Source organism: Pseudomonas jinjuensis (assembly GCF_900103845.1).
Classification (GTDB): domain Bacteria; phylum Pseudomonadota; class Gammaproteobacteria; order Pseudomonadales; family Pseudomonadaceae; genus Pseudomonas; species Pseudomonas jinjuensis.
This window is the reverse complement of record NZ_FNIJ01000001.1, coordinates 230404-344297: the sequence shown is the minus strand read 5'-3', so window position 1 is coordinate 344297 and position 113894 is coordinate 230404. Positions and strand designations below refer to the sequence as shown.

At 65.9% G+C, this 113894-nt stretch carries 98 protein-coding genes and 3 tRNA genes (1 of these 101 running past the window's edge); 59 read left to right on the top strand and 42 right to left on the bottom strand.

The genetic code is table 11. The features are described 5' to 3' along the window. Positions 1–27: 27 nt before the first annotated feature. From gtdA to BLR75_RS01575, 5 genes are all read left to right on the top strand, one after another. Complete coding sequence (gene gtdA / locus BLR75_RS01595; RefSeq protein ID WP_371858107.1) at positions 28–1074, top strand: gentisate 1,2-dioxygenase; 1047 nt, start codon at positions 28–30, stop codon at positions 1072–1074. Between the two features lie 15 nt (positions 1075–1089). Continuing rightward, a complete protein-coding gene (locus tag BLR75_RS01590) occupies positions 1090–1788 on the top strand; it encodes a fumarylacetoacetate hydrolase family protein (protein WP_084310330.1) in 699 nt (232 codons plus the stop codon). Positions 1789–1885: 97 nt separating this feature from the next. Beyond that, positions 1886–3247: an MFS transporter gene (locus BLR75_RS01585; protein ID WP_084310331.1), complete on the top strand. Its 1362-nt coding sequence runs from the start codon at positions 1886–1888 to the stop codon at positions 3245–3247. Between the two features lie 19 nt (positions 3248–3266). Beyond that, positions 3267–3908 (top strand): maleylacetoacetate isomerase, encoded by a 642-nt coding sequence (maiA, locus tag BLR75_RS01580; RefSeq protein ID WP_084310332.1) that lies wholly within the window; start codon positions 3267–3269, stop codon positions 3906–3908. A 35-nt stretch (positions 3909–3943) separates the two neighbouring features. Continuing rightward, positions 3944–5140, top strand: a complete 1197-nt coding sequence (locus BLR75_RS01575) for a 3-hydroxybenzoate 6-monooxygenase (protein WP_084310333.1) — start codon at positions 3944–3946, stop codon at positions 5138–5140. A 292-nt stretch (positions 5141–5432) separates the two neighbouring features. On the opposite strand, the gene qhpG is transcribed toward BLR75_RS01575, so the two are convergent. The 4 genes from qhpG to BLR75_RS01555 are packed head-to-tail and all read right to left on the bottom strand — an operon-like array spanning position 5433 to position 11017. Beyond that, positions 5433–6734 (bottom strand): flavin-dependent monooxygenase QhpG, encoded by a 1302-nt coding sequence (qhpG, locus tag BLR75_RS01570; protein WP_084310334.1) that lies wholly within the window; start codon positions 6732–6734, stop codon positions 5433–5435. Then, on the bottom strand, positions 6731–7399 hold the full coding sequence (gene qhpE, locus BLR75_RS01565) for a subtilisin-like serine protease QhpE (RefSeq protein WP_084310335.1): 669 nt from the start codon (positions 7397–7399) through the stop codon (positions 6731–6733). The genes qhpG and qhpE overlap by 4 nt, the downstream gene beginning before the upstream one ends. After that, a complete protein-coding gene (locus BLR75_RS01560; RefSeq protein WP_084310336.1) occupies positions 7392–9113 on the bottom strand; it encodes an ABC transporter ATP-binding protein in 1722 nt (573 codons plus the stop codon). Before BLR75_RS01560 ends, qhpE begins: the two co-directional genes overlap by 8 nt. Beyond that, the gene (locus tag BLR75_RS01555; protein WP_084310337.1) at positions 9113–11017 is read right to left on the bottom strand and encodes a sigma-54-dependent Fis family transcriptional regulator; all 1905 of its coding nucleotides are present in this window, start codon (positions 11015–11017) and stop codon (positions 9113–9115) included. Before BLR75_RS01555 ends, BLR75_RS01560 begins: the two co-directional genes overlap by 1 nt. 245 nt (positions 11018–11262) lie before the next feature. Between BLR75_RS01555 and BLR75_RS01550 the strand changes: the two genes are divergently transcribed. The 10 genes from BLR75_RS01550 to BLR75_RS01505 all read left to right on the top strand — a co-directional run bounded on the left by BLR75_RS01550 (position 11263) and on the right by BLR75_RS01505 (position 25604). Continuing rightward, the gene (locus tag BLR75_RS01550) at positions 11263–11661 is read left to right on the top strand and encodes a MerR family transcriptional regulator (RefSeq protein WP_084310338.1); all 399 of its coding nucleotides are present in this window, start codon (positions 11263–11265) and stop codon (positions 11659–11661) included. Positions 11662–11691: 30 nt separating this feature from the next. Beyond that, positions 11692–12855, top strand: coding sequence for an isovaleryl-CoA dehydrogenase (locus BLR75_RS01545; RefSeq protein ID WP_084310339.1), 1164 nt, complete (start codon positions 11692–11694; stop codon positions 12853–12855). 180 nt (positions 12856–13035) lie between these two features. Continuing rightward, positions 13036–14643, top strand: a complete 1608-nt coding sequence (locus tag BLR75_RS01540) for a carboxyl transferase domain-containing protein (protein ID WP_084310340.1) — start codon at positions 13036–13038, stop codon at positions 14641–14643. 87 nt (positions 14644–14730) lie between these two features. Then, the gene (locus BLR75_RS01535) at positions 14731–15528 is read left to right on the top strand and encodes a gamma-carboxygeranoyl-CoA hydratase (RefSeq protein WP_084310341.1); all 798 of its coding nucleotides are present in this window, start codon (positions 14731–14733) and stop codon (positions 15526–15528) included. A 160-nt stretch (positions 15529–15688) separates the two neighbouring features. Then, positions 15689–17644 carry an acetyl/propionyl/methylcrotonyl-CoA carboxylase subunit alpha gene (locus BLR75_RS01530; protein ID WP_084310342.1) on the top strand — a complete coding sequence of 652 codons (1956 nt, stop codon included), beginning with the start codon at positions 15689–15691 and terminating at the stop codon, positions 17642–17644. A 128-nt stretch (positions 17645–17772) separates the two neighbouring features. Then, positions 17773–18675, top strand: a complete 903-nt coding sequence (locus BLR75_RS01525; protein ID WP_084310343.1) for a hydroxymethylglutaryl-CoA lyase — start codon at positions 17773–17775, stop codon at positions 18673–18675. 192 nt (positions 18676–18867) lie between these two features. Then, the gene (gene bdhA / locus BLR75_RS01520; protein WP_084310344.1) at positions 18868–19638 is read left to right on the top strand and encodes a 3-hydroxybutyrate dehydrogenase; all 771 of its coding nucleotides are present in this window, start codon (positions 18868–18870) and stop codon (positions 19636–19638) included. 255 nt (positions 19639–19893) lie between these two features. After that, positions 19894–21849: an acetoacetate--CoA ligase gene (locus BLR75_RS01515; protein ID WP_084310345.1), complete on the top strand. Its 1956-nt coding sequence runs from the start codon at positions 19894–19896 to the stop codon at positions 21847–21849. Between the two features lie 156 nt (positions 21850–22005). Then, on the top strand, positions 22006–24009 hold the full coding sequence (locus BLR75_RS01510; RefSeq protein WP_084310346.1) for a sensor domain-containing diguanylate cyclase: 2004 nt from the start codon (positions 22006–22008) through the stop codon (positions 24007–24009). A gap of 305 nt (positions 24010–24314) precedes the next feature. Then, entirely contained in the window at positions 24315–25604 is a 1290-nt protein-coding gene (locus BLR75_RS01505) for an OprD family porin (protein WP_084310347.1), read from the top strand. 426 nt (positions 25605–26030) lie between these two features. Here the strand turns inward: BLR75_RS01505 and BLR75_RS01500 are convergent, their stop codons facing one another. Next, entirely contained in the window at positions 26031–26981 is a 951-nt protein-coding gene (locus BLR75_RS01500) for a phospholipase D family protein (protein ID WP_084310348.1), read from the bottom strand. Positions 26982–27323: 342 nt separating this feature from the next. Between BLR75_RS01500 and BLR75_RS01495 the strand changes: the two genes are divergently transcribed. Further along, positions 27324–28913 carry an ABC-F family ATPase gene (locus tag BLR75_RS01495; protein WP_084310349.1) on the top strand — a complete coding sequence of 530 codons (1590 nt, stop codon included), beginning with the start codon at positions 27324–27326 and terminating at the stop codon, positions 28911–28913. A 122-nt stretch (positions 28914–29035) separates the two neighbouring features. On the opposite strand, the gene BLR75_RS01490 is transcribed toward BLR75_RS01495, so the two are convergent. Further along, entirely contained in the window at positions 29036–29644 is a 609-nt protein-coding gene (locus BLR75_RS01490; RefSeq protein WP_084310350.1) for an FMN-dependent NADH-azoreductase, read from the bottom strand. Positions 29645–29751: 107 nt separating this feature from the next. On the opposite strand from BLR75_RS01490, the gene BLR75_RS01485 reads away from it, so the two are divergent. Next, positions 29752–30657, top strand: coding sequence for a LysR substrate-binding domain-containing protein (locus BLR75_RS01485; protein WP_084310351.1), 906 nt, complete (start codon positions 29752–29754; stop codon positions 30655–30657). Here BLR75_RS01485 and BLR75_RS01480 read toward each other — a convergent pair. After that, positions 30652–31356: a DUF1294 domain-containing protein gene (locus tag BLR75_RS01480; RefSeq protein ID WP_084310352.1), complete on the bottom strand. Its 705-nt coding sequence runs from the start codon at positions 31354–31356 to the stop codon at positions 30652–30654. The genes BLR75_RS01485 and BLR75_RS01480 overlap by 6 nt on opposite strands. 20 nt (positions 31357–31376) lie before the next feature. Next, the gene (locus tag BLR75_RS01475) at positions 31377–32207 is read right to left on the bottom strand and encodes an undecaprenyl-diphosphate phosphatase (protein ID WP_084310353.1); all 831 of its coding nucleotides are present in this window, start codon (positions 32205–32207) and stop codon (positions 31377–31379) included. A 568-nt stretch (positions 32208–32775) separates the two neighbouring features. Between BLR75_RS01475 and BLR75_RS01470 the strand changes: the two genes are divergently transcribed. The 6 genes from BLR75_RS01470 to BLR75_RS01445 all read left to right on the top strand — a co-directional run bounded on the left by BLR75_RS01470 (position 32776) and on the right by BLR75_RS01445 (position 37638). Then, on the top strand, positions 32776–33228 hold the full coding sequence (locus BLR75_RS01470; RefSeq protein WP_090415973.1) for a hypothetical protein: 453 nt from the start codon (positions 32776–32778) through the stop codon (positions 33226–33228). A gap of 1 nt (position 33229) precedes the next feature. Then, positions 33230–33802 (top strand): adhesin, encoded by a 573-nt coding sequence (locus BLR75_RS01465; protein ID WP_084310354.1) that lies wholly within the window; start codon positions 33230–33232, stop codon positions 33800–33802. Between the two features lie 100 nt (positions 33803–33902). Next, positions 33903–34835 (top strand): heme utilization protein, encoded by a 933-nt coding sequence (locus BLR75_RS01460; RefSeq protein ID WP_342741682.1) that lies wholly within the window; start codon positions 33903–33905, stop codon positions 34833–34835. 72 nt (positions 34836–34907) lie between these two features. Continuing rightward, positions 34908–35591, top strand: coding sequence for a C39 family peptidase (locus tag BLR75_RS01455; RefSeq protein ID WP_084310356.1), 684 nt, complete (start codon positions 34908–34910; stop codon positions 35589–35591). Between the two features lie 28 nt (positions 35592–35619). Beyond that, positions 35620–36351: a hypothetical protein gene (locus BLR75_RS01450; RefSeq protein ID WP_084310357.1), complete on the top strand. Its 732-nt coding sequence runs from the start codon at positions 35620–35622 to the stop codon at positions 36349–36351. 48 nt (positions 36352–36399) lie between these two features. Continuing rightward, positions 36400–37638, top strand: coding sequence for a transporter family protein (locus BLR75_RS01445; RefSeq protein ID WP_084310358.1), 1239 nt, complete (start codon positions 36400–36402; stop codon positions 37636–37638). Positions 37639–37893: 255 nt separating this feature from the next. On the opposite strand, the gene BLR75_RS01440 is transcribed toward BLR75_RS01445, so the two are convergent. Then, entirely contained in the window at positions 37894–39228 is a 1335-nt protein-coding gene (locus BLR75_RS01440) for a sigma-54 dependent transcriptional regulator (protein WP_084310359.1), read from the bottom strand. 366 nt (positions 39229–39594) lie between these two features. Here BLR75_RS01440 and BLR75_RS01435 point away from each other — a divergent pair, with 366 nt between their 5' ends. Beyond that, positions 39595–40692, top strand: coding sequence for a GNAT family N-acetyltransferase/peptidase C39 family protein (locus BLR75_RS01435; RefSeq protein ID WP_084310360.1), 1098 nt, complete (start codon positions 39595–39597; stop codon positions 40690–40692). On the opposite strand, the gene BLR75_RS01430 is transcribed toward BLR75_RS01435, so the two are convergent. Next, positions 40689–41336 (bottom strand): GNAT family N-acetyltransferase, encoded by a 648-nt coding sequence (locus tag BLR75_RS01430; protein ID WP_084310361.1) that lies wholly within the window; start codon positions 41334–41336, stop codon positions 40689–40691. The two genes, BLR75_RS01435 and BLR75_RS01430, sit on opposite strands and share 4 nt — an antisense overlap. Before the next feature lie 106 nt (positions 41337–41442). On the opposite strand from BLR75_RS01430, the gene xthA reads away from it, so the two are divergent. Continuing rightward, on the top strand, positions 41443–42255 hold the full coding sequence (gene xthA / locus BLR75_RS01425; RefSeq protein ID WP_084310362.1) for an exodeoxyribonuclease III: 813 nt from the start codon (positions 41443–41445) through the stop codon (positions 42253–42255). A 195-nt stretch (positions 42256–42450) separates the two neighbouring features. Here the strand turns inward: xthA and BLR75_RS01420 are convergent, their stop codons facing one another. Next, complete coding sequence (locus BLR75_RS01420; RefSeq protein WP_084310363.1) at positions 42451–43425, bottom strand: hypothetical protein; 975 nt, start codon at positions 43423–43425, stop codon at positions 42451–42453. Between the two features lie 423 nt (positions 43426–43848). Between BLR75_RS01420 and BLR75_RS01415 the strand changes: the two genes are divergently transcribed. After that, on the top strand, positions 43849–44886 hold the full coding sequence (locus BLR75_RS01415; protein ID WP_084310364.1) for a TerC family protein: 1038 nt from the start codon (positions 43849–43851) through the stop codon (positions 44884–44886). A 91-nt stretch (positions 44887–44977) separates the two neighbouring features. Here BLR75_RS01415 and BLR75_RS01410 read toward each other — a convergent pair whose 3' ends face one another. Beyond that, complete coding sequence (locus tag BLR75_RS01410) at positions 44978–46186, bottom strand: acyl-CoA dehydrogenase (RefSeq protein ID WP_084310365.1); 1209 nt, start codon at positions 46184–46186, stop codon at positions 44978–44980. Between the two features lie 163 nt (positions 46187–46349). Between BLR75_RS01410 and BLR75_RS01405 the strand changes: the two genes are divergently transcribed. After that, entirely contained in the window at positions 46350–47276 is a 927-nt protein-coding gene (locus tag BLR75_RS01405; RefSeq protein WP_084310366.1) for a LysR family transcriptional regulator, read from the top strand. A gap of 159 nt (positions 47277–47435) precedes the next feature. Here BLR75_RS01405 and BLR75_RS01400 read toward each other — a convergent pair whose 3' ends face one another. After that, positions 47436–48278: an IclR family transcriptional regulator domain-containing protein gene (locus tag BLR75_RS01400; protein WP_084310367.1), complete on the bottom strand. Its 843-nt coding sequence runs from the start codon at positions 48276–48278 to the stop codon at positions 47436–47438. A 137-nt stretch (positions 48279–48415) separates the two neighbouring features. Between BLR75_RS01400 and BLR75_RS01395 the strand changes: the two genes are divergently transcribed. Then, a complete protein-coding gene (locus BLR75_RS01395) occupies positions 48416–48910 on the top strand; it encodes a hypothetical protein (protein ID WP_084310368.1) in 495 nt (164 codons plus the stop codon). Between the two features lie 4 nt (positions 48911–48914). On the opposite strand, the gene BLR75_RS01390 is transcribed toward BLR75_RS01395, so the two are convergent. The 3 genes from BLR75_RS01390 to BLR75_RS26280 all read right to left on the bottom strand — a co-directional run bounded on the left by BLR75_RS01390 (position 48915) and on the right by BLR75_RS26280 (position 50328). Then, entirely contained in the window at positions 48915–49520 is a 606-nt protein-coding gene (locus BLR75_RS01390) for a TetR/AcrR family transcriptional regulator (protein WP_084310369.1), read from the bottom strand. 4 nt (positions 49521–49524) lie between these two features. Continuing rightward, entirely contained in the window at positions 49525–49947 is a 423-nt protein-coding gene (locus BLR75_RS01385) for a nuclear transport factor 2 family protein (protein ID WP_084310370.1), read from the bottom strand. A 165-nt stretch (positions 49948–50112) separates the two neighbouring features. After that, on the bottom strand, positions 50113–50328 hold the full coding sequence (locus BLR75_RS26280) for a hypothetical protein (protein WP_139206985.1): 216 nt from the start codon (positions 50326–50328) through the stop codon (positions 50113–50115). Positions 50329–50622: 294 nt separating this feature from the next. Between BLR75_RS26280 and BLR75_RS01380 the strand changes: the two genes are divergently transcribed. Continuing rightward, the gene (locus BLR75_RS01380; RefSeq protein ID WP_084310371.1) at positions 50623–50892 is read left to right on the top strand and encodes a hypothetical protein; all 270 of its coding nucleotides are present in this window, start codon (positions 50623–50625) and stop codon (positions 50890–50892) included. 88 nt (positions 50893–50980) lie between these two features. Next, the gene (locus tag BLR75_RS01375; RefSeq protein ID WP_084310372.1) at positions 50981–51226 is read left to right on the top strand and encodes a DUF1272 domain-containing protein; all 246 of its coding nucleotides are present in this window, start codon (positions 50981–50983) and stop codon (positions 51224–51226) included. 61 nt (positions 51227–51287) lie between these two features. Here the strand turns inward: BLR75_RS01375 and nfuA are convergent, their stop codons facing one another. After that, positions 51288–51872, bottom strand: a complete 585-nt coding sequence (gene nfuA, locus BLR75_RS01370; protein WP_084310373.1) for a Fe-S biogenesis protein NfuA — start codon at positions 51870–51872, stop codon at positions 51288–51290. Positions 51873–52068: 196 nt separating this feature from the next. After that, a complete protein-coding gene (locus BLR75_RS01365; RefSeq protein ID WP_084310374.1) occupies positions 52069–54357 on the bottom strand; it encodes a fatty acid cis/trans isomerase in 2289 nt (762 codons plus the stop codon). Positions 54358–54536: 179 nt separating this feature from the next. Between BLR75_RS01365 and metH the strand changes: the two genes are divergently transcribed. The 7 genes from metH (at position 54537) to BLR75_RS01330 (ending at position 63896) form a co-directional block, all read left to right on the top strand. Beyond that, positions 54537–58229 carry a methionine synthase gene (gene metH, locus BLR75_RS01360; RefSeq protein ID WP_084310375.1) on the top strand — a complete coding sequence of 1231 codons (3693 nt, stop codon included), beginning with the start codon at positions 54537–54539 and terminating at the stop codon, positions 58227–58229. A 17-nt stretch (positions 58230–58246) separates the two neighbouring features. After that, entirely contained in the window at positions 58247–58636 is a 390-nt protein-coding gene (locus tag BLR75_RS01355) for a 50S ribosome-binding protein YggL (protein ID WP_084310376.1), read from the top strand. 433 nt (positions 58637–59069) lie between these two features. Further along, entirely contained in the window at positions 59070–60395 is a 1326-nt protein-coding gene (locus tag BLR75_RS01350) for an MATE family efflux transporter (protein ID WP_084310377.1), read from the top strand. A gap of 92 nt (positions 60396–60487) precedes the next feature. Then, complete coding sequence (locus tag BLR75_RS01345) at positions 60488–60706, top strand: DUF2970 domain-containing protein (protein WP_084310378.1); 219 nt, start codon at positions 60488–60490, stop codon at positions 60704–60706. A gap of 300 nt (positions 60707–61006) precedes the next feature. Beyond that, the gene (locus BLR75_RS01340; protein ID WP_084310379.1) at positions 61007–61501 is read left to right on the top strand and encodes a PaaI family thioesterase; all 495 of its coding nucleotides are present in this window, start codon (positions 61007–61009) and stop codon (positions 61499–61501) included. Positions 61502–61747: 246 nt separating this feature from the next. Beyond that, positions 61748–63406: a nitrite/sulfite reductase gene (locus BLR75_RS01335; protein WP_084310380.1), complete on the top strand. Its 1659-nt coding sequence runs from the start codon at positions 61748–61750 to the stop codon at positions 63404–63406. After that, positions 63390–63896: a DUF934 domain-containing protein gene (locus BLR75_RS01330; protein ID WP_084310381.1), complete on the top strand. Its 507-nt coding sequence runs from the start codon at positions 63390–63392 to the stop codon at positions 63894–63896. Before BLR75_RS01335 ends, BLR75_RS01330 begins: the two co-directional genes overlap by 17 nt. A gap of 196 nt (positions 63897–64092) precedes the next feature. Here the strand turns inward: BLR75_RS01330 and BLR75_RS01325 are convergent, their stop codons facing one another. Next, positions 64093–65085, bottom strand: a complete 993-nt coding sequence (locus tag BLR75_RS01325; RefSeq protein WP_084310382.1) for a YhdH/YhfP family quinone oxidoreductase — start codon at positions 65083–65085, stop codon at positions 64093–64095. A gap of 32 nt (positions 65086–65117) precedes the next feature. Continuing rightward, positions 65118–66143, bottom strand: a complete 1026-nt coding sequence (sohB, locus tag BLR75_RS01320) for a protease SohB (protein ID WP_084310383.1) — start codon at positions 66141–66143, stop codon at positions 65118–65120. 173 nt (positions 66144–66316) lie between these two features. Here sohB and BLR75_RS01315 point away from each other — a divergent pair, with 173 nt between their 5' ends. The 4 genes from BLR75_RS01315 to BLR75_RS01300 all read left to right on the top strand — a co-directional run bounded on the left by BLR75_RS01315 (position 66317) and on the right by BLR75_RS01300 (position 69535). After that, positions 66317–67027: a histidine phosphatase family protein gene (locus BLR75_RS01315; RefSeq protein WP_084310384.1), complete on the top strand. Its 711-nt coding sequence runs from the start codon at positions 66317–66319 to the stop codon at positions 67025–67027. A 58-nt stretch (positions 67028–67085) separates the two neighbouring features. After that, entirely contained in the window at positions 67086–67400 is a 315-nt protein-coding gene (locus BLR75_RS01310; protein ID WP_084310385.1) for an SCP2 sterol-binding domain-containing protein, read from the top strand. A 275-nt stretch (positions 67401–67675) separates the two neighbouring features. Next, entirely contained in the window at positions 67676–68743 is a 1068-nt protein-coding gene (locus BLR75_RS01305; protein WP_084310386.1) for a phosphotransferase family protein, read from the top strand. A gap of 24 nt (positions 68744–68767) precedes the next feature. After that, positions 68768–69535, top strand: a complete 768-nt coding sequence (locus BLR75_RS01300; RefSeq protein WP_084310387.1) for an SDR family oxidoreductase — start codon at positions 68768–68770, stop codon at positions 69533–69535. Between the two features lie 171 nt (positions 69536–69706). On the opposite strand, the gene BLR75_RS01295 is transcribed toward BLR75_RS01300, so the two are convergent. Next, positions 69707–70351, bottom strand: a complete 645-nt coding sequence (locus BLR75_RS01295) for a hypothetical protein (RefSeq protein WP_084310388.1) — start codon at positions 70349–70351, stop codon at positions 69707–69709. A gap of 91 nt (positions 70352–70442) precedes the next feature. Here BLR75_RS01295 and BLR75_RS01290 point away from each other — a divergent pair, with 91 nt between their 5' ends. Beyond that, the gene (locus tag BLR75_RS01290) at positions 70443–71222 is read left to right on the top strand and encodes a TSUP family transporter (protein ID WP_084310389.1); all 780 of its coding nucleotides are present in this window, start codon (positions 70443–70445) and stop codon (positions 71220–71222) included. On the opposite strand, the gene nudC is transcribed toward BLR75_RS01290, so the two are convergent. The 6 genes from nudC to dnaQ all read right to left on the bottom strand — a co-directional run bounded on the left by nudC (position 71190) and on the right by dnaQ (position 79296). Continuing rightward, positions 71190–72023 (bottom strand): NAD(+) diphosphatase, encoded by an 834-nt coding sequence (gene nudC / locus BLR75_RS01285; protein WP_084310390.1) that lies wholly within the window; start codon positions 72021–72023, stop codon positions 71190–71192. The genes BLR75_RS01290 and nudC overlap by 33 nt on opposite strands. Continuing rightward, a complete protein-coding gene (locus BLR75_RS01280; RefSeq protein WP_084310391.1) occupies positions 72023–73705 on the bottom strand; it encodes a FimL-related protein in 1683 nt (560 codons plus the stop codon). Before BLR75_RS01280 ends, nudC begins: the two co-directional genes overlap by 1 nt. A 38-nt stretch (positions 73706–73743) precedes the next feature. After that, the gene (locus BLR75_RS01275) at positions 73744–74556 is read right to left on the bottom strand and encodes a crotonase/enoyl-CoA hydratase family protein (protein ID WP_084310392.1); all 813 of its coding nucleotides are present in this window, start codon (positions 74554–74556) and stop codon (positions 73744–73746) included. 189 nt (positions 74557–74745) lie between these two features. Beyond that, positions 74746–76098, bottom strand: a complete 1353-nt coding sequence (locus BLR75_RS01270) for an amino acid permease (RefSeq protein WP_084310393.1) — start codon at positions 76096–76098, stop codon at positions 74746–74748. Positions 76099–76123: 25 nt separating this feature from the next. Further along, positions 76124–78379: an Orn/Lys/Arg family decarboxylase gene (locus BLR75_RS01265; protein ID WP_084310394.1), complete on the bottom strand. Its 2256-nt coding sequence runs from the start codon at positions 78377–78379 to the stop codon at positions 76124–76126. A gap of 158 nt (positions 78380–78537) precedes the next feature. Then, on the bottom strand, positions 78538–79296 hold the full coding sequence (gene dnaQ / locus BLR75_RS01260) for a DNA polymerase III subunit epsilon (protein WP_084310395.1): 759 nt from the start codon (positions 79294–79296) through the stop codon (positions 78538–78540). Between the two features lie 175 nt (positions 79297–79471). Between dnaQ and BLR75_RS01255 the strand changes: the two genes are divergently transcribed. Then, positions 79472–79759 carry a hypothetical protein gene (locus tag BLR75_RS01255; RefSeq protein ID WP_084310396.1) on the top strand — a complete coding sequence of 96 codons (288 nt, stop codon included), beginning with the start codon at positions 79472–79474 and terminating at the stop codon, positions 79757–79759. A 4-nt stretch (positions 79760–79763) separates the two neighbouring features. On the opposite strand, the gene rnhA is transcribed toward BLR75_RS01255, so the two are convergent. Together rnhA and BLR75_RS01245 are read right to left on the bottom strand one after the other, a co-directional pair. Beyond that, positions 79764–80207, bottom strand: coding sequence for a ribonuclease HI (rnhA, locus tag BLR75_RS01250; protein WP_084310397.1), 444 nt, complete (start codon positions 80205–80207; stop codon positions 79764–79766). A 12-nt stretch (positions 80208–80219) separates the two neighbouring features. Then, positions 80220–80981, bottom strand: coding sequence for a class I SAM-dependent methyltransferase (locus BLR75_RS01245; protein WP_090415972.1), 762 nt, complete (start codon positions 80979–80981; stop codon positions 80220–80222). Positions 80982–81083: 102 nt separating this feature from the next. On the opposite strand from BLR75_RS01245, the gene gloB reads away from it, so the two are divergent. The 8 genes from gloB to fabI all read left to right on the top strand — a co-directional run bounded on the left by gloB (position 81084) and on the right by fabI (position 91859). Further along, a complete protein-coding gene (gene gloB, locus BLR75_RS01240; protein WP_084310398.1) occupies positions 81084–81863 on the top strand; it encodes a hydroxyacylglutathione hydrolase in 780 nt (259 codons plus the stop codon). Between the two features lie 79 nt (positions 81864–81942). Beyond that, positions 81943–83511: a lytic transglycosylase gene (locus BLR75_RS01235; protein WP_084310399.1), complete on the top strand. Its 1569-nt coding sequence runs from the start codon at positions 81943–81945 to the stop codon at positions 83509–83511. Between the two features lie 124 nt (positions 83512–83635). Continuing rightward, positions 83636–85465 (top strand): extracellular solute-binding protein, encoded by a 1830-nt coding sequence (locus BLR75_RS01230; RefSeq protein WP_084310400.1) that lies wholly within the window; start codon positions 83636–83638, stop codon positions 85463–85465. Then, positions 85462–87306, top strand: coding sequence for an extracellular solute-binding protein (locus BLR75_RS01225; protein ID WP_084310401.1), 1845 nt, complete (start codon positions 85462–85464; stop codon positions 87304–87306). The genes BLR75_RS01230 and BLR75_RS01225 overlap by 4 nt, the downstream gene beginning before the upstream one ends. Then, entirely contained in the window at positions 87306–88388 is a 1083-nt protein-coding gene (locus tag BLR75_RS01220; protein WP_084310402.1) for a microcin C ABC transporter permease YejB, read from the top strand. Before BLR75_RS01225 ends, BLR75_RS01220 begins: the two co-directional genes overlap by 1 nt. 3 nt (positions 88389–88391) lie before the next feature. Next, positions 88392–89411 (top strand): ABC transporter permease, encoded by a 1020-nt coding sequence (locus BLR75_RS01215; protein ID WP_084310403.1) that lies wholly within the window; start codon positions 88392–88394, stop codon positions 89409–89411. Between the two features lies 1 nt (position 89412). Continuing rightward, positions 89413–91032: an ABC transporter ATP-binding protein gene (locus tag BLR75_RS01210; protein ID WP_084310404.1), complete on the top strand. Its 1620-nt coding sequence runs from the start codon at positions 89413–89415 to the stop codon at positions 91030–91032. 29 nt (positions 91033–91061) lie between these two features. Continuing rightward, on the top strand, positions 91062–91859 hold the full coding sequence (gene fabI, locus BLR75_RS01205) for an enoyl-ACP reductase FabI (RefSeq protein ID WP_084310405.1): 798 nt from the start codon (positions 91062–91064) through the stop codon (positions 91857–91859). 130 nt (positions 91860–91989) lie between these two features. On the opposite strand, the gene BLR75_RS01200 is transcribed toward fabI, so the two are convergent. The 9 genes from BLR75_RS01200 to BLR75_RS01160 all read right to left on the bottom strand — a co-directional run bounded on the left by BLR75_RS01200 (position 91990) and on the right by BLR75_RS01160 (position 100915). Continuing rightward, complete coding sequence (locus BLR75_RS01200; RefSeq protein WP_084310406.1) at positions 91990–93864, bottom strand: SurA N-terminal domain-containing protein; 1875 nt, start codon at positions 93862–93864, stop codon at positions 91990–91992. A 224-nt stretch (positions 93865–94088) separates the two neighbouring features. Beyond that, on the bottom strand, positions 94089–94361 hold the full coding sequence (gene hupB / locus BLR75_RS01195; protein WP_003087931.1) for a nucleoid-associated protein HU-beta: 273 nt from the start codon (positions 94359–94361) through the stop codon (positions 94089–94091). 134 nt (positions 94362–94495) lie between these two features. Beyond that, the gene (gene lon, locus BLR75_RS01190) at positions 94496–96892 is read right to left on the bottom strand and encodes an endopeptidase La (RefSeq protein ID WP_084310407.1); all 2397 of its coding nucleotides are present in this window, start codon (positions 96890–96892) and stop codon (positions 94496–94498) included. Positions 96893–97026: 134 nt separating this feature from the next. Next, on the bottom strand, positions 97027–98307 hold the full coding sequence (gene clpX, locus BLR75_RS01185) for an ATP-dependent Clp protease ATP-binding subunit ClpX (RefSeq protein ID WP_084310408.1): 1281 nt from the start codon (positions 98305–98307) through the stop codon (positions 97027–97029). 108 nt (positions 98308–98415) lie between these two features. After that, a complete protein-coding gene (clpP, locus tag BLR75_RS01180; RefSeq protein ID WP_084310409.1) occupies positions 98416–99054 on the bottom strand; it encodes an ATP-dependent Clp endopeptidase proteolytic subunit ClpP in 639 nt (212 codons plus the stop codon). Positions 99055–99146: 92 nt separating this feature from the next. After that, positions 99147–100457, bottom strand: a complete 1311-nt coding sequence (gene tig / locus BLR75_RS01175) for a trigger factor (RefSeq protein WP_084310410.1) — start codon at positions 100455–100457, stop codon at positions 99147–99149. 139 nt (positions 100458–100596) lie between these two features. After that, positions 100597–100681 (bottom strand) — tRNA-Leu (locus BLR75_RS01170). Positions 100682–100733: 52 nt separating this feature from the next. After that, positions 100734–100809 (bottom strand) — tRNA-His (locus BLR75_RS01165). A gap of 29 nt (positions 100810–100838) precedes the next feature. Continuing rightward, a tRNA-Arg gene (locus BLR75_RS01160) sits at positions 100839–100915 on the bottom strand. A 265-nt stretch (positions 100916–101180) separates the two neighbouring features. Here BLR75_RS01160 and folD point away from each other — a divergent pair. Continuing rightward, positions 101181–102035: a bifunctional methylenetetrahydrofolate dehydrogenase/methenyltetrahydrofolate cyclohydrolase FolD gene (gene folD, locus BLR75_RS01155; protein WP_084310411.1), complete on the top strand. Its 855-nt coding sequence runs from the start codon at positions 101181–101183 to the stop codon at positions 102033–102035. A 55-nt stretch (positions 102036–102090) separates the two neighbouring features. Here folD and cysS read toward each other — a convergent pair whose 3' ends face one another. After that, on the bottom strand, positions 102091–103473 hold the full coding sequence (cysS, locus tag BLR75_RS01150; RefSeq protein WP_174688559.1) for a cysteine--tRNA ligase: 1383 nt from the start codon (positions 103471–103473) through the stop codon (positions 102091–102093). 2 nt (positions 103474–103475) lie between these two features. Beyond that, complete coding sequence (locus tag BLR75_RS01145; RefSeq protein ID WP_084310413.1) at positions 103476–105158, bottom strand: glutamine--tRNA ligase/YqeY domain fusion protein; 1683 nt, start codon at positions 105156–105158, stop codon at positions 103476–103478. A 121-nt stretch (positions 105159–105279) separates the two neighbouring features. Here BLR75_RS01145 and BLR75_RS01140 point away from each other — a divergent pair, with 121 nt between their 5' ends. The 3 genes from BLR75_RS01140 to BLR75_RS01130 all read left to right on the top strand — a co-directional run bounded on the left by BLR75_RS01140 (position 105280) and on the right by BLR75_RS01130 (position 106803). Continuing rightward, positions 105280–105777, top strand: a complete 498-nt coding sequence (locus BLR75_RS01140; protein WP_084310414.1) for a peptidylprolyl isomerase — start codon at positions 105280–105282, stop codon at positions 105775–105777. Between the two features lie 4 nt (positions 105778–105781). Further along, positions 105782–106522 carry a UDP-2,3-diacylglucosamine diphosphatase gene (gene lpxH, locus BLR75_RS01135; protein ID WP_084310415.1) on the top strand — a complete coding sequence of 247 codons (741 nt, stop codon included), beginning with the start codon at positions 105782–105784 and terminating at the stop codon, positions 106520–106522. A 68-nt stretch (positions 106523–106590) separates the two neighbouring features. Continuing rightward, positions 106591–106803, top strand: a complete 213-nt coding sequence (locus BLR75_RS01130) for a YgdI/YgdR family lipoprotein (RefSeq protein ID WP_084310416.1) — start codon at positions 106591–106593, stop codon at positions 106801–106803. Positions 106804–106814: 11 nt separating this feature from the next. Here BLR75_RS01130 and BLR75_RS01125 read toward each other — a convergent pair whose 3' ends face one another. Beyond that, positions 106815–107420 carry a MiaE family protein gene (locus BLR75_RS01125; protein ID WP_084310417.1) on the bottom strand — a complete coding sequence of 202 codons (606 nt, stop codon included), beginning with the start codon at positions 107418–107420 and terminating at the stop codon, positions 106815–106817. A gap of 174 nt (positions 107421–107594) precedes the next feature. On the opposite strand from BLR75_RS01125, the gene BLR75_RS01120 reads away from it, so the two are divergent. Next, positions 107595–108458 (top strand): universal stress protein, encoded by an 864-nt coding sequence (locus BLR75_RS01120; protein WP_084310418.1) that lies wholly within the window; start codon positions 107595–107597, stop codon positions 108456–108458. Positions 108459–108516: 58 nt separating this feature from the next. Here the strand turns inward: BLR75_RS01120 and BLR75_RS01115 are convergent, their stop codons facing one another. Then, positions 108517–108993 (bottom strand): DUF1289 domain-containing protein, encoded by a 477-nt coding sequence (locus tag BLR75_RS01115; RefSeq protein ID WP_084310419.1) that lies wholly within the window; start codon positions 108991–108993, stop codon positions 108517–108519. Positions 108994–109370: 377 nt separating this feature from the next. Between BLR75_RS01115 and acnB the strand changes: the two genes are divergently transcribed. From acnB to BLR75_RS01095, 3 genes are all read left to right on the top strand, one after another. Next, positions 109371–111971, top strand: a complete 2601-nt coding sequence (gene acnB, locus BLR75_RS01105; RefSeq protein WP_084310420.1) for a bifunctional aconitate hydratase 2/2-methylisocitrate dehydratase — start codon at positions 109371–109373, stop codon at positions 111969–111971. Between the two features lie 193 nt (positions 111972–112164). Next, on the top strand, positions 112165–113367 hold the full coding sequence (locus BLR75_RS01100) for a CmpA/NrtA family ABC transporter substrate-binding protein (protein WP_084310421.1): 1203 nt from the start codon (positions 112165–112167) through the stop codon (positions 113365–113367). 20 nt (positions 113368–113387) lie between these two features. Continuing rightward, positions 113388–113894 carry the 5' portion of an ANTAR domain-containing response regulator gene (locus BLR75_RS01095; RefSeq protein WP_084310422.1) on the top strand. Its footprint extends 72 nt past the window's final position, so only the first 507 of its 579 coding nucleotides appear in the window; the start codon lies at positions 113388–113390; the stop codon falls past the right edge of the window.

The window sequence follows — 113894 nt, the reverse complement described above, 5'->3', positions numbered from 1 at the left end:
CCTGCCACAGGTGATCAGATGAACAGCATGGAAAACGTCAGCGCCGCCCGCGCCGATTTCTATTCGCGCCTCGATGCCCAGGACCTGTTCCCGCTCTGGGAACAATTGCACAACCTGGTTCCGGCCACCCCCAGCGGCGCCTGCGTTCCGGCGCTGTGGCGCTACGACGAGCTGCGTCCCTTCCTGATGGAAGCCGGTCGCCTGATCACCGCCGAGGAAGCCATCCGCCGCGTGCTGGTGCTGGAGAACCCCGGCATCCGCGGCCAGGCTGCGATCACCTCGTCGCTGTACGCCGGCCTGCAACTGATCCTGCCCGGCGAGATCGCCCCCAGCCATCGCCACAGCCAGTCGGCCCTGCGCTTCGTGGTCGAGGGCCGCGGCGCCTACACCGCGGTGGACGGCGAGCGCACCACCATGGAGCCGGGCGACTTCATCATCACCCCGTCCTGGACCTGGCACGACCACGGCAACCCAGTCGAGACCGAAGGCGGCCAGCCGGTAGTCTGGCTGGACGGCCTGGACATCCCGCTGATCCGCCTGCTCGACGCCGGCTTCGCGGAAAGCTACGAGAAACCCGAGCAGCCGATCAGCCGCCCCGAGGGCACCAGCATGGCGCGCTACGGCACGAACATGCTGCCGGTGCGCCACCAGGTGAAGTCGCCCACCTCGCCGATCTTCAGCTACCCCTACGCGCGCACCCGCGAGGCGCTGGAAACCCTGCTGCGCGGCGGCCCGCTCGACGAATGGGACGGCATCAAGCTGCGCTACGTGAACCCGGCCACCGGCGGCTGGGCGATGCCGACCATCGGCACCTTCATGCAGATGCTGCCGCGCGGCTTCCAGGGCAGGACCTATCGCAGCTCCGACGCCACCGTGTACTCGGTGGTGGAAGGCCTGGGTCATGCCGAGATCGCCGGCAAGCGCTTCGACTTCGGTCCGCGCGACATCTTCGTCGTGCCGAGCTGGGCGCCGGTGAGCCTGCATGCCAACGACGACTGCGTGCTGTTCAGCTATTCCGACCGCCCGGTTCAGGAAGCGCTCGGCATCCTGCGCGAATCGCGCGAAACCCACTGAACCGAGGAGAAATCCATGACTTACGTATTCCAGCCCGCCGCGCCGACCACCCTGGCCGTCGCCGGCAGCGACGCGCAGTTCCCCGTACGCCGCGTCTACTGCGTGGGCCGCAACTACGCCGCCCATGCCCGCGAGATGGGCTTCGATCCGGATCGCGAACCGCCGTTCTTCTTCTGCAAGCCAGCCGACGCGGTGGTCAGCGTGCCCCACGGCAAGGTGCTGGAACTGCCCTACCCGGCCGAGACCAGCAACTACCACTACGAGATCGAGCTGGTGGTGGCGATCGGCAAGGGCGGCCGCGACATTCCGCTGGAACAGGCCAACGAGCACATATGGGGCTACGCCGTGGGCCTGGACATGACCCGCCGCGACCTGCAGATGAAGATGCGCGAGATGGGCCGCCCGTGGGAGATCGGCAAGGCCTTCGACGCCTCCGCGCCGATCGCCCCGCTGTACCCGGCCGCCCAGGTCGGCCATCCCACGCAGGCCGGCATCTGGCTGCAGGTGAACGGCAGCGACAGGCAGCGCAGCGATATCGACAAGCTGATCTGGTCGGTGCCGGAAACCATCGCCTACCTGTCGCGCTTCTTCGAGCTGCAGCCGGGCGACCTGATCATGACCGGCACCCCGGAAGGCGTCGGCCCGGTGGTCGCCGGCGACCTCATGCAGGGCGGCGTCGACGGCCTCGGCGACATCCAGGTCCGCGTCATCTGACGGCCGGCGGGGCCGCCTGCCTTCGGCCCCGCATCCCACCCAGAATCCGACTCACATCACGTGGCCGGCGCCTGCCCGCCGGCCCGGAGGACGCCTCATGTCCACTCATAACAACAACAGCGTGGATGTACAGGATTTCATCGACAGCAAGCCGGTCGTGCCCTTCCAGTGGCTGATCCTCCTGCTGTGCTTCCTGGTGACGGCCATCGACGGCCTGGATACCGCCGCGATCGGCTTCATCGCCCCGGCGCTGCGCGACGAATGGGGGCTGACCTCCGCCCAGCTGAGCCCGGTGCTCGGCGCCGCGCTGATCGGCCTGATGCTCGGCGCCTTCATCGCCGGCCCGCTGGCCGACCGTTTCGGCCGCAAGACCGTGCTGCTGCTTTCCGTGCTGTGCTTCGGCGGCTGGAGCCTGGCGGCGGCCTTCGCGCCGAACGTCGAGACGCTCGCCCTGATGCGCTTCCTCACCGGCCTCGGCCTCGGCGGCGCCATGCCCAACGCCATCACCCTGACCTCGGAATACTGCCCGGAGCGCCGCCGTTCGCTGATGGTCACCAGCATGTTCTGCGGCTTCACCCTCGGTTCCGCCCTGGGCGGCGTGGTGGCCGCGCACATGGTGCCGGCCCTCGGCTGGCGCAGCGTGCTGCTGCTCGGCGGCGTGCTGCCCCTGGCGCTGCTGCCGCTGCTGCTCGCGCTGCTGCCGGAATCGGCGCGCTTCCTGGTGCAGCGCAACGCCGCCAGCGAACGCATCGCCGCCATCCTGCGCCGCATCGCCCCGCTGCCGCGGAACTGGGACGGCAGCTTCCGCATCCACTACGACGAACTGGACCAGCCATCGAAATCGCCGATCCGCCTGATCCTCGGCGAACAGCTGCGCATCGGCACGCTGATGCTCTGGCTGGCGTTCTTCATGAGCCTGCTGATCATCTACATGATGACCAACTGGCTGCCGATCCTGATCAAGGACACCGGCCTCGATCTCAGCCAGGCGGCGATGATCAGCGCGATGTTCCAGATCGGCGGCACCCTCGGCGCCATCTGCCTGGGCGGCTGCATGGACCGCTTCAACCCGCACCGGGTGCTGGTCGTTGCCTACAGCGCCGGCGCGGGCTGCCTGTTCGCCATCGGCCAGTTCCACACCAGCTATCCGCTGCTGATCCTCAGCGTGGCCGGCATGGGCTTCTGCGTCAGCGGCTCGCAGGTCGGCGCCAACGCGCTGGCGGCGGGCTTCTACCCGACGTCCAGCCGCGCCACCGGGGTCAGCTGGGCGCATGGCGTGGGCCGCATCGGCTCGGTCTGCGGCACCCTGATCGGCGGCTTCATGCTCGGCCTCGGCCTGGACTTCGAAAGCATCTTCGGCCTGCTGATGCTGCCGGCCCTCGTCGCCGCCGTGGCGATCTTCCTCAAGGGCGCGCACTACGCCGCTAACGCCCGCAGAACGCCCCTGGCAATCCACTGAACCACCCGGAAATCCGATCATGCAGCTCTACAGTTTCTTCAACAGTTCCACCTCCTACCGGGTGCGCATCGCCCTCGCCCTCAAGGGCCTGGCGCACGACTACCACGGCGTCAACCTGCGCGCCGGCGAGCAGCGCGGCGCGCAGCACCGCGAGCTGAGCCCGGTGGGCGGCGTGCCGGTGCTGGTGGACGACGACGGCGTTACCCTGACCCAGTCCATAGCGATCATCGACTACCTCGACGCGCGCTACCCGCAGGCGCCCCTGCTGCCGAAGGACGCCCTGCAGCGCGCACGGGTGCTGGAAGTCGCCAACCTGATCGCCATCGACATCCACCCGATCAACAACCTGCGCGTGCTCGGCTACCTGCAGAAGGAGCTGGGCGTATCCGCCGAGCAGAAGGACGCCTGGTACCGCCACTGGGTCGCCGAGGGCCTGGCCGCGGTGGAAGTGCTGCTGCAGCGCCACGGCCACGGCCCCTACTGCTTCGGCGACGAACCGACCCTGGCCGACTGCTGCCTGGTGCCACAGGTGGCCAACGCCGAACGCTTCGGCTGCGACCTCGGCGGCTATCCGCGCGTGCTCGAGGTGTACCGCCACTGCCTGGCGCAGCCGGCGTTCCAGCAGGCCGCCCCCGGCCGGCAACCCGATTTCATCCAATAAGAAGTTCCGATCCGTCCCGGAAGGAGAAGCGAAGCATGACTGCCCAACAATCCATCATCATCGTCGGCGGCGGCATCGGTGGCCTCGCCGCCGCCCAGGCACTCACCCAGCAGGGCATCGCCGTGCTGCTGCTGGAACAGGCCGAGCAGATCGGCGAGATCGGCGCCGGCATCCAGCTCGGCCCGAACGCCTATTCCGCCCTGGACGCCCTCGGCGTCGGCGAAGCGGCGCGCAACCGCTCGGTGTTCACCGACCACCTGATCATGATGGACGCCATCGACGCCCACGAAGTCGGGCGTATCGAGGTGGGCGAGAAATTCCGCCAGCGCTTCGGCAACCCGTACGGGGTGATCCACCGCGCCGACATCCATCTGTCGATCCTCGAAGCGGTGGAGAAGAACCCGCTGATCCGCTTCAGGACCTCGACCCGCATCGAGCGCATGGAGATGGACGAGCGAGGCGTGACGCTGGTCGACACCCACGGCAACAGCTACCGCGCCGACGCGGTGATCGGCTGCGACGGCGTCAAGTCGGTGGTCCGCGACAGGCTGATCGGCGACCCGCCGCGCGTCACCGGCCACGTGGTCTACCGCGCCGTGGTGGACGTGGCGGACATGCCAGAGGACCTGCGCGTCAACGCGCCGATGCTCTGGGCCGGCCCTCGCTGCCACCTGGTGCACTACCCGCTGCGCGGCGGCAAGCAGTACAACCTGGTGGTGACCTTCCACAGCCGCCAGGAAGAACAGTGGGGCGTCACCGACGGCAGCAAGGAAGAGGTGCTTTCCTACTTCGAGGGCATCCACGAGCGTCCGCACCAGATGCTCGACCGCCCGACCTCCTGGCGCCGCTGGGCCACCGCCGACCGCGAGCCGGTGGAGAAATGGGGCGAAGGCCGCGCCACCATCCTCGGCGATGCGGCCCACCCGATGACCCAGTACCTCGCCCAGGGCGCCTGCATGGCGCTGGAAGACGCCGTGGTGCTCGGCCAGGCGGTCAAGGCCTGCGGCCACGACCTGGAAGCGGCGTTCCGCCTCTACGAATCGATCCGCATCCCGCGTACCGCGCGGGTGGTCTGGTCGGCCCGGGAAATGGGCCGCCTCTACCACGCCAAGGGCGTCGAACGCCTGGTGCGCAACCAGCTGTGGGTCGGCCGCAGCCAGGAGCAGTTCTACGATGCGATCCAGTGGCTGTATGGCTGGAATATCGAGAATTGCCTGGAGGGGCGGGGCTGATAGCGTGGGAACGGGGTGACAACCCTGTAGGAGCGGGCCATGCCCGCGACCCGGACATGGCTGTCGCGGGCATGGCCCGCTCCTACGGGAAAGTCTGGCGTCGTGGGTTCCCTCACCCCAGCCCTGGCTGCGCGCCCCGCTCCAGAGGGAGAGGGGGCAGATTGGCGTCAGAATGAATGCCGTGCCACCCGGCGCCTCCGAACGGTCCCCTCTCCCTCTGGGAGAGGGTTAGGGTGAGGGGATACGCCGCGCCGATGTGAAGACAGTTGCGCCTACAAGGGAGCTGTGCTCGCTACGGCCGATAACCCTGCGAAAGCAACCAGCTTTGGAACAGCCGCCGCTGCTCCGCTGGCAAATCCGCCAGTACCTGCGCTGCCGGCTCGCTGCGCATACGCCGCAGCCACGGCGCCAGTTCCAGCCCCTGCAGGTGCCAGATCCCCAGCGGCTGGTCCGGGCTGATCACCACTTCGGCTTCGTCCACCAGCCCATCCCGCAGCACCGGCGCACGCTCGATGCGCAGGGCGGCGAAATCCGGTGCGGCGTGGCTCGGCTGGTCGTCGGGCCAACTGCTGCGGGCCTGCCAGAACGGGCGGTCCTGCCACTGCGTCTCTTCCGCATAGAAATCCCGCCCGACACGAGCGAAGCGCAGGAACAGTTGCTCGACCCGCTGTTGGTGGAAGCGCCGCGCCAGCTCCGCCCGTTCCGGTGCGCGCAGCAGCGTGTTGATCACCACCGGCGCCTGCAGCGCGGACGACAGCGACTGGAAGATGCCGTTGCCGGACAGCGGGTCCACCGCCATCGCCGCATCGCCCACGCGAATCCAGTTGTCGCCGCAGGCTTCCAGGCAGAGGATCGCGGTGCTGCTGCGGGCGTGCAGCTCCAGTTCGTTTTCCGCCGCTGAACCGAAGAATTCCTGCGCCAGTTGCGAGGCGCCGCGGCGCTCGCGGCACCAGTCGAGCAGTTGCTCCTTTCCAGGCAACTCTGTGCTCGCCACATCCAGGGTCATCTGCCAGTAGCAGCGGCCATCGCCCAGCCGCGCCATCCAGGCCCAGCCGTCGGGGAGGCTTTCCACTGCGCTGGTGGCCGGGCCCGGTTCGCCCTGCCAGCGATTGAGCAGGCTGAGGGTTTCCGGCCCGCGCAGTGCCTTGCCTGCTTTGCTGGCCAGCGGCGCCTGGCGGCCACGGGCCTCGACGAGGAAATCGGCGTTCAGCTCGGCACCGCCATCCAGCCGCACGCGATGGCCTTCGGCGGACGATTCCACTGCCACAACGCGACCTTCGATGACCTCGATACCGGCCAGGCGCAGGTCTTCGCGCAGGCCGCGGTCGAAAGCCGGGCGGTCGATGATGAATTCGACGTTCTGCGCGGTTTCCCCGCCGTTCCAGCGCACGCGGCGTTGGGAGGGCGGCGCGGCGCAGGACATGGCGTTGCTCAGGCCGGCATGGCGCAGGCCATCGAGGACACGCTGGGATACACCTTCCACCGCGGCGAAGCGGCGCCATTCGCTGACGATCGCAACTTCATGACCAAGACGGCGCAGGCCGAGGGCGACGGCGGCTCCGGCGGGGCCGGCACCGAGGATCAGGATGCTCACGGCGCCACCCTGAATTCTCTTCCTCTATAAGCGGCACCCTCGCGCATTCGCTGCACCAGCCATTCATTGCTCGCCTCGGGATGCTCAGTCAAAAGCCCAGCCAGATGCCCACAGAACGCCGCGCAGCCCAGGCTGGAACCGGCCTGCCCACCACTGCTCACAGCCGCACCGAAGTCCGCCTGCCGACTATCCAGCCAGGACCACTCCCCCGCCCCGCAGCGCGCATCGCCAGTCACCCGGATCACCCCCGGATAGCTGGCCGGAAACACTGGCTCGCCCTGCGCCGGACTGGACGCGCAAACCAGCGTCCCGCTCGCCACCAGCTCCGCCACCGCATCACGCAATAACGGGCGATCCTGGCGTACACCGAGGCTGAGATTGACCAACCGCACTCCGCGCTCGCACAGCCAGCGCAACGCCCCGGCGATCTGCAACGGACTGGTGACGCCGCGCCCATCGAACACCTGCGCCACGCTGAAGCGCGCAACCGGCGCCCGGGAAGCGATGGCCTGCAGCACAGCGCTACCGTGGCCAAGCGCATCGGGCAGCAAGTCGCCCTCGCCCGATCCCTCGTCACTCAGGAAGAAACGTCGCCCCGCCAGCACCAGACCGCCCTGCTCCGGCCCATGGCCGCTGTCGACGACGCCGATATGCAGCTCAGCCATGGCTCACCGTCTCGCGCAGATTCAGGTTGCCGCCTTCCATTTCGAAATGCAGGTCGGCCTCGGCCAGGGTCGAAGGACGGTGGCTGATAAGGATGCGCGTGCGCCCGGCGAACAGCCGGTCGATGGCGGCGATCACTTCGCGCTCGGTGGCTTCGTCCACCTGCGAGGTGGCCTCGTCGAGCACCAGGATCAGCGGGTCCTGCAGCAGCGCGCGAGCGATGGCGATGCGCTGTTTCTGGCCGCCGGAAAGCTGCTGGCCGCGTTCGCCCAGCGGGCTGTCGAGACCTTCGGGAAGCGATTCGATCAGCGCATCGAGACGGGCCAGTTCGGCGACGCGGACGATTTCCTCGCGGCTGACGTGGGGCGCGCTGTAGGCCAGGTTGTCGGCCAGGCTGCCGCGGAACAGCACGATGTCCTGGCTGACCACGGCGATGCGCCGGCGCAGTTCGAACAGGTCCAGCTCGCGCAGGTCCGTCCCGTCGAGGAGGATTCGGCCCTGCTCCGGATCGTAGAAGCGTTGCAGCAGGTCGATCAGGGTCGACTTGCCGACACCGGATGCACCGCCCAGCGCCACCTTGGCGCCGGCCGGAATCCGCGCATTTACCTCGCGCAATACTGGCTGCGCGCGGCCGGCGTGGCTGAAGCCGAGGCCGTCGAAGCGCAGTTCGCCCACTGCCGGCATCGGCTGCGCTACGGCGGGCGACTGCACGCCCGGCTGCTCGCGGCGCAGCTCCATCACCCGGCCGAGGCTGACGGTCATGCGCTGCAGCGCCACGTACAGGCCGAGCAGGCTCTGCACCGGGCCGATGGCCATGCCGAGGTAGGTGGAGAAGGCGATCAGCGAGCCGAGCTGCCAGCTGCCCTGGATCACCCAGTAGCCGCCGACCAGGAAGGCGCAGGCGCGGGACAGCGACATCAGCGTGCCCGGCACCGCCTGGGTGAAGAATTCGGTGAGCTGCAGGCGCAGCAGCTGGCCGAGGTAGCCCTGCCCCAGCCCTTCCAGGCGCTGCGACTCGCGGGTCTGCTGGCCGGCGGACTGGATGAACTTCATCGCCGGCAGGGTCTCGACGAAGAACGACGACATGTCCGCCGAACGCTCGCGCAGGCTGCGCGCCTCGCGCTCGACCTTGCGCCGCATCCAGCGCAGCCAGAGCACGTCGAGGGGGATCAGCAGCGCCACCAGCAGCGACAGCTGCCAGGACAGGGTGAGCAGCAGCGCCAGCGCGCCGACCAGGCCGATCACGCTGGAAACCGCGGAGAACAGCGAGTCCACGGCGAAGCGCTGGATTTCCGCGACGTCGCCATCCAGTCGCGACATCAGGTCGCCGATGCGCCGCTTGCCATAGAAGTTCGGCGACAGCGTCTGCAGGTGGCGGTACAGCGCATCGCGCAGGGAGAACAGGATGCGCCCGGACAGCCGCGTGTGCAGGAAGCGGTTGACCCCGGACAGCGCGGTGCCGAGCAGGCCGGCGCCGATCATGGCGATGGCGACCAGCACCAGCGTCGGGAAGTCCCGCGCCAGCAGGCCGTCGTCGATCAGCATCTTGGTCAGCCAGGGCTGCGCCAGCACCAGCAGCGAGGCGCAGAACGACATTCCGAGCAGGCCGAGGATCGCCATACGGTGCGGGCGCACGAAGCCGTACAGCCAGTGCAGCGCATCGTCCAGCGACTGACGGTCGTCGCTGTCGATGAAACGGGTGATCAGTCGGGGCATCAGTTACGCAACTGTTTCAGTTTTCTGTAGAGGGTGGCGCGGCTGATGCCCAGGGCGTCGGCGGCGGCGGAGACGTTGCCCTGGTGGCGGTCCAGCGACTGGCGGATCAGCTCCAGCTCGTTCTCGCGGATGCTGCCGGCCTGCGGCCGGGCGCCGGCGTTCAGCTCGTCGAGCATGCTGTCCGGCAGATGCTCCAGGTCGAGCAGGCTCTCGCCCTCCTCGCGCATCGCCAGGGCGGTGCGCAGGACCATCTCCAGCTGGCGGATGTTGCCCGGCCAGTGGTAGCCGGCGACCAGCGCGGCGAACTCGTCGCTCAGCTTCACGCCGCGCGCGCCCATGCGTTCCAGCAGGCTGACCGCCAGTTCGGAAAGATCGTCGCGCTCGCGCAGCGCCGGCAGACGCACGCTGATGCCGTTGACGCGGTAGTAGAGGTCCTCGCGGAAGTGCTTTTCCTCCACCTGGCGCTTGAGGTCGCGGTGGGTGGCGCAGATCAGCGCGACATCGATGTCCTGCTCCTCGCCGGCGCCCAGCGGCGCCACCTTGCGCTCCTGCAGCACGCGCAGCAGGCGCGCCTGCAGGGCCAGCGGCATGTCGCCGATCTCGTCGAGGAACAGCGTGCCGCCGTGGGCCTGCTGCAGCCGGCCGACCATGCCGCCGCGCCGCGAGCCGGTGAAGGCGCCTTCGCGGTAGCCGAACAGTTCCGATTCGATCAGGCCTTCCGGGATCGCCGCGCAGTTCACCGCGACGAAGGGCTTGTCGCTGCGCGCGCTGGCCTGGTGCAGGGCGCGGGCGACCACTTCCTTGCCGCTGCCGGTTTCGCCGAGCAGCAGCACCGGCAGGTCGTTGACCAGGCCCTGGCGGGCCATGCGCAGGGCGCGGGCGAAGCGCGGGTTGTTGCCGGCCAGCACTTCGAGGCTCGGCGAGGTCTGCGCCGGTTTGGCGGTGACACGCGCCGGCACGGACAGCGCGTTGCTGCGCAGCGGCGCCTGCAGGGTCTTGTAGAACAGCTCGCCCTTGGGCGTCTGGAGACCGCCGATGCCGCCCGGCTGCAGGCGCGCCAGCAGCTGTTCGCCGCGCATGCCGAGCAGTTCCTCGCTGCGCTTGCCGACCAGCGCCTCGCGCGGCATGCCGAGCAACTGGCAGGCCTGGCCGCTGGCGGCGAGCACCCGGCCATCGAGGCTGAAGGCCAGCAGACCCTGCCAGGGCGAATCGAGATACTGGCGGCGGCTGTGGAAGGCGAGAACCACCTGTCCCGGATGGCTGACGGTGAACAGCCGCGCCTCGATCTGGCAGACCGCCAGGCTCAGCAGCGACAGGCTTTCCTTCGGGCCGGACAGCGGTCCCTCGCGGGTCATGTCGAGCACGCCGAGCAGCGTGCCCTGCGGGCCCGCGATCGGCACCGAGGTGCAGGAGAAGCGGCTCAGGCGTTCCAGATAGTGCTCGCCGCAGTCGATCTGCGTCGGCCGCCCTTCCACCAGCGCCGTGCCGAGGGCATTGGTGCCGCGCGCCGCCTCGCTCCAGCAGGTGCCTGGAGTGATGTCGGCCAGGCCACGGCTCTTCAGGTGATCGTGCGGCCCTTCGACGGAAAGGATGGTGGCGTCGGCGTTGGCGAGGATGATCAGGCTTTCCCTGCCCTGGCGCTGCAGCAGGTAGTCCAGCTCCGGCGTGGCGGCGTCCAGCAGCAGGCGGTTGTTGGCCAGCAGCACCTCGGGCCTGGTGCGGTTGTCCAGCCCTTGTTCGACGCCGCTGGAACAATCCAGGCCATGGTCGAGGCTGCGCCGCCAGGAAGCGTCGATTTCCTCGCGCAGCACGCCGGCGGGCAGTTCGCCTTCGCTCTGCAGCTTTTCACGGGCGCGCAGTGCTTCGCGCAGGAGATCGTCATTCATTGTTCTTGTAATGGTCATGCATCGCTCCAGGTCTGTCCGCGCCAGCACGGGCGGCGGCATAACAGGCAGGCTGTGAGGGTTGTCTACACCCGCACCGTCCGACAGTAAAGCGGTAGATCGGCAAGACTTCTTTCCGTGACTGCTGTCAGGCAATTCCCAGACCACGCCACGCATTGCATCCCCGCGAAAACCACCGGCAGGCGAGTTGACAGTCCCCCAGCGCAGGTTTACGTTAACGTAAAGGTAAACGAACGAGCAATGCCATGCCCATCACCTACAGTATTTCCGAGCTGGCCCGCGAACTGGACGTCACCACCCGCGCCATCCGCTTCTACGAGGAACAGGGGATGCTCAGCCCCGAGCGCCGCGGCCAGGAACGCATCTACAGCCCCAAGGACCTGGTGGCGCTGAAGCTGATCCTGCGCGGCAAGCGCATCGGCTTCTCGCTGGCCGAGTGCAAGGAACTGATCGATCTCTACGACCCCAGCAGCGGCAACCACAAGCAGCTGGAAACCTTCATGCAGAAGATTTCCGCACGCCGCGCCCAGCTGGACCAGCAACTCCTGGACATCCAGCAGATGCAGCTGGAACTGGACACGGCCGAGGAACGCTGCCTGGCGGCCATGGCCGAAACCGACAAGAAAGCAACCGTCGCTTCCTGATCCCCGAATACAAGAAAGAAGGTGAACCCAATGAGCTATCCGTCCCTCAACTTCGGCCTCGGCGAAACCATCGACATGCTGCGCGACCAGGTCCGCAGCTTCGTCGCCACCGAGCTGGCGCCGCGCGCCGCGCAGATCGATTCGGAAAACGCCTTCCCCATGGACATGTGGAAGAAGTTCGGTGACATGGGCCTGCTCGGCATCACCGTGGAAGAGGAATTCGGCGGCTCGGGGCTGGGCTACCTGGCCCACGTGATCGCCATGGAAGAGATCAGCCGCGGTTCGGCTTCGGTGGCGCTGTCCTACGGTGCGCACTCCAACCTCTGCGTCAACCAGATCAAGCGCAACGGCACCCAGGAGCAGAAAGCCAAATACCTGCCCAGGCTGGTCAGCGGCGAGCACATCGGCGCGCTGGCGATGAGCGAGCCGAACGCCGGCTCCGACGTCGTCTCCATGAAGCTGCGCGCCGAGAAGCAGGGCGACCGCTACGTGCTCAACGGCAGCAAGACCTGGATCACCAACGGTCCCGACGCCAACACCTACGTGATCTACGCCAAGACCGAGCCGGAAAAGGGCCCGCACGGTATCACCGCGTTCATCGTCGAGCGCGACTGGAAAGGTTTCAGCCGCAGCAACAAGTTCGACAAGCTGGGCATGCGCGGCTCGAACACCTGCGAGCTGTTCTTCGACAACGTCGAAGTGCCTGAAGAGAACATCCTCGGCAAATTGAACGGCGGCGTTAAGGTGCTGATGAGCGGCCTGGACTACGAGCGCGTGGTCCTCTCCGGCGGCCCGGTCGGCATCATGCAGGCGTGCATGGACGTGATCGTCCCGTACATCCACGACCGCAAGCAGTTCGGCCAGAGCATCGGCGAGTTCCAGCTGGTGCAGGGCAAGGTCGCCGACATGTACACCCAGCTCAACGCCAGCCGCGCCTACCTGTACGCGGTGGCCCAGGCCTGCGACCGCGGCGAGACCACCCGCAAGGATGCCGCCGGGGTGATCCTCTACACCGCCGAGCGCGCCACCCAGATGGCGCTGGACGCCATCCAGCTGCTGGGCGGCAACGGCTACATCAACGAGTTCCCCACCGGCCGCCTGCTGCGCGACGCCAAGCTCTACGAGATCGGCGCCGGCACCAGCGAAATCCGCCGCATGCTGATCGGGCGCGAGCTGTTCAACGAGACCAAATAACAAAAGCCGCTGGAGGCTAGAGGCTGAAGGCTGGACGAAAGAGCTGTCGCAGTCCTCGTTCAGCCTCCAGATTCGTAGGATGGGTGGAGCGGAGCGATACCCATCGGTGCGACTGAACGAAAGAGTTGCCGCAGCCCTTTCGTTCAGCCTCCAGCCTACAGCGCTCTTTTCGAGGTTTTCATGGCCATCCTTCACACCCAGATCAACCCGCGCTCGCCCGAATTCGCCGCCAACGCCGCGACCATGCTCGAACAGGTGAACGACCTGCGCGCCGTGCTCGGCCGCGTCCATGAAGGCGGCGGCGCCGCTGCCATCGCCAAGCACACCGCGCGCGGCAAGCTGCCGGTGCGCGAGCGCATCAACCGCCTGCTCGACCCGGGCTCGCCGTTCCTCGAACTGTCCGCCCTCGCCGCCCACGAGGTGTATGGCGAGGACGTAGCCGCCGCCGGGCTGGTGGCGGGCATCGGCCGCGTCGAAGGCGTGGAATGCATGATCGTCGGCAACGACGCCACGGTGAAAGGCGGCACCTACTACCCGCTGACCGTGAAGAAGCACCTCCGCGCGCAGACCATCGCCCAGCAGAACCGCCTGCCGTGCATCTATCTGGTGGACTCCGGCGGCGCCAACCTGCCGCGCCAGGACGAGGTATTCCCCGACCGCGAGCACTTCGGCCGGATCTTCTTCAACCAGGCCAACCTCAGCGCCCAGGGCATCCCGCAGATCGCCGTGGTGATGGGCTCCTGCACCGCCGGCGGCGCCTACGTGCCGGCGATGTCCGACGAGACCATCATGGTGCGCAACCAGGCCACCATCTTCCTCGCCGGCCCGCCGCTGGTGAAGGCCGCCACCGGCGAGGTGGTGAGCGCCGAGGAACTGGGCGGCGCCGACGTGCACTGCAAGGTTTCCGGGGTGGCCGACCACTATGCCGATGACGACGAGCACGCGCTGGCCATCGCCCGCCGCTGCGTCGCCAACCTCAACTGGAGCAAGCAGGGCAAGCTGACCACCCTGCCCCCGCGCGCGCCGCTGTATGCCGCCGAGGAGCTGTACGGGGTGATCCCGGTGGACAGCAAGCAGCCGTTCGACGTGCGCGAAATCATCGCCCGCCTGGTCGACGGCAGCGAATTCGACGAGTTCAAGGCGCTGTTCGGCACCACCCTGGTGTGCGGCTTCGCCCATATCCACGGCTACCCGATAGCGATCCTGGCGAACAACGGCATCCTCTTCGCCGAGGCCGCGCAGAAAGGCGCGCACTTCATCGAACTGGCCTGCCAGCGCGGCATCCCGCTGCTGTTCCTGCAGAACATCACCGGTTTCATGGTCGGCCAGAAGTACGAGGCCGGCGGCATCGCCAAGCACGGCGCCAAGCTGGTCACCGCGGTGGCCTGCGCCCAGGTGCCGAAGTACACCGTGATCATCGGCGGCAGCTTCGGCGCCGGTAACTACGGGATGTGCGGCCGCGCCTACGATCCGCGCTTCCTGTGGATGTGGCCGAACGCGCGGATCGGCGTGATGGGCGGCGAACAGGCCGCCGGCGTGCTGGCCCAGGTCAAGCGCGAGCAGGCCGAGCGTGCCGGGCATGCGCTGTCCGCCGAGGAAGAGGCGAAGATCAAGAAACCGATCCTCGACCAGTACGAGCGCCAGGGGCATCCGTACTACTCCAGCGCCAGGCTGTGGGACGACGGCGTGATCGATCCGGCGCAGACCCGCGAAGTGCTCGCGCTCGCCCTCTCCGCCTCGCTCAATGCGCCCGTCGAGCCGACCAAGTTCGGCGTATTCAGGATGTAAGCGGCTGCAGGCGGCAGGCTATGGGCTGCAGGCGAGAACGCGCCTGCAGCCTGTGGCCTGAAGCCTGCAGCCCTTGAGGATTTTTCCATGAGCACTTTTGAAAACATCCAGCTCGAAATCGACAACCGCGGCGTCGCCACCCTCTGGCTGAACCGCCCGGACAAGAACAACGCCTTCAACGCCGAGACCATCGCCGAGCTGATCCGCGCCCTCGACGCAGTGGGCGACGATCCGAAGGTGCGCCTGCTGGTCCTGCGCGGCCGCGGCAAGCACTTCTCCGGTGGCGCCGACCTGGCGTGGATGCAGCACTCGGTCAGCCTGGACTACAACGGCAACCTCGCCGACGCCCAGCAGCTCGCCGAACTGCTGCACAACCTCCATCACCTGAAGAAGCCGACCCTCGCCGTGGTGCAAGGCGCGGCCTTCGGCGGCGGCGTCGGCCTGGTGGCCTGCTGCGACATGGCGATCGGCTCGGACGAGGCGGTCTTCTGCCTGTCGGAAGTGCGCATCGGCCTGATCCCGGCGACCATCGGTCCGTTCGTGACCAAGGCCATCGGCCAGCGCGCGGCGACCCGCTATTCCATGACCGCCGAGCGCTTCGGCGGCGCCCGTGCCCGCGAGCTCGGCCTGCTCGCCGAAAGCTATCCGGCCGGCGAACTGGATGGCCAGGTCGACGCCTGGGTAGCCAATCTCCTGAACAACAGCCCGCAGGCGCTGGTGGCGTGCAAGGCACTGTTCCATGAGATCGGCGCCGGCGAACTCACGCCGAATGTGCGCCGCTATACCGAAGCGGCCATCGCCCGCATTCGCATCAGCCCCGAGGGACAGGAGGGCCTGCACGCCTTCCTGGAAAAACGCAAACCGGCCTGGCAGGAAGAGAAATGATGCCGATGCGCTCTTGTAGGTTGGCGTTGAGCGAAGCGATACCCAACGCGAATCGCTCGGAGACGCCAGGTTCGGTTCGTTGGGTTTCGCAGGCTCAACCCAACCTACGTCGACACGGGCAGCAACAATCGCGCACCACCCCAAGAAGGGAGCAAGAACAATGATTACAACCCTCCTGGTCGCCAACCGCGGCGAGATCGCCTGCCGGGTCATGCGCACCGCCAAGGCCCTCGGCCTGACCACCGTCGCCGTGCACAGCGCTACCGACCGTCACGCCCGGCATGTCGAGGAAGCCGACATTGCCATCGACCTCGGTGGCGCCAAGCCGGCGGAAAGCTACCTGCGTGCCGACGCCGTGCTGGAAGCGGCAAAGGCCGCCGGCGCCCAGGCGATCCACCCGGGCTATGGCTTCCTCTCGGAGAACGCCGGCTTCGCCCGCGCCTGCGAAGAGGCCGGGCTGATCTTCCTCGGCCCGCCGGCCAGCGCCATCGACGCCATGGGCAGCAAATCCGCCGCCAAGGCGCTGATGGAAGACGCCGGCGTGCCGCTGGTGCCCGGCTATCACGGCGAGGCCCAGGACTACGCGACCTTCCAGCGCGAAGCCGCGCGTATCGGCTATCCGGTGCTGCTGAAGGCCGCTGCCGGTGGTGGCGGCAAGGGCATGAAGGTGGTCGAGCGCGAAAGCGAACTGGCCGAGGCGCTGGAATCCGCGCAACGCGAGGCGCAGTCCGGCTTCGGCGACTCGCGCATGCTGGTGGAGAAATACCTGACCAAGCCGCGCCACGTGGAAATCCAGGTCTTCGCCGACAAGCACGGCAACTGCCTGTACCTCAACGAGCGCGACTGCTCGATCCAGCGCCGCCACCAGAAGGTGGTCGAGGAAGCGCCCGCCCCCGGCCTTTCCGCCGAGCTGCGCGCCGCCATGGGCGAATCCGCCGTGCGCGCGGCCCAGGCCATCGGCTACGTCGGCGCCGGCACCGTGGAATTCCTCTACGACGAAGGCAGCGGCCAGTTCTTCTTCATGGAGATGAACACCCGCCTGCAGGTGGAGCACCCGGTCACCGAAGCCATCACCGGCCTCGACCTGGTCGCCTGGCAGATCCGCGTCGCCCGTGGCGAGCGCCTGCCGATCAGCCAGGAGCAGGTGCCGCTGAACGGCCACGCCATCGAAGTGCGCCTCTACGCCGAAGACCCGGAAGGCGGCTTCCTGCCCGCCAGCGGCCGCCTGGCGCTGTACCGCGAACCTGCCGCCGGCCCCGGCCGCCGGGTGGACAGCGGTATCCGCGAAGGCGACGAGGTATCGCCGTTCTATGACCCGATGCTGGCCAAGCTGATCGCCTGGGGCGAAACCCGCGAGGAAGCCCGCGCGCGCCTGCTGTCGATGCTGGCGGAAACCGCGGTCGGCGGGGTCAAGACCAACCTGGCGTTCCTGCAGCGCGTGCTGGCCCATCCGGCCTTCGCCGCCGCGGAGCTGGATACCGGCTTCATCGGCCGCCATCAGGACGCCCTGCTCCCCGCCCCCGCCGCGCTGCCGGAAGACTTCTGGCAACTGGCGGCCGAAGGCTGGGCACAGACCGAAGCCCGCCATGTGCGGCAGGACGATGCCCATTCGCCGTGGTCCGCGCGCAATGGCTGGCGCAGCGGCCTGCCGGGCGAGACTGACCTGCACCTGACCTGCAAGGGCGAGCGGCACGTCGTGCGCCTGCGCCATGCCGGCGGCGCGCGGATCGCCTACCTGAACGGCGAATGGCTGGAAGTCGCCATCGACGGCAAGCGCCACCGCCATCTGGCCCTGCGCCGCGGCGATGCGCTCTATCTGGAGTGGAACGGCGAGATGCTGGCAATCCAGCGCTTCGACCCCATCGCCGAAGCGGAAGCCGCCCACGGCCACCACGGCGGCCTCGGCGCGCCCATGAACGGCAGCATCGTGCGCATCCTGGTCGAACCGGGCCAGACCGTCGAAGCCGGCGCCACCCTGGTGGTGCTGGAAGCGATGAAGATGGAACACAGCATTCGCGCGCCGCACGCCGGCGTGGTGAAATCGCTGTATTGCAGCGAAGGCGAGCTGGTGTCGGAAGGCGCGGCGCTGGTGGAGCTGGAAGAAGCCAGCGCATAACGCGACGCCCCGCCCTTCGTAGGAGCGAGCTTGCTCGCGAACCCGCCTGACACCGAGGCTGTTCGCGAGCAAGCTCGCTCCTACAAAAAGCAAACCCGCCTTCGCCCGAATCCATAAGAGGACAATTCATGACACTGCCAACCTCCGTCCGCCTGGTCGAAGTCGGCCCGCGCGACGGCCTGCAGAACGAGAAGCAACCGATCAGCGTCGCCGACAAGGTGCGCCTGGTGGACGACCTCACCGCCGCCGGGCTCGGCTACATCGAGGTCGGCAGCTTCGTCTCGCCCAAGTGGGTGCCGCAGATGGCCGGTTCGGCGGAAGTCTTCGCCGGCATCCAGCGCAAGCCGGGCATCACCTATGCCGCTCTCGCGCCGAACATGAAGGGCTTCGAGGCCGCGCTGGAAGCCGGGGTCGAGGAAGTCGCGGTGTTCGCCGCCGCCTCCGAGGCGTTCTCGCAGAAGAACATCAACTGCTCGATCAAGGAAAGCCTGGAGCGCTTCGTGCCGATCATGGAAGCGGCGCGCCAGCATGGCATTCGCGTGCGCGGCTACGTCTCCTGCGTGCTCGGCTGCCCGTACCAGGGCGAAGTGGACGTGCAGCAGGTTGCGGCAGTCGCAGCCGAGCTGGACGCCATGGGCTGCTACGAAGTTTCCCTCGGCGACACCATCGGCGTCGGCACCGCCGGCGCCACCCGCCGCATGTTCGAAGTGGTCGGCGCCCGCGTCGCCCGCGAGCGTCTGGCCGGGCACTTCCACGATACCTACGGCCAGGCCGTGTCGAACATCTATGCCGGCCTGCTGGAAGGCATCGCCGTGTTCGACAGCTCGGTCGCCGGCCTCGGCGGCTGCCCCTACGCCAAGGGCGCGACCGGCAACGTCGCCACGGAAGACGTGGTCTACCTGCTCAACGGCCTGGGCATCGAGACCGGCATCGACCTCGACGCCCTGATCGCCGCCGGCCAGCGCATCTGCGCGGTGCTCGACAAGCCGAACGGCTCGCGCGTGGCACGGGCGCTGCTGGCGAAAGCCTGAGGACCTGCAGGAGCGCGCCATGCGCGCGACAACGTGGCGGGTCGCGGGCATGTTCCGCTCCTGCAGGTAATCCGGGGCTACGGTGCTTTTCGTAGCGAACCGAGCCCCGCAGCGGGGTTTGTTCGCGAGCAAGCTCGCTCCTACAGGGCATCTCACGCATGACGCAACACCCCTGACACACAGGAGAACCCCATGAACCTCAAAGGCAGGACCGCACTGGTCACCGGCTCCACCAGCGGCATCGGCCTGGGCGTCGCGCGCAAGCTCGCCGAGGCCGGCGCCAACCTGGTGCTGAACGGCTTCGGCGAGGTCGACGCCGCCGTCGCCAGCATCGCCGCCTGCGGCGTCAAGGCCGGACACCACCCGGCGGACATGTCCAGCCCGAAGCAGATCGCCGAGATGATCGCCTACGCCGAGCGCGAGTTCGGCGGCGTCGACATCCTGGTCAACAACGCCGGCATCCAGCACGTCGCGCCAGTGGAGAAATTCCCGGTGGAGCGCTGGGACGCGATCATCGCCATCAATCTCTCCGCGGTGTTCCACACCACCCGCCTGGCGCTGCCGGGCATGCGCCGGCGCGGCTGGGGCCGCATCGTCAACATCGCCTCGGCCCACGGGCTGGTCGCCTCGGCGCAGAAGAGCGCCTACGTCGCCGCCAAGCACGGCGTGCTCGGCCTGACCAAGACGGTGGCGCTGGAAACCGCCACCACGCCGATCACCTGCAACGCCATCTGCCCGGGCTGGGTGCTGACCCCGCTGGTGCAGAAGCAGATCGACACGCGCATCGCCGCCGGCGTCGAGCCGGACCAGGCACGCCACGACCTGCTGGCGGAGAAGCAGCCGTCGCTGGAGTTCGTCACCCCGGAGCAGCTCGGCGAACTGGCGCTGTTCCTCTGCAGCGACGCCGCCGCCCAGGTGCGTGGCGTGGCGTGGAACATGGACGGGGGATGGGTGGCGCAGTGAGTGCTTCGCAGGAGTGGGCGGGGCTTCCGGGTAGGGCGCATAACGCGCCAGCGTTATCCGCCGCGAAGCCGGTGCCAGGCTCCATTGGCGCTTTGCCATCCACCCCATGCCAGACCCACCTGTAGGAGCGCGCCATGCGCGCGATTCGCGGGCATGGCCCGCTCCTACAGTTCCGGCGGGGCTGATGCGCCCTGCACCGGAACCGACTCCGGCCTGACTGCACTATAAAGATAGGCAGTACCGTTGGAGAGACCGATGAACCAGCCGCTCTGGAGTCCCAGTCCCGAACGCATCGCCGCCACGCGGATGGATGCCTTCCGCCGCCACGTCAACCAGCGCCACGGCCTGCAGCTGAGCGACTACGCCGGGCTGCACGCCTGGAGCGTCGCCCGGCGCGCCGATTTCTGGCAGGCGATCGTCGACTTCTTCGGCGTCAATTTCCGCACCCCGCCGCGGGCGGTGCTGGAGGAAGGCCCGGCGATGCCGGATGCGCGCTGGTTCCCCGGCGCCACCCTGAGCTTCGCCGAGCACCTGCTGCACCGCCGCGACCGCCATCCGGCGCTGGTCGCCGTCGGCGAGGACGGCAGCCGCGAGGTGCTCGGCTACGCGGAACTCGCCGCCCACGTCGCCGGCCTGCAGAAGAGCCTGCGCGCCGCCGGCGTCGGCCCCGGCGACCGGGTCGCCGCCTGCATGCCGAATACCTGGCAGACGGTGGTCGGCATGCTCGCCGCCACCAGCCTGGGCGCCACCTGGTCGAGCTGCTCGCCGGACTTCGGCACCCAGGGCGTGATCGACCGCTTCGGCCAGATCGAACCGAAGGTGCTGGTCGCCTGCGCCGGCTACCGCTACGCCGGCAAGAACCTCGACCTCACCGCCAAGCTCAACGAGATCCTCGAACGCCTACCCTCGCTGCAACAGCTGCTGGTGGTGCCCTACAGCCGTCCCGAGGCGCGCGTCGGGGACTTCCGCTGCGCCGGCAAGGTGGCGCTGTGGCAGGACTTCTACCAGCCCGGCGGCGCGCCCGAGTTCGTCGCCGTGCCGTTCGACCATCCGCTGTACATCCTCTATTCCTCCGGCACCACCGGCGTGCCCAAGTGCATCGTCCACGGCACTGGCGGCGTGCTCCTGCAGCACCTCAAGGAACACGGCCTGCACACCGACCTGACGGCCGGCGACACGCTGTTCTACTACACCACCTGCGGCTGGATGATGTGGAACTGGCTGGTTTCCGGGCTGGCCATCGGCGCCACCGTGGTGCTCTACGACGGCTCGCCCTTCCATCCGGGCCCCGAGCGCCTGATGGACCTGGTCGACGCCGAGGGCATCAGCGTGTTCGGCACCAGCGCCAAGTACATCGCCGGGCTGGAGAAGGCCGGCCTGCGCCCGCGCGAGACGCACCGGCTGGAGCGCCTGAAGGCGATCCTCTCCACAGGCTCGCCGCTGGCCCACGAGAGCTTCGACTACGTCTACCGCGACATCCGGGCAGAGCTCTGCCTGTCCTCGATTTCCGGCGGCACCGACATCGTCTCCTGCTTCGCCCTGGGCAATCCCACCGGCCCGGTCTGGCGCGGCGAGCTGCAGTGCAAGGGCCTGGGCATGGCGGTGGAGGTCTGGGACGAAGCCGGCCAGCCGGTGCACGGCGACAAGGGCGAGCTGGTCTGCACCCGGCACTTCCCGTCGATGCCGGTGGGCTTCTGGAACGATCCGCACGGCGAGAAATTCCGCCACGCCTACTTCGACACCTTCCCCGGCGTCTGGGCCCACGGCGACTACGCCGAGGAAACCGCCCACGGCGGGCTGGTCATCCATGGCCGTTCCGACGCGGTGCTGAACCCCGGCGGCGTGCGCATCGGCACGGCGGAGATCTACCGCCAGGTGGAAAAGATCGAGGACGTGCTGGAATCCATCGCCATCGGCCAGGACTGGCAGGGCGACGTGCGCGTGGTGCTGTTCGTCCGCCTGCGCGACGGCGTGCCGCTCACCGACGAGCTGCAGCAGCGCATCCGCCAGGTCATCCGCGCCAACACCACGCCGCGCCACGTGCCGGCGAAGATCGTCGCGGTGGCCGATATCCCGCGCACCATCAGCGGCAAGATCGTCGAACTGGCGGTGCGCAACGTGGTGCACGGCAGGCCGGTGAAGAACACCGACGCCCTGGCCAACCCGCAGGCGCTGGAGCTGTACCGCGACCTGCCGGAACTGCAACGCTGAGGGCGGTTAGCGCCCAGAAAAAGCCTGCTTCAGGTCAAGGGGGTTCCTCGTTCGAAAGTGTGAAAATCATCACATTCCAACGATAAGCCTGCCCTGACTCCCGGCGAACTCCGGGGCGTCCCGGCCTCATTCAAAGCCGTACAAGGAGCCCCTCCCTTGAGCCTTCGTAAGCGGCTGTTCTGTCTTGCCGCCCCCCTCATCTTCATGACGCTGCTGCTGGCCTACGTACTGGCCCAGACCGAGCTGCTGACCCGCTTCGACGCCTACGAACAGGAGCAACTGGAGGGCGAGGCCAACAGCCTCGCCCTCCAGCTCGACAGCTTCATCAGCCGCAGCCTCGACGTGCTGCGCGTCTCCGCCTGGTCGGACCCGCTCTACGACTCCATCCGTATCGGCCATGGCAACGAGGTCACCCACCCCAACCTGGATATCGACTCGGTGCGGAACCAGGACTTCAACTTCCTGCTGTTCTTCGACAACCAGGGGAAGATCCTCGGCGAGCAATGGATCATGCCTGACCGCCTCGAGCTGCGCCGCGGCGCCACCCAGCCCACGCGGGACGAGCTGCGCGGCTCCGTTCTCAGTCACGCGGAGGACCTCGGCCTGCTGCAACCGCATGCCAGCCCTCGCCATTCCACCGCACAGATGCTGCTGATCAAGGGCGTTCCGACCGTGCTGGTGAGCAGCCCGATCAGCAATAGCGCGGGCACCGCCACGCCGGCGGGCAATGCGATAGCCGGCCGCTTCCTCGGCCTGCATCGCCAGGCGCTGCTCAAGCGCTTCATCGGCGGCGACCTGCGCTTCCTGCCGCCGGGCGGCGAAGAGCTGAACTGGTCGCTGATTCCGGGGCACATGTACCTGCGCAACACCAATTTCCATGTGGCTCCCCGCCAGCTCGACGAACATCAGCAGCAGGAAATCGACCTGCGCATGCTCAACAGCCAGGGCGAGCCGGAAATGCGCCTGCGGATCATCCAGCCGCGGTATTTCTACGTGAAAGGCAAGGAGGCGATCGGTTTCTTCCTCATGCTGACGACGCTGACCGGCGTGGTCGCGCTGGCGCTGGGCTACCTCGGCCTGGAATTCTGGGTGCTGCGCCGCGTGCAGAAGCTGAACCGCGAAATCGCCAGCATCGGCCCCGACTCACCGCTGCCGCACCTGAGCGGTGACGGCGACGACGAGATCGGCCAGCTGACCGGCGAGCTCAACGGCATGCTCGAACGCCTGGCGCGCAGCGAGGACCGCGGGCAGGCGGTGCTCGACTCGATCAGCGACGGCTACCTCGAAATCGACATGTTCGACCGGATCAGCAAGGCGAACCGGGCGCTGTACGGCATGCTCGGATATACCCCGAACAGGCTGATCGGCCATCCCTTCAGCGCCCTGTTCGAGCCCCAGGAAGGTCACCCCGAACCGATGCGGCTACGCCAGATCCTGCTGGAGCGGCACCAGCTGTCCTTCCGCACGCCGCTGAAGTGCCACAATGGCAACCTGCGCTGGTTCGAGGCGTCCTTCTCGGTGATCCTCGGCAAGGGCGGCAAGGGAGTCGCCGGCTTTCGCGGCATCCTGCGCGACATCAGCGAGCAGATGGCCTACCAGAGCCAGTTGCTGGACATGGCCTACCGCGACGCGCTCACCGGCCTGGGCAACCGCAAGGCCTTCCAGGAACAGCTGGAGGCCCACCTGAACCGGCCGGCCGAGGAGTCGGAGGTGACCGCGCTGCTGTTCATCGACCTCGATCACTTCAAGGATGTCAACGACCGCCACGGTCACGATGTCGGCGACCAGTTGCTCATCACCGTGGCCAGCCGCCTGCGTGGCAGCCTGCGCCAGCCCGACCTGTCGTTCCGCCTGGGCGGCGACGAGTTCACCGTGCTGCTGCACAGCTCCGACCAGCACCAGGCCATGGCGCTGGGCGAACGGCTGCTGAAGGCCCTCGGCGAACCCTATGCCCTCGGCGATCTCCTCATCGACGTGATCTCCCCGAGCATCGGCATCGCCCTCTATCCGCTGCACGCGAACACTGCGGATACCCTGCTCAAGGCCGCCGACAGCGCCATGTACCGGGCCAAGCGCCGGCGCAACTGCTGCTGCCTGTACGATGCGGAAGTGGATGCCGCGGCGGACAAGGCCGCGGCGGAACCGGCCGCCACCTCCTGACTTCCACGTCGCGCGGCGCGGGCGATCCTGCGCGCCCTGCGCGTCGCGCGCGCTCTCCGGCCGGCAGCACCTTTACCGATATGCCGGCATCGACTCCTGGGAGTTTTCTGCTTTTCCGGAGAGACTCCTGGAAATCGCCATCCTTCTGATATGATCCTGCCCCCTCAGGGGCCAGCGATCCGCCCCGAGCAATTCCAATAACTCCAACAATCGGCATGCGACGCCAGAACCTGCGCAGGAGCGCGGGACCGGAAAGCTTTTTCCAGCGTGGCCACTGCTCGAACCAATGATTAGGAAATAACAAGATGTTGAACAAACGGATGAGCCTGCTCGCACTGAGCATCCTCGCTACCCAGGCCATGGCCGACGACCAGTCCAGCGCCAAGGGCTTCGTCGAGGACAGCCACCTGGATCTGTTCCTGCGCAACGGCTACATGTACCGCGACTTCAAGCACGGCAACGAAGACAAGTCCGAGTGGGGCCAGGCGGCGACCGCCACCTTCACTTCCGGTTTCACCCCGGGCACCGTGGGTGTCGGCCTGGACGTCTTCGGCATGTACGCCGTGCGTCTGGACGGCGGCCAGGGCCGCAGCGGCGCCGCCGGCATCGACTTCTTCAAGCAGGGTGACAGCGGCCACGCCGCCGACGACCTGTCCCGTGGCGGCGCCGCGATCAAGGCGCGCATCTCCAACACCGTGATCAAGATCGGCGATCAGATGCCCGCCCTGCCGGTGCTGAGCTACGACAACTCGCGCCTGCTGCCGGAAAGCTTCAACGGCACCCTGGTCACCTCCAGGGAAATCGAAGGCCTGGAGCTGAACGTCGGCCGCTTCACCCAGGAAGTCCGCAAGAGCGCCACGGGTTCCGACAGCGGCCACCTGAAGCGCATCGACGTCTACGGCGGCAGCTACAAGTTCACCGACGACTTCAGCGCCTCGCTCTACGCTTCCGACAACGAAGACGTGGCGAAGAAGCAGTACGTCAACCTGAACTACGTCGTGCCGCTGCAGGAGAAGCAGTCGCTGACCTTCGACTTCAACGGCTACAAGACCAAGCTGGATAGCGACTTCGCCGACCAGTTCTACGGTGGCAACCGCGACAACACCATCTGGAGCCTGGCCGCGACCTACGCGATCGACGCCCACTCCTTCATGCTCGCCCATCAGCGCAGCACCGGCGATACCGGCTACAACTACGGCTTCTACCAGGAAGTCGACGGCGTCCCGACTGGCGCCCTGGGCGACGGCGGCACCACCATCTGGCTGGCCAACTCCTACTGGTCGGACTTCAACGCCGAGGACGAGCGCTCCTGGCAGGTCAGCTACGCCATCGACTTCGGTGCCTACGGCATTCCGGGCCTGAGCTACCGCGTGGCCTACGTGCGCGGCGACAACATCAGGACCGCCGACACCAGCGACGGCACCGAGCGCGAGATCTTCAACCAGCTGCAATACGTGGTTCAGGAAGGTCCGGCGAAGAACCTGTCCCTGCGCCTGCGCGGCTCGTGGGTGCGCGTCTCCAACGACGCCAGCGCCTACAACTCGGACGGCAACGAAGTCCGCGCCTTCGTCGAGTACCCCATCAGCATCTTCTGATGCGCTGAGGTTCGCGAGCCGAGCGAAGAAAAACGCCCCGGGGCTTCGGCTCCGGGGCGTTTTTCATTGGGGAAGGATTTCCTGATCGCTCCCATGCCGGGAGAGCCACCTACGGCAAGACTTTCCGTAGGAGCGGGCCATGCCCGCGACAATCGCTGGCACCGCCGACCTGTCGCGGGCATGGCCCGCTCCTACAACATCATCGCGTGTTTATTGGATCCCCGCGTTCGCGGGGAAGACAGTGCGTAGGGTGGATCACGCTCCACCGATCCACCACGGCCGCGCAGGCGGCCCCGCAATGGTGGATGGAAGAGCGCCATCCACCCTACGTTTCGCTGATCCCCTACGTCCAACCGCTGTTTCAGTACACCTGGGTAAACCTGTAGGAGCGGGCCATGCCCGCGGAATTCCGCCGCAGCCGATTCGTCAGTGAATCATCCGCGCGATATCGGAGCGGGTGATGGCGGTCCGGCATTCCTCGTACCAGTGCGGAATCGCATCGCGCAGCCGCTCGCGGGCGTCGTCCAGCTTGAACGGCTGGGTGTAGCGCGTCTTGCGGTAGGCATAGATGTAGTAGGTGCCGTTGCGATAGAGGATGCGGTCGAAGGTGTAGAAGGCGATGTGCGAGCCGTTGCAGCGGGCGGTCAGCACCACGTCGCCTTCCTCGTACGGCAGCGCCCCTTCGGCGCATTCGTAGGTGAAGAACTCGCGGACGTCGTCCCAGGCCACGCCGTCGCTGCTGGAGCGCAGGTGGTTGCGCGCCTCGTCCTCGGACTGTTCGGAGTGGTCGCTGTACCAGATGAACAGCGGAATGCTCTGGTTGGTCTCGTCGGCCAGCCAGCTCTCGCCGTCCAGGTACTGCGCGCTGCGCGCCAGCCCGGCCTGCATGCGCAGGTGCACCTGGCGGTAGGCGTCCAGTTCGTCGTCGAAGCGCTGCGACTCGACGCACGGCAGCACGCCCTCGGTCGTCTTCAGCGCGGCGATCTTGGCCTGGTAGTCGGCGTACAGGCCGGCGTTCTCCACCAGCACGCAGGTATCGCGGCTCAGGCTGAGGCCCACTTCGGTGAAGTTGGCGGAGCCGACTATGACCACGTCCGGCTCGATCAGGACCAGCTTCCAGTTGACGCTGGCCTGGTAGCGGAAATCCACCGACAGCGTGAGGCCGGCATCCGCCTGGCGCAGGCAGTGCTCGATGAAGTCCGGCGAGGTGAAGGAATTGACGGTGCCGACCAGCATGTCCAGCCGGTTGCCATTGGCGAGAAGTGTATCGACCAGCGACTCGGTGTCGCTGGCAAAGCCTGAGACGATGGTGATGTTCTTTCCGCTCACCTGCTCCAGGTACCGCTTCAGATCATTACGCTCATCCAGAATTTTCATGCTGTCTCCCCAGAAATTGCAGGCGAAGGATTCTGAAGCAGGTCATTGAAGGCTTTCAACTGCAATCATTGTCGCCGGGGAGCGGCGGCATTAATCCCTGAAAATCCTCACAACGGGAAGAAAAAGCCCGGCACGCCAGCGGATTTCGCCCGAGCGGCCGCCTCTCGCCCGCACAGCAGAGAACGCTGGAGTCCTGCTATAATCGCCGCCTTTTTACACCCGCGCATTTTCCCCCGCCTCCCATTCCGGCTCCGACCGGGGCGAACTGGAACAGCACAGTATTGGTATCGAATCGGTATCCGCCGAAATTGGTGCCTCATAAGTCATTGATAGGTAAAGCACTTGATCTCCACCGCAAACATCACCATGCAATTCGGCGCCAAGCCGCTGTTCGAAAACGTCTCCGTCAAGTTCGGCAACGGCAACCGCTACGGCCTGATCGGCGCCAACGGCTGCGGCAAGTCGACCTTCATGAAGATCCTCGGCGGCGAGCTGGAGCCCTCCGGCGGCCAGGTGATGGTGGAGAACGGCGCGCGCCTGGGCAAGCTGCGCCAGGACCAGTTCGCCTATGAAGACTTCTCGGTGATCGACACCGTGATCATGGGCCACGAGGAACTGTGGAGCGTCAAGGCCGAACGCGACCGCATCTACTCCCTGCCGGAGATGAGCGAGGAAGACGGCATGGCCGTGGCCGAGCTGGAGGTGCAGTTCGCCGAGTTCGACGGCTATACCGCCGAGTCCCGCGCCGGCGAGCTGCTGCTCGGCCTGGGCATTCCGCTGGACCAGCATTTCGGCCCGATGAGCTCCGTCGCCCCGGGCTGGAAGCTGCGCGTGCTGCTGGCCCAGGCGCTGTTCTCCGATCCGGACGTGCTGCTCCTCGACGAACCGACCAACCACCTGGACATCAACACCATCCGCTGGCTGGAATCGGTGCTCACGGCGCGCAACAGCACCATGATCATCATTTCCCACGACCGCCACTTCCTGAACAGCGTGTGCACGCACATGGCGGACCTGGACTACGGCGAGCTGCGCCTGTTCCCGGGCAACTACGACGAATACATGACCGCCGCCGAACAGGCCCGCGAACGCCTGCTGTCGGACAACGCCAAGAAGAAGGCGCAGATCGCCGAACTGCAGCAGTTCGTCAGCCGCTTCTCGGCCAACGCCTCCAAGGCCAAGCAGGCCACCAGCCGCGCCCGGCAGATCGACAAGATCCAGCTGGAAGAGGTCAAGCCGTCCAGCCGCGTCAGCCCGTTCATCCGCTTCGAGCAGTACAAGAAGCTGCACCGCCAGGCGGTGACGCTGGAGAAGGTGAGCAACGGCTACGACGGCAGTCCGCTGTTCAAGAACCTCAGCATGCAGGTGGAAGCCGGCGAGCGCATCGCCATCATCGGCCCCAACGGCATCGGCAAGACCACCCTGCTGCGCACCCTGGTCGGCGAAATGGCGCCCACCGCGGGTGACATTAAGTGGACCGACAGCGCGGACGTGGGCTACTTCGCCCAGGACCACGCCGAAGACTTCGAAGAAGACTACAGCCTGTTCGACTGGATGGCCCAGTGGACCCAGGGCGGCGAGCAGCTGGTGCGCGGCACCCTCGGCCGCATGCTGTTCTCCAACGACGAAATCAAGAAGTCGGTGAAGGTGATTTCCGGTGGCGAACAGGGTCGCATGCTGTTCGGCAAGCTGATCCTGAAGAAGCCCAACGTGCTGGTGATGGACGAGCCGACCAACCACCTGGACATGGAATCCATCGAGGCGCTCAACCTGGCGCTGGAGAACTACCCGGGCACGCTGATCTTCGTCAGCCACGACCGCGAGTTCGTCTCCTCCCTCGCCACCCGCATCATCGAGCTGGGCGAGAACGGCGTGACCGACTTCAGCGGCAGCTATGACGACTACCTGCGCAGCCAGGGCGTGATCGTCTGACCGAGACCGCCTTGTCGTTCCCACGCTCCTGCGTGGGAACCATGAGTCCAGCCCTTCCCTGACCTGTATGAATGCAAAAAAGCCGCCCCTCGAAAGGGGCGGCTTTTTCGTTTCCGGCCGGATCAGGCCGCGGCGAACTGTGCCGCGATGCCCTGGCGGGCGGCGCCGATGGCCTGCTGGCGCGGATCCTCGCCGTAGGCCAGGCCCTGGGCGCGTACCACTTCGATGTCGGTGATGCCAACGAAGCCGAGCACCAGCTTCAGGTAGTCCTCGTGGGCCGCCCCGCTCGGCTCGCCGGCATGCAGGCCGCCGGCGGTGGAGACGATGATCACCTTCTTGCCGCCGGCCAGTCCGACCGGGCCGGTCTCGGTGTAGCGGAAGGTCTTGCCGGCCACGGCGATGCGGTCGATCCAGGCCTTCAGCTGGGTGGGAACGGTGAAGTTGTACATCGGCGCGCCAATGACGATGGCGTCGGCGGCGAGGAATTCCTCGATGGTGCTCTCGCCCAGCTCCGCCTCGTGCTTCTGCGCAGCGTCGCGCAGCTCGGCCGGGGTGCCGGCGGCGACCAGGCTGGCGGACGACAGGTGGCTGATGGCGTCGGCGGCGAGATCGCGGTAGGTCACCTGGATGCCCGGCTCGGCGGCGCGCCAGGCATCGACGACTTCGCGGCTCAGTTGGCGCGAGGCGGAGGCGTCGCCGAGGATGCTGGAATCGATGTGCAGAAGTTTCATGCTGAGCTCCGAGTGGGTTGCTTGATGGGACGAGAGGCTACCGGCGTAGTCAATCAGCGATAAGTCGGTAAAAATGCGATGCATCGTCCCACCAGCAGGACAATCCCATGCAGGACCTCAACGATCTCTATTACTTCGCCAAGGTGGTGGAAGCCGGCGGGTTCGCCGCTGCCGGGCGTGTGCTGGGGCTGCCGAAGTCGCGCCTGTCGCGACGCGTGGCGGAGCTGGAGGAGCGCCTGAAGGTGCGCCTGCTGCAGCGCACCACGCGCAAGCTGGCGCTGACCGATATCGGCGAACGCTACTACCGGCATTGCCAGGCGATGCTGGTGGAAGCGGAAATGGCCGACGAGGTGGCCGCCCAGCTGAGCGCCGAACCGCGCGGGCGGGTCCGGCTGTCCAGCCCGATCGGCCTCGCCGAGACCTGGCTCAACGACATGCTGCCGGGCTTCCTCGTCCGCTATCCGCAGATCAACCTGGAACTGCTGCTGACCAATCGCCGCGTCGACCTGGTCAACGAAGGCGTCGACGTGGCGCTGCGCGTGCGCGCCCCGGATGACGAGGATCCCTCGCTGATCAGCCGGCGCCTGCGCCCGGCCAGATCGGTACTGGTGGCGTCGCCGGAGCTGTTGCGCGGCGTGCACCTGGAACAGCCGGCGGACCTGGCCGCCCTGCCGATACTCGGCGCCCTGGAGAACGACCGCCGGGTGCACCTGAGCCTGCGCGGGCCGGACGGAATCGTCCGCGAAGCGGCGCTGGAAGCGCGGCTGGCGGTGGAGGACTTCAACCTGCGCAAGAACGCCGCCCTGGCCGGTCTGGGCGTGACCCAGTTGCCCCACTACTACTGCGAGACGGAGCTGGCCGAAGGCCGGCTGGCGAGGGTGCTGCCGGAATGGAGCTTCGCGGACGCCTACCTGCAGGCCGTCTATCCGCATCGCCGCGGGCTGCTGCCGGCGGTGCGCGCCCTGCTCGACTTCCTCGTCGAGGAGTTCGGCCGCAGCCAGACGCCGCTATGAGCCGAGCGGGATGCCGAGCGAGCCGCCGGCCCAGCCGAGCAGCCGGCCACCGCTGAGCCAGTCGACCCAGGCCAGCTGATGCAGGGCGACGATGCCCCAGAACAGCGCCTGGTAGGACAGCTTGCGCGTCTTGTGGCGCAGCGCGCGCTGGGCCAGCAGCGCGCCCGGCCAGCCGCCGAGCAGTTCGAGCAGGTGCAGGGTCTGCTCCGGCGTGCGCCAGGCGCCCTGCTCTGCGCTGCGCTTGTCGCGCCAGTAGGCGAGGAAGGCGGCGGCGCTGAGCAGCGGATAGAGCGCCGGCAGCCACCAGGCATGCCCTTCGGCGAGCCAGACCGCCATCCCGGCCAGCGGCAGCGCCAGCAGCACGGCCAGCAACGGCAGGCTGCGGGCAAGCGACGGCTGGCTGCGCGGCGCGGCCAGGCGCCGCCCCTCGCGGACCTTCTCGCGGGTGACCGGGGCAGTCGGCTTGCGGCGGATCTGCGGCCGGTCGACCGCCAGCCCGGCCAGCCGCGCATGTTCAGCGCGCGGCCGTCCCTGTTTGTCGGTTCCCGCCACGAAGCACACCTGATCACCGCTCACTGGCCGGCGATCGCCGCGAAATGCCGAGATATGCAGGAAGACTTCCGCGCCGCCGGCCTGCGGGCGGATGAAGCCGAAGCCCTTGTCATCGTCCCAGCGGCTGATGACCCCGTCGCGTTCCACGGCGGACTCCTGCGAGCGATTCAATGCTGGGCCGTGCTCCAGTCGATGAGGTGGAACTGCCAGGTGGCCAGGATCATCACGCCGAAGGCGATGCGATACCAGGCGAAGGCCGCGTAGCTGTGGTTGGCGATGAACTTCAGCAGGCCGCGCACGGCGATCATGGCGAAGATGAAGGAAGTCACGAAGCCGACGGCGAACACCGGCAGGTCATCGGGCTGGAACAGGTCGCGGTACTTGTAGCCGGAGTAGACCGCGGCGCCGACCATGGTCGGCATCGCCAGGAAGAAGGAAAACTCGGTGGCCGCCTTGCGCGACAGGCCGAACAGCAGGCCGCCGATGATGGTGGCGCCGGACCGCGAGGTGCCGGGAATCAGCGCCAGGCACTGGGCGCAGCCGACCTTGAGGGCGTCCTTCCAGGTCATGTCGTCGACGTGTTCGGCGCGGATGACGTGCGTGCGCCGCTCGGCCCAGAGCATGACCAGTCCGCCCACCACCAGCGCGGCGGCCACGGTGACCGGGTTGAACAGGTAGTGGTGGATCACGTCGGCGAAGGCGACGCCGAGCACCACCGCCGGGAAGAAGGCGATCAGCAGGTTGGCGGTGAAGCGCTGCGCCGGCCGCTGGCTCGGCAGGCCGAGGATGATCTCGATGATCTTGCCGCGGAACTCCCAGACCACCGCGAGGATGGCGGCCAGCTGGATGATGATGTTGAAAGCCTGCGCACGTTCGCCGACGAAGCCCAGCAGATCGGCGACGATGATCTGGTGACCAGTGCTGGATATCGGCAGGAATTCGGTCAGCCCCTCGACCACTCCCAGAATGAAGGCCTGGAAGGCGCTCCACAGTTCCATACAACTTTCCCCCGCGCGGACAGCTCCGCTTTCTCGTTCGAAAAGACCGCGTTCCGCCGCTTCCCACGGCGCACGAAACGCATGACAAAGGCCGGCAATGCTACTGCATCGACCGGCTCCCGGCGCGAATGTCGTGAAATTTTCTCCTGCGCGGCACGGCCACGGGCAGGCACGGGACGGAACCTGACCACTCGATCAAGGCATTGCGATATCACGAAGCCAGCTTTTCGCTGCCGATTCCCGCCGTCAGACGCCCGATCGTATCGCCGCTGAAACAATCCGCCTCACTGCAGGCCGCGGAATCCGCGAGAACACCCGACTTTCGCGGGAAGTTGTAACACCGGCGAGACAAATGATGGCAACCACGGCTCGAGCCCGCTGTTTCCGCGGCTTCCCTTCGATTCCGGCGATGCGGGCCGGCGTATCACAGATGCAACACAAATCTCCCAAACCTCTACATGATGTTTTTCCAAGCAATTGATCAGAAAGGGAAAAGCCAATCAGGCACAGGTTCTGCTCTATCCGGGTATCGCTGCATAGGGCACAGCGCACCACAGGAACCGCCATCATGGGGATCATCGACTACCGCACCATCGGCCTGCTCGCCGCCTTCACCTGCATGGCCGGCATTCCGATGCACTCGGCCGCGGAGGATCGCGGCGGCGAGATCGTCGTCCATAGAGAGGTCCAGCCTCGCATCGCCACCCGTCCGACCATGGTGCCCGATCCCAATCCGGTCACCGTCAACGCCAACCGCTCCGACGACGTCACCCGGCTGACCGGGGAGCTGAGCGACACCGACTACGCCAACGTCACCAGCGGCTCCAGCCTGCAACGGCAGATCATGCCCGGCGGCCATCTGCTCGGCATGGACAACAGCGCCACCCAGGGCCTGAGCGGCAACAACGGGCTGGGCGCCCAGGGTGGATCGACCAGCGGAAGCGGCATCTCGAACACCGTCAACCGCGGCCTCCAGCAGGGCCTCGCGCCCCTGCGCATCCTGACTGGCGGGAGCCGCTGACATGGACGCCAGGCTGCTGCTTCTCGCCCTTCTCTGCAGCGCCGCCGCCCATGCCGGGGGGCCGGCCGTCATCAACAGCTCGACCATCGACAATTCCGGCGCCGGCTACCAGGGCAACTTCGGCCTCAACCAGGCCGCCGGCGACCAGCAGCAGCAGGCCAACACCCGCGCCATCGCCATCGGCGCCAATGGCCAGGCCAGCGCCCAGGTCCGCCAGCGGGTGGTGACCAGCGCCGCCCGGGACATGGCGGCCAGGGCGGTCATCGGCGGCGACTCGTTTTCCAGCGGCGATGGCGCACTGGGGGTGAACCAGAGCGCCGGGGCCGGCAACCAGCAGGTGAATGTCATGCGGATCAGCGTCGGCGCCGGTCCGCAGAGTGTCGACGACAGCGTGCTCTCGCAGCAGAACGTGACGCTGTCGCAAAGCTCCGGTTCGGGGAATGGCGCCATCGGCAGCCGGGAGGTCGGTATCAGCGACCAGGCATTTGCCGGCAGCCGCGGCGTCGTCCAGCTGAACCAGAGTGCCGGGGTGGGGAATCGTATGGGCAACACCCTGAGCATCCGGGTCGAATGACCCCAAGAACCAGAAACACTAAGCACGCTAACAGGCAAGGAGATACACCATGAAACCATCAATGGCTCTCAAGCCTCTGGTTTTCGCTGTAGCAGCGGTCATGGCTGTAGCTGTACAAGCGAACGATCGGAATGATCGTCACGACCGGCATGATCGCGGTCATGGTCACGAGCATCACCAGAAACGGCCGCCGTACGATCCGCACACGGACCCGCGGATCTTCGCCGGCGCAGTGGCGACCCTCGAGGACAGCCAGAACAATACCGATAACTTCGTGATCAACCAGGCGACGGAAAACGACGCGGAGGTAACCGACTCGCTGAACGATGTGGAAGGCAACGCCGGGCTGAACGTCGCTGCCGGCGACATGAACCAGCAGGACAACGAGACCGCACTGGCCAGCTCCGACGCAGAATGGATCTTCGGCGGAGCCTATGCATCCACCAGCGCCAACCAGTACCAGACCGGCAATACCGCGCTGAACTTCTCCACCACCAACACCGCCAACCTGGACGGTTCCGCCAACGACTCGTCCGGCAACATCGGCGTGAACGTTGCGGCCGGCGACTTCAACCAGCAGAAAAACATGATGGCCGCCGCGGTATCCAGCGGTCGCTTCGCCATCGCCGAAGGACCGGTCGATCAGGACACCACCGGCAACGTCGTGGCCAACACCGCAGTGCCCGAGTTCGACAAGGTGACCCTGCGCAGCGAGTTCAAGGCGCACGGCAAGTACGAAGGCAAGGGCTATGGCGTCGTGGTGGACGATGGCAAGAAAGGCTATGGCCGCCACAGCAAGCCTGACCTCGACCCGATGTTCTTCCACGAAGAGGGCGATGTGTACCTGAGCGGCTATGCCACTCACCAGGTGCTGGTGTTCAGCGGCTGGACGGCTCCTGTGATCAACACCGCCACCGTCAACAACTCGCTGAACGGTGCACAGGGTAACGTCGGCGCCAACGTCGCCGCTGGCGTGGGCAACCAGCAGGCCAACTCGCTGACCATCGCTGCCGGCTGCCAGACCTGCCTGTAAGCGATAGCAGCGCGATCGGGAGGCTCCGGCAACGGAGCCTCCTTCCCCAGAGCCGATACAGGCGTCACGATCATGCGCACGTCCGCCCTCCTGCTGCTCGCCCTCCTCTCCTCCGGCGTCACCGAGGCCGCACGAATGCCCGTCGCCGCGCTGCCCGGCGGAGGGCTGGCCTACAAGCAGGTCGAGAGCATCCGCGAGCGGCGCTTCGCCAATCTGGTCGAACAGAAAACCGACTTCAGCTGCGGCGCGGCCTCCATGGCGACCATCCTGCGCCAGGCCTACCAGCTGGACGTCGATGAAGAATTCGTCATCAAGGGCATGCTGGTGCGGGCCGATCCGGACCTGGTCCGGACCATGGGCTTCTCCATGCTCGACATGAAGCACTATGCCGAAGCCATCGGCATGCGCGCCCGCGGCTACCGGATACAACCCTCCGCGCTGGAGAGGATCCGCATCCCGGTGATCGTCCTGCTGGATATCCGCGGCTACAAGCATTTCGTCGTGCTGCAGCGCACCCGGAACAACTACGTGTACATCGGCGACCCGGTCCTGGGTCACAAGCGCTACACCATCGACGACTTCGTCAAGGGCTGGAACGGCATCGTCTTCGCCGTGATCGGCCCCGGCTACGACAAGACCAACGCTCTTCTCTCGCCCCCCGAACCGCTCACCGCCCGGGACCGGCTGGATGCCTTCCAGCCGGTGAGGGATGCCGAACTGATGGAGTTCGGTTTCATCCAGAGCGACTTCTTCTAGGGCAAGGAAAAGAATCCGGGAGTTGCACATGAAGATCATCACGCTGCTGACCGTCACCTGCCTGGCAGCCAGCATCCCGGCCCACGGCGCCGGCCTCTTCAGGCCGGTCGAACTCAAGGACCAGGAACTCGCACAACTGCGCGGCCGCTACGTCCTGCCCGGCCGCATCATCAGCTTCGGTGTAGTCCTCGACAGCACCTGGAAGAACGCCTCCGGCGAACGCATAGGCGCCCGGGCGAGCATGCAGATCCAGCAATCCACGGTGAAGCCGCAGTTCTACGTGACCACCTACAAGGAGTCCGGCCACGGCGACGCCCTGGATGGACCCAAGGGCAGCATCAGCGGCGGCGGCGGGCTCGACCGCACCCAGGGCGTGACGCAGAGCGTGCGCGCCGCCGGCGACTACAACACCGCCTACAACAACGTCGACATCGACATCAGGCAAGGTAGCCAGGCGCCAGTCCCGGTGCAGAACGGCCAGCCGCTGGAGCGCAGCATCAGCCAGAGCAACGGCGCCGGCACCGTCACCATCAGCCCCGGCAAGGGCGGCATCCAGCTCGCCATCAATGCCGGCGACCAGGGCAGCAGCCTGCAGCGCCTCGGCGCCGGCGGCCTGCTGCAGGCGGCCAACATGGCCGGCGTGAGCAACCAGGTCAGCAATATCGCCGAATTGAGCGTGGTCCTGCGCAACGGTGCGGGGTCGACTAGTCTGGAAGGCACGCTCGATCAGATCAGGGGACTGCGTGCCATGGGCCTGTGAGCCGCTGGCGCCACGTCTGTCCGTACTAGAAAGAAGGGACGCCACGCCATGCATCGTTCGCTCCGCGCTGCAATCTGCGCAACCGCCCTGCTTTCCTCGACCCACGTCGCTGCCGCGAACGAGGCCGAGGTGGAAGCCCTGAAACGGGAGCTGCTGGAACTGAAGCAGCGCTACGAAGCCCAACAGAAGGCGCTGATGGTACTGGAGCAGCGCGTACGCCAGGTCGAGGACCAGCCCCCGGGCCCGGAGAAACCCCGCAAGCTGGTGACCGCCACCAACAAGCCGTCGCCGACCAGTTCCTACGGCGAATCGCTGAAGGAGGACGCGGCCCCGCCGAAGAGCGTGGAAAACCTCTACGACGAGGCCAGCGGCTTCTTCGGCAACGGCGCCTTCAGCATGGAGGCCGGGCTCACCTACACCCACTACGACACCCGCCAACTGATCCTCAACGGCTTCCTGGCGCTGGACACCATCTTTCTCGGCAGTATCGGCGTGGACAACATCAACGCCGACTACTGGACCCTCGACCTCACCGGCCGCTACAACTGGAACAACCGCTGGCAGGTCGACCTGAACGTGCCGGTGGTCTACCGCGAGAGCGACTTCCAGTCCGCCGGGGCGGGCAACTCCACCGCGCAATCGACCGACGAAACGGTCACCCGCGATCCCACCATCGGCGACGTCAACTTCGGCATCGCCTACAAGTTCATGGATGAAACCGCGAGCCGCCCGGACGCGGTGGTCAGCCTGCGGGTCAAGGCCCCCACCGGCAAGGACCCGTACGGCATCAAGCTGGTTCGCTCGGCGGAAAACGACAACCTCAGCGTCCCCGAGGACCTGCCCACCGGCAACGGCGTATGGTCGATCACCCCCGGCATCTCGCTGGTCAAGACGGTCGACCCGGCGGTGCTGTTCGCCAGCCTGTCGTACACCTACAACAAGGAAGAGTCGTTCAGCGACATCAGCCCGAACCAGGGCACCAGGCTGGGCGGCAAGGTCGACCTGGGCGACTGGTTCCAGGTCGGCGGCGGCGTGGCCTTCGCCCTCAACGAGAAGATGAGCATGTCGTTCTCGGTCACCGACCTGATCGCCCGCAAGAGCAAGATCAAGCCCGACGGCCAGGACTGGCAGACCATCAGCGGCAGCGACGCCAACTCGGCGAACTTCAACTGGGGCCTGACCTACGCCGTCAGCCCGAACCTGACCATAGTGCCCAACCTGGCCATCGGCCTGACCCCCGACGCGCCGGACTTCAGCTTCAGCGTGAAATTCCCCTACTACTTCTGAAACCCGCCCCGGCCAAATGCCATCGTTCCCACGCTCCCGCGTGGGAACGATCGAGAAGCCACAACTGTCCGGGTATCTCAGCGCATTGTGTTCGCGAGCAAGCTCGCTCCTGCAGGCAGTGCGGCCTCACCTCGTAGGAGCGAGCTTGCTCGCGAACCTGCGGGCATGCCCGCGACCGCCCGCCTGGCGCGCCACAAGGGATAGACGACGGGGATACGCGCGGATATCGCAGCGAACGGGAAGCCCCGAAACCGCTCAGCGCAACTGATGCTTGTGCAGCAACCGGTAGAAGGTCGGCCGCGAGATGCCCAGCATGCGCGCGGCGACGCTGAGGTTGTCGCCATACAGCGCCAGGGCATCGCACATGGCGCGGCGCTCGGCGTTCAGCTTGTAGTCTTCCAGGGAAATCAGCGAGCGCTGCTCGGCCTTCTGCTTCTGTTCTTCCAGCCCCAGGTCGGCGGCCTCGATCTGCCTCCCCTCGGCCAGCACCAGCCCGCGGCGCACGCGATTGGCCAGCTCGCGCACGTTGCCCGGCCAGTTGTGCGCCGCCATGGCGACCAGGGCGCCCTCGCTGAAGCGCCGCGGGCGGCGTCCGGTCTCGACGCTGTAGAGGTGGGCGAAATGGTTGGCCAGCACGGCGATATCGCCAATGCGATCGCGCAGCGGCGAAGTCGAGACCTGCAGCACGTTCAGCCGGTAGTACAGGTCCTCGCGGAAATGCCCGGCCTCGATCGCCGCCTCCAGGTCGACGTGGGTAGCCGCCAGCACCCGCACATCGACGGGAATCGGCTGGTTGCCGCCGACCCGCTCGATCTGCTTCTCCTGCAGGAAGCGCAACAGGTTGGCCTGCAGTTCCAGCGGCAGGTCGCCGATCTCGTCGAGGAACAGCGTGCCCTCGTTGGCCTGTTCGAAGCGTCCGATCTTGCGCTGGTGCGCGCCGGTGAAGGCGCCCTTCTCGTGGCCGAACAGCTCGGACTGGATCAGGTGCTCGGGAATCGCGCCGCAGTTGATCGCCACGAACGGCTTGCCGGCGCGCCGCGACTGGCGGTGCAGCGTGCGCGCCACCAGATCCTTGCCGGTCCCGCTCTCGCCACGGATCAGCACCGGCGATTCGGTCGGCGCCAGTTTTTCCAGCAGCCGGCGCAGTTCGCGCACCGCACGGCTCTCACCGAGCAGCTCGTGCTGGCGCGCCTCGGAGTGGTCCCTGCCGCGCCCGCGCAGCCGCGCCATGCCGAAGGCCCGCCCGAGGGTGATCTGGACGCGCGCGACATCGAAGGGCAAGGTATGGAAATCGAAGAACCACTCGCAGACGAAATCGCCTACGCCACGGCCGGACAGCACGCCCGGACTGAGCACCGCGATCCATTCGACGCCGCTGCGCCGAATCAGCTCCTTGACCGGTTCAGGGCGATCCAGCAACTCCGGATGCAGGCGCAGAAGGCCCACGTCGCAGTTGCGCTCCACGGCGCGATCGATGCTGCAGCTATCCACTTCCCAGCCGGCTGTGCGCAGTCTTGGCAGCAACTGCCGGCAGTCATCGCAGGGGTCGACCACCAACAAGCGACGAAGATTGGCGGCGGCTTCGAGCATGGCATATTCCTTGGCGCCATTAATTTGAAAAACCATAGAAAACAGTCCGTTGGCGCCCTTCTCGATATAAGGTAGCAATTCCTTGACGCTACCCTGTGCCGTCCATCGACTTTTACCCGGAAATACCACCAAAGATGACAAAGCGTCGCTATTCCTCCAGATAGACGGCCCCCATGTCCCCTCTCGCGATAGCACGGCTTCAGCCCCCGCCCTCCGCCGCCGAACAGCGCTCCGCGCGGTGGCCGCAGGTCCCGCCGCGCCTTGCCCCTGCACCGATCCGGGACAATACTCGACCATCGACCACGAGTTCGTGGCCGCACTCGTTCAATCCACGGGCAGCGCCCTGCGCACCATCAACGGATTGCCATGAACCTTCGATTGCGTCCCGCCCAACCCGATGACGTCAGCGCGCTGGTCGAGCTGGAAGAACACTGTTTCGAGCACGACCGCCTGTCCCGGCGCAATTTCCAGTGGATGATCGCCCGTGCCAATGCCGCGCTGACCGTCGCCGAGGCGGAAGCCAGCCTGCTCGGCTACGTGCTGGTGCTGTTCCACCAGGGCACCTCGCTGGCCCGCCTCTACTCCATCGCCCTGGCACCCCGCGCCCGTGGCATCGGCCTCGGCCAGAAGCTCCTGGAAGCCGCGGAGGAAGCGGCCCTGGAACACGACTGCGCCTACGTACGCCTGGAAATCCCACCGGACAACCGTGGCGCCGTCGCCCTGTTCGAGCGCAATGGCTATCGCCCGTTCGAGACGCTGCCCGACTACTACGCGGACCACGGCGAAGCGCAGCGCTACGAGAAATGCATCCGCCAGATCAGCGAACGCGCCCAGCGCCACGTGCCGTTCTACCCGCAATCGACCGAATTCACCTGCGGCCCCGCCTGCCTGCTGATGGCGATGGCCGCGCTCGACCCGCAGCGGTCGCTGGACCGCCGCGAGGAACTGCGCCTGTGGCGCGAGTCCACCATCATCTACATGAACGCCGGGCCGGGCGGCTGCAGCCCGCAGGGACTGGCGCTGGCGGCCTGGCGGCGGGGATTCCGCGTGCGCCTGCAGCTGTCCGAGGACGGCCCGCTGTTCCTCGACGGCGTACGCAACGAGGAAAAGCGCGAGGTCATGCGCCTGGTCCATGAGGATTTCAGCGCCGCCCTGGCCGAGAGCAGCGTCGAGCAGCTACTGGTCAGCCAGCTCGACATCGCCGGCGCGCTGCAGGCCGGCGGCCAGCCGCTGGTGCTGATCAGCGGCTCCCGGCTGACCAGCTCGCGGACTCCGCACTGGGTGGTGGTCACCGATTGCGACGAGGATTTCGTCTATCTGCACGACCCCGATATCGACCACAGCCGCCACCGCGAACCGCTGGACTGCCAGTACATCCCGGTGAGCCATGCCGAATTCGACAGGATGAGCCGCTTCGGCCGCGGCAGGCTGCGCGCGGCCGTGGTGCTCTACCGCAACATCTAGCCCGGCATGGAGAGCCGGCTCTCCGGCTGCGGGTTGGGGTGGAACAGCACGTGCTCGCGGATCGGCCCGAGGGCCACCTCGCCAAGTTCCCGGTAGCCGTGCCGCTGGTAGAAGTCCAGGTAGCGGCTGTTGCCGGTATCCAGCACCAGCCCCTGCGAACCGCCGTCCTCGGCGCACCAGGCGTGCAGCGCATCGAGCAGGCGCTCGCCGAGCTTCCTGCCCTGGAACTCCGGATGCACGCCGAGCAGCGGCAGCACGTGATAGGGACCGGGCGGCAGGCAGCCGAGCACCGCGGCGTGGTAGTCGAGGTAGCGGCGCGTACAGCGGAAGCCGGTGGTGAGCAGCATGCGCATGCGCCACGACCAGCTCTCGGTGATGTCCAGGCGGCGCTGCGGCGGCGCGATCAGCGCCACCGCCACCAGGCGGTCCTCGATGGTCAGGCCGATGGCCGGCAGTTCCTCGGCGAAATGCTGGTTGACCAGTTCGCGCACCGTGGCGCGCACCCGCTGGTCGAACCCCGGGCGGTCGGACTCGAAGAGATAGGCGAAGGTCGGTTCATGGCGATAGGCGTGGTACAGCAGCGAGCGGATTTCACGGACGTAGGAGCTGTCGAGCAGGTGGACTTCGGCGCTGGTCTCGGGCATGGGGACGACTCTTGTTCTGGTTATTTTCCCAGCTCCGAACACTAGCCCGGGGTCGCCAGGAAAGCCAGGCATGGGCTAGCATCAGGCTTTTGCCAGGACGCCTCGCATGAAAATCGTTTCCTTCAATATCAATGGCTTGCGTGCCAGGCCCCACCAGCTCCAGGCCGTCATCGAGCGCCACCAGCCGGACGTGATCGGCCTCCAGGAAACCAAGGTCGCCGACGACCAGTTCCCCCGCGAGGAGATCGAGGCGCTGGGCTACCACGTGCACTACCACGGACAGAAGGGCCACTACGGCGTCGCGCTGCTCTCCCGCCAGCAGCCCGTCGACCTGCAGCGCGGCTTCCCCGGCGACGGCGAGGATTCCCAGCGGCGCTTCATCTGGGGCACCTTCCTCGACGCCAGCGGCCAGCCGATCACCGTGATGAACGGCTACTTCCCGCAGGGCGAGAACCGCGACCACCCGGTGAAATTCCCGGCCAAGCAGCGCTTCTACGCCGACCTGCAGACGCTGCTGGAAACCAGCTTCGCCCCCTCGCAGCCGCTGGTGGTGATGGGCGACATCAACATCTCGCCGGAAGACTGCGACATCGGCATCGGCGACGAGAACCGCAAGCGCTGGCTGAAGGCCGGCAAGTGCAGCTTCCTGCCGGAAGAGCGCGAATGGCTGGCACGCCTGAAGGAATGGGGACTGGTGGACAGCTTCCGCCTGCTCAACCCCGAGGTGAGCGACCGCTTCAGCTGGTTCGACTACCGCAGCCGCGGCTTCGAGGACCAGCCCAAGCGCGGCCTGCGCATCGACGTGATCCTGGCCTCCCACGGCATCCGCGAGCGGATCGTCGAGGCGGGCGTGGACTACGACATCCGCAGCATGGAAAAGCCCTCCGACCACGCGCCGATCTGGCTGAAGCTGGCCTGAAGGCCAGCGCGGCGATTCGTTCGCGAGTTTGCTTTTCGTAGGAGCGAGCTTGCTCGCGAACCGCCCTACCGAGGAATTCCCCGGTTACTCCGTTCGCGAGCAAGCTCGCTCCTACGGGTTGGCGCCTGGACGTCGTAGGAATTTCATTGCCCTACGTCTGGGCGCCCTCCGTGCCTTGCGGGAGCGAACCCGCCGCTACTGCTTCAGCGGCGCCAGCAGGCCGTTCACCGCTTCCGGGAAGTACATCGCCTGCAGCTGGTACTCCTGCCCCAGCAACTGCCCTTCGCCATACCAGAGAATGCCGTTCTGCCACAGCCGCAGGCCATCGCTGGTGTATTCGAAACGGCTGCCGCGGGAATTGGTGAAGACGAAGGCGTCGGTATCCAGACGGACCAGCTTGTAGGTCGTGTTCGCCGGCGGCAGGGAAGTCTTGATGCGCTCCAGATAGACCGGCGCCAGGCGCGAGAACAGCTGCCTCGCCTCATCCCGGTATTCCGGGACCGACAGCCCCGGGCGACGCTGGAGTTCCGCCGCGATCAGCGCGAACACATCCGCATCGGCGCGCGCCTCGGCGAGCTTGATCGGCAGGACCTCGGCCAGCAGCGCATCGTCCACCTGCAGCACCGTGCGGGTCTTCGGCTGTGCTGCCAGCGCCGGCTGTTCCTTCGGCTTCCCGTCCTTCTTCGTCGTGCGCGGCGCCGGCTGCACGGGTTTCGCCTCTTCCTGCAGCGGGACCTGGACCGAACGCATGAATTCGCCGGCATCCACCTCGGTCAGCACGCTCGTCGCCAGGTAGGCGGCACAGGCCGTGGTCTGTCCGGAGCGGTCGTCATTCACCAGCAGCGAAAGCGGGTCACCCTGCAGCGGCACCTTCGCGGCATCGATGCCCTGCCCGCGGAGGAATTCATTCACCCGCGCCTGGTCGGTCTCCCCGCGAGCCAGGGCGCAGAGCTGCCCCATCACCGCCACGTTGCGCTTGCCGGCGAAGGTCGGCGACAGGGAAAGCACCGCATCCTGGATGACCGGCAGGGCCGGCACGCCGATCAGGTTGCGCTGCACCGGCGGTTCAGGCGCGGTAGCCGCAGTGGCGGGATTCGAAGTCGCCTCCTTGCAACCGGCCAGGGTCAGGCAGCCGACCAGCACGGCGGCCCACAGCTTGTTCTGCTTCATCGCGATTCACCATTTGGGCGGACGTGCTCGACCGCTCGCAGCGGAAGGGGGAGCCGGCGAAGGATCGCCGTCGTGAGGCGGGGCGGTTCCGCGAAAATCCCGGAAGCACGGTCGCCGCTCGCCAGACCCTGATGACGACGATCCTAGGAATAACGGATAGGAAATGGACTCAGCCGAATCTGACTCGCCTGTCAGACTAATCTGCAGATGCAGATAGCTATTACAAACCGACCAGAAATGACCTACACAGCGAGTCATGAGAGCCTGGGCGGCGCCTGTAGGATTCTGTTACTCCCCTCTCCTTGCCCATGCCACGTGCCATGCTTACCTTTCCGGGAGTGACGCCGGGCCCCTCTGACGGTCTGCCTTGACCGCCATGTCGGAGTCACTTTCCGACAACCGACAAGCAGCAAGGGGCCCTAAATGACCGCACTGCATTCATTCCTCACCACTCCATTCCTTGGCACGCCCGGCTGGTTCTGGCTGGCCTTCCTCGCCATCGTCGTGTTCCTGCTGGTGCTCGACCTCGGCGTCCTGCAACGCGACCACCACGAGATCGGCGTGCGCGAGAGCCTGCTGCTCTACGCCGGCTACTTCACCTGCGGGCTGGCGTTCGGCGGCTGGGTCTGGCACGAGTTCGGCGCGGAGCGGGCGGTGGAGTACTACACCGGCTTCCTGGTCGAACAGTCGCTGTCGATGGACAACGTGTTCGTCATGGCGATGATCTTCGGCTTCTTCGGCATCCCCCGCCGCTACCAGCACCAGGTGCTGTTCTGGGGCATCCTCGGCGCCATCGTCCTGCGCGGCATCATGATCGGCCTCGGTGCCAAGCTGGTGGCGGAGTTCGAATGGGTGATGTACCTGTTCGGCGCCTTCCTGCTGTTCAGCGGGGTGAAGATGCTCTTCGTGCGGCACGACGAGGGGCCGGACCTGGAGCACAACCGGGTGATCGGCTTCCTGCGCCGGCACATGCGGGTGACGCCGCAACTGCACGGGCACCATTTCCTGGTGCGCCTGCCGGACGCCGGCGGCAAGCTGGTGCTGTACGCCACGCCGCTGTTCCTCGCGCTGGTACTGATCGAACTGGCCGACCTGGTGTTCGCCGTGGACAGCGTGCCGGCGATCTTCGCCATCACCCGCGAACCGTTCATCGTCTACACCTCGAACATCTTCGCCATCCTCGGCCTGCGCGCCCTGTACTTCTCGCTGGCGGCGATGATCCACCGCTTTGTCTACCTGAAGTACGCCCTGGCGCTGGTGCTGGTGTTCATCGGCGCGAAGATCTTCCTGCACGGCTTCATCGGCAAGTTCCCGGCGGTGCTGTCGCTGGGCGTGACCTTCGGCCTGCTGGCCGGCGGCATCCTGCTGTCGCTGCTGAAGACCCGCCCCAGCGGGGAAGAGGCGCTGCGCATCGTCAGCGACGAGAAGCGCGCTACCGGCAACAACAGGGAACGCACCTGACTTCGCCGAAAAGCCGTAGGGCGGGTGCAACCCGCCACTCCGGAGCGAGGAACCTGTCGGGTTTCACCCGCCCTACGGTCCGTACAGACGATCACTTCGCCATGTACTTGCCCAGCTCGTACTTGCCGATCGCCATGCGGTGCACCTCGTCCGGGCCGTCGGCCAGGCGCAGGGTGCGCTGCATGGAGTACCAGTAGGCCAGCGGGAAGTCGTTGGAGACGCCGGCGCCGCCGTGGATCTGGATGGCGCGGTCGATCACCTTCAGCGCGACGTTGGGCGCCACCACCTTGATCTGGGCGATCTCGCTCCGGGCGACCTTGTTGCCCACGGTATCCATCATGTAGGCGGCGTTCAGGGTCAGCAGGCGGGCCTGGTTGATCTCGATGCGCGAGTTGGCGATGTGGTCGAGGTTGCCGCCCAGGCGCGCCAGCGGCTTGCCGAAGGCGGTGCGCTCGACGGCGCGCTGGCACATCAGTTCGAGGGCGCGCTCGGCCATGCCGATGGAGCGCATGCAGTGATGGATGCGGCCCGGGCCGAGGCGGCCCTGGGCGATCTCGAAGCCGCGGCCTTCGCCAAGCAGGACGTTCTCGTAGGGCACCCGGACGTTCTCGAACAGCACCTCGGCGTGGCCGTGCGGGGCGTCGTCATAGCCGAATACCGGCAGCGGGCGGAGGATCTTCACGCCGGGGGTGTCGCTCGGCACCAGGATCATCGAGTGCTGCTGGTGGCGCGGCGCGTCCGGGTTGGTCAGGCCCATGAAGATCATGATCTTGCAGCGCGGATCGCAGGCGCCGGAAGTCCACCACTTGCGGCCGTTGATCACCCACTCGTCGCCATCGCGCACGGCGGTGGCCTGCATGTTGGTGGCGTCCGACGAGGCCACGCCCGGCTCGGTCATGGCGAAGGCCGAACGGATCTCGCCGCGCAGCAGCGGCTCCAGCCAGGTGCGCTTCTGCTCTTCGCTGCCGTAGCGAACGATGGTTTCCATGTTGCCGGTATCCGGCGCGGAACAGTTGAACGGCTCGGAGCCGATCAGCGAGCGGCCCATGATCTCCGCCAGCGGGGCGTATTCCATGTTGGTCAGGCCGGCGCCGTATTCGGATTCGGGCAGGAACAGGTTCCACAGGCCCTCGGCCTTCGCCCTGTTCTTCAGCTCTTCCATGATGGCGGTCGGCTGCCAGCGGTCGCCCTCGGCGACCTGCTGCTCGAAGACCTTTTCGGCCGGATAGACGTATGCCTCCATGAACGCGGTGACGCGCTCACGGAGACCCTGAACCTTGGCGGAGTAGGCGAAATCCATGAATGGCTACCTTCTGGCGGATGGGTTGGGTAAGAGGCTAGAACAGGACTTCGAATTTACCTAACCTATTATCGACGTCCATCAACATTCATGATCCATATATATCTCCCGATACATGCGGGTATGATGCGGCCCACAAGAAGTACAAACGGAGCCACGTGCAATGAACCTGAACAAGGTCGACCTGAATCTGTTCATCGTCTTCGACGCCATCTATACCGAAGCCAACCTGACCCGCGCCGGACAGATCGTCGGCATCACTCAGCCCGCCGTCTCCAACGCCCTCGCCCGCCTGCGCGAGACCTTCAACGACCCGCTGTTCGTGCGCACCGCGCAGGGCATGGTGCCGACGCCGATGGCGCAGAACATCATCGGCCCGGTGCGCAGCGCCCTGCAGCAGCTGCGCGTGTCGGTGCAGGAAAGTCGCACCTTCAGCCCGGCGCAGGCGAACAAGACCTACCGCATCAGCATGACCGACCTCACCGAGGAAGTAATCCTGCCGCCGCTGTTCCAGCGCCTGCGCCGCCAGGCGCCGAACGTGCACATCGAGAGCTTCCTCGCCAAGCGCCGGGAAATGACCACCGAACTGGCCGCCGGGCGCCTGGACTTCGCCGTCGACGCGCCCGTGAACACCGACCCGCAAGTGCGCCACGTCAAGCTGCTGGAAGACCGCTACGTCTGCGCCATGCGTCCCGGCCATCCGCTGGCCAAGCCGAAGCTGACCCTCGACGAGTACATGTCGCTCGCCCACATCAACATCTCCAGCCGCCGCAGCGGGCTCGGCTATGCCGACCTGGCGCTGGGCAAGATGGGCCTGCAACGCAAGGTCGCGCTGCGCTCGCAGCACTACCTGATGGCGTCGATGGTGGTGCAGCAGACCGACATGGCGATGACCGTCCCGGAACGCTTCGCCCGCCAGCACAACCTGCACTACACCGACCTGCCGATAAAGGACGTTCCGCGCCTGGAAACCCACCTCTACTGGCACGAAAGCACCGACCGCGACCCGGCCAACCGCTGGATGCGCGAGCAGATCATCGAGCTGTGCCAGCAGATCGCAGCGCGCGAGGCGCGGGAGGCACAGGTGTAAGCCGAAATGGGAATACAGCAGGTCAACGAAACGTAGGGTGGATGGCGCTCTTCCATCCACCATTGCGGGGCCGCCCGCGCGGCCGTGGTGGATCGATGGAGCGCGATCCACCCTACGCACTTGTCCCGCGGATGGATTTTTTCCGGTTATCCGCGAGCGTCAATGGAACAGGCGGGTGCTCAGCTCCCTGCTCGCTTCCAACAACACCGGCAGGAAACGCGTCTCCAGCTCCTGCCGCGACACCCGCCCGACGTGGGTGCCGACATTCAGCGCCGCGAGCACCTGGCCGGCGGAATCCTTCAGCGGCACGGCCAGTGAGCGCAATCCAACCTCCAGTTCCTGGTCGACGATCACCCAGCCCTGGCGGCGCACTTCCTCGATATTGGCGCGCAGCGCCTCGGGGGTGTGCAGGGTGCGGCTGGTCTTCACCTGCAGCTCGGCATGCTCCAGATATTCGTCGAGGGCCGCGTCGTCCAGCGCGGCGAGCAGGATCCGTCCCATCGACGTGCAGTACGCCGGCAGCCGGCTGCCGACGCTGAGGTCCACGGAAATCAGGCGCTGCGGCGTGGCCGAGCGGGCGATGTAGAGAATCTCGTCGCCTTCCAGGGTCGCCATCGAGCAGGCCTCGCGCAGCTGCTCGCTGAGGCGGTCGAGGATCGGCTGCGCGGTGACCGCCAGCGGCGTCGACGACAGGTAGGCGTGGCCCAGGGTCAGCACCTTCGGCAGCAGCGAATAGGTGCGCCCGTCGGTGGTGACGTAGCCCAGCTTGATCAGCGTGTGCAGGCAGCGGCGCACCGCCGCGCGGGGAATCTCGGTGCGGTGGCTGATCTGGGCGATGGTCAGGTGGCGCTTGCGCTCCTGGAAGGCGTGAATCACCGCCAGGCCGCGGGCCAGGGAAGTCATGAAGTTGGGGTCGCCGGTGAAGGCTTCGATGCGCTTGGCCGGCGAGGCGACGATGGGCGGCGCCAGTGGCGGCGGGCTGACACGGGGTTCGTCGGTCATGCAGGGATTCCTCGCAGGCGGGCGGAGAGATTGGGCGATTATCGACACATTGGGCGATTATCGCAATCCACCTGCTGGCGCAACGAAGGCGCCCAAGACTGGGCTTTACTGCATGAGGGAACGGGGAGGAAAACCTGATGAAAGCGATCGTCTGGCTCATCTGCGCCAGCGCCGCCCTGCCCTCGGCAGCGGCGCTGGCGGCTTCGACACAACTCTCGCCGGCCGACCAGGCCGCGGCGTTCACGGCGGCCGGGTTCATTCTCAAGGGCCAGCAGTGGAGCAGTGGCTGCGACGATCGCGGCACCACGTCGTACACGCCGGGCAGCATCGACCAGGTGCTGGACCTCAATGGCGACGGCCGCCCCGAAGCGGTGATCAGCGAGGGCGGCACCTACTGCTACGGCCATACCGGCGCCGGCTACAGCATCGTCAGCAAGCAGGCCAACGGCAAATGGAAGCGGATCACCAACGGCACCGGCATGCCCAGCTTCCTGAAGACCAAAGGCGCGGGCGGCTGGCCGGACATCGAGGTCGGCGGGCCGGGCTTCTGCTTCCCGGTGGAGCGCTGGAACGGCCGCGAATACGTGCTGGACCGGCACGAGTACGAGGGCAAGCGCTGCCAGCCGAACTGACGGCTCAGCCCTTGCATGCCGCTTCCAGTAGAGCGCGTGCGGCCCAGCGCGTCACCTCGCGCGCCTCGGCGTCGTCCAGCTGCAGGACGTCCTTGAACACCAGCATCGCCTCGGTGCCGTAGAGCAGCGCCAGGGCGCTGCGCAGCCTGTCCAGCGCTTCCGGACGGAACTGTTCGCGGGCCGGCGCGAGAGCCGCGTCGATCAGCGGACCGCGGCGGTTCTGCCGCAGCGGCGTACCGCCCTCCTCCTCGCCGCCCGCGCCGGGCCTGAGCGAGTTCATCAGCATCAGGCGCAACTGTGGCTCGTTGCTGCGGGTCATCTCGTGGAACACCGCTTCGAGATGGTCGAGACGGGCGACCGGATCATCGCTCGCGAGCGGCTCGAACAGCTCCGCCGGATCGGGCACGGCGAGATCGAGGGAGGCTTCCAGCAGTAGCGCGTCGACGCCGGGGAAGTAGCGGTAGGCCGTCGCCCGCGAAACCATCGCCTCCTCGGCGATTTCCTCCAGGCTCGGGTTGCGCCCCTCGCGGAGCAGGCGGTTGGCGGCCTGCAGCAGGTCCTTGCGGGTCCGGCGCTTCTGGTTCGGGCGCTGGTTCTTGCGTGCGTCCATGGGCTCAGTCCTGCGGCAGCTGCTGGAGGACGGCGGCGAGATCGACCCACACGTTCTCGCGCTGGATCTCGCCATTGCCGGCGAACTCGACCACGTGCAGCAGGCGGAACTGCAGCGGCCGGTCCCTGCCCTCCACGCCAAACGGCCGGCCCGGCGCCCTGCCGAACCACAGCGACTCGTCGACCAGGAAGTTCTCGCCGTAATAACGGTGCAGGGTTTCCACCCGGCCCTCGGACAGATCGCCGAACAGGCCCTGGTAGAAGGCTTGCGCCGATTCGCGACCGTGGGTCGGGCCGCCGGGGTTGCCGACGATGTCGTGCTCGACATCCGGCGCCAGGGTCGTCAGTACGCCTTCGACGTCGTCTTCCGCCTCGAAGCGGAAGTGCTCGTCGATCCTGCGATCCATTTCGTCGTGCGACATTGCCATGGTCCGACCCTCCGGCAGCAAGAATGGCTACCAGAGAATCTAATGAGACATGAGTCTCACGGCAAAACAATTATCTCAATATGAAATGCGCATCTCATCGATTGCGCCAATCGCCCACCGCGGCGTCGCGTCTACGTCGCCAGCGGCGGGCGGTCATGCCTCGGATCAGCGGAGTTTGTGACGGCTCTTCTGCACTTCGCGGCGCTCGTAGAAATCCAGATCCGCGGCGGGACCGGTGCGCTCCTGAAGTTCGTCGAGTTCTTGCGGGGTCAGCGGTTTGCGGTGACGGGACATTTCCACCTCCATTTGCGGTCTCCCTGTTTTTAGACTCGCTCGTGAAGATGAAAATTCAAGGAAAAACAGATGAATTTTCGCGATCATGCAGACTATTTCTAGAATAGGATGGACGCAGGTCGATTAGCCGTTATGATGGTTCTTTAAACGCCCGCCGATTCGCTTCGTTTTTCCCCACCAGCTCCTCTTCTTCCGCCCTCTCGTTCAGGGACCGCGCCCGGCATGTGCCTGATCGCTCCGTTCGTCGCAGAGCGACAGGGATTTTCGTAAACGCGACTCCTGTTGTGACTTTCTTCGGCTCTGAAAACATCAATTGCGTGAACGAACGCAATGGCGCCACGCCAGTCTTCAGTAATGGACAACCGCAGAGAGACACACCCCATGAACGCGACCCTACGTTTCAACGAGGCTCTGCTGATCACCGGACGAGCCTTTCAACCCTTCAACTGCATCACCTGGGTGGACGAAGCAGGTGACCGCAGCCTCGACCTGTCCGTCGTGGATCGCACCGGAACCCGACTGCTGGGGCTGACCCGCATCCCCCGCGCCGCCTACTCGGACCCGGAACGACTCGCCGGCCTGCTGGCCCAGGCGCGCGACGAGCTGAACCGCGAGGGATACCAGCTGCAGGACTGGCGCATGCCGGATTGATCGTTGCCCGTTCCAGCGAAGCCCGGCCACATGCCGGGCTTGTCGTTTCCTAGACTGAAACGATCCGCAACGATGCAAGGAGCCCGCGATGCTGGAACTACGCCCGAACTGCGAATGCTGCGACCGTGACCTGCCGGGCGACAGCCCCGATGCGCTGATCTGCTCGTTCGAATGCACTTTCTGCCGGGATTGCGCCACCACCCTGTTGAGCGGACGCTGCCCGAATTGCGGCGGCGAACTGCTGGCCCGGCCGCGTCGCACTGGCGATGCCCTGGTGCGCAATCCCGCATCGACCAAACGGGTGCTCAAGCCGATCGGCTACCAGGGCGCCTGACGGCCACCCCGCAGACATGAAAAAGGCGACCCGAAGGTCGCCTTTTTCGTGGAAGCCCGCCTCAGTAGTAGGCGTTTTCCTTGTTGCTGTGGTCGGTGACGTCGCGCACGCCGTTCAGCTCCGGGATGCGCTCCTTCAGGGTCTTCTCGACGCCATCCTTGAGGGTCAGCTCGACCGCCCCGCAGCCCTGGCAGCCGCCGCCGAAACGCAGCACGGCGATGTTGTCCTCGACCACGTCGACCAGGCTCACCTGCCCGCCGTGGCTGGCCAGACCGGGGTTGATCTCGGTCTGCAGGTAGTAGTTGATGCGCTCGGTGATCGGGCTGTCTTCGTTGACCATCGGCACCTTGGCGTTCGGCGCCTTGATGGTCAGCTGGCCGCCCATGCGGTCGGTGGCGTAGTCGACTATGGCGTCTTCCAGGAACGGCTCGCTGATGCCGTCGATCCAGGCGGTGAAAGCCTTCAGGCCGACCGGGGTGTCTTCCGGCTTCTGCTCGCCCGGCTTGCAGTAGGCGATGCAGGTTTCCGCGTACTGGGTGCCCGGCTGGGTGATGAAGATGCGAATGCCGATGCCAGGGGTGTCCTGCTTCGACAGCAGCTCGGCCAGATAGTCCTGGGCAGCTTCGGTAATGGTGATGGCGCTCATGGCAACTCCTCGCAAACGTGCGGCCAGTTTACGTCATCAGACCATCCCGGATAAAGCCCTAGCATTTTGGTAGGAATAGTTCGCAAGTAGCCACGGGCCACAATCGTAGGATGGGTGGAGCTTGCGATACCCATGCTGTCCCGGCGGGTGATGGGTATCGCTGCGCTCCACGCCATCCTACGTAGCGTTGCCGCCGTCAGAGATTCTCGTAGCGGTTCATATCCAGCACGCCCGCCTCCACCGGCTCGGTCTCGCGCAGGTAGGCATCCAGGTCATGGAAATAGAACCAGAATTGCGGATGGCTGCGGCGAATCCCCCAGCGCTCCACCACCCGGTCGAAATCGGCCTGTTCCCTCACCTGCTCCAGCGCGGAAACGAACGCGCCCGCCTCCCCCGCCTTCAGGTCGAACATGAAGTTCGGATAGCTGGAGAGCACGCCCGGATAGATGGTCAGGGTGTCCAGCCCCGACTGGTAGCGCAGCGATTCGCCCATCATGAAGGCCACGTTGCTGTGCGCGCGGTTGCGCAGCGCCGTGTAGACCTCGCGCTTGCCGCCGGGCAGCTCGACGCGCAGCACGGTCGCCTCGGGGAAAAAGTCGATGACCTTCAGCCCCGCAGCGGGTCGGCTGACCAGTCGGCTGAAGGCCTGCTCGGCCTCCTGCAGCGGCCGCGCCACGTCCGGGCGATAGCAGTCGCCACCCTGGCACAGGTTGATCGGGTCGGGCCGGGCATCGAGGCCGGCATAACGCTTGAGCACCTGCCGGGCAAAGGCATCCTTGGCGCCCTTCTCCGGCAGGAACAGACCGGTCGGCGCATCGTTGTCCAGCTTCTGGTAGTCCATCCACATCTTCAGCCTGGCGCTGCGCTGGTACCAGTCGTCCAGCAGCGGCTGGCGCGCCGCCACCGGCATCAGGCGCAGGAAGTTCTGTTCGGCGCCGTTGCGGATCAGGTCGAAGTACAGCCGCGTCTGCGCCTGGTGGGAAACGTTGCCGTAGACGTCGAAATTGACCACCAGCCCGTAGTAGGTCCGCTCCAGCAGCGGGTAGTCCATCCACCACATGGTCTGCGGCACGCCGCCGATCAGGCCCTTGCGCACCGAGGCGCTGTCGTACTGGCGGAAGATGCTCAGCAGCGCGTTGTCGTTGCCGCTCCAGATGTCCGCCCAGGTCGGCGCCGGCGCATCCTCGTAGGCGTCCAGGCGCAGTTCCTCGTAGTCGTTGCGCTTGTCGCGGTAGGTGGTCCACTGCGCCAGCATGCTGCCCATCTCGTCGATCTGCCCCGGCAGCGCCAGCAGCGGCGTGACCCTGGCGCGATATTCCGGGTCGGTGACGTAGAGGTCGTGCTGCGGGTCCTGGAAGAAGGTCCAGAAGTTGTCGCGGATCACGTCGGTGGCGATCTGCCCGCGGCAGACCGGCCCGCGGATGAAGGTGCGGACGAAGTATTCGGCGTTGTCCAGCATGAACTGGTAGCGCGCCCGCGCCGGGATCGCGGCGAAGGTCTCGAACGGGTTGGCACGATGCTGCAGGCCGTAGCCCGGCACCCTGTCGGTGTTCCAGTCGCCGCCGAGGAACAACTGCCGGGTGCGTTCGAGCTTCGCCTGGCTGAGCGGATAGGTGATGTGGGTCTTGTGCACGATCACGCCCTGGATCGGCCACAGGCGGTAATAGAAGGTGCTGCCCGGGTCGTCGTTGGGCCGGCGCGTGGCGATGGGATCGATCGGCTGGCCGCTGGGCGTGCGCGAGCGCACCAACTGGAAGAAGTGCCCCGGCTCTCCCCCTTCGGCGAAGTACAGGTGCGCCAGGAACAGGTGCTCGTACAGCCAGCGCGACACCAGCCCCTCGCGGGCGCCCGGCCGGTTGAGGAAGGCTTCCCACTCGGCGACCTGCAACGCCTCCGCGGCACTCGGCTGCAGCGGCTGCTCGTCCACCGGCGCGCCCTGCGCCAGCCACTGAGTGAGGGTCGCGTATTCCTGCTCGGTGAGGCCGCTGACGGCGAACGGCATGCCGACCCGCGGGTTCTTCCTGACGAACTCGTCGATGCCGTCCGGCGTCGGGCACTGGTTGCTGCGGCCGATCGACAGGTCGAGCCCCTCGGGAATCTTCGCGTTGGGCTCCAGCGGATGCGCGCGGCCCAGGTCGATCATCCGCGCCATCAGCGCCGCCTGCCCGTCGCGGCCATCCAGCACCGACCAGAATTCCTTGCGCCGCCAGGCATCGGTGCCGTGGGCGTCGAGGAACAACCGGGTGGTTTCCTGCGCCTTCGTCCGTGCGCCGTCATACACCGGCAGGCTGTTCGCGCCACGCCGGGCGCCTTCGGCGGCGCTCAGGTTGAGCTGGCAGGGCGAGTCGTAGCAGGCGTGGCAGGCCACGCACTTGGCGGTGAAGATCGGCTGCACATCCTTGCTGTAGGAGACTTCGCGGGCCGCGGAAGATGCGGCGAACAGCATGAAAAAGGCAGACATCGCGGCAGCGGCGCGCAGCAACATGAAAATCTCCAACCAGCATGAAAGGCTGATTCTAGCCACTCCGACACCCATCCGGCCAAAACGGCGCCGAACTCAACATGAGCCAAATTCATGCAAACCGCTCCGCCGCTAAAAAACCATGCAGGTTTGCTATGATCTGCGCTCCGTTGCCACACCCAGAAGAATCCAGGTAGTTCCCCATGTCCGACCGTGCCGCCCGCCTGCAAGCCCTCCAGAAAGCCCTCCAGGAACGCATCCTGATCCTCGATGGCGGCATGGGCACCATGATCCAGAGCTACAAGCTGCAGGAAGAGGACTACCGCGGCACCCGCTTCGCCGACTGGCCGAGCGACGTGAAGGGCAACAACGACCTGCTGCTGCTGAGCCGTCCGGACGTGATCCAGGCCATCGAGAAGGCCTATCTGGACGCCGGCGCCGACATTCTCGAAACCAACACCTTCAACGCCACCCAGGTCTCCCAGGCCGACTACGGCATGGAAGAGCTGGTCTACGAACTGAACGTCGAGGGCGCGCGCCTGGCCCGTGAAGTGGCCGATGCCAAGACCCTGGAAACCCCGGACAAGCCGCGCTTCGTCGCCGGCGTGCTCGGCCCGACCAGCCGCACCTGCTCGATCTCCCCGGACGTCAATGACCCCGGCTTCCGCAACGTCACCTTCGACGAACTGGTGGAGAACTACAGCGAGGCCACCCGCGGCCTGATCGAGGGCGGTGCCGACCTGATCCTGATCGAGACCATCTTCGACACCCTCAACGCCAAGGCGGCGATCTTCGCCGTGCAGGGCGTCTACGAAGAGCTCGGCGTCGAGCTGCCGATCATGATCTCCGGCACCATCACCGATGCCTCCGGCCGCACCCTGTCGGGCCAGACCACCGAGGCGTTCTGGAACTCGGTGCGCCACGCCAAGCCGATCTCGGTGGGCCTGAACTGCGCGCTCGGCGCCAAGGAACTGCGCCCGTACCTGGAAGAGCTGGCGACCAAGGCCGAAACCTTCGTCTCCGCCCACCCCAACGCCGGCCTGCCGAACGCCTTCGGCGAGTACGACGAGACCCCGGCGGAAATGGCCGTGGTGGTGGAAGAATTCGCCGCCTCCGGCTTCCTCAACATCATCGGCGGCTGCTGCGGCACCACCCCGGCGCACATCGAGGCCATCGCCAAGGCGGTCGCCAAGCATCCGCCTCGGGTGATTCCGGAAATACCCAAGGCCTGCCGCCTGTCCGGCCTGGAGCCGTTCACCATCGACCGCAGCTCGCTGTTCGTGAACGTCGGCGAGCGCACCAACATCACCGGCTCGGCGAAGTTCGCCCGGCTGATCCGCGAGGAGAACTACGCGGAAGCCCTGGAAGTCGCCCAGCAGCAGGTGGAAGCCGGCGCCCAGGTGATCGACATCAACATGGACGAGGGCATGCTGGACTCGAAGGCGGCCATGGTTCGATTCCTCAACCTGATCGCCTCCGAGCCGGACATCTCCCGCGTGCCGATCATGATCGACTCCTCCAAGTGGGAAGTGATCGAGGCCGGCCTGAAGTGCATCCAGGGCAAGGGCATCGTCAACTCCATCTCCATGAAGGAAGGCGTCGAGCAGTTCAAGCACCACGCCCGCCTGTGCAAGCGCTACGGCGCCGCCGTGGTGGTGATGGCCTTCGACGAAGCCGGCCAGGCCGACACCCAGGCGCGCAAGGAAGAAATCTGTCAGCGCTCCTACGACATCCTGGTCAACGAAGTGGGCTTCCCGCCGGAAGACATCATCTTCGACCCGAACATCTTCGCCGTCGCCACCGGCATCGAGGAACACAACAACTACGCGGTCGACTTCATCAACGCCTGCGCCTACATCCGCGACAACCTGCCCTACGCGCTGAGCTCGGGCGGGGTGTCCAACGTGTCCTTCTCGTTCCGTGGCAACAACCCGGTGCGCGAGGCGATCCACTCGGTGTTCCTCTACTACGCGATCAGGAACGGCCTGACCATGGGCATCGTCAATGCCGGCCAGCTGGAAATCTACGACGAGATTCCGGCCGAGCTGCGCGACAAGGTCGAGGACGTGGTGCTCAACCGCAGCCCGGACGCCACCGAAGCGCTGCTCGCCATCGCCGACAAGTACAAGGGCGGCGGCGCGGCCAGGGAAGTCGAGGACGAGGAATGGCGCAGCCATAGCGTCGAGAAGCGGCTCGAGCACGCGCTGGTCAAGGGCATCACCACTTATATCGTCGAAGACACCGAGGAGTGCCGGCAGAAGTGCGCGCGCCCCATCGAGGTCATCGAAGGCCCGCTGATGTCCGGCATGAACGTGGTCGGCGACCTGTTCGGTGCCGGCAAGATGTTCCTCCCGCAGGTGGTGAAATCCGCCCGCGTGATGAAGCAGGCGGTGGCCCACCTGATTCCCTTCATCGAAGCGGAGAAAGGCGACAAGCCGGAAGCCAAGGGCAAGATCCTGATGGCCACGGTGAAGGGCGACGTGCACGACATCGGCAAGAACATCGTCGGCGTGGTGCTCGGCTGCAACGGCTACGACATCGTCGATCTCGGCGTGATGGTGCCGGCGGAGAAGATCCTGCAGACCGCCATCGCCGAGAAGTGCGACATCATCGGCCTGTCCGGCCTGATCACCCCGTCGCTGGACGAGATGGTCCACGTCGCCAAGGAAATGCAGCGGCAGAACTTCCAGCTGCCGCTGATGATCGGTGGCGCCACCACCTCCAAGGCGCACACCGCGGTGAAGATCGACCCGCAGTACCACAACGACGCAGTGGTCTACGTCACCGACGCCTCGCGCGCGGTGGGCGTGGCCACCACCCTGCTGTCCAAGGAACTGAAGCCCGACTACGTGGCCAAGACCCGCGCCGACTACGCCGAAGTCCGCGAGCGCACCGCCAACCGCAGCGCGCGCACCGAGCGCCTGCCCTACATCAAGGCGGTGGCGAACAAGCCGACCTTCGACTGGGCCGGCTACACGGCACCGACGCCCTCCTTCACCGGCATCAAGGTGCTGGAAGACATCGACCTGCGCACCCTGGCCGAATACATCGACTGGACGCCGTTCTTCATCTCCTGGGACCTCGCCGGCAAGTACCCGCGCATCCTCACCGACGAGGTGGTGGGTGAAGCGGCGACCTCGCTGTTCAACGACGCCCAGGCGATGCTGAACAAGCTGATCGACGAGAAGCTGATCAAGGCCCGCGCGGTGTTCGGCTTCTGGCCGGCCAACCAGGTGCAGGACGACGACATCGAGGTCTACGGCGACAACGGCGAGACGCTGGCTACCCTGCACCACCTGCGCCAGCAGACCGTCAAGCCGGACGGCAAGCCGAACCTGAGCCTGGCCGACTTCGTCGCGCCGAAGGACAGCGGCGTGCAGGACTATGTCGGCGGCTTCATCACCACCGCCGGCATCGGCGCCGAGGAAGTCGCCAGGGCCTACCAGGCCAAGGGCGACGACTACAACTCGATCATGGTCAAGGCCCTCGCCGACCGCCTCGCCGAAGCCTGCGCCGAGTGGCTGCACGAGCGCGTGCGCAAGGAATACTGGGGCTACGCACAGGACGAACACCTCGACAACGAGGCGCTGATCAAGGAGCAGTACGTCGGCATCCGCCCGGCGCCCGGCTACCCGGCCTGCCCGGACCACACCGAGAAGGGCACCCTCTTCGAGCTGCTGGACAAGTCCGGCGCCAGCGGCGTGACCCTCACCGAACACTTCGCCATGTTCCCCGCCGCCGCCGTCAGCGGCTGGTACTTCGCCCATCCGCAGGCGCAGTACTTCGCCGTCGGCAAGATCGACAGGGACCAGGTGGAAAGCTACAGCGCACGCAAGGCCCAGGACCTGGCGGTCAGCGAACGCTGGCTGGCACCGAACCTCGGCTACGACAACTGATTCCCAGGAGCTCGATAATGAAATTCCTCACCCCCGAACAGATGGAAAAACCGCGCAAGCGCCGCCTGCGCAAGAAACTGCGCCTGGACGAATTCCAGGAATTCGGCTTCACCTTCGAACTGACCTACGACAGCGCCACCACCGATCTCGACGGTGCGCTGGACCAGTTGATCGACTTCGTCGAGGCCCAGGGCTGGGTCTTCGGCGGTGGCGGCAACCCGGACGAGTCGGAAATCACCGGCTACCTGTGCCAGGCCGGCGTCGGCAGCATGACCGAAGAGGACCGCGAAAAGACCCGCCAGTGGATGGACGCCCAGCCGTGGTGCAAGAACCACGAGATCGGCCCGCTGAGCGATTGCTGGCACAACTTCTTCGACTGGGAAGAAGGCGAGGAAGCGCAGGCCTGACGCTCCTGCGTCCCGCCCCATCCTGCGGATGTCGCGGGCATGGCCCGGCTTCTACAGGTCAGTCCCTGCCTCGACCTGTAGGAGCCAGCTTGCTGGCGATTGCCGTGCTCGCCTTCCACGCCAGCATTGAGGGAAAACCCGGTTCGCCAGCAAGCTGGCTCTAGGCGGTTTCGCTGGAATGTCCAGGTAGGGCGCATAACGCGCCAGCGTTATCCGCCACCCCATCGGCGCGGCCTTGCCGGCGGATGAAGCGTTCCGCTTCATTCGCCCTGCATCTGCAACACGACTCCTCACCGTTCGCCACCCATGCCTCACGCCGGGCAGTCGAGGAGGCCTTGGGCTAGTCTTTCCTGCAGGCGCGCAGCGACCGGCATGCTGCCCCGCGCATCGAGAACAATCGCCGGACCACTGACGACCAAGCAGCAGGGACATCATGCTCGAGCGCCAGCGTCTTCAGAACATTCTCGGCCTCGGTTTGCCGATCATCGGCGGGATGCTCAGCCAGAGCCTGCTCAACCTGGTGGATGCCGCCATGGTCGGGCACCTCGGCGAGAAATCCCTGGCCGGGGTGGGTATCGGCAGCTACGCCAATTTCGTCGCCATCTCGCTGGTCATGGGGCTGGGCGCCGGCGTGCAGGCGCTGGTGGCGCGGCGGCGTGGCGAGGGACGCAACGGCGAACTGGCCGACCCGCTGAACTGCGGAATCCTCGTTGCCCTCGGCATCTCCCTGCCGGTCACCCTGCTCTGCCTGCTGCTGGCCGATCCCATCGTGCGCAGCCTGACCGACGATCCCGAGGTGCTGGCCGTCGCCACGCCCTATTTCGAGCTGCGCTCGCTGTCGGTGCTCGCCGTCGGCCTGAACTTCTCCTTCCGCGGCTACTGGAACGGCACCCGCCGCTCCGGCATGTACATGCGCACCCTGGTGGTGATGCACCTGGCCAACGCGCTGATCAGCTACTCGCTGATCCACGGCCTGTTCAGCCTGCCGCGCATGGGCGCAGTGGGCAGCGGTTTCGGCACCACCCTGGCGCTGTACCTCGGCTCGCTGACCTACGCCTCGCTGACCTGGCGCGACGCCCGCCACCGCGGCTTCCTCGCCCGCCGCCCGTGCGAGCGCGAGGTGCGCACCATGCTGCGGCTGTCGCTGCCCAACTCGCTGCAGCAGTTCTTCTTCGCCGCCGGCATCACCCTGCTGTTCTGGATCATCGGCCAGGTCGGCACCCGCGAGCTGGCGGTGGCCCATGTGCTGATCAACCTCGCGCTGTTCCTGATCCTGCCCGGCATCGGCCTGGGCATGGCGGCGACCACCCTGGTCAGCCAGAGCATGGGCGAAGGCGACTTCGACGCCGCACACCGCTGGGGCTGGGATGTGGTGAAGGTCGCCGCCTGCGGACTGGCGCTGCTCGGCACGCCGTTCTGGCTGTTCCCGGAGGCGATCCTGCAGCTGTTCATGCGCGACCCCACGCTGATCGAACTGGGCCGCCTGCCACTGACGATCACCGGCATCGGCATGGTCATCGACGCCACCGCCCTGGTGCTCACCCAGGCCCTGCTCGGCGCCGGCGCCACGCGCACGGTGATGGCGGTGAGCCTGGGCAACCAGTGGCTGTTCTTCCTGCCGCTGGCCTACCTGGTCGGCCCGGTGCTGGGCGGCGGACTGCTGGCGATCTGGAGTATGCAGATCATCCAGCGCGGGCTGGCCTCGGCGATCTTCGCGGTAATGTGGCAGAAGCGGCAGTGGACGCAGATCGAACTGTAGGAGCGGGCCATGCCCGCGACCGACCGAGCTATCGCGAGGATGCCCCCTACAATTGAATGACCACGGATAAAAAGGAGAAACCAGTGGCAACGATGAACGACGAACCGCAGAAAAAACCGCCAAGCTTCTGGCAGATGCTGCACAGCGTGGTGGCCGCCGCCTTCGGCGTGCAGAGCGGGAAGAACCGCGCGCGCGACTTCAGCCATGGCAAGGCCAGCCACTTCATCGCGCTGGGCGTGCTGTTCACGCTGGTGTTCGTGCTGGTGCTGTACGGGGTGGTGCAGCTGGTGCTGAAGGCGAGCGGCCTGTAACCAGGGAAAAGACGAAGAGCCCCTCGCGGGGCTCGTGGCTGCTGCTACTGGTGGCTGACCCAGAAGACGGCGGTCGCCACCGCCAGGAGGATCAGAATGAATGCGGCGCGGGCGTCGACGACGCTGTCGCGGTTGTTGCTGGATTCCTGACTCATGTTTCCCCCTTGTTATTGTTTATCGGTGGACCACACCTGCAGTTAAGACCAGCCCGCCATAACCCTCAAGGATGAGCGGGACGGTTTGCAAAAGCGCCGAAAAGGCCGATAGTTGGCGTCTTTCGCTACAGATGAAGGCTGCGCAATGGAAATCGCTTCACTGCAGGACATCGTCGCTCCGGAAGGCGTCTGCTACGGCTGCGGCTCCGGCAATCCCCACGGGCTGCACATCAAGAGCTACTGGCATGAGGACGGCATCCACGTCATGGCCGAGCACCTGCCGGAAGCCAAGTACACCGGCTGGCCGGAGCTGGTCTACGGCGGCCTGATCGCCATGCTGGTGGACTGCCACTCGAACTGGACGGCGATGGCCTGCCACTACCGCGCCGAAGGCCGCGAGCCGGGCAGCCAGCCGCGCATCGAATGCGTCACCGGCAGCCTCGGCGTGAAGTACATCAAGCCCACCCCGATGGGCGTGCCGCTGACCCTGCGCGCCCGGGCCGACGGCGAGGTCGGGCGCAAGACCCGGATCATCTGCGAGGTCTATGCCGGCGAGACACTGACGGCGATCGGCGACTCCATCTTCGTCCGCGTGGACGCCGGCCAACTGGCCGACAGCGCCCATGGCCGGGACGCCTGAGCGGCTACCGCCGATCGGTTCTCGCCAGCCTGCCGGCTGCCCTCGGCAGGCTCCAGGCTGGCCGGGAACAGGCATGAATCAATGAAATCGAAAGTAACTTCCTGCACTTAGAACAGAAAGTTCTCGCCATATACTCAAACATCACTTTTACGCATATTCCCTAGCTGGTATCTTGCGGCCCACTCTGCGTGGAGCGCGTAGCCGTGCGCGTTCAGACGACGCTGTAGCCTGACCACAGGATCACCCATGTACGTTTACGACGAATACGATCAACGGATCGTGGAAGACCGCGTCAAGCAGTTCCGCGACCAGACCCGCCGTTACCTGGCAGGCGAACTGACCGGTGAGGAATTCCGCCCGCTGCGCCTGCAGAACGGCCTGTACATCCAGCGTTACGCGCCCATGCTGCGCATCGCCGTGCCCTATGGCCTGCTGTCCTCGCGCCAGGTGCGCAAGCTGGCGCAGATCACCCGCGACTACGACAAGGGCTACGCGCACATCAGCACCCGCCAGAACGTGCAGCTCAACTGGCCGGAACTGGAAGACGTGCCGGACATCCTCGCCGAGCTGGCCACCGTGCAGATGCACTCGATCCAGACCAGCGGCAACTGCATCCGCAACACCACCACCGACCAGTTCGCCGGCATCGCCCGCGACGAGGTGGTCGACCCGCGTCCGTGGTGCGAGATCATCCGCCAGTGGTCGACCTTCCACCCGGAATTCGCCCACCTGCCGCGCAAGTTCAAGATCGCCGTGAACGGCGCCGCCAGCGACCGCGCCGCCATCGAAGTGCATGACATCGGCCTGGAAGCGGTGAAGAACGCAGCCGGCGAACTCGGCTTCCGCGTGCTGGTCGGCGGCGGCCTCGGCCGTACCCCGATCGTCGGCAGCTTCATCAACGAATTCCTGCCCTGGCAGCACCTGCTCAGCTATCTCGACGCCATCCTGCGCGTGTACAACCGCTACGGCCGCCGCGACAACAAGTTCAAGGCGCGGATCAAGATCCTGGTCAAGGCACTGGGTCCGGATGTCTTCGCCGAGCGCGTCAATGCCGAATGGGCGAACCTGAAGGACGGCCCGAGCACCCTGACCGAAGCGGAAGTGCACCGCGTCGCCGCGCACTTCGTCGACCCGGCCTACAAGGCCCTGGAAGACCAGGACGCCGCCCTCGCCACCCTGGACGCCGAGCACCCCGGCTTCGCCCGCTGGCGTTCGCGCAACACCTTCGCCCACAAGAAGCCCGGCTACGTGGCCGTGACCCTGTCGCTGAAGCCCACCGGCACCTCGCCGGGCGACGTCACCGCGGAGCAGCTGGAAACCATCGCCGACCTGGCCGACCGCTACAGCTTCGGCGAAGTGCGCAACAGCCATAACCAGAACATCATCCTCGCCGACGTCGAGCAGTCGCAGCTGTTCACCCTCTGGGGCGAACTGCGCGAGAACGGCTTCGCCACGCCGAACATCGGCCTGCTGACCGACATCATCTGCTGCCCGGGCGGCGACTTCTGCTCCCTGGCCAACGCCAAGTCGATCCCGGTGGCCGAGGCCATCCAGCGCCGCTTCGACGATCTCGACTACCTGTTCGACATCGGCGAAATCGACCTGAACATCTCCGGCTGCATGAACGCCTGCGGCCACCACCACGTCGGCCACATCGGCATCCTCGGCGTGGACAAGAAGGGCGCGGAGTTCTACCAGGTGTCCCTCGGCGGCAGCGCCAGCCGCGAGGCCAGCCTGGCGCAGATCCTCGGCCCGTCCTTCGCCCAGGATGAAATGGCCGACGTGATCGAGAAGATCATCAAGGTCTACGTCGAACAGCGCAGCGAGGAGGAAAGCTTCCTCGATACCTACCGCCGCATCGGCATCGACCTGTTCAAGGAGCGCGTATATGCAGCGAATCATTAAGGGCCGCGAAGTCGTAGATGATCGCTGGCACCTGCTTCCCAAGGACGCGACGCTGGAAAGCGTGCCGAACTGCGACGACGTGATCATCCCGCTGGCCCTGTGGCTGGAACACGGCCCCGCCCTGCGCGGCCGCGACGGCGGCCTCGGCGTATGGCTGGACAGCGATGAAGAGCCGGAATCCATCGCCGACGACCTGGACAAGTTCCAGGTGATCGCCGTGAACTTCCCGGCCTTCACCGACGGCCGCGGCTTCAGCACCGCGCGCCTGCTGCGCGAGCGCTACGGCTACAAGGGCGAAGTGCGCGCCATCGGCGACGTGCTGCGCGACCAGCTGTTCTTCATGCGCCGTTGCGGCTTCGACGCCTACGCCATCCGCGCCGACCGCGACCCGCATGACGCGCTGGCCAGCCTGGACGACTTCCGCGAGGTCTACCAGACCTCCGTGGAGCAGCCGCAACCGCTGTTCCGCCGCCGCCAGCAGCCGGCCTGAGGCAGCGTGAAACGAAGACGCCCCGCAAATGCGGGGCGTTTTTCTTATGGTTCCCATGCTCCCGCGTGGGAACCCATCCGGGGACGCTCCCGCGTCCCTTTCGACGCAGGAGCGTCGAGAGCTGCATTCCCACGCAGGAGCGTGGGAACGATAAGCCGCTCACCTGTAGGAGCGGGCCATGCCTGCGACCCATTACTCAGCCAAGATTCACCACCACCCGCCCCGTCTGACCGCCAGCCAGGATCTTCCTGATCTCCCCCGGCAGCTCATCCAGCCCAACCTCGCGCACCAGCTGCTCCAGCCCATCCAGCTTCCACGCGCCGGCCAGCCTGTCCCACATCGCCGCCTTCACCGCCAGCGGCAGTTCCACCGAGTCGACGCCCAGCAGGTTCACCCCGCGCAGGATGAACGGCATCACCGTGGCCTTGAACGAGGCGCCGGCGGTCAGGCCGCAGGCGGCCACACTACCGCCGTACTGCAGCGACTTCACTACGTTGAACAGGATGTCGCCGCCGACCGTATCCACCGCGCCGGCCCACTGCTCCTTGAGCAGCAGCTTGTCGCCACCCTCGGCAACCGCCGCGCGATCGACGATCTGCTGCGCGCCGAGGCGCCTGAGCAGTTCCGCCTGTTCGGGCTTGCCGGTGGCAGCCGCCACCCTATAGCCCAGCTTCGCCAGCAGCATCACCGCGATGCTGCCGACGCCGCCGGTCGCGCCGGTGACCAGCACCGGACCGGAAGCCGGCATGACGCCGGAACGCTCCAGCTTGTCGACGCACAGCGCGGCGGTCAGGCCGGCCGTGCCGAGCATCATCGCCTCGCGCAGGCCGAGCCCTTGCGGGCGCTTCACCAGCCAGGCGGCAGGCACGCGGATGTACTGGCCGTAGCCGCCGGCGGTGTTCATGCCGAGGTCGTAGCCGGTGACGATCACCTCGTCGCCGGCGGCGAACTGCGCCGAGGAGGATTCCTCCACCACGCCGGCGGCATCGATGCCCGGCGTGTGCGGATACTTGCGGGTCACCCCGCGGTTGCCGCTGGCGGATAGCGCATCCTTGTAGTTCAGCGAGGAATAGCGCACGCGCACCAGCACCTCGCCCGCCGGCAGGTCGGCGATCTGCCGCTCGACGACCTGCTGGGCGAATCCGCCATTGTCAGTCTCGGTCACCCACAGCGCCTTGAATCCACTCATCTCTTCAGCTTCCTGTTCGTCGTCGTTCGTTGTCACTGCCAGAAGCGGTTGCGCGCCAGGCGCTCCCACCAGGTCACCAGGACCCGGTCGATCACCGCGGAGGCGCCGATGCCGAAGCGCTCCTGCACGCTCTTCTTGCGCACGAAGCTCAACTGATAGACGTCGGCCTCGCGGGCGCGGGCGGCCAGGTATTCGTCGCTGGTGCGGATCTCGTCCACCAGCTGCTTGCCCAGCGCCACCTGGCCGAGCCAGACCTCGCCGGTCGCCACTTCCTCGATGCTCAGCTGCGGACGATAGCGGGCGACGTAGCCCTTGAACTGTTCATGGATGGTTTCCAGGTCCTCCTGGAACTTCTCCCGGCCCTTTTCGGTGTTCTCGCCGAACACCGTCAGGGTGCGCTTGTATTCGCCGGCGGTGAGCACCTCGAAGTCGATATCGTGCTTCTTCAGCAGCCGGTGCACGTTGGGCAACTGGGCGACCACGCCGATGGAGCCGAGGATGGCGAACGGCGAGGAGAGGATCTTCTGGCCGATGCAGGCCATCATGTAGCCGCCGCTGGCCGCCACCTTGTCCACGCACACCGTCAGCGGCACGCCGGCCTCGCGGATGCGCGCCAGCTGCGACGCCGCCAGGCCGTAGCCATGCACCATGCCGCCGCCGCTTTCCAGGCGCAGCACCACCTCGTCCTGGGGCGTGGCCATGCTCAGCAGCGCGGTCACCTCATGACGCAGGTGCTCGGTGGCGGAGGCCTTGAGGTCGCCGTCGAAATCCAGCACATAGACGCGGTTCTTCTGCTCGCCGGCCTTCTTCGCCCGCTTGGCTTCCTTGGCCTCGGCCTTGCGCAGGGCCTTGAAGCGATCCTTGTCCAGCACGCTGTGCTGCAGCCGCTCGCGCAGCTCCTTGTAGAAGTCGTTCAGCTTGCGCACGTCGAGATGTCCGCCCCCCGTGCGCCGGCCCCGGTCGCGCAGGGCGGCCACGACCACCAGGATCACCACCACCGCCACCAGCACGGTAAAGGTCTTGGCCAGGAAACTTGCGTAATCGGCTAGAAACTCCACACTCCCTCCTCGATGCAGTCGCCGCATGCAGACCCGCAAGCATAACCATGCCGCCCCGCAGCGGCCATATCAGGGGGGCGAATGCAATTCAAACAAACGTATGATTTTTCGTTGACAGCCCCAGGGCTTCCTCATAACCTCGCCAGACTTTTCATACAGGCCGAGGTCCTCGCATGGGCTCCATCTACCTGATTCGTCACGGCCAGGCCTCCTTCGGCTCCAGCAACTACGACCAGCTCTCGCCCACCGGCGTGCGCCAGGCGGAAATCCTCGGCACGCACCTGGCGAGCCTCGGCATCCAGTTCGACCGCTGCATCAGCGGCGACCTGCAGCGCCAGCGCCACACCGCCGAAGCCGCGCTCGGCCGCATCGCCGAAGCCGGCATCGCTGTGCCGCAGCTGGAAGTCGATTCCGCATTCAACGAATTCGACGCCGACGCGGTGATCCGCGCCCACCTGCCCGACCTGCTCGATGCGGAACCGCAGGCGCTGCACATCATGCGCAACGCCGCCGAACATCGCGCCGAGTTCCAGCGCCTGTTCTCCCTGGTGGTCTCGCGCTGGATTTCCGGCGAACACGAGAAGGACGGCCTGGTGAGCTGGCAGCATTTCCTCGAAGGCGTGCAGGACGGCCTGCAGCGCGTGCTGGAGCAGGCCAGCGGCAGGGAGAAGATCGGCATCTTCACCTCCGGCGGCACCATCACCGCCATGCTCCAGCTGGTCACCAGGGTGCCGCCGCTGAACGCCTTCGAACTCAACTGGCAGATCGTCAACACTTCGCTGAGCCGCCTGAAATTCCGCGGCGACGAACTGGCCCTGGCTTCCTTCAACAGTCACGTGCATCTCGAACTGTTGAAGTCGCCGGAGCTCATCACCTATAGATGAACCCGGCCCACTGCGATTTCACGGATCGCATCAAGAAACCTGGAAAAGGAATAGAACCATGACCTCAGTTGCTGACATCGTCTCCACCATGCAGAGCAAGTTCAACGCCAGCGCCGCCGCCGGCCTGGATCTGGTGTTCCAGTTCAACATCGACGACGGCGACAACCACTACCTGGTCGTCAAGGACGGCACCTGCCAGGTGGTACAGGGCGACGCCGAGAACCCCAACGTCACCCTGATCATGGACAGCGAGACCCTGAAGGGCATCACCAGCGGCGAGACCGACGGCATGCAGGCCTTCATGGCCGGCAAGCTGCGCGCCGAAGGCGACATGATGCTGGCCCTGAAGCTGGGCGAGCTGTTCCCGGTCTGAGCCTGAAGGCCACCCAGGAATGCAGAAAAACCGGAGTTCGCGCTCCGGTTTTTTTTCGTCCGCCAGCCCAGTCGTGACGGGCGAATCAGGCTGTTTGATCGACGTCCAACACCCTCGCCAATAACGGCCCGTCGCGCTTGTGAGGGCGGGGAGCGGACATTAGATTAGCCAATTATCGAAGCACACCATCATTGCCGTTCCTGATACGGCAGGTGGATTTCCCAGGCTGGCGAGCGTGCCGCCAGATGCCGAGACAGATAACAAAAGGGCCCGACATGTCGTTGACCGACCAGACCATCCGCAGCCGCGAAGGCGAAGAACTCGACGCTGCCGTCATCGATCCCTATCTCAAGGCGCATATCCCCGGCCTGCAGGGACAACCGCGGATCAGCCAGTTCCCCGGCGGCGCCTCGAACCTGACCTACCTGCTGCAGTACGACAACCAGGAGCTGGTGCTGCGCCGTCCGCCGTTCGGCCACAAGGCCAAGTCGGCGCACGACATGGGCCGCGAGTTCCGCATCCTCAACCGCCTCAACGCCGGCTTCCCCTACTGCCCGAAGGCCTACCTGCACTGCACCGACGAAGCGCTGATCGGCTCCGAGTTCTACGTCATGCAGCGGGTCGACGGCATCATCCTGCGCGCCGAGCTGCCCGAGGGGCTGACGCTGGACGAAAGCCAGGCCCGCGCGCTGTGCCTGAGCTTCATCGACAAGCTGGTGGAACTGCACAACGTCGACTACGACGCCTGCGGCCTGGCCGATCTCGGCAAGCCGGAAGGCTACGTGAAGCGCCAGATCGAAGGCTGGAGCGACCGCTACGAGAAGGCCATGACCCCGGACGCACCGGGCTGGGAAGTCGCCAGGGCCTGGCTGCGCGACAAGATGCCGGCCGACCACCACAAGCCGGGCATCGTGCACAACGACTACCGCTTCGACAACGTGATCCTCGATCGCGACAACCCGATACGCATCATCGGCGTGCTCGACTGGGAACTGACCACCATCGGCGATCCGCTGATGGACCTGGGCAACACCCTCGCCTACTGGATCGAGGCCGACGATCCGGCGCCGATCCAGCTCCTGCGCCGCCAGCCCAGCCACCTGCCGGGCATGCTGAGCCGCAGTGAGTTCGTCGAGTACTACGCCGACCGCGCCGGCATCCGCATCGACAACTTCGATTTCTACTACTGCTACGGCCTGTTCCGCACGGCCGGCATCGTCCAGCAGATCTACTACCGCTACTTCCACGGCCAGACGAAGGACAAGCGCTTCGCCCAGTTCATCGGCATGAACAAGCTGCTGGAGCAGATGTGCCTGCAGGTCATCGCCAGATCCCGCCTGTAATCCGAATCACTCAAGGGGAATAACATGTCCAAGACCCACCTGTTCGACCTCGACGGCAAGATCGCCTTCGTCTCCGGCGCCAGCCGCGGCATCGGCGAAGCCATCGCCAGGCTGCTGGCCCAGCAGGGCGCCCACGTGATCGTCTCGAGCCGCAGGATCGACGGCTGCCAGGCGGTCGCCGACGCGATCGTCGCCGACGGCGGCAAGGCCACCGCCATCGCCTGCCACATCGGCGAGATGGAGCAGATCCAGAGCGTCTTCGCGCAGATTCGCGAGCAGTTCGGCCGCCTCGACATCCTGGTCAACAACGCCGCGACCAACCCGCAGTTCTGCAACGTGCTGGAAACCGACCTGGGCGCCTTCCAGAAGACCGTCGACGTGAACATCCGCGGCTACTACTTCATGTCCATCGAAGGCGGCAAGCTGATGAAGGAGAACGGCGGCGGCAGCATCATCAACGTCGCCTCGATCAACGGCGTCACCCCCGGCGAATTCCAGGGCATCTACTCGGTGACCAAGGCCGCGGTGATCAGCATGACCAAGGTCTTCGCCAAGGAGTGCGCGCAGTTCGGCATCCGCTGCAACGCCCTGCTGCCGGGCCTGACCGACACCAAATTCGCCTCCGCCCTGGTGAAGAACGACGCCATCCGCAACAGCGCGCTGACCCGCATCCCGCTCAAGCGCGTGGCCGACCCGAGCGAGATGGCCGGCGCGGTGCTGTACCTGGCGAGCGACGCGTCCAGCTACACCACCGGCGTGTCGCTGAACGTGGATGGTGGCTACCTCGCCTGAGACCCGCCGCGCGCGCTCCAACGTAGGGTGGATCGGCTCCATCGATCCACCATGGCCGCGCATGCGGCCCCGCAATGGTGGATGAAAAAAGCCTCATCCACCCTACGTTCCCATCCGGCCACACCGGCGTGGGATGGCAATCGGATCGCTCCTACAGGGTATGGCGCCCCTTCAATTCCACTCCCGCATCGCCTGCTGCGCCGCCTGGTTCATCGGCTCGGCATACAGCCCCACCGGCCCATGGCGCACCGCGAACACCGCGTCGTCGGCCATCGGCAGGAAGTTCACCCGCCCCGCCTTCGCCTCCAGCAGGAACAGGTCGTGCCGGCCTTCGTTCAGCCAGCGCCAGACGTCCACGCCACGGGAACTCCCGGCCAGCGCCACGGGCTTCGCCCGGGTCTGCTCCTCGATGGCGAAGAAGCGCCCGCCGAGCGTCTGCAGGCGATAGCCGGGTTGCAGCCCGAGCAGCGCCGCCAGGCCCTTCCAGCGGATGATGCGGGTGTCCAGCTGCCAGAGGTCGCCGTCCAGCTCGACCGTGCGCTCGTGGTTGCCCTCCAGCACTTTCACCTGATAGCGCTGCGGCGCCTCCCGCTTGAAGCTCAGGGTCGCCAGCGGCCGCTCCTGGGGCAGCGTGGCGTAGCTGCCCAGGTCCCAGCCGGCCAGCGCCAGCAGCACGGCGACGGCGACGCAGGCCAGCCCCGCGCAACCGCGCAGCCAGCCGAGGAACCAGTGGCGGTCGAAGAGGATGCGCGCGGCGACCAGCACGGCCAGAAGCGCGACCAGCGCGAACGCCCAGGCAAGACCGTCGTACTGCATGGAATCGATTCCTTCCCTCTACAATTGGCGGCATTATGCGCACCCCGCATGCGCGCGGCCAGCCAGCCCCCGGAAACAGACTGGACCTTCAATGCCCCTCGAACTCGCCGTGGATCCCCTCACCCTCGCCATTCTCGCCGCCGTCGCCTTCCTCGCCGGCTTCATCGACGCCATCGCCGGCGGCGGCGGCCTGCTGACCATTCCCGCCCTGCTCACCGCCGGCGTTCCGCCGCACCTGGCGCTGGGCACCAACAAGCTGAGCGCGACCTTCGGCTCGGCCACCGCCAGCTTCACCTTCTACCGGCGCAAGCTGTTCGATCCGGGCAAGTGGCGCAACGCCCTGGTCGCCACCGCCATCGGCGCGGCACTCGGCGCCTGGAGCGTGCATTTCCTCCCGGCGGAATGGCTGAACCGGCTGCTGCCGGTGGTGGTGTTCGCCTGCGGCCTATACCTGCTGCTGGGCAAGACGCCCGAGGCGCCGCTGGACGCCAATCCGCACGTCGCCCAAGGCCGCCAGTGGCCGCAGGGGCTGTCGCTGGGCTTCTACGATGGCGTCGCCGGCCCCGGCACGGGCGCGTTCTGGACGGTCAGCACGCTGCTGATGTATCCGCTCGACCTGGTACGCGCCAGCGGCGTGGCGCGCAGCATGAACTTCGTCAGCAACATCGTCTCGCTGGCGGTGTTCGTCGCTTCCGGCAAGGTGCTCTGGCTGATGGGCCTGAGCATGGGCGGCTCGCTGATGATCGGCGCCTACCTCGGCGCGCGCACCGCCATCGGCGGCGGTGCGAAGTTCATCCGCCCGGTGTTCATCCTGGTGGTGCTGGCGCTGACCGTGCGCCTAGTCTGGCAGCACTGGTTCGGCGCGGCCTGAGCGGCGCGCCAGGAACAGTTCGATCAGGTAGCGGGCGATGGAGCGCTCCGCCGGCAGCAGCGGCAGCGCATCCATGCCGAACCACTGGGCATCCTCGATCTCGTCCGCCTGGGGGACGATCTCGCCGCTGACGTATTCGGCATGGAAGCCGAGCATCAGCGAATGCGGGAACGGCCAGCACTGGCTGCCCATGTAGCGGATGTTGCCGATCTCCAGCCCGACTTCCTCGCGCACCTCGCGCGCCACGCAGTGCTCCACCGTCTCGCCGGGCTCGACGAAGCCCGCCAGGGTGCTGTACATGCTCGGCACGAAGCGCGGCGAGCGGGCCAGCAGGAGTTCGTCGCCACGGGTCACCAGCACGATCATGCTCGGCGAGAGCAGCGGGTAGCGCTGGATGCCGCAGCTTTCGCAGAGCATCGCGCGGTCCCGCGGCATGCGCTGCATCGGCTGGCCGCAGCCGCCGCAGAAGCGGTTCTCCCGCGCCCAGGTGCCGATCTGCGAAGCGAAGCCGAGCATGGCGAAGATGTCCTTCTCCGCCTGCATCATGAACTGGCGCAGGCCGATCCAGCTGCAGCCGTCCAGCGGGTAGGGCTGGTCGATTTCCAGCAGGAACACCGGGTCGCCATCGAAATGGCCGATGCCGTGTTCGGACAGCACGCTCAGGTCCTGGCGCTTCAGCCATTCGCGGGGGAACAGCACGCCATTGCTGTCGCCGAGGAACTGCTGCCGGCAATGGGCGACGGCCCAGCCGCCGGCGGCGGACGGATCGAGCAGTGCATTTTCCCAACGGCCGGTACGCATCAGGACCTCACCTCCATTCCCAGCGCCTTGACGCTTTCGCTTGCGATGTCGAGGACGTCCGGCTGGCCCTGCGGCCGCAGCACGGCGCCACCCTCAAGATAGTATTCGAGGCCGGTCAGGGCGTCGGCGAGGGTTTCCAGCATCTGTTCCGAGGGCATCTGCGCCGACTCGATCATCTGCCGCTGGATGTAGTCGGCGCAGGCGCCGAGCAGCAGCGCCGCGCGCTCCTGGGAGAGGAACCAGAGGCCGCCGCGCACCGCCTGCAGGCTCGACGGCACGTTGGCCAGGTGCAGCTTGTCGCCGTTGGATTCGAGGTAGGCGGAAATCGCCCGCTTGGCCAGCGCCAGTCCGGCCTGGGCTTCCTCGATCACCACGATGCGCGCCTCGGCGAGCTGGTGGGCGGCGAAGGATTCCGGCTCCTGGTCGATCTTCGGCTCGGCGCGGGCTGCCATGTTATCGCCGCGTTCCAGGTTGCCGGCCACGCTTTCCACGTAGACCAGCACGTCGGCCAGCGCATCCAGCGCCGCAGGGGATTCCACCGCGCCGCGGGCGACCCAGGAGGAAACCGGGGTCAGCTGGGCGAGCAGGACCTTGGCCGCGGAGTTCAGGCCGATCATGCCGAGGGTCTTGCCGAGCTTGCCCAGCTGCACGTGCAGCGCCACCAGCGCCTCGGGCTGGTAGGCGCCGCGGCCGATCAGGTCGAGCTGGTCCTTGACCGCCGCCAGTTCCTCGCGGATCGCCGCCGACAGCGAGCGCAGCACCGCCCGGCCGGGGCCGGACAGGCGTTGCGACTCGTCTTCCAGCAGGTGATCGGTGAACGGCAGCGGCGCCAGGCCGAACACCTCGCGCAGCTGGCTGGCGCGCGGCCCGTTGCTGTCGGCCATGGCGACCAGGTAGAGCAGCTCCTTGAGCAGGCCGCGCGGCGCCTCGTAATTCGCGCTGGAGAGCATCTGCCGCAATTCCCGGTCGATGCGCGCGAACAGCAGCTTGCGCGGCTTGCGCGGCAGCATCTGGGCGTCGACCAGGGCCTCCAGCGCACCGGCGGCGATCCAGCACAGGCGCGAGCGCGCGCCGCTGCCCAGCACCTCGTCCAGGCGCCCCAGCGCGCGGCTCATGAGCTTCATGCCGCCGTACAGGTTGTCTTCGCGCACCAGACCGAGCAGGCCGATCTGGTACATCTGGCGCATGCGCCGCAACTCGCGCTCGCGGTTCTCTGCCGACGGAGTCTTCGCCTCGCCTGCTGCAGGGCGCGGCAGATCGAGGCGGGCGCTGAAGAAGAAGCTTTCCGGCAGGGTCGGATGGCCGGCCGCCAGGCGCAGGTCGTTGATCGCCGGCAACAGCAGTTCGGGGATTTCCAGGCGCTGGGCTTCGAGGTTTTCCAGGTAGCGGCGCAGCACGTAGAGGGCGTTGCCGAGGGCGGCGAGCTGGCCGTCGCGCTCCTCCCCTGCCCCGGCGGGAATGTCGGTAGCCAGGCGCAGGGCTTCCTGCGCCAGCAGTTCGGCGCCCACCAGTTCGATCAGGTTCAGCGTGCCGCGGATCTGGTCCAGGCATTCCACGGCGTGCTGCAGCAGGCTGCCGTTCTGTCGCTCGGCAATGAAATGCTCGAGATTCTGCTCGGCCTGCTCCATGGTGGCGAACAGCTCGTCGCGCACCAGACTCAGGGAGGTAAGTCCTGTAACCATCGCCTGCTGCGCCTCCTGTGCGCACGCCTGGAAGGGTATCAATCAGCGTATTCGGGCTGCTGCTTGCTCATGTGCGCGGCGACCGCCGCCTGCAGGTCGGCCGACTGCAGCATGGCCGCGTTCCAGGTGGCGACGTATTCGAGGCCGTCCTCGATGCGCTGGTCGCGGGCGTGGCGGATCATCTGCTTGGTGCCGCTGACGGCGATCGGCGATTTCGCGGCGATCTGAGAGGCCAGCTCGAACACGCCGTCGAGCAGCGTGGTGTGATCGGCGTAGGTGCGGTTCACCAGGCCGATGCGCTGGGCTTCCTCGGCGCCGACCATGCGCCCGGTGTAGGCCATCTCGCGCATCATGCCGTCGCCGATGATGCGCGGCAGGCGCTGCAGGGTGCCGACGTCGGCGGCCATGCCCATGTCGATTTCCTTGATCGAGAACTGCGCGTCCAGCGAGCAGTAGCGCATGTCGCAGGCGGAGATCAAGTCGATGCCGCCGCCCAGGCAGTAGCCCTGGATCGCCGCGATCACCGGCTTGCTGCAGCGATCCACGGCATTGAACGATTCCTGCAGTTCGAGGATGCGCCGGCGCAGGATGCGGGCGTTGCGGCCGACGTCCTTGCCCAGCCGGCTGGCGGACTGGGCCAGCATCATCAGGTCGATGCCGGCGGAAAAGTGCTTGCCTGCCCCGCTCAGCACCACCACGCGGACTTCATCGGTTTCGTCGGCCCAACGGAAGATGTCGACGATTTCCTTCCAGAAATCCTCGTTCATGGCGTTGAGTTTTTCGGGACGGTTGATCGCCACGTGGGCGATCTTGTTGACGAGTTCGACGCGGAAGGCTTTGTACTCGGTCACGGGGGAACTCCTGCTCTGCCCTGATGCGATTCTTGTGGTCGGCAAATCCGCGCCACTATAACAAGGCAAGGGCGAAAGTCGATCACGGGGTATGTGACGCGGGCCACGGGAGCGGTCATGAAGCCGCTCGCAAAACCGGCAGCGGGCCGCCGATCCTGGGGGCCCGCTCTTGACTTTCCTTCGCGCGGTTCAGTCTGGAGCGGTGACCGCCACGCCGTTCATGCGGTTGCGCCATTGCCGCCAGGTGTACATGGGAATCCCTGCCATCAGCACCAGGAAGCCCCAGAAGATCGCCTGCTGGCCGGTGCCGTACAGCGCCCACAGCGAATAGAGGAAGCCCAGCGTGCCGATCGCCACCAGGCGCGGCCGCGAGCGCGCCGAGAAGTCCTCGGGCCTGACCGCCAGTTGCTGCAGCAGCGCGGCGGTGCAGAAGGCATAGGGCACCACGCCGGTCATGGTGCCGAGCAGGATGATCACGTTGAACACGTCGACCAGATCGCCGTGGCCATCGACCAGCACCAGCACCGTCACCAGCAGCCCCGAGGCCCACAGGCCGTTGGCCGGCGCGCCGTTCCTGTTCAGCTTGCCAAGGGATTCGGGGAACAGCCCGTCGCGCGCCGGCGCCACCGGAATCTGCCCCTGCAGCAGCACCCAGCCGTTGAGTGCGCCGAGACAGGCGATCACCGCGCCGCCGGCCACCAGGTAGTAGCCCCAGTCACCGAGCAGGATGCGCGCGGCGTCGGCGAACGGCGAGGTGGAGCGGGCCAGCACCTCCGGCGGCATCAGGCCCTGCACCGCGGTGATCGACAGGATGTACACCGCCGCCGCGGCCAGGGTGCCGAACAGCGTGGCGCGCGGGATGGTGCGCTTCGGGTCGCGCACGTCGTCGGCCGGCACGGTGGCCGACTCCAGGCCGATGAACGACCACAGGGTCAGCGCCGCGGTGGTGGCGATCGCCTGGGCGTAGCCCATGCCCGGCAACTCCGCGCGCGCCGGAATGCTCAGGTATTCAGGATTGAAATGGAACCAGCCGAGGATGCCGACCAGCAGCAGCGGCACCAGCTTCAGCACGGTGAGGACGTTCTGCATCACGGCGAAGGCGCCGATGCCGCGCAGGTTGACGAAGGTGCAGAACCAGATCGAGCCGATCGCCGTGGCGACCATCAGGATCGGGTCGGCCAGCGCCGGGATGAACACCCGCAGGTAGCCGACCAGGGTCACGGCGATGGCCGCGTTGCCGATCCAGGCGGCCTTCCAGTAGGTCCAGGCGCAGAGGTAGCCGGCGAAGCTGCCGAAGCCGTCGCGGGTATAGGCGTAGGGCCCGCCGGCGCCGGGGTTGAGCCGCGCCAGCCGGGCGAAGGTGAAGGCCAGCAGCACCGCGCCGGTGCTCGATACCAGCCAGCCGAACAGGCTGAGACCGCCATACGCCGCCAGGCTGGACGGCAGCAGGAAAACTCCCGAGCCGACCATGTTGCCGATGACCAGGGCGGTACAGCTCCAGAACCCCATGCTGCCCTTCTTGGCTGCGCTCTCCCCGGTCATCTGTTCCCCTTAGCCTGTGGCGTGACTATTCCCTGATGCACTCAACGGTATAGCAGGGCCCGCCATCGCCGTCTTCCGCCTGCAGGCCGTGCACGTCGGAATCGAAGCCGGGGAAGCTGCGCGCGAAGGTCTGGGCGAACACCAGGTAGTCGAGGATCGAGCGGGTCGCCTCGGTGAAGCGCTCGCCCGGCATGATCAGCGGGATGCCCGGCGGATAGGGCACCAGCATCACCGCGGCGATGCGCCCTTCCAGCCTGTCGATGGGCACCGGCTCCACTTCGCCGCGCACCAGCTGGGAATAGGCATCGGCCGGACGCATCGCCACTTCCGGCAGCACGGTGTACATGCGCTTGATCGCCTTGGCGGTGCCGTGCTGGCGGTAGCAGGCATGCAGCTCGTCGCACAGGTCGCGCAGGCCCATCCCGGCGTAGCGCGCGCCGCCGGCCTGGACCAGGCTGGGCAGGGCGTCGGTGAGCGGCGCGTTGCTGTCGTAGGAACGCTTGAACTCCAGCAACTCGGTGACCAGCGTGCTCCACTTGCCCTTGGTCACGCCCATGGAGAACAGCACCAGGAAGGAGTACAGGCCGGTCTTCTCCACCACCAGCCCGCGCTCCCAGAGGAAGCGGCTGACCACTGCCGCCGGGATGCCCTTCTCGTCCAGCTTGCCGTCGGCGGTGAGCCCCGGCGTCACCAGGGTGACCTTGATCGGGTCGAGCAGCACGTAGTCCTCCGCCGCATCGCCGAAGCCGTGCCAGTCGGCGTTCGGCTCCAGCGCCCAGTCGCGGGTGCGCACCTCGTCGGTGCCCTCGGCCGCCGGCGGCTGCCAGACGCAGAACCACCAGTCCCCGGCGACCAGGTTCTGCCGCACGTTGGCCAGCGCGCGGCGGAAGCTCAGGGCCTCGTCGAAGGTTTCCTGGATCAGCGAGCTACCGGCCGGCCCTTCCATCATCGCCGAGGCCACGTCCAGCGAGGCGATGATGCCGTACTGCGGCGAGGTGGAGATGTGCATCATGAAGGCTTCGTTGAAGCGCGCCCGCTCGAAGGGCCGGGCGCCGCCCTCCTGCACGTGGATCATCGACGCCTGGCTGAAGGCGGCGAGCATCTTGTGCGTGGAATGGGTGGCGAACACCAGCGGGCCGGCGTCGCTGCGGCTGGTGGCCATGCCGTAGCGGCCGGCGTAGAAATCGTGGAAGGCGGCGTAGGCGAACCAGGCCTCGTCGAAGTGCAGCACCTCGACGCTGTCGCCCAGCGCCTGCTTGATCATCTCGGCGTTGTAGCAGAGGCCGTCGTAGGTGGAATTGGTCACCACGGCCAGCCTGACCTTCGGCTCGCGGCCCTGCGCCAGCGGGCTGGCGGCGATCTTCGCGGCGATCGACTCGCGGCTGAATTCGGACAGCGGAATCGGCCCGATGATGCCCAGCTCGTTGCGCTCCGGACACAGGTAGAGCGGGATCGCGCCGGTCATGATGATCGAGTGCAGCACCGACTTGTGGCAGTTGCGGTCGACCAGCACCAGGTCGTCGCGGCAGACCGTCGAGTGCCAGACGATCTTGTTCGCCGTCGAGGTGCCGTTGATCACGAAGAAGGTGTGGTCGGCGCCGAAATTGCGCGCGGCGCGGGCTTCCGCCTCGGCCAGCGGACCGGTGTGGTCGAGCAGCGAGCCCAGTTCGGGGACCGATACCGAGAGGTCCGAGCGCAGGGTGTTCTCGCCGAAGAACTGGTGGAACGCCTGCCCCACCGGGCTCTTGCGATAGGCGACGCCGCCGCCGTGCCCCGGCGTGTGCCAGGAATAGTGGGATTGCGCGGTGTGCTCGACCAGCGCGCGGAAGAACGGCGGCAGCAGGCCTTCCAGATAGCTGCGCGCGGCCCGCGACACCTGGCGGGCGAGGAACGGCACGGTGTCCTCGAACAGGTAGAGGATGCCGCGCAACTGGTGCAGGTCGCCCATGGACTCGGCGGGCGCGTTCTCGATGGTCATCTGCTCGCCGAGGGCGAAGATCGGCAGCTGCGGCGCGCGCACCCGCGCTACGCGGATCAGCTCGACCACGTCCTGCAGCAGGCGCTGGTTCTCCCCCGCCCCCTCGGCGGCGACCAGGATGCAGGCCAGCCCGTGGTGGGTGGAGGCGACGATGCGGCCTTCGGTGGAACTGGCGGTGGATAGGATGCTGAAGCCGTCCAGCTCCAGCTCCCGGGCGATGCCGCGGACGCGGTCGCCGGCTACGGTGTCGGCCTTGATGTCGCGATGGACGATGAGGATGGGGAACTTCAGGTCTTTGTACATTATCAGCCCCGGAAACTGACGGAATGCTCCCGTCGAAGTCTTCAGGGTAAAGGCTCGCCCAGCGAGGCGGAACCCGGGGTGCCAGAGGCTGTAATAAAAGGTCGCATCAGGAGGCATGCGTCCTTATGGTTCCCACGCAGGAGCGTGGGAACCATGACTCACTCCGTCGCCGCTTCCATCTGCGCCCACAGCGCCGGGCCGCCGGCGGATTTCTCGATCACCGCCAGGCGCGCCAGGTGGGCAGCCAGTTCGTCTTCGCTGGCACGGATCACCCGGGTAAGCGGGCGGTCCGCCGGCAGGCGGCGGATCGGGCTGGCCTGCGGCCGGCCGCTGCCGTCGCCTTCGGCGCCATTGCCGGCCAGCGACAGGCTGGTCTGGCCGCCGGTCATCGCCAGGTAGACGTCGGCGAGGATCTCGGCATCGAGCAGTGCGCCGTGCAGGTCGCGGCCGGAGTTGTCGACGCCATAGCGCTTGCACAGGGCGTCGAGGTTGTTGCGCTGGCCCGGATGGCGTTCGCGGGCCATCAGCAGGGTGTCGAGCACGCTGCAATAGTCGCTGACCTCGGCGCGCTCCTGCTGGCCGAGCAGGGCGAACTCGTTGTTGATGAAACCGACGTCGAACGCCGCGTTATGGATGATCAGCTGGGCGCCGGCGATGAACTCGAAGAACTCGTCGGCCACCTCGCGGAAGCGCGGCTTGTCCTTGAGGTACTCGTTGGTGATGCCATGCACCGCAATGGCGCCTTCGTCCACTTCCCGGTCCGGCTGCAGGTAGACGTGGAAATGCCGGCCGGTGAGACGCCGCCCTTCCAGCTCGACGCAGCCGATCTCGATGATCCGGTGACCATCGGTGACGGGCATGCCCGTGGTTTCGGTATCGAGGACTACCAGGCGGTTGCCGGAAACGGGACTGGACACGGGAAGCTGATCTCCACGGGCAAGGACGGATGAAAGCCGGGAAGTTTACACCAGATTGCCCGGCGCCTCGTTCCACCCGGCGACTGCTGCCGCAGGGCAGATAAAGCGAACCGCGGACAAGGGCGGGAAGTCCCAGACAACAAGGACTCACGGAAACACCCCAGGAGGTGTACCCATGGTGACCCACTTCAGGATCGGCGGGCATCTCGCCTGCGGACGCCACGGCGACAATCTCGTCTCCACCCGCGAGTTGAACCGGGTGAAGTGCCGCAACTGCCGCAATACCGAAGCATTCAAGGAAGCCCGCAGGAACGCGCGCAACGCGGCCCGGCGCGCGGCGCGCAAGGCTCGCAGGGAAGCGACGGAAAGCCGCGACTGGCGCGCGGCCTGGGAAAATCACCTGGCCCGACTGCCGGGCCGGCAGCGGCTGCCGCGCGGCTTCGGCGGCCAGGATTTCGTCTAGCGGCTCAGCGCTGCAGTTCGCTCACGCCGCGGTTCGCCAGCATGTCGGCGCGCTCGTTGCCTGGATGCCCGGTATGCCCGCGCACCCACCGCCATTCCACCTGGTGGCGGTTGACCTGCTCGTCCAGCGCCTGCCACAGGTCGGCGTTCTTCACCGGCTGCTTGGCGGCGGTCTTCCAGCCGCGCTTCTTCCAGTTGGCCATCCACTCGGTGATGCCCTGCATGACGTACTGCGAGTCGGTGACGATACGCACGTCGCAGCGCCGCTTGAGCGCGGCCAGGGCCATGATCGCGGCCATCAGCTCCATGCGGTTGTTGGTGGTTTCCGGCTCGCCGCCCCACAGCTCGCGCTCGGCGCCCTTGTAGAACAGCACGGCGCCCCAGCCGCCGGGGCCGGGATTGCCCTTGCAGGCGCCATCGGTATAGATCTCGACTTTCTCTTCGCTCATATCGCCCTGAAATTACAGCTCGGAATCCCGGCGGCTGACCTTAGCCACCGGCAGCGGCACCAGCTGGCCGCGCGGCTCGCGCTTGCTCTGGCGCAGCGGACGCAGGCCCACCACCAGTTTGCGCGCCACCAATAGATAGAAGCCGGCGCCGGAACCCTGGGTGACATCCCCCCAGCCTTCCAGCCGTGCCAGGCGCGATTGCCAGGCTGCCGACGCGAGCGGCGGACGATAGCACCCGAAGCGGCGTTTCTCCAGGGCGAAACCGAGCAGGTTGAGCCAGTCGCAGACCCGCGCCGGCGATATGCAGCGGGCGCGGCGCAGGGCGTCGCGGGCGAAGTAGTGACGCATGCCCCAGGCGCTCCAGGGGTTCACCCCGATCACCAGCATGTGGCCGCCCGGGCGCACGCTGCGCGCGGCCTCGCGCAGCAGGCGGTGCGGGGAAAGGCAGAAATCCAGGCCGTGCTGCAGCAGCACCACGTCGGCGGCGTGCTCGCCCAGCGGCCAGGCGCATTCGTCGCAGGCGATTTCCACGCCCGGCAGCGGCGGCCCCAGGCGCACGCCGCGCTGGATGTTGCCGGTGGACGAAGGCAGCTCGGCGTGGGGGCCGTAGTGCACCAGGTAACCGCCGAAGTAGCGTTCCAGCTCATCGGCGAGCAGGCGCTGCTCCTCGGCGAGCATCATTCCGCCGATCGGCCCGGCGAACCAGTCGCGGGCCTGTCCGATCAGCCGCAGCCAGTCGGCATCGGCGTGGGCAAAGGCTTGCTGTTCGATCATCACCACCCCCTGACAGGTTGTCATGCGGCCCGCATGGACCGACACAGGACGGCATATCCGCACTAATATGCGCCAATCGATTCCCGTTAGCGACTCTCGACCATGATACAGATAGACGCCCTGCCCGCCTTTTCGGACAACTACATCTGGCTGTTGCAGGATATGACCAGCCGCCGCTGCGCCGTGGTCGACCCAGGCGACGCCAGGCCGGTGGAAGACTGGCTCGACGCGCATCCGGGCTGGCAGCTCTGCGACATAGTCGTCACCCACCACCACGCCGACCACGTCGGCGGCGTGGCGCGCCTGAAGGCGCAGACCGGCGCCCGGGTGCTCGGCCCCGCCGGGGAGAACATCCCGGGCCGCGACCTGGCGCTGGAGGACGGCGAGCGGGTCGAAGTGCTCGGCCTCGGCTTCGAGGTGATCCACGTCCCCGGGCATACCCTCGGGCATATCGCCTACTACCACGCCGACCCGGTACAGCCGCTGCTGTTCTGCGGCGACACGCTGTTCGCCGCCGGCTGCGGCCGTCTGTTCGAGGGCACGCCGGCGCAGATGCATACGTCCCTCAGCCGTCTGGCGGCGCTGCCCGGCGCGACCCGCGTCTATTGCGCCCACGAGTACACCCTGAGCAACCTGCGCTTCGCCCGCGCGGTGGAACCGGGCAATCCGGAGGTACAGGCGCGCTTCGACGAAGTCAGCCGCTGGCGCGAGGAAGGTCGCATCAGCCTGCCTTCCACCATCGGCCTCGAACGGGCGACGAATCCCTTCCTTCGCGTGTCGGAAACATCCGTTAAGAAAATCGCCGACGAACGGGCCGGCCAGGAAATCCGCACTCCGGAGGAAGTATTCGCACGTATCCGCCAGTGGAAGGACAGCTTCTAGGTACTGGCGAAATCTTGACCACCTCCGAGGCGGTTTTTAGAATCCCCGAAATTTTCGCCTCGGAACAGACCCTCAGCCAATGCCGCCAAAGACCTGCAAAGCCCTCGATCTAGACGCATTGGCTCGTGCCATCAAGGTCGCGCTCCTGCTCTGCGCGGGAGCCCTCGCCGGCTGCCAGACCAGCAGTCACGTCAGCCAGCAGCCGCAGTCCACTCCCGCCGCGCGCGCCGTCGACGTGCAGTTCAACCCGGCCTGGAGCGAATCCCACAACGACATCTGGGACCGCATGCGCAGCGGCTTCCAGCTGCAGGACGAGATCGACACCAATCCGCGCATCGAACGCCAGCGCCTGTGGTACATGAGCAACCCGTCGTTCATCGAAAGGGCCAGCGAGCGCGGCAGCCCGTACCTGCACTTCGTGGTCGAGAGCCTGGAAGAACGCGACATGCCGCTGGAGCTGGCGCTGCTGCCGGCGATCGAGAGCGCCTACAACCCGCTGGCCATTTCCCACGCCCAGGCGGTCGGCCTGTGGCAGTTCATCCCCACCACCGGCACCCATTTCAACCTGCGCCAGACCAGCTGGTACGACGGCCGCCGCGACATCAAGGCCTCGACCAATGCCGCGCTCACCTACCTGAGCCGCCTGCACGACATGTTCAACGGCGACTGGCTGCTCGCCCTCGCCGCCTACAACGCCGGTGAAGGCACCGTCAGCCGGGCCATCGAGCGCAACGAGCGGCTCGGCCTGCCGACCGACTACTGGAACCTGCGGCTGCCGCAGGAAACCCAGGACTACGTGCCCAAGCTGCTGGCCCTGTCGCAGCTGGTCATGGAACCGGAAGCCTACGGCATCCGCCTCAGCCCGATCGCCAACGAGCCCTATTTCGCCTCGGTGCGGGTCAAGCCCGGCCTGGACCTGTCCCGCGTCGCTGCCATCGCCGATCTCGACGAGGACGAGCTGTACCTGCTCAACCCAGCCTTCAAGCGCCGCATCACCATGGACGGCCCGCAGCAGCTGCTGGTGCCGCTGGACAAGGCGGAAACCGTCAAGGCCAGCCTCGCCACGCTCAAGCCGCGGGAAGTGGCGACCTACCAGAATTACCGCGTGCGCCGCGGCGACAGCCTGCACAGCATCGCCAAGCGCTATCACCTCAGCGTCGCCGAGCTGAAATCCGCCAATCGCCTGAGCGGCAACCGTGTACGCCAGGGCCAGTCCCTGGTGATCCCCGGCCAGCCCGGCCGTCCGCTGATCGAGCCGCAAAGCCCGCGACAACTGGCCCAGGTCGAGCAGCGTCCGGCGGCCAAACGCACCACCTACAAGGTCAGGAGCGGCGAGAGTCTCTGGCAGATCGCCCGCAACACCGGCGTCGGCGTCGACGACCTCAAGCGCCTGAACGGCCTGAAGGGCAGCACGGTCAAGGCCGGCCAGGTGCTCAAGCTGGGCGGCGGCCAGCAGCTCGCCTCCGCCGGCAAGTCCGCGCGGGAAAACGCGACCTACTACAAGGTCAAGCGGGGCGACTCCATGTACCTGATCGCCAAGCGCTTCAATGTCGAGATGAAGCATCTCAAGCGCTGGAATCCCCGCAGCAGCCGCGCCCTGAAACCGGGCCAGACCCTGACCCTCTACCTCGACACCGCCAGCCGCTGACAGACCATGGAAATGCCACGGGCGATATCCGTCGCCCATGGCGCTTCCGGCTTTTTACAGGCGCGACAAGCTGTTACTGTGCGGCATTCGCCTGCCACCAAGCCTAGGTCCGGACCAACGCCTGATGCGTCGCCTGCCATTCCTGCTCCTCGGCCTGATGCTGAGCCTCCCCGGCTTCGCCGATATCACCGAAAGCCACGGCTACGCGCAGTTCGGCGCGCTCAAGTACCCGGCGAACTTCACCCACTTCGCCTGGGTCAATCCCGACGCCCCCAAGGGCGGCACCCTGCGCCTGATGGGGCTGGGCTCGTTCGACACGCTCAATCCCTACACCCTGAAGGGCACCAGCCCGATCTCCACCGCGGACTTCCTGCAGTACGGCATCAACGAGCTGAACGAGCCGCTGATGGTGGGCACCGGCTTCTACGACCCGTCCGGAGACGAGCCGGCGGCCAGCTACGGCCTGATCGCCGGCAGCGTGGAGTACGCCGACGACCGCAGCTGGGTGGTGTTCAACCTGCGTCCGCAGGCGCGCTTCCATGACGGCCGGCCGATCACCAGCCGGGACGTGGAATTCTCCTACCGCACCCTGCTCAGGCATGGCCATCCGCTCTATCGCACCAGCCTGCAGGAAGTGCAGCGGGTGGACATCCTCTCGCCCCGGCGCATCCGCTTCGTCTTCAAGCGCCGCGGCAATCCGCTGCTGATCCTGCGCCTGGGCGAGATGCCGGTGCTGCCGCAGCACTACTGGAAGAACCGCGACTTCGCCGCGACCACCTTCGATCCGCCGCTGGGCAGCGGCCCGTACCGCATCACCCGGGTGGTCCCGGGGCGCCAGCTGGTGTTCGAGCGGGTGAAGGACTGGTGGGGCGAGAAGCTGCCGGTCAACCGCGGCAAATACAATTTCGACCGGGTCGAGGTGGAGTTCTACCGCGACGCCGGGATCGCCTTCGAAGCCTTCAAGGCCGGCGAGTTCGACATGTACATCGAGCACCAGGCGAAGAACTGGCGCAATGGCTACGATTTTCCCGCCATGCGCCGCGGCGAGATCGTCCGTGCGGAAATCCCCCATCGCATCCCCACCCAGACCCAGGCGCTGTTCATGAACACCCGCCGTGCGCTGTTCAAGGACAGCAGGCTGCGCGAGGCGCTGGGCCTGATGTTCGACTTCGAATGGAGCAACCGCGCCCTGTTCAACGACGCCTACCTGCGCACCAACAGCTATTTCCCCAACAGCGAGTTCAGCGCCAGCGGCCTGCCGGCTGGACGCGAGCGGGAATTGCTGTCGCCCTACCGCCGGCAGCTGCCGCCGCAGGTCTTCACCCGCCCGTTCGAGCTGCCGTCCACTGCCGGGCGCGGTATCCCGCGGGAAACCCTGCGCCGGGCGCTGATCCTGCTCGGCGAGGCCGGCTGGAAGCTGTCCGGCGACCACCTGCTGAACGCCAAGGGGCAGCAGCTGCGCTTCGAGATCCTGCTGGTCAACCCCAGCCTCGAACGGATCCTGCAGCCCTACCGGGAGAATCTCGCCAACATCGGCATCGACGCGCGCTTGCGCACGGTGGACCGCGCCCAGTACAAACAACGGCTGGACCAGTTCGACTACGACATGATTCTGATGACGCTGCAGCAGACCCTGAGCCCCGGCCTCGAACAATGGCAGTACTTCCATTCCAGCCAGGTCAACCTCAAGGGCAGCAGGAACTACGCCGGCGTCGCCAATCCGGTGGTCGACGCCATGCTGGAAAAGCTGCTCGCCGCCCGCACCCGCGACGACCAGGTCGCCGCCACCCGCGCCCTGGACCGCACCCTGCTGTGGCAGTACTACTGCATCCCCAACTGGTACATCAACAAGCACCGTCTGGCCTATCGCAACCGGTTCGCCTTCGTCACCACGCCGCCCTACACGCTGGGCCTGCGCGCCTGGTGGCAAACCGCCCAGGAGAAACCGTTATGATCCGCCCCCGCCGCGCGGCCCTGCTCCTCGGGCTGCTGCTCGGCCTGTCCGCTGCTGCGCAGGCTGCGCCGCAGCATGCCCTGACCCTGTACGACGAAGCCCCGAAATATCCGGCCGGCTTCAAGCACTTCGATTACGTCAACGCCGACGCGCCGAAGGGCGGAACCCTGCGGCTGTCCGACTTCGGCGGCTTCGACAGCCTCAACCCCTTCATTCCCAAGGGCAACGCGGCGCCGCAGATCAACCTGATCTACGACACCCTGACCTTCCACTCGCTGGACGAGCCGTTCACCGAATACGGCCTGCTGGCGGAGAAGATCGAAAAGGACCCGCAGCACAGGTTCGTGCGCTTCTACCTCCGGCCGCAGGCGCGCTTCCACGACGGCACGCCGGTGACCGCCGAGGACGTGGTGTTCACCTTCGAAACCCTGATGAGCCAGGGCGACCCGATGTACCGCAACTACTACGCGGACGTCGACAAGGTGGTCGCCGAGGACAGGCTGCGCGTGCGCTTCGACTTCAGGCACGCCGGCAACCGCGAGCTGCCGCTGATCCTCGGCCAGCTGGCGATCCTGCCCAAGCACTGGTGGGCCAGCCGCGATTTCGGCAAGACCAACATGGAGCCGCCGCTGGGCAGCGGTCCCTACCGCATCGCCAAGGTCGACGCCGGTCGCTCGATCCGCTACGAGCGGGTCAAGGACTACTGGGGCGACGACCTGGCGGTGAACCGCGGCTTCAACAACTTCGATGCCGTGGTGATCGACTCCTACCGCGACCTCACCGTGGCGCTGGAGGCGTTCAAGGCCGGCCAGTTCGACTTCATCGAGGAACGCATCGCGAAGAACTGGGCGACCGCCTACGACTCCCCCGCCGTGCGCGACGGCCGCATCGTCCGCGAGGAGCTGCACAACGAGAATCCCTGGGGCATGCAGGGCTACGCCTTCAACATCCGCCGCCCGGTGTTCCAGGACGTGCGCGTGCGCGAGGCGATCGTCCAGCTGTTCGACTTCGAGTGGACCAACAAGCAGCTGTTCTTCGGCGCCTACAAGCGCGACGCCAGCTACTTCGAGAACTCGGAGATGGCCGCCCACGAGCTGCCGGACGCCGAGGAACTGAAGATCCTCGAACCGCTGCGCGACAAGCTGCCGCCCGAGGTCTTCACCACCGTCTACCGGCCGCCGGTCAGCGACGGCAGCGGCATCATCCGCGAGCAGAAGCGCAAGGCCTACCAGTTGCTGCTGGACGCCGGCTACAAGATCGTCGACGACAGGATGGTCGGCCCCGACGGCAAGCCGCTGGCCTTCGAATTCCTCCTCGCCCAGGCCGACTTCGAGCGCGTGCTGCTGCCGTTCAAGCGCAACCTGGCGGAACTCGGCATCGACATGCAGATCCGCCGGGTCGACGTGTCTCAGTACATCAACCGCCTGCGCTCGCGGGATTTCGACATGATCGTCAGCAGCTGGCCGCAATCCAGCTCGCCGGGCAACGAACAGCGCGAATTCTGGCATTCCAGCAGCGCCGACAAGCCCGGCAGCCGCAACTTCATCGGCCTGCGCGATCCCGGCATCGACGCCCTGGTCGAAGGCCTGATCGGCGCCGACTCGCGGGAAAGCCTGGTGCGCCACGCCCGCGCCCTCGACCGCGCGCTGCTCTGGGGTCACTACGTGGTGCCCAACTGGTACCTGGACAGCTGGCGCCTGGCCTACTGGAACCGCATCGCCCGCCCGGAGAAACTGCCGCCCTTCAGCTACGCGCCGATGGCCTGGTGGCAGGCGCGCGAGACCGCCGAACCGGTCGCCAAGCCGGCGCCGGCCGCCGCCGGCGAGCAGGAGTCGCCCTGATGCTGGCCTACATACTGCGGCGCCTGCTGCTGATCATTCCCACCCTGTTCGGCATCCTGCTGGTCAACTTCATCATCATCCAGGCCGCGCCGGGCGGCCCCGTCGAGCAGATGATCGCCAAGCTGGAGGGTTTCGACGCGGCCAGCGGCGGCGCCACCGGGCGCATTTCCGGCGGCGGCGGCGAAGTCGCCTCGGCCGGCTCGCACTATCGCGGCGCCCAGGGCCTCGATCCGGAGCTGGTGAAGGAAATCGAGCGCATGTACGGCTTCGACAAGCCGGCGCCCGAGCGCTTCTGGATCATGCTGAAGAACTACGTGCACCTGGACTTCGGCCAGAGCTTCTTCCGCGACGCCAGGGTCACCGACCTGATCGTCGAGAAGCTGCCGGTGTCGATCTCCATCGGCCTGTGGAGCACGCTGATCATGTACCTGGTGTCGATTCCGCTGGGCATCGCCAAGGCGGTGCGGCACGGCAGCCACTTCGACATCTGGACCAGCTCGGCGATCATCGTCGGCTACGCCATCCCGGCGTTCCTCTTCGCCATCCTGCTGGTAGTGCTGTTCGCCGGCGGCAGCTACTGGGACTGGTTCCCGTTGCGCGGGCTGACCTCCAACAACTTCGACGAACTGAGCCTCGGCGGCAAGATCCGCGACTACTTCTGGCACCTGGCGCTGCCGATCACCGCGCTGGTGATCGGCAACTTCGCCACCCTCACCCTGCTGACCAAGAACAGCTTCCTCGACGAGATCGGCAAGCAGTACGTGGTCACCGCCCGCGCCAAGGGCCTGACCGAACGCCGCGTGCTCTACGGCCACGTGTTCCGCAACGCCATGCTGATCATCATCGCCGGCCTGCCGTCGGCGCTGCTGGGCATCTTCTTCACCGGCTCGCTGCTGATCGAGGTGATCTTCTCCCTCGACGGCCTCGGCCTGCTCAGCTTCGAGGCGGCGCTGAACCGCGACTATCCGGTGGTGTTCGGCACGCTGTTCATCTTCACGTTGTTCGGCCTGATCATGAAGCTGGTCAGCGACATCCTCTACACCCTGGTCGATCCGCGCATCGACTTCGAAACCCGGGAGTGACCGATGCGCCTGTCTCCCATCAACCAGCGCCGCTGGGCGCGCTTCAAGAGCAACAAACGCGGCTGGTGGTCGCTCTGGCTGTTCCTCGTGCTGTTCGGCCTCAGCCTCGGCGCCGAGCTGATCGCCAACGACAAGCCGCTGGCCGTGCGCTACGAGGGCCAGTGGTACTTCCCGGTGTTCAAGCGCTATCCGGAAACCGCCTTCGGCGGCGAGTTCCCCATGGAGGCCAACTACAAGAGCCCCTACATCCGCCAGCTGATCGCGGAGAAGGACGGCTGGGTGCTGTGGCCGCCGATCGCCTACAGCTACGAGACCATCAACTACGACCTGCGCGTGCCCGCCCCGGCGCCGCCCAGCACGGAGAACTGGCTGGGCACCGACGACCAGGCCCGCGACGTGCTGGCGCGGGTGATCTACGGCTTCCGCATCTCGGTGCTGTTCGCCCTGACCCTGACCATCCTCAGCTCGCTGATCGGCGTGCTGGTCGGCGCGCTGCAGGGCTTCTACGGCGGCTGGGTCGACCTGCTCGGCCAGCGCTTCCTGGAAATCTGGTCGGGCCTGCCGGTGCTCTACCTGCTGATCATCCTCGCCAGCTTCGTGCAGCCGAACTTCTGGTGGCTGCTCGGGCTGATGCTGCTGTTCTCCTGGATGGCGCTGGTCGACGTGGTGCGCGCCGAGTTCCTCCGCGGGCGCAACCTCGAATACGTGCGCGCCGCGCGGGCGCTGGGCATGCGCAACGGGATGATCATGTTCCGCCACATCCTGCCCAACGCGATGATCTCCACCCTGACCTTCATGCCGTTCATCCTCACCGGCGCCATCGGCACCCTCACCTCGCTGGACTTCCTCGGCTTCGGCCTGCCCGCCGGCTCGCCTTCGCTGGGCGAACTGGTGGCCCAGGGCAAGTCGAACCTGCAGGCGCCGTGGCTGGGCATCAGCGCCTTCGTGGTCCTCGCGGTGATGCTCAGCCTGCTGGTGTTCATCGGCGAAGCCGCCCGCGATGCCTTCGATCCGAGGAAATGAGATGAGCGTGCAGAACAGCGAAAACCTGATCGAGGTCCGCGACCTGTCGGTGGAATTCCTCTCCGGCACGGAAGTGGTGCGCGCGGTCGATGGCGTCAGCTTCGACGTCCGCAAGGGCGAGACCCTGGCCATCGTCGGCGAGAGCGGCTCGGGCAAGTCGGTGACCGCGCATTCCATCCTGCGCCTGCTGCCCTACCCCACCGCGCGCCATCCCAGCGGCACCGTCCACTACGGCAAGTACGACCTGCTGCGCCAATCCGAAGGCAAGCTGCGGCGCATCCGTGGCAACCGCATCGCCATGGTGTTCCAGGAGCCGATGACCTCGCTCAACCCGCTGCACACCATCGAGAAGCAGATCGGCGAGGTGCTGGCCCTGCACAAGGGCATGAACGGCCAGCAGGCGCGGGCGCGGATCCTGGAGCTGCTCGGACTGGTCGGCATCCCCAACCCGGAAAGCCGGCTCAAGGCCTACCCGCACGAGCTTTCCGGTGGCCAGCGGCAGCGGGTGATGATCGCCATGGCGCTGGCCTGCGAGCCGGAACTGCTGATCGCCGACGAACCGACCACCGCGCTCGACGTCACCGTGCAGCTGAAAATCCTCGAATTGCTGCGCGAATTGCAGGAACGCCTGGGCATGGCGCTGCTGCTGATCACCCACGATCTCAACCTGGTGCGAAGAATTGCGCATCGGGTATGTGTCATGCAGCGCGGTCGCATCGTCGAACAGGCGTTGTGTGAAAACCTGTTCCAGGCGCCGCAGCATCCCTATACCCGGGAACTGCTCGGCGCCGAGCCACGTGGCAACCCTGCGGACAACCCGCCGGGGCCGGTGCTGCTGAAGGTGGATGACCTGCGCGTCTGGTTCCCGATCAAGAAAGGGGTGTTCCGGCGCACGGTGGATCACGTCAAGGCAGTGGACGGAGTCGATTTCAGCCTGCCCCGGGGTCAGACCCTGGGGATCGTCGGCGAAAGCGGCTCCGGCAAGTCCACCCTCGGCCTGGCCATCCTGCGTCTGATCGAAAGTCGCGGCGCCATCCACTTCGACGGCAACGACCTGGAGGGGCTGACGCAGAGCGGCGTAAGGCCGCTACGCCGGCAGATGCAGGTGGTGTTCCAGGACCCGTACGGCAGTCTCAGCCCGCGCATGTCGGTGGGCCAGATCGTCGGCGAAGGCCTGGATATCCATGGCATCGGCAACCGCGAGGAGCAGGAACAGGCGATCATTGCGGCACTGGTGGAGGTAGGCCTGGATCCGGAAACCCGGCATCGCTACCCTCACGAATTTTCCGGCGGGCAACGGCAGCGTATCGCCATTGCCCGCGCACTGGTGTTGAAGCCGGCACTGATCCTGCTCGACGAGCCCACATCGGCGCTCGACCGGACCGTTCAGCGCCAGGTGGTGGAACTCCTGCGTCGCTTGCAGGCCAAGTACAACCTGACCTACCTCTTCATCAGCCACGATCTCGCGGTGGTGAAGGCCCTGAGCCACCAGTTGATGGTGATCAGGCATGGCAAGGTGGTCGAACAGGGCCAGGCTGAGGAGATCTTCACCGCCCCGCAACACCCTTATACGCAGCAACTGCTGGAAGCCGCCTTCATGGCTCCCGCGGAAGCCGATTAACGATCGACCAGAAAGAGGAAGGAACGAACATGGGTTTTCTCGCCGGTAAACGCGTACTGATCGTTGGCGTCGCCAGCAAACTGTCCATCGCCTCCGGCATCGCCGCGGCGATGCACCGCGAGGGCGCAGAGCTCGCCTTCACCTACCAGAACGACAAGCTGAAAGGCCGCGTGGAAGAATTCGCCGCCGGCTGGGGCTCCAGCGCCGACCTGTGCTTCCCCTGCGACGTGGCCAAGGACGAGGATATCGAAGCGGTATTCCGCGAGTTGGGCAAGAAGTGGGATGGCCTGGACATCATCGTCCACTCGGTAGGCTTCGCTCCGGGCGACCAGCTCGACGGCGACTTCACCGAAGTCACCACCCGCGAAGGCTTCAAGATCGCCCACGACATCAGCGCCTACAGCTTCGTCGCCCTGGCCAAGGCCGGCCGCGAGATGATGAAGGGCCGCAACGGCAGCCTGCTCACCCTGTCCTACCTGGGCGCCGAGCGCACCATGCCGAACTACAACGTGATGGGCATGGCCAAGGCCAGCCTGGAAGCCGGCGTACGCTACCTGGCCGGCAGCCTCGGCCCGGAAGGCACCCGCGTCAACGCCGTTTCCGCCGGCCCGATCCGCACCCTGGCCGCTTCCGGCATCAAGAGCTTCCGCAAGATGCTGGCCGCCAACGAGCGCCAGACTCCCCTGCGCCGCAACGTGACCATCGACGAAGTCGGCAACGCCGCCGCCTTCCTCTGCTCGGACCTGGCCAGCGGCATCAGCGGCGAGATCCTCTACGTCGACGGCGGCTTCAACACCACCGCGATGGGGCAGATGGACGAGGAATAAGCTCCTCTCCACTGAACGAAAAAGGCCGCGCAATGCGGCCTTTTTCGTACCTGGAATCCATTCTCGCGAAGCGGGCGAATGGACAGCCATAAAGAGAAAGGGCCGCAATCTCTGCGGCCCTTTTTCCTGGTCAGTACTTCTCGACCTTCGCCTGCCCCTCGATCTGGCGGCGGAAGGCGGAGAAGTCTTCCTGGCCGCGACGCGACGCCAGGAAGCGCCGGTACATGGCCTTGTCCTCATCGGACAGCGCGTCATCAGGCTCGCTCACCCCATTCAGGCGCACCAGCACGTAGTCGCCATTGCCCATGCCGACGCCGGAGAACACTGGCTTGTCGGCAGCGCTCGGACGGCTCATGCGGAACACCTGCTGCAGCAGTTGCGGATCGACGCCTTCCTGGCTGCGGGAAGCAGCCTCGACCACCTTCCAGGTCTGGCCTTCCGCAGCCTGCCCGACCGGAGTCTTGCCGCTGCGCAGATCGGCCAGCAGCGCTTCGCCGCGGGACTTGGCCTCGGCGGCCGCATGCTCGTGCTGCAGGCGCTGGCGAATCGAAGCGCTGACCTCTTCCAGCGACTGCTGTGCCGGCTTGCGGTGCTCCTTCACGCGCAGGACCAGAACGGTGTTCGGGTCGAGCTCGATCGCGCCGCTGTTCGCGCCCTCGTCCAGCACTTCGGGGCTGAACGCCGCCTGCACCACCTGGCGGTTGGCCGCCACGCCGTCGCCACCCTCGCGTCCGAACGGCGCGCTGGTCTGCACCTTGAGGCCCATGTCCTGGGCCGGCTGGGTCAGGTCCGCGGCCTCGTAGGCTGCGCTCTCCAGCTGCTTGGTGGCATCGACGAAGCGCTGCTCGACCAGTTGGCTCTTCACCTCCTGCTCCAGCTTGGGCTTCAGACTTTCGAAGCTCGGCACTTCCGGAGCCTGGACACCGAGCAGCTTGATCAGGTGCCATCCATACGCGGTGCGTACCGGCTCCGAAACCTCGTCCTTCTTCAGCTTGAACAGCGCATCCTCGAACGCGGGATCGTAAACGCCACGGCCGGCGTAGCCGAGCTCACCGCCATTGGCAGCGGAGCCGATGTCGTTGGAGACTTCCTTGGCCAGCTTGGCGAAGTCCTCGCCCTTGGCCAGGCGCGCCTTGATCTCGTCGACCTTGGCCTTGGCCTGCTCCTCGTTCTGCTTGTCGTTGACTTCGATGAGGATATGCGCGGCATCCCGCTGTTCGGAGATGTTGGCGATCTCTTTCTGATAGAGCGCGTCGAGGTCTTCCTGCTTGGCTTCCACCTGGTCGAAATAGGCGGACTTCTTCAGCTCGACGTATTCGATGACGACCTGGTCCGGGCTCATGAACTCGGCCTTGTGCGCATCGTAGTAGGCCTTGATGTCGGCGTCCTCGACCTTGCTCTTGCCCGGATCGGCCTTGAAGGTCAGGGTGGCGAAATCACGGGTCTGTTTCTCCAGACGCGCGAAGGCCTGCAGCTCGGAATCGGTGACGAAGCCGCTGCCAGCGATGCCGGCGCGCAGCTGGCCGATCAGCATTTCCTGCTCGAGCATCTGGCGGAACTGCAGACGGCTGTAGCCCATCTGGCGAATGACCTGATCGAAGCGATCGGCGTTGAACTTGCCTTCAACCTGGAATTCCGGCGTTTCCAGGATCACCTGGTCGAGCGCCTGCTGGGAGAAGGCGAACTTGTCGTCCTTCGCAGCGAGCAGGAGCAGCTTGCGGTCGACCAGCCCCTTCAGGGCAGCGTCCTTCAGCAGCTTCTCATCCAGCATGGAGGCGTCGAAATCCTTGCCCAGGCGCTGCATGAGCTGCCGGCGCTGCATGTCGACTGCCTGCTGCAATTCAGCGCTGCTGATCTCCTCGCCATCTACCTTGGCTGCGACATTCTCGTGGTCGGTGGCACGAATGATTGCATCGAAGCCTGTCAGCGCCATCAGCACGACGATGACACCGATGATGGTCTTGGCGATCCAGCCTTGAGAATTGTCCCTGATGTTCTGCAGCATGCGGCCCCCAAAAGCGGCCACGGCCTGCCGTCGCTAACGACGCGGCGTGGTAAAAGATGCGGACATAAGAAAGGCGCATCCATGGATGCGCCTTCTCGTAACTGGCGGAGCATCGGGATATCTACCCGTGACCCTCGGTGATTCGGCAGTTCATGGACCTTCGAATCACCGCTCCGCGACCAGCCCTGATTTCGGACCGGTTCGGGTCAAGCACAAAAAGACGCTTAGTTTACAGCATCCTTGAGGGCTTTACCGGCCTTGAAGCCCGGGATCTTGGCGGCAGCGATCTTGATCGGCTTGCCGGTTTGCGGGTTGCGACCGGTGCGGGCGGCACGCTCTTTGACTGCGAAAGTACCGAAGCCGACCAGCACGACGGAGTCACCAGCCTTCAGGGCGCCAGTTACGGACTCGATCACTGCGTCCAGTGCGCGACCGGCAACAGCTTTCGGGATATCAGCAGATGCGGCAATTGCATCGATCAGTTCCGACTTGTTCACTCTAAGTCCCCTTATTTCTGTTGAGTATGTTTCTACGTGTAAGAGAAAAGCAAAACGGGTGCTGGATTGCCAACCGACAAAGCAAGTGCCGCTTTATAACAAGGGCCCAAAAACAGTGTCAAGAAAGCCCCCGGCTAATGCGTGCTGATTCGCTCCTTGGAATCAGACTCACGCTTATCATCCTTTGCAACCATCTCGGGAGCCGCATCGGACAAGGGCTCCGGGGCGTATTGCAGCGCAATTTGGAGGACTTCGTCAATCCATTTAACCGGCTTAATAACAAGATCAGCCTTAATATTGTCCGGAATTTCCCTCAAATCCCGAACATTTTCTTCAGGAATGATCACAGTTTTGATTCCACCCCGGTGCGCGGCCAAAAGTTTCTCTTTCAAACCACCGATAGCTAGCACTTGGCCACGAAGTGTGATCTCGCCAGTCATGGCCACGTCAGCGCGAACCGGAATCTGGGTGATCGCGGAAACCAGCGCGGTGCACATGCCGATGCCCGCGCTCGGGCCATCCTTGGGCGTGGCCCCTTCCGGAACGTGGATGTGGATGTCCTGCTTCTCATGGAAATCCGCAGGAATGCCGAGGCTCTTCGCCCGACTGCGCACCACGGTCAGCGCCGCGGTGATGGATTCGGCCATGACATCGCCCAGCGAGCCGGTCTTGGTCAGTTGCCCCTTGCCGGGAACGATGGCCGACTCGATGGTCAGCAGCTCGCCACCCACCTGGGTCCAGGCCAGGCCGGTGACCTGCCCCACCTGGTCCTGCTGCTCGGCCAGGCCGTAGCGGAACTTGCGCACCCCCAGGTAATTCTCCAGATTCTCCGGAGTCACCACGGCTTCGATGCGCCTGGCCTTGCCCCCCTCCTTCACCGCCTTGCGGCACACCTTGGCGATCTGCCGTTCGAGGCTACGCACACCGGCTTCACGGGTGTAATAGCGAATGATGTCGCGGATCGCCGCTTCCTCGAACGCCAGCTCGCCCTTCTTCAGGCCGTTGACCTCGGTCTGCTTCGGCACCAGGTATTTCGAGGCGATGTTGACCTTCTCGTCCTCGGTATAGCCCGGCAGGCGAATGACCTCCATGCGGTCCAGCAGCGGCGCCGGGATGTTCATGGAGTTGGCGGTGCAGAGGAACATCACGTCGGACAGGTCGTAGTCGACTTCCAGGTAGTGATCGTTGAAGTTGTGGTTCTGCTCCGGGTCCAGCACCTCAAGCAACGCCGAGGCCGGGTCGCCGCGCATGTCGCTGCCCATCTTGTCGATTTCGTCGAGCAGGAACAGCGGGTTGCGCACGCCGACCTTGGTCATCTTCTGGATCAGGCGACCGGGCATCGAACCGATGTAGGTGCGGCGGTGACCGCGAATCTCGGCCTCGTCACGCACGCCGCCCAGGGCCATGCGCACGAACTTGCGATTGGTCGCACGGGCGATGGATTCGGCCAGCGAGGTCTTGCCGACGCCGGGCGGGCCGACCAGGCAGAGCACCGGGCCCTTGATCTTCTTCACGCGCTTCTGCACGGCGAGGTATTCGAGGATCCGTTCCTTGACCTCTTCCAGACCGTAGTGATCGGCATCGAGAATCTCTTCGGCGCGCGACAGATCGAGGCGAACCTTGCTCTCGGCCTTCCACGGCACATTGACCAGCCAGTCGATGTAGGAACGCACCACCGTGGCCTCGGCCGACATCGGCGACATCTGCTTCAGCTTGTTCAGCTCGGCATTCGCCTTGGCATGGGCCTCCTTGCTCAGGCCCGCCTCGTCGATCTTGCGTTTCAGATCGTCGACTTCGCTGTGCCCTTCGTCGATGTCGCCCAGTTCCTTCTGGATCGCCTTCATCTGCTCGTTGAGGTAGTACTCGCGCTGGCTGCGCTCCATCTGCTTCTTGACGCGGCCACGAATGCGTTTTTCGACCTGGAGCAGATCGATTTCGGCATCCAGCATCGCCAGGACGTGCTCGACCCGAGCGGACAGCTCGGTGATCTCGAGGATTTCCTGCTTCTGCTCGATCTTCAGCGCCATGTGGGCCGCCATGGTGTCTACCAGGCGGCCGGGCTCATCGATGCTGTTCAGCGAGGAAAGCACCTCGGCAGGCACTTTCTTGCCCAACTGGACGTACTGTTCGAACTGGCTCAGCAGGCTGCGGATGAACACTTCCGACTCGCGCTCGCCGACCGGAGCCTCATCGATGATGGCCACTTCGGCGCGGCAATGGGCGTCCTTGATCAGGAAACGCTCCACCTGGCCCCGCTGCTCGCCTTCGACCAGCACCTTGACGGTGCCGTCCGGCAGTTTCAGCAGCTGCAGCACGGTGGCCACGGTCCCCATGCGATAAAGGCCATCTTCCCCCGGATCGTCATCGGCGGGGTTCCTTTGCGCCAGCAGCAGGATCTGCTTGTCGCTGGTCATGGCGGCTTCCAGGGCTTCGATGGACTTCTCCCGTCCAACGAACAGCGGAATGACCATGTGCGGATAGACCACTACGTCACGCAGGGGCAGCAGGGGCAACTCGACGAGTGTTTTCATGATATTCGGCTCTACAGCGGCACTTGGCCAAAAACGAGTGGGAAAACCCTTGGGCCTAAGATGGGGTTAGGCCAGGGAAAATACAAGCGCGGTAGATAGGGAAAGAAAAAGGGCCCCGAGGGGCCCTTCTTGCATCACGCCTCAGGCGCGGCCTTGGCGGGCTGCTCTGTGTTCTCGTAGATGAGCAGCGGCTGGGACGAGCCATCGATGACGCTTTCGTCGATGACGACCTTGCTGACATCCGTCTGAGACGGAATCTCGTACATGGTGTCGAGCAGCATGCCTTCCAGGATGGAACGCAGGCCGCGGGCGCCGGTCTTGCGCTCCAGAGCCTTGCGGGCGACCGCCTTGAGGGCGTCAGGGCGGAATTCCAGGTCCACGCCTTCCATCTCGAAGAGCTTGGCGTACTGTTTGGTGAGCGCGTTCTTCGGCTCGGTGAGGATCTGCATGAGGGCGGCCTCGTCCAGTTCGTCGAGCGTCGCGATGATCGGCAGACGACCGACGAATTCCGGAATCAGACCAAACTTGACCAGATCCTCCGGCTCCACTTCGCGCAGCGCTTCGCCGACCTTCTTGCCCATGTCCGGGCTGCGCACTTCGGCGTTGAAGCCGATGCCGCCCTTGGTCGAACGGTTCTGGATGACCTTCTCCAGACCGGCGAAGGCGCCACCGCAGATGAACAGGATGTTGCGCGTGTCGACCTGCAGGAATTCCTGCTGCGGATGCTTGCGGCCACCCTGCGGCGGAACCGAAGCCACGGTACCCTCGATCAGCTTCAGCAGGGCCTGCTGAACACCCTCGCCGGATACATCGCGAGTGATCGAAGGATTGTCGGATTTGCGGGAAATCTTGTCGATTTCGTCAATGTAGACGATGCCCATCTGGGCCTTTTCCACATCGTAATCGCACTTCTGCAGCAGCTTCTGGATGATGTTCTCGACATCCTCACCTACATAGCCCGCCTCGGTCAGCGTGGTGGCGTCGGCGATGGTGAAGGGGACGTTGAGCAGACGCGCGAGGGTTTCGGCCAGCAGGGTCTTGCCCGAGCCGGTCGGCCCGATCAGCAGGATGTTGCTCTTGCCCAGCTCGACATCGTCCTTGCGCTCGCGCTGATTCAGGCGCTTGTAGTGGTTGTATACCGCTACTGCCAGAACCTTCTTCGCACGCTCCTGGCCGATCACGTACTGATCGAGAATGGCGCGGATCTCTTTCGGCGCCGGCAACTTGTGCGCACTGCTTTCCGCCTGTGCCTCCTGCACCTCCTCGCGGATGATGTCATTGCACAGGTCGACGCACTCGTCGCAGATAAAGACCGAGGGGCCGGCAATCAATTTGCGCACTTCGTGCTGGCTCTTGCCGCAGAAGGAGCAATACAGCAGTTTGCCGTTGTCCTCGCCGTTGCGGGTATCAGTCATTCGATCGTTCCAATCGGGGGTAGGCTTGCAACACAAGATGAAGGCAAATGCGGGCATTTTCAAGCCCGCAGAGCGGCCGGACAGCCGGCCGCGGTGAGGCGGCGAGGCTCAGCTCACCTGTTGACGCTGGGTCAGAACCTGATCGATCAGGCCGTATTTGACGGCCTCGTCGCCGCTCATGAAGCGGTCGCGATCGGTATCGCGGGCAATCACATCCAGCGGCTGGCCGGTATGGTGCGCCAGAACCTGGTTCAGACGTTCCTTGATGAAGAGGATTTCCTTGGCGTGGATCTCGATATCCGAGGCCTGGCCCTGGAAGCCGCCCAGCGGCTGGTGGATCATCATGCGCGAATGCGGCAGGCAGTAACGCTTCTTCGCAGCGCCACCGGCCAGCAGGAGGGCGCCCATGCTGCAGGCCTGCCCCATGCAGATGGTCGATACGTCCGGCTTGATGAACTGCATGGTGTCATAGATGGCCATGCCGGCAGTGACCGAGCCACCCGGGGAGTTGATGTACAGGTGGATGTCCTTGTCCGGGTTTTCCGCTTCGAGGAACAGCAGCTGGGCAACCACCAGGTTGGCCATGTAGTCCTCGACCTGGCCGACCAGGAAGATCACCCGCTCCTTGAGGAGACGGGAATAGATATCGTAGGAACGCTCGCCACGGGCGGACTGCTCCACCACGATCGGCACCAGGCCGGTAGCCTGAACATCTGGAACTTGCGGCATGAAAGGAATCTGGGGCATGTCCGACGATCACTCCCTATGGATAGTCATGTCTCAAAGACGCATAAGCCAGCCCGAAGGCTGGCTCATGACGGATCGAACGAAGAGAAGAATCAGGCCGCTTGCGGAGCTTCGGCAGGCTTGACCGCGTCTTCGTAAGATACCTGCTTATCGGTCACGTTGGCCTTCTGCAGGACAGTATCCACGACTTGTTCTTCCAGTACAACCGAGCGAACTTCGTTCAGTTGCTGGTCATTTTTGTAATACCAGGCAACAACTTGCTCGGGTTCCTGGTAAGCGGAAGCCATTTCCTCGACCAGCTCGCGAACACGCGCCTCGTCGGCTTTCAGCTCGTGCTGCTTGACCAGCTCGGCGACGATCAGACCCAGCACTACGCGGCGCTTGGCCTGCTCTTCGAACAGCTCTGCCGGCAGTTGCTCGGGCTTGATGTTGCCACCGAACTGCTGAACGGCCTGTACGCGCAGACGGTTCACTTCGTTGCCGATCAGGGCCTTCGGCACTTCGATCGGATTGGTGGAAACCAGACCTTCCATCACCTGGTTCTTCACCTTGGACTTGATCGCCTGACGCAGCTCACGCTCCATGTTCTTGCGAACTTCGGCGCGGAAGCCTTCCAGGGTGCTTTCCTTGATGCCGAACAGGGAGAAGAACTCTTCGTTCAGTTCCGGCAGCTTGGGCTCGTTGACGCTGTTCACGGTGACGGTGAACTCGGCAGCCTTACCGGCCAGGTCGAGATTCTGGTAGTCATCCGGGAAGGTCACGTTGAGCACGCGCTCTTCGCCTGCCTTGGCGCCAACCAGGCCTTCCTCGAAGCCCGGGATCATGCGACCGGAGCCCAGCACCAGCAGGGTGCCCTTGGCGGAACCGCCAGCGAAGGCTTCGCCGTCGATCTTGCCGACGAAATCGATGTTCACCTGGTCGTCGTTCTGCGCGGCACGCTCGACAGCCTCGAAACGGGTGTTCTGCTTGCGCAGGATTTCCAGCATGTTGTCGACATCGGCATCGCCTACTTCGGCCTGCAGGCGCTCTACATTGACACCTTCGAAACCGGCAACTTCGAACTCGGGGAAGACTTCGAAGGTAGCGACGTACTCCAGGCCCTTCTCTTTCTCGAAGATTTTCGGCTCCACGGACGGCGCGCCAGCCGGATTCAGCTTCTGCTCGACTACGGCCTCATAGAAAGTTTCCTGGATCAGGTCACCCAGCGCTTCCTGACGAGCGGATGCTTCGTAGCGCTGACGAATCACGCTCATCGGCACCTTGCCGGGACGGAAGCCAGGAACCTTGGCACGACGAGCGGTCTGCTGCAGACGCTTGTTGACTTCGGTCTCGATGCGCTCGGCCGGCACGCCAACGGTCATGCGGCGCTCAAGAGCGGAGGTGCTTTCAACAGAAACTTGCATGGATATTCCTCGTGGCACAGACGTAAGCCGGTCGCTCCGGCCCCAGAATCAAGGGCAAGCATTCTATTAGGTAGAAATGCAGAAGTCACCCTAGCGGAGCGCGCGAAAACTCACGGATACAGGATGATCGGAGAAAGAATGGTGCGGACGGAGAGACTCGAACTCTCACAGCTTGCGCCACCGGAACCTAAATCCGGCGTGTCTACCAATTTCACCACGTCCGCAGGGAATCGCAGAAACGAAAACGCCAGGCTCTGGGCCTGGCGCTTCGGAATATGGGGTGGACGATGGGAATCGAACCCACGACACCAGGAGCCACAATCCTGTGCTCTACCAACTGAGCTACGCCCACCATATTACATGCTTGTACCGAACGCCATCTGGCGCGCCCGGCAGGACTCGAACCTGCGACCATCCGCTTAGAAGGCGGATGCTCTATCCAGCTGAGCTACGGGCGCTTTAGTGGCTGCAACCCTTTGCTAAGCAGTTCAGCTTAAAACCACCGAACCGGTTCGCATCGCCTTCTGATCTTGCTTCAGGCTGTGCTCGACAAGCGGGGCGCATGTTATCGATGAGGCCGATACCCGTCAACGCTTTTTTTAAAAAAATTTCATTGAGATAAAGGAGTTACGACAAATCGGGGATACCGTGCCTTTGCCTTCAGGGGACGGCGTGCGAAAATGCGCGTCCATTTTTCACCCGACTCGATGGTTAACCCTCCGCATGACTGCACAACTGATCGACGGCAAAGCGATCGCCGCCAGCCTCCGCCAGCAGATAGCCCAACGCGTCACCGAGCGGCGCCAGCAGGGACTGCGCATTCCCGGCCTGGCCGTGATTCTGGTTGGCAGCGATCCCGCCTCTCAGGTCTATGTCGCGCACAAGCGCAAGGATTGCGAAGAGGTCGGCTTCCTGTCCCAGGCCTACGATCTCCCGGCGGACACCACCCAGGCCGACCTGCTCGCCCTGATCGACCGCCTCAATGCCGACCCGGCCATCGACGGCATCCTCGTCCAGTTGCCGCTGCCGGAGCACCTGGATGCCTCGCAGCTGCTCGAACGCATCCACCCGGACAAGGACGTGGACGGCTTCCATCCCTATAACGTCGGCCGCCTGGCCCAGCGCATCCCGCTGCTGCGCCCGTGCACCCCGAAAGGCATCATGACCCTGCTCGGCAGCACCGGCGCCGATCTGTACGGTATGAACGCGGTAGTTGTAGGCGCCTCCAACATCGTCGGCCGCCCCATGGCGCTGGAGCTACTGCTGGCCGGCTGCACCGTCACCGTGACCCACCGCTTCACCCGCGACCTGGCCGAGCACGTGCGCCAGGCCGACCTGGTGGTGGTCGCCGCCGGCAAGCCGGGCCTGGTCAAGGGCGAATGGATCAAGGAAGGCGCCATCGTCATCGACGTCGGCATCAACCGCCAGGCCGACGGCCGACTGGTGGGCGACGTGGAATACGACGTCGCGGCACAGCGTGCCAGCTGGATCACCCCGGTACCGGGCGGTGTCGGCCCGATGACCCGCGCCTGCCTGCTGGAAAACACCCTGTACGCCGCCGAACAGTTGCACAACTGAACGGACAGGAACGAAAAAGGCCGCATCAGCGGCCTTTTTCATATGCGCAACCGGATTATTCGGCCAGGCGCCAGGTAGTGCCGCCCTTGCCGTCTTCCAGGACCACGCCCATGGCGGACAACTGGTCGCGAATCCGGTCGGACTCCGCCCAGTTCTTCGCCGCACGCGCCTCCAGACGCGCCTGGATCAGCGCCTCGACCTCGGCCGCGTCGATCTTGCCCTCGGCGCCAGCCCGCAGGAAGGCATCCGGCTCCAGCTGCAGCACACCCAGCAGAGCGCCCAGCTCCTTCAGGCGCGCCGCCAGCCCGGCCGCCGCCTGCGCATCGCTGTCGCGCAGACGGTTGACCTCGCGAGCCAACTCGAACAGCACGGCCACCGCTTCCGGCGTATTGAAGTCATCGTCCATGGCCGCGCCGAAGCGTTCGACGAAGGCTTCGCCACCCGCCGGAGCGACGGACGGCAGGCCCCGGAGCGCGTGATAGAAACGCTCCAGCGCGCCCTTGGCTTCCTTCAGGCTGTCTTCGGAATAGTTGATCGGGCTGCGGTAGTGGCTGGAAACCAGCAGGTAACGCACCACTTCCGGATGATATTTCTCCAGCACCTCGCGGATGGTGAAGAAGTTGCCCAGGGACTTGGACATCTTCTCGCCATCCACGCGCACGGCCCCGGCATGCATCCAGGCCTTGGCGTAGAGCTTGCCGGTGGCCGCCTCGCTCTGGGCGATCTCGTTCTCGTGGTGCGGGAACACCAGGTCCGGACCTCCACCGTGAATATCGAAGGTCTCGCCCAGGCAGCAGGTGGACATCACCGAGCACTCGATGTGCCAACCCGGACGCCCCGGTCCCCACGGCGACTCCCAGCTCGGCTCGCCCGGCTTGGCGCCCTTCCAGAGCACGAAGTCCAGCGGGTCTTCCTTGGACTCGTCGACCTCGATGCGCGCACCGATGCGCAGGTCCTCGATCTTCTTGCGCGACAGCTTGCCGTAGCCGACGAACCTGCCGACCCGGTAGTAGACGTCGCCATTGCCCGGGGCATAGGCGAAGCCCTTGTCGATCAGGGTCTGGATCATCTCGTGCATGCCGGCGATGTGGCCGGTGGCGCGTGGCTCGGCATCCGGACGCAGCACGCTCAGGCGCGCCTCGTCCTCATGCATCGCAGCGATCATGCGCTCGACCAGCGCCTCGAACGGCTCGCCGTTCTCGTTGGCGCGGCGGATGATCTTGTCGTCGATGTCGGTGATGTTGCGCACGTAGGTCAGGTCGTAGCCGCGCTGGCGCAGCCAGCGGGCGATCACGTCGAACGCCACCATCACCCGCGCATGGCCGATATGGCAGAAGTCATAGACGGTCATGCCGCAGACGTACATGCGCACCTGGTTGCCGACCAGCGGCTTGAAGTCTTCCTTGGTCTTGCTCAGCGTGTTGTAGATCTGCAGCACGGTCATTGACCCCAGGAGTCACGCAGGGTGACGGTACGGTTGAACACGGGCCTGCCCGGTCGGGAATCCTTCAGGTCGGCGCAGAAGTAACCCTCGCGCTCGAACTGGAAGCGATCCTCCGGCGCAGCCTGACCAAGCGACGGCTCGGCGCGGCAACCGCTGAGCACCTGCAGCGAATCCGGGTTGATGTTGTCGAGGAAACTGCCGCCCTCTTCCGCCTTCTCCGGGTTCGCCGAGCGGAACAGACGGTCGTACAGGCGCACTTCGCACTCGACGCTGCCTTCGGCCGGCACCCAGTGGATCACGCCCTTGACCTTGCGGCCTTCCGGGTTCTTGCCGAGGGTGTTCGGATCGTAGGAGCAGCGCAGCTCGACGATGTTGCCGTCGGCATCCTTGATCGCCTCGTCGGCGCGGATCACGTAGCTGCCGCGCAGGCGCACCTCGCCGTTCGGCTCCAGGCGCTTGTAGCCCTTCGGCGGCTCTTCCATGAAGTCGTCGCGATCGATGTAGATCTCGCGGGCGAACGGCAGCACGCGCACGCCCATGTCTTCCTTCGGATGGCGCGGCAGCTCGAGGTTTTCCACCTGGCCTTCCGGATAGTTGGTGATGACCACCTTCAGCGGACGCAGGACGCACATGGCGCGCGGCGCGGTGGCATCCAGATGGTCGCGGATGCTGAACTCCAGCATGCCGATGTCGACCACGCCGCTGGCGCGGTTGACGCCGACCATCTCGCAGAAATTGCGGATCGATTCCGGGGTGTAGCCGCGACGGCGATAGCCGGAGAGGGTCGACATGCGCGGATCGTCCCAGCCGGACACATGACCTTCGTCCACCAGTTGCTTGAGCTTGCGCTTGCTGGTGATGGTGTAGTTCAGGTTCAGGCGCGAAAACTCGTACTGGCGCGGCTGCGCCGGCACCGGCAGGTTCTCCAGGAACCATTCGTAGAGCGGACGGTGATCCTCGAACTCCAGGGTGCAGATCGAATGGGTGATGCCCTCGATGGCGTCCGACTGACCGTGGGTGAAGTCGTAGCTCGGGTAGATGCACCACTTGTCACCGGTCTGGTGATGATTGGCATGGCGAATGCGGTAGAGGATCGGATCGCGCAGGTTCATGTTCGGCGAGGTCATGTCGATCTTCGCCCGCAGCGCACGGGCGCCGTCCGGGAACTCGCCGGCCTTCATGCGCGCGAACAGGTCGAGGTTCTCCTCGACGGAACGGTCGCGGAACGGGCTGTTGCGGCCGGGCTCGGTCAGGCTGCCGCGATAGGCGCGCGCTTCTTCCGGCGAAAGGTCGCAGACATAGGCCTTGCCGGCCTTGATCAGGTGGACGGCCCATTCATGCAACTGGTCGAAATAGTCGGAGGCGTAGCGCACCTCGCCCGCCCACTGGAAGCCGAGCCAGCGCACGTCGCTCTCGATGGCGTCGATGTATTCCTGGTCTTCCTTCGCCGGGTTGGTGTCGTCGAAGCGCAGGTGGCAATCGCCGCCGAATTCCCTGGCCAGGCCGAAATTCAGGCAGATCGACTTGGCGTGACCGATATGCAGGTAGCCGTTGGGCTCCGGCGGGAAACGGGTGACGATCTTCGTGTGCTTGCCGCTGTCCAGGTCGGCCTGGACGATGGGGCGCAGGAAGTTGGCGGCTACGGTGCCTTCTTTGGGATCGACGGTAGGCTTGCTCATGGGGTCCTTGATCTAGCTGATGCGCGGCCAGGGTAGGCCGGCCAAACCAAAGCGCTTATGATACCCGAAGCTGTCAAGCCCCTGACAGGCTTTCGATTTCCCCAACGAGCGGAACCCCCTCATGATCAAGCTGCATACCAACTACGGCGTCATCACCCTGGAACTCTTCGAAGACAAGGCCCCGGAAACCGCGGCCAACTTCCGGGAGTACGTGAAGAGCGGTCACTACGACAACACCATCTTCCACCGGGTGATCAACAACTTCATGATCCAGGGCGGCGGCTTCGAGCCGGGCATGAAGCAGAAGGCCACTCGCGCTCCGATCAAGAACGAGGCCAACAACGGCGTTGCCAACAAGATCGGCACCATCGCCATGGCCCGCACCATGGAGCCGCACTCCGCCAGCGCGCAGTTCTTCATCAACGTCGCCGACAACGACTTCCTCAACCACAGCGCGCCGACCGTGCAGGGCTGGGGTTACTGCGTGTTCGGCCAGGTGACCGACGGCATGGACGTGGTCAACAAGATCAAGGGCGTGGCCACCACCATGCGCTCCGGCCACCAGGACGTGCCGGCCGACGACGTGATCATCGAGAAAGCCGAGATCGTCGGCGAATGAGGCGATGAGCGTCCTGTTCATCTCCGATCTGCATCTCGAAGCGGAACGCCCGGACATTGTCCGGGCGTTTCTGCATTTCCTCCGCACCCGTGCCCGACAAGCCGAAGCCCTGTACATCCTCGGCGACTTCTTCGAAGCCTGGATCGGCGACGATGGCATGGACGATTTCCAGCGCTCCATCGCCCGGGCCCTGCGCGAACTGGCCGACAGCGGCACGCGCATCTTCCTGATGCACGGCAACCGCGATTTCCTGATCGGCAGGGCGTTCTGCCGGGAAGCCGGCTGCACCCTCCTCCCCGATCCCAGCGTGATCCACCTGGATGGAGAGCCCGTGCTGCTGATGCACGGCGACAGCCTGTGCACCCGCGACGAGGCCTACATGCGCCTGCGCCGCTGGCTGCGGAATCCGCTTTCGCTGTTCATCCTGCGCAACCTGCCGCTTTCCACCCGTCACAAGCTGGCGCGCAAGTTGCGCAAGGAAAGCCGCGCACAGACGCGCATGAAGGCCAGCGAAATCGTCGACGTCACTCCGGAAGAGGTGCCGCGACTGATGCGCCAGCATGGCGTGCGTACCCTGATCCACGGCCATACCCACCGACCGGCGGTGCATGACCTGCAACTGGATGGCCAGCCGGCGCAACGCATCGTCCTGGGCGACTGGGATCGCCAGGGCTGGGCGCTGGAAGCGGGAGCGGACGGCCAACTGCGGCAGGCACCCTTCCCACTGGAGCTTTCCGACTCCTGAGCGGACGGGGCCGGAGACGTGGCGCAACTATACTTGCAGGTAGCGCCACCTCTCATGCGAGGCCAGCCATGAAGACTCGCTGGATTCTGCTTGCAACCTGCCTGCTCGGCCTTGCCGGCTGCTCATCGGAGTACATCATCTCCACCGTCGACGGCAATCTCATCACCACCGACAACAAGCCGCGCCTGGACAAGTCCAGCGGCATGATCCGTTTCGAGGATCACGAGGGCCGCGAGCAGATCATCCCGCAGAGCCAGGTCAAGCAGATCATGGAACGCTGAGCGCGACCGCCTCAGGCAACCAGGGGAACGCCGCTGTGGAAACGGAACTCGGCGTCCGGGGTAGAAATCAGCTCCGCCTCCACGGCGCGGATTTCCGCCACTCGCCGTTCGATATCGGCCTCGTCACCATAGCGCCGCGCAAGGTTCAGATAGCCCTGGAAGTGCCGCGCCTCGGACTTCAGCAGCGAGCCATAGAACTTGGCCAGATCGGCATCCAGATGCTCGACCAGCGCCGCGAAACGCTCGCAGCTGCGGCATTCGATGAAGGCGCCGACGATCAGGGTATCCACCAGCTTGTGCGGCTCGTGATTGCGCGCCAGCGCGCGCAAACCTGATGCATAGCGTCCGGCATGAACGGTGCGCAGGGGAATCCGGCGTTTCTTCAGGATCGCCAGCACCTGCTCGTGATGGCGCAACTCCTCGCGCGCCAGGCGCGACATGAAGTTCACCAGGTCCTCGTGGTTGCTGTACTTGGCGATCAGCGCCAGCGCCGTGCTGGCGGCCTTGAACTCGTTGTTCTTGTGATCGATCAACAGGACTTCCTGGTCCTGCAAGGCGGCCTGCACCCACGCCGCAGGCGTCGCGCAACCGAGGAAATCCCTGATTTCAGACAGCATGACTCGCTCCACTCATAATATTCGGCAACAGCCGCGCCGCTGGCCGCTACCCTCAAGGCGGAGCATTATACGAAGGAGGCGGGCCGCAGCCAGTTCCGCCCTTGATATGCCTCAAGGTCATATTCGCCGGATCGCTACTAGAGTTATGAACGACGCGCACTCAGGGAGACGATCATGCAAGCCATCCGTAGCATCCTCGTAGTTGTGGACCCCGAACAGCCAGAAGGCATCGCATTGAAGCGCGCCAAGCTGATCGCCAATGTCACGCAGTCCCACCTGCACCTGCTGGCCTGCACCCGGCATGGCGACCACTCCGCCCGACTCGGCGACCTGACCGAAAGCCTGCGCCAGGAAGGCTTCAGCGCCTCCAGCCGGCAGGCGTGGAAAGACAGCCTGCACCGCACCATCATCGCCGAGCAGCAGACCGAAGGCTGCGGCCTGGTGGTCAAGCAGCACACCCCCGACAACCCGCTGAAGAAGGCCCTGCTCACTCCGGACGACTGGAAGCTGCTGCGCTACTGCCCCAGCCCGGTACTGCTGGTGAAGAATCCGACGCCCTGGGCGGGCCGGAACATCCTCGCCGCCGTCGACGTGGGCAACAGCGATGCGGAACATCGCAAGCTGCACGCCACCATCATCAGCCATGCCTACGATATCGCCGGCCTGGCCCACGGCAGCCTGCACGTCATCACCGCGCACCCGTCGCCCATGCTTTCGGCAGCCGATCCCACCTTCCAGCTGAGCGAAACCATCGAGGCGCGCTATCGCGAGGCGTGCAAGGCCTTCCAGGCGGAATACGGGGTCGACAATGAACATCTGCACGTCGAGGAAGGTCCGGCCGATGTGCTGATTCCTCGCGCCGCCCATGACCTGAACGCAGCCATCACCGTCATCGGCACGGTGGCGCGTACCGGCCTGTCCGGCGCGCTGATCGGCAACACGGCGGAAGTGGTGCTGGACACCCTGGAAAGCGACGTGCTGGTGCTCAAGCCGGACGAGATCAGCGCGCACCTGGAAGAGCTGATCACCCAGGAATGAGGCCGTAGAAAGCAGAAAGGCCGCCCAGCGAGGCGGCCTTTCCTGTTTCTGCAGCGAGTCAGACGCGCAGGTCCAGCCCCTCCCGCAGGAATTTCGGCGCGATGTAGCGCTCGTAATGGGCCTCTGAGAGCAGGAAGAATTCCCGATCGATGGCGTCGCGCAGGTCCGGCAACGTCCATTCGCGGAATTCCGGCAGCAGCGCCAGCCCGTAGGCGTCCACCTGGTTGATCATCCGCGCCCCGCGGGCGATGAGCTGGTAGGCCCAGCAATACGGCGACTGCTCAGGCACGAAGCGGATCTGCCGCTGCTCCAGCTGCGCGCGCAGGCGCCGGGGATCGAAGACCTCGAGCTTGGCCATCATGACCTGCACCAGAAGCACTTCGAGCCGCTTCCAGACCGCGCGCTTTTCCTCGTCGCTGTAGAGGTTCCAGTTCACCACCTCGTGATGGAAGCGCTTGCAGCCGCGACAGACGAGATCGCCGTAGACCGTCGAACAGAGCCCGACGCAGGGGGTTTTGATGCGCTGTGAAGACATGCCGACCAAGGGAAGAAAAAATGGCATCTTAGCCCTTTGCCCAGGCAAGATCATCCTTTAGCAGTAAGCGAATCGGCTTACCTTCGGGGCGGATTTCCTTTAGAATCAGCCCGCCTTTTTGGCGCCATTGTCCGTTCGAAGCTGTTTTCAAAGCGTCACGAGCACAGATACCGGCAGCCGCATGGTGTGGGCACTTCCCTCGAGCGCCCACCCACTCTCGTCCCTGGCCTTCCGGCGTAAAACTTTGAAAACAGCTTCTGTCTGGAGGCCGCCGGTGCCGTCGTAGGTCCGTGGATTACCGTCCACCATGCCTGACGAATGGATCGGTGAGACCTCCTGGATACGCGTCCTCCGGGACCACTGATGAGGGAAATACTGTGCTTGAAGCCTACCGCAAACACGTAGAAGAGCGTGCTGCCCTGGGTGTCGTACCCCAGCCGCTGAACGCCGAGCAAACCGCAGGCCTGGTCGAACTGCTGAAGAACCCGCCGGCCGGCGAAGAGCAGTTCCTTCTGGACCTGATCACCAATCGCGTTCCGCCGGGCGTGGACGAAGCAGCCTACGTCAAGGCCGGCTTCCTCTCCGCCATCGCCAAGGGCGAAACCACTTCCCCGCTGATCGACAAGGCCCGCGCCATCGAGCTGCTGGGCACCATGCAGGGCGGCTACAACATCGCCACCCTGGTCGAACTGCTGGACAGCGCCGAGCTGGCCAACGCCGCCGCCGAGCAGCTGAAGCACACCCTGCTGATGTTCGACGCCTTCCACGACGTCGCCGAGCGCGCCAAGAAGGGCAATGCCGCGGCCCAGGCCGTGCTGCAGTCCTGGGCTGACGGCGAGTGGTTCAAATCCAAGCCGGCCCTGGCCGAGAAGATCTCCCTGACCGTGTTCAAGGTCCCGGGCGAAACCAACACCGACGACCTGTCCCCGGCTCCGGATGCCTGGTCGCGTCCCGACATCCCGCTGCACGCGCTGGCCATGCTGAAGATGGCCCGCGACGGCATCGAGCCGGTCGAGCCGGGCGTCAAGGGCCCGCTGAAGCAGATCGAAGCGGTTCTCGCCAAGGGCTTCCCGGTTGCCTACGTCGGTGACGTGGTCGGTACCGGCTCCTCCCGCAAGTCCGCCACCAACTCGGTGCTGTGGTTCTTCGGCGACGACATCCCCTACGTGCCGAACAAGCGCGCAGGCGGCTTCTGCTTCGGCAACAAGATCGCCCCGATCTTCTACAACACCATGGAAGACGCCGGCGCCCTGCCGATCGAGTTCGACGTCGCCAACATGAACATGGGCGACGTCATCGACGTCTACCCGTACGCTGGCAAGGTCTGCAAGCACGGCACCGACGAAGTCCTCACCACCTTCGAACTGAAGACCCCGGTGCTGCTCGACGAAGTCCGCGCTGGCGGCCGTATCCCGCTGATCATCGGCCGTGGCCTGACCGAGAAGGCCCGTACCGAGCTGGGTCTGGGCGCATCCGACCTGTTCGCCAAGCCGGAACAGCCTGCCGACAGCGGCAAGGGCTACAGCCTGGCGCAGAAGATGGTCGGCAAGGCCTGCGGCGTCGAAGGTATCCGTCCGGGCACCTACTGCGAGCCGAAGATGACCACCGTCGGCTCCCAGGACACCACCGGCCCGATGACTCGCGACGAGCTGAAGGACCTGGCCTGCCTGGGCTTCTCCGCCGACCTGGTGATGCAGTCCTTCTGCCACACCGCGGCCTATCCGAAGCCGATCGACGTCAACACCCACCACACCCTGCCTGACTTCATGATGACCCGCGGTGGCGTATCCCTGCGTCCGGGCGACGGCATCATCCACAGCTGGCTGAACCGCATGCTGCTGCCCGACACCGTCGGCACCGGCGGCGATTCGCACACCCGCTTCCCGATCGGCATCTCCTTCCCGGCCGGTTCCGGCCTGGTAGCCTTCGCTGCCGCCACCGGCGTAATGCCGCTGGACATGCCGGAATCCGTTCTGGTGCGCTTCAAGGGCGAAATGCAGCCGGGCATCACCCTGCGTGACCTGGTCCATGCGATCCCCTACTACGCCATCAAGGCCGGCCTGCTGACCGTCGAGAAGAAGGGCAAGAAGAACATCTTCTCCGGCCGCATCCTCGAGATCGAAGGCCTGAACGGCCTGACCGTCGAGCAAGCCTTCGAGCTGTCCGACGCCTCCGCAGAGCGTTCCGCCGCCGGCTGCACCATCAAGCTGCCGGAAGAGGCCATCGCCGAGTACCTGAAGTCCAACATCACCCTGCTGCGCTGGATGATCGGCGAAGGCTACGGCGATGCCCGCACCCTGGAGCGTCGCGCCCAGGCCATGGAAGCATGGCTGGCCAACCCGCAGCTGATGGAAGCGGACAAGGACGCCGAATACGCCGCCGTGATCGAGATCGATCTGGCCGAAGTGAACGAGCCGATCCTCTGCGCCCCGAACGATCCGGACGATGCCCGTCCGCTGTCCGCCGTCGCCGGCGACAAGATCGACGAAGTGTTCATCGGTTCGTGCATGACCAACATCGGCCACTTCCGCGCTGCCGGCAAGCTGCTGGAGAAGGTCAAGGGCGGTATCCCGACCCGTCTGTGGCTGGCTCCGCCGACCAAGATGGACCAGCACCAGCTGACCGAGGAAGGCTACTACGGCATCTACGGCCGCGCTGGCGCCCGCATGGAAATGCCGGGCTGCTCGCTGTGCATGGGTAACCAGGCTCGCGTCCAGACCGGCGCCACCGTGGTGTCCACCTCGACCCGTAACTTCCCGAACCGTCTGGGCGACTCGACCAACGTGTACCTGGCCTCCGCCGAACTGGCTGCGGTCGCTTCGATCCTCGGCAAGCTGCCGAGCGTCGAGGAGTACATGGAGTACGCGAAGAACATCGACAGCATGTCTGCCGACATCTATCGCTACCTGAGCTTCGACCAGATCGCCGAGTACAAGGAAGCCGCTGCGAACGCCAAGATCCCGGTCGTTCAAGCCTAAGCCTCATCGGCAATGAAGAAGCCCCGCCATAGTGCGGGGCTTCTTCTTTTCCGCACTACCCTCCCCGCCTGGCATAGCGCTTGCTTTTGCACTGGCAACAGGCAGCCCGACGCAGGGCCGCGGCATACAGCGGCGTCGCCTCCGCCCGCAGCGATCGCGGGTGAAGCGGCGCCTTTTCGTTCAGAGGGTGGCAATGACCGACAACACCAGCAATCGTCCGGACGTCCTGGCCTGGGTGGCCGGCTCCGACGCTCCGGAGAAGAGCGCGCTGAACCTGGGCTTCATGGCCCTGACCGACAGCGCATCCCTGGTGGTCGCCGCCACCCAGGGTTTCGCCCAGCCTTACGGACTGACCCTCAACCTGCGCCGGCAGGCGTCCTGGGCCAATCTGCGCGATCGCCTGCTCAGCGGCGAGCTGGACGCCGCACAGGGCCTCTACGGGCTGATCTACGGCATCCAGCTGGGCATCGGCGGCGCACCGGCCACCGACATGGCCGTGCTCATGGGCCTCTGCCAGAACGGCCAGGCGATCAACCTCTCCGCCCCGCTGATGCGCGACGGCGTGACCAGCGCCGAAGCATTGCAGCGCCACGTGCTCCATGACGGTGCACGCCTGACCTTCGCCCACACCTTCCCCACCGGCACCCACGCGCTCTGGCTCTACTACTGGCTGGCCAGCCACGGCATCCACCCGCTGCGCGACGTCGACACCCTGGTGGTGCCGCCGTCGCAGATGGTCGCCCACCTGCGCGCGGGGCGGATCGACGGTTTCTGCGCAGGCGGCCCCTGGGGCGCGCTGGCGATCGAGCAGGACATGGGCTTCACCCTGGCCACCAGCCAGACGATCTGGCCGGACCATCCGGAGAAGGTGCTCGGCACCACCCGCGCCTTCGTCGAGCGATACCCCAACACCGCCCGCGCGCTGGTCATGAGCATCCTCGAAGCGAGCCGCTTCATCGAGGCCAGCGAGGACAACCAGCGCGGCGTGGCGCGCCTGCTGAGCAGCGCCGAGTACGTCGACGCACCGCTGTCCAGCATCGAGCCACGCCTGCTCGGCCGCTACCAGGACGGCCTCGGCCACGCCTGGCAGGACGCCCATCCGCTGCGCTTCTTCGCCGACGGCCAGGCCAACATGCCCTGGCTGTCGGACGGCATGTGGTTCATGACCCAGTTCCGCCGCTGGGGCCTGCTGCGCGACGATCCGGACTATCCGGGCGTCGCCCGCCAGGTGCAGCAGCTGGCGCTGTACCGCGAAGCGGCCGGCGCCCTGGGCATCCCCGTGCCGGACGGCGAATCACGCAGCTCCAGGCTGATCGATGGGCGCATCTGGGACGGCAGCGACCCTGCCGGCTACGCCCGCGGCTTCCCGCTGCACGCCCTGCCCTCCGCCCTCTGAATCGCCACGCGAGGCGTCCCATGCTGCGTATCCTGCTGATCAACGACACCCCGAAGAAAGTCGGCCGCCTGAAGAGCGCGCTGGTGGAGGCCGGTTTCGATGTCGTCGACGAATCCGGGCTGACCGCCGACCTGCCGCAGCGGGTCGAGGCGCTGCGTCCGGACGTGATCCTCATCGACACCGATTCCCCCGGCCGCGACGTGCTGGAGCAGGTCGTCCTGGTCTCCCGCGACCAGCCCCGCCCGGTCGTCATGTTCACCGACGAACACGACCCGCAGGTGATGCGCCAGGCCATCCGCTCCGGGGTCAGCGCCTATATCGTCGAAGGCATCCAGACCGACCGCCTGCGCCCCATCCTGGAGGTCGCCATGGCCCGCTTCGAAAGCGACCAGGCACTGCGCGCGCAACTGCATGCCCGCGACCAGCAGCTCGCCGAGCGCAAGCGCATCGAACTGGCCAAGGGCCTGCTCATGAAGATGAAAGGCTGCACGGAAGAAAACGCCTACACCCTGATGCGGCGCCAGGCG

What these genes read in the sequence shown, in the direction of transcription:
- gtdA (WP_371858107.1), top strand. Translation starts at nt 28, where the DNA reads ATGGAAAACGTCAGCGCCGCCCGCGCCGATTTCTATTCGCGCCTCGAT.
- BLR75_RS01590 (WP_084310330.1), top strand. Translation starts at nt 1,090, where the DNA reads ATGACTTACGTATTCCAGCCCGCCGCGCCGACCACCCTGGCCGTCGCC.
- BLR75_RS01585 (WP_084310331.1), top strand. Translation starts at nt 1,886, where the DNA reads ATGTCCACTCATAACAACAACAGCGTGGATGTACAGGATTTCATCGAC.
- maiA (WP_084310332.1), top strand. Translation starts at nt 3,267, where the DNA reads ATGCAGCTCTACAGTTTCTTCAACAGTTCCACCTCCTACCGGGTGCGC.
- BLR75_RS01575 (WP_084310333.1), top strand. Translation starts at nt 3,944, where the DNA reads ATGACTGCCCAACAATCCATCATCATCGTCGGCGGCGGCATCGGTGGC.
- qhpE (WP_084310335.1), bottom strand. Translation starts at nt 7,399, where the DNA reads ATGGCTGAGCTGCATATCGGCGTCGTCGACAGCGGCCATGGGCCGGAG.
- BLR75_RS01560 (WP_084310336.1), bottom strand. Translation starts at nt 9,113, where the DNA reads ATGCCCCGACTGATCACCCGTTTCATCGACAGCGACGACCGTCAGTCG.
- BLR75_RS01555 (WP_084310337.1), bottom strand. Translation starts at nt 11,017, where the DNA reads ATGACCATTACAAGAACAATGAATGACGATCTCCTGCGCGAAGCACTG.
- BLR75_RS01550 (WP_084310338.1), top strand. Translation starts at nt 11,263, where the DNA reads ATGCCCATCACCTACAGTATTTCCGAGCTGGCCCGCGAACTGGACGTC.
- BLR75_RS01545 (WP_084310339.1), top strand. Translation starts at nt 11,692, where the DNA reads ATGAGCTATCCGTCCCTCAACTTCGGCCTCGGCGAAACCATCGACATG.
- BLR75_RS01540 (WP_084310340.1), top strand. Translation starts at nt 13,036, where the DNA reads ATGGCCATCCTTCACACCCAGATCAACCCGCGCTCGCCCGAATTCGCC.
- BLR75_RS01535 (WP_084310341.1), top strand. Translation starts at nt 14,731, where the DNA reads ATGAGCACTTTTGAAAACATCCAGCTCGAAATCGACAACCGCGGCGTC.
- BLR75_RS01530 (WP_084310342.1), top strand. Translation starts at nt 15,689, where the DNA reads ATGATTACAACCCTCCTGGTCGCCAACCGCGGCGAGATCGCCTGCCGG.
- BLR75_RS01525 (WP_084310343.1), top strand. Translation starts at nt 17,773, where the DNA reads ATGACACTGCCAACCTCCGTCCGCCTGGTCGAAGTCGGCCCGCGCGAC.
- bdhA (WP_084310344.1), top strand. Translation starts at nt 18,868, where the DNA reads ATGAACCTCAAAGGCAGGACCGCACTGGTCACCGGCTCCACCAGCGGC.
- BLR75_RS01515 (WP_084310345.1), top strand. Translation starts at nt 19,894, where the DNA reads ATGAACCAGCCGCTCTGGAGTCCCAGTCCCGAACGCATCGCCGCCACG.
- BLR75_RS01505 (WP_084310347.1), top strand. Translation starts at nt 24,315, where the DNA reads ATGTTGAACAAACGGATGAGCCTGCTCGCACTGAGCATCCTCGCTACC.
- BLR75_RS01500 (WP_084310348.1), bottom strand. Translation starts at nt 26,981, where the DNA reads ATGAAAATTCTGGATGAGCGTAATGATCTGAAGCGGTACCTGGAGCAG.
- BLR75_RS01490 (WP_084310350.1), bottom strand. Translation starts at nt 29,644, where the DNA reads ATGAAACTTCTGCACATCGATTCCAGCATCCTCGGCGACGCCTCCGCC.
- BLR75_RS01485 (WP_084310351.1), top strand. Translation starts at nt 29,752, where the DNA reads ATGCAGGACCTCAACGATCTCTATTACTTCGCCAAGGTGGTGGAAGCC.
- BLR75_RS01475 (WP_084310353.1), bottom strand. Translation starts at nt 32,207, where the DNA reads ATGGAACTGTGGAGCGCCTTCCAGGCCTTCATTCTGGGAGTGGTCGAG.
- BLR75_RS01470 (WP_090415973.1), top strand. Translation starts at nt 32,776, where the DNA reads ATGGGGATCATCGACTACCGCACCATCGGCCTGCTCGCCGCCTTCACC.
- BLR75_RS01465 (WP_084310354.1), top strand. Translation starts at nt 33,230, where the DNA reads ATGGACGCCAGGCTGCTGCTTCTCGCCCTTCTCTGCAGCGCCGCCGCC.
- BLR75_RS01460 (WP_342741682.1), top strand. Translation starts at nt 33,903, where the DNA reads ATGGCTGTAGCTGTACAAGCGAACGATCGGAATGATCGTCACGACCGG.
- BLR75_RS01455 (WP_084310356.1), top strand. Translation starts at nt 34,908, where the DNA reads ATGCGCACGTCCGCCCTCCTGCTGCTCGCCCTCCTCTCCTCCGGCGTC.
- BLR75_RS01450 (WP_084310357.1), top strand. Translation starts at nt 35,620, where the DNA reads ATGAAGATCATCACGCTGCTGACCGTCACCTGCCTGGCAGCCAGCATC.
- BLR75_RS01445 (WP_084310358.1), top strand. Translation starts at nt 36,400, where the DNA reads ATGCATCGTTCGCTCCGCGCTGCAATCTGCGCAACCGCCCTGCTTTCC.
- BLR75_RS01440 (WP_084310359.1), bottom strand. Translation starts at nt 39,228, where the DNA reads ATGCTCGAAGCCGCCGCCAATCTTCGTCGCTTGTTGGTGGTCGACCCC.
- BLR75_RS01435 (WP_084310360.1), top strand. Translation starts at nt 39,595, where the DNA reads ATGAACCTTCGATTGCGTCCCGCCCAACCCGATGACGTCAGCGCGCTG.
- BLR75_RS01430 (WP_084310361.1), bottom strand. Translation starts at nt 41,336, where the DNA reads ATGCCCGAGACCAGCGCCGAAGTCCACCTGCTCGACAGCTCCTACGTC.
- xthA (WP_084310362.1), top strand. Translation starts at nt 41,443, where the DNA reads ATGAAAATCGTTTCCTTCAATATCAATGGCTTGCGTGCCAGGCCCCAC.
- BLR75_RS01420 (WP_084310363.1), bottom strand. Translation starts at nt 43,425, where the DNA reads ATGAAGCAGAACAAGCTGTGGGCCGCCGTGCTGGTCGGCTGCCTGACC.
- BLR75_RS01415 (WP_084310364.1), top strand. Translation starts at nt 43,849, where the DNA reads ATGACCGCACTGCATTCATTCCTCACCACTCCATTCCTTGGCACGCCC.
- BLR75_RS01410 (WP_084310365.1), bottom strand. Translation starts at nt 46,186, where the DNA reads ATGGATTTCGCCTACTCCGCCAAGGTTCAGGGTCTCCGTGAGCGCGTC.
- BLR75_RS01405 (WP_084310366.1), top strand. Translation starts at nt 46,350, where the DNA reads ATGAACCTGAACAAGGTCGACCTGAATCTGTTCATCGTCTTCGACGCC.
- BLR75_RS01400 (WP_084310367.1), bottom strand. Translation starts at nt 48,278, where the DNA reads ATGACCGACGAACCCCGTGTCAGCCCGCCGCCACTGGCGCCGCCCATC.
- BLR75_RS01395 (WP_084310368.1), top strand. Translation starts at nt 48,416, where the DNA reads ATGAAAGCGATCGTCTGGCTCATCTGCGCCAGCGCCGCCCTGCCCTCG.
- BLR75_RS01390 (WP_084310369.1), bottom strand. Translation starts at nt 49,520, where the DNA reads ATGGACGCACGCAAGAACCAGCGCCCGAACCAGAAGCGCCGGACCCGC.
- BLR75_RS01385 (WP_084310370.1), bottom strand. Translation starts at nt 49,947, where the DNA reads ATGGCAATGTCGCACGACGAAATGGATCGCAGGATCGACGAGCACTTC.
- BLR75_RS26280 (WP_139206985.1), bottom strand. Translation starts at nt 50,328, where the DNA reads ATGATCGCGAAAATTCATCTGTTTTTCCTTGAATTTTCATCTTCACGA.
- BLR75_RS01380 (WP_084310371.1), top strand. Translation starts at nt 50,623, where the DNA reads ATGAACGCGACCCTACGTTTCAACGAGGCTCTGCTGATCACCGGACGA.
- BLR75_RS01375 (WP_084310372.1), top strand. Translation starts at nt 50,981, where the DNA reads ATGCTGGAACTACGCCCGAACTGCGAATGCTGCGACCGTGACCTGCCG.
- nfuA (WP_084310373.1), bottom strand. Translation starts at nt 51,872, where the DNA reads ATGAGCGCCATCACCATTACCGAAGCTGCCCAGGACTATCTGGCCGAG.
- BLR75_RS01365 (WP_084310374.1), bottom strand. Translation starts at nt 54,357, where the DNA reads ATGTTGCTGCGCGCCGCTGCCGCGATGTCTGCCTTTTTCATGCTGTTC.
- metH (WP_084310375.1), top strand. Translation starts at nt 54,537, where the DNA reads ATGTCCGACCGTGCCGCCCGCCTGCAAGCCCTCCAGAAAGCCCTCCAG.
- BLR75_RS01355 (WP_084310376.1), top strand. Translation starts at nt 58,247, where the DNA reads ATGAAATTCCTCACCCCCGAACAGATGGAAAAACCGCGCAAGCGCCGC.
- BLR75_RS01350 (WP_084310377.1), top strand. Translation starts at nt 59,070, where the DNA reads ATGCTCGAGCGCCAGCGTCTTCAGAACATTCTCGGCCTCGGTTTGCCG.
- BLR75_RS01345 (WP_084310378.1), top strand. Translation starts at nt 60,488, where the DNA reads ATGAACGACGAACCGCAGAAAAAACCGCCAAGCTTCTGGCAGATGCTG.
- BLR75_RS01340 (WP_084310379.1), top strand. Translation starts at nt 61,007, where the DNA reads ATGGAAATCGCTTCACTGCAGGACATCGTCGCTCCGGAAGGCGTCTGC.
- BLR75_RS01335 (WP_084310380.1), top strand. Translation starts at nt 61,748, where the DNA reads ATGTACGTTTACGACGAATACGATCAACGGATCGTGGAAGACCGCGTC.
- BLR75_RS01330 (WP_084310381.1), top strand. Translation starts at nt 63,390, where the DNA reads ATGCAGCGAATCATTAAGGGCCGCGAAGTCGTAGATGATCGCTGGCAC.
- BLR75_RS01325 (WP_084310382.1), bottom strand. Translation starts at nt 65,085, where the DNA reads ATGAGTGGATTCAAGGCGCTGTGGGTGACCGAGACTGACAATGGCGGA.
- BLR75_RS01315 (WP_084310384.1), top strand. Translation starts at nt 66,317, where the DNA reads ATGGGCTCCATCTACCTGATTCGTCACGGCCAGGCCTCCTTCGGCTCC.
- BLR75_RS01310 (WP_084310385.1), top strand. Translation starts at nt 67,086, where the DNA reads ATGACCTCAGTTGCTGACATCGTCTCCACCATGCAGAGCAAGTTCAAC.
- BLR75_RS01305 (WP_084310386.1), top strand. Translation starts at nt 67,676, where the DNA reads ATGTCGTTGACCGACCAGACCATCCGCAGCCGCGAAGGCGAAGAACTC.
- BLR75_RS01300 (WP_084310387.1), top strand. Translation starts at nt 68,768, where the DNA reads ATGTCCAAGACCCACCTGTTCGACCTCGACGGCAAGATCGCCTTCGTC.
- BLR75_RS01295 (WP_084310388.1), bottom strand. Translation starts at nt 70,351, where the DNA reads ATGCAGTACGACGGTCTTGCCTGGGCGTTCGCGCTGGTCGCGCTTCTG.
- BLR75_RS01290 (WP_084310389.1), top strand. Translation starts at nt 70,443, where the DNA reads ATGCCCCTCGAACTCGCCGTGGATCCCCTCACCCTCGCCATTCTCGCC.
- nudC (WP_084310390.1), bottom strand. Translation starts at nt 72,023, where the DNA reads ATGCGTACCGGCCGTTGGGAAAATGCACTGCTCGATCCGTCCGCCGCC.
- BLR75_RS01280 (WP_084310391.1), bottom strand. Translation starts at nt 73,705, where the DNA reads ATGGTTACAGGACTTACCTCCCTGAGTCTGGTGCGCGACGAGCTGTTC.
- BLR75_RS01270 (WP_084310393.1), bottom strand. Translation starts at nt 76,098, where the DNA reads ATGACCGGGGAGAGCGCAGCCAAGAAGGGCAGCATGGGGTTCTGGAGC.
- BLR75_RS01265 (WP_084310394.1), bottom strand. Translation starts at nt 78,379, where the DNA reads ATGTACAAAGACCTGAAGTTCCCCATCCTCATCGTCCATCGCGACATC.
- BLR75_RS01255 (WP_084310396.1), top strand. Translation starts at nt 79,472, where the DNA reads ATGGTGACCCACTTCAGGATCGGCGGGCATCTCGCCTGCGGACGCCAC.
- rnhA (WP_084310397.1), bottom strand. Translation starts at nt 80,207, where the DNA reads ATGAGCGAAGAGAAAGTCGAGATCTATACCGATGGCGCCTGCAAGGGC.
- BLR75_RS01245 (WP_090415972.1), bottom strand. Translation starts at nt 80,981, where the DNA reads ATGATCGAACAGCAAGCCTTTGCCCACGCCGATGCCGACTGGCTGCGG.
- gloB (WP_084310398.1), top strand. Translation starts at nt 81,084, where the DNA reads ATGATACAGATAGACGCCCTGCCCGCCTTTTCGGACAACTACATCTGG.
- BLR75_RS01235 (WP_084310399.1), top strand. Translation starts at nt 81,943, where the DNA reads ATGCCGCCAAAGACCTGCAAAGCCCTCGATCTAGACGCATTGGCTCGT.
- BLR75_RS01230 (WP_084310400.1), top strand. Translation starts at nt 83,636, where the DNA reads ATGCGTCGCCTGCCATTCCTGCTCCTCGGCCTGATGCTGAGCCTCCCC.
- BLR75_RS01225 (WP_084310401.1), top strand. Translation starts at nt 85,462, where the DNA reads ATGATCCGCCCCCGCCGCGCGGCCCTGCTCCTCGGGCTGCTGCTCGGC.
- BLR75_RS01220 (WP_084310402.1), top strand. Translation starts at nt 87,306, where the DNA reads ATGCTGGCCTACATACTGCGGCGCCTGCTGCTGATCATTCCCACCCTG.
- BLR75_RS01215 (WP_084310403.1), top strand. Translation starts at nt 88,392, where the DNA reads ATGCGCCTGTCTCCCATCAACCAGCGCCGCTGGGCGCGCTTCAAGAGC.
- BLR75_RS01210 (WP_084310404.1), top strand. Translation starts at nt 89,413, where the DNA reads ATGAGCGTGCAGAACAGCGAAAACCTGATCGAGGTCCGCGACCTGTCG.
- fabI (WP_084310405.1), top strand. Translation starts at nt 91,062, where the DNA reads ATGGGTTTTCTCGCCGGTAAACGCGTACTGATCGTTGGCGTCGCCAGC.
- BLR75_RS01200 (WP_084310406.1), bottom strand. Translation starts at nt 93,864, where the DNA reads ATGCTGCAGAACATCAGGGACAATTCTCAAGGCTGGATCGCCAAGACC.
- lon (WP_084310407.1), bottom strand. Translation starts at nt 96,892, where the DNA reads ATGAAAACACTCGTCGAGTTGCCCCTGCTGCCCCTGCGTGACGTAGTG.
- clpX (WP_084310408.1), bottom strand. Translation starts at nt 98,307, where the DNA reads ATGACTGATACCCGCAACGGCGAGGACAACGGCAAACTGCTGTATTGC.
- clpP (WP_084310409.1), bottom strand. Translation starts at nt 99,054, where the DNA reads ATGCCCCAGATTCCTTTCATGCCGCAAGTTCCAGATGTTCAGGCTACC.
- tig (WP_084310410.1), bottom strand. Translation starts at nt 100,457, where the DNA reads ATGCAAGTTTCTGTTGAAAGCACCTCCGCTCTTGAGCGCCGCATGACC.
- folD (WP_084310411.1), top strand. Translation starts at nt 101,181, where the DNA reads ATGACTGCACAACTGATCGACGGCAAAGCGATCGCCGCCAGCCTCCGC.
- BLR75_RS01145 (WP_084310413.1), bottom strand. Translation starts at nt 105,158, where the DNA reads ATGAGCAAGCCTACCGTCGATCCCAAAGAAGGCACCGTAGCCGCCAAC.
- BLR75_RS01140 (WP_084310414.1), top strand. Translation starts at nt 105,280, where the DNA reads ATGATCAAGCTGCATACCAACTACGGCGTCATCACCCTGGAACTCTTC.
- lpxH (WP_084310415.1), top strand. Translation starts at nt 105,782, where the DNA reads ATGAGCGTCCTGTTCATCTCCGATCTGCATCTCGAAGCGGAACGCCCG.
- BLR75_RS01130 (WP_084310416.1), top strand. Translation starts at nt 106,591, where the DNA reads ATGAAGACTCGCTGGATTCTGCTTGCAACCTGCCTGCTCGGCCTTGCC.
- BLR75_RS01125 (WP_084310417.1), bottom strand. Translation starts at nt 107,420, where the DNA reads ATGCTGTCTGAAATCAGGGATTTCCTCGGTTGCGCGACGCCTGCGGCG.
- BLR75_RS01120 (WP_084310418.1), top strand. Translation starts at nt 107,595, where the DNA reads ATGCAAGCCATCCGTAGCATCCTCGTAGTTGTGGACCCCGAACAGCCA.
- BLR75_RS01115 (WP_084310419.1), bottom strand. Translation starts at nt 108,993, where the DNA reads ATGTCTTCACAGCGCATCAAAACCCCCTGCGTCGGGCTCTGTTCGACG.
- BLR75_RS01100 (WP_084310421.1), top strand. Translation starts at nt 112,165, where the DNA reads ATGACCGACAACACCAGCAATCGTCCGGACGTCCTGGCCTGGGTGGCC.